At 71.5% G+C, this 112,364-nt stretch carries 107 protein-coding genes (2 of these 107 running past the window's edge); 50 read left to right on the top strand and 57 right to left on the bottom strand.

The annotated features are described in order from the left end of the window. From hslU to MFF06_RS01235, 9 genes are all read right to left on the bottom strand, one after another. A protein-coding gene (gene hslU / locus MFF06_RS01275) for an ATP-dependent protease ATPase subunit HslU (RefSeq protein WP_238201177.1) crosses the window boundary here: on the bottom strand, window positions 1-1,312 show its 5' portion. The gene continues 2 nt to the left of window position 1, outside the view; the window shows 1,312 of its 1,314 coding nt (coding positions 1-1,312); it begins with the start codon at window positions 1,310-1,312; its stop codon straddles the left edge of the window (only 1 of its three bases is visible, at window position 1). Window positions 1,313-1,514: 202 nt separating this feature from the next. Beyond that, window positions 1,515-2,345 (bottom strand): DUF1223 domain-containing protein, encoded by an 831-nt coding sequence (locus tag MFF06_RS01270; RefSeq protein ID WP_238201176.1) that lies wholly within the window; start codon window positions 2,343-2,345, stop codon window positions 1,515-1,517. A gap of 10 nt (window positions 2,346-2,355) precedes the next feature. Next, window positions 2,356-3,351: a lipid A biosynthesis lauroyl acyltransferase gene (locus MFF06_RS01265; protein ID WP_238201175.1), complete on the bottom strand. Its 996-nt coding sequence runs from the start codon at window positions 3,349-3,351 to the stop codon at window positions 2,356-2,358. A gap of 124 nt (window positions 3,352-3,475) precedes the next feature. Further along, window positions 3,476-4,498: a zinc-binding dehydrogenase gene (locus MFF06_RS01260; RefSeq protein ID WP_238201174.1), complete on the bottom strand. Its 1,023-nt coding sequence runs from the start codon at window positions 4,496-4,498 to the stop codon at window positions 3,476-3,478. 210 nt (window positions 4,499-4,708) lie between these two features. After that, on the bottom strand, window positions 4,709-4,984 hold the full coding sequence (locus tag MFF06_RS01255) for an SH3 domain-containing protein (RefSeq protein WP_238201173.1): 276 nt from the start codon (window positions 4,982-4,984) through the stop codon (window positions 4,709-4,711). Between the two features lie 18 nt (window positions 4,985-5,002). Then, window positions 5,003-5,764, bottom strand: a complete 762-nt coding sequence (locus MFF06_RS01250) for an SDR family NAD(P)-dependent oxidoreductase (RefSeq protein WP_238201172.1) — start codon at window positions 5,762-5,764, stop codon at window positions 5,003-5,005. Then, window positions 5,764-7,047 (bottom strand): beta-ketoacyl-ACP synthase, encoded by a 1,284-nt coding sequence (locus tag MFF06_RS01245; RefSeq protein WP_238201171.1) that lies wholly within the window; start codon window positions 7,045-7,047, stop codon window positions 5,764-5,766. The genes MFF06_RS01250 and MFF06_RS01245 overlap by 1 nt, the downstream gene beginning before the upstream one ends. Before the next feature lie 219 nt (window positions 7,048-7,266). Beyond that, window positions 7,267-8,520: a Zn-dependent hydrolase gene (locus MFF06_RS01240; protein WP_238201170.1), complete on the bottom strand. Its 1,254-nt coding sequence runs from the start codon at window positions 8,518-8,520 to the stop codon at window positions 7,267-7,269. 381 nt (window positions 8,521-8,901) lie between these two features. Then, window positions 8,902-10,425, bottom strand: coding sequence for a CYTH and CHAD domain-containing protein (locus tag MFF06_RS01235; protein WP_238201289.1), 1,524 nt, complete (start codon window positions 10,423-10,425; stop codon window positions 8,902-8,904). A 308-nt stretch (window positions 10,426-10,733) separates the two neighbouring features. On the opposite strand from MFF06_RS01235, the gene selB reads away from it, so the two are divergent. After that, the gene (gene selB, locus MFF06_RS01230; protein ID WP_238201169.1) at window positions 10,734-12,665 is read left to right on the top strand and encodes a selenocysteine-specific translation elongation factor; all 1,932 of its coding nucleotides are present in this window, start codon (window positions 10,734-10,736) and stop codon (window positions 12,663-12,665) included. Window positions 12,666-12,737: 72 nt separating this feature from the next. Here the strand turns inward: selB and MFF06_RS01225 are convergent, their stop codons facing one another. Further along, a complete protein-coding gene (locus tag MFF06_RS01225; RefSeq protein WP_238201288.1) occupies window positions 12,738-13,046 on the bottom strand; it encodes a hypothetical protein in 309 nt (102 codons plus the stop codon). 93 nt (window positions 13,047-13,139) lie between these two features. After that, the gene (locus MFF06_RS01220; protein WP_238201168.1) at window positions 13,140-13,592 is read right to left on the bottom strand and encodes a Fur family transcriptional regulator; all 453 of its coding nucleotides are present in this window, start codon (window positions 13,590-13,592) and stop codon (window positions 13,140-13,142) included. 236 nt (window positions 13,593-13,828) lie between these two features. Here MFF06_RS01220 and MFF06_RS22615 point away from each other — a divergent pair, with 236 nt between their 5' ends. From MFF06_RS22615 to MFF06_RS01195, 6 genes are all read left to right on the top strand, one after another. Then, window positions 13,829-13,957 (top strand): hypothetical protein, encoded by a 129-nt coding sequence (locus MFF06_RS22615; RefSeq protein ID WP_283207230.1) that lies wholly within the window; start codon window positions 13,829-13,831, stop codon window positions 13,955-13,957. Beyond that, complete coding sequence (locus MFF06_RS01215) at window positions 13,954-14,811, top strand: metal ABC transporter ATP-binding protein (protein WP_238201167.1); 858 nt, start codon at window positions 13,954-13,956, stop codon at window positions 14,809-14,811. The genes MFF06_RS22615 and MFF06_RS01215 overlap by 4 nt, the downstream gene beginning before the upstream one ends. A gap of 35 nt (window positions 14,812-14,846) precedes the next feature. Beyond that, a complete protein-coding gene (locus MFF06_RS01210; RefSeq protein ID WP_370876553.1) occupies window positions 14,847-15,671 on the top strand; it encodes a metal ABC transporter permease in 825 nt (274 codons plus the stop codon). 148 nt (window positions 15,672-15,819) lie between these two features. Further along, on the top strand, window positions 15,820-16,137 hold the full coding sequence (locus MFF06_RS01205; protein WP_238201165.1) for a hypothetical protein: 318 nt from the start codon (window positions 15,820-15,822) through the stop codon (window positions 16,135-16,137). 43 nt (window positions 16,138-16,180) lie between these two features. After that, the gene (locus tag MFF06_RS01200; RefSeq protein ID WP_238201164.1) at window positions 16,181-17,548 is read left to right on the top strand and encodes a PepSY-associated TM helix domain-containing protein; all 1,368 of its coding nucleotides are present in this window, start codon (window positions 16,181-16,183) and stop codon (window positions 17,546-17,548) included. Window positions 17,549-17,797: 249 nt separating this feature from the next. Continuing rightward, window positions 17,798-20,110, top strand: a complete 2,313-nt coding sequence (locus MFF06_RS01195; RefSeq protein WP_370876539.1) for a TonB-dependent receptor family protein — start codon at window positions 17,798-17,800, stop codon at window positions 20,108-20,110. A 399-nt stretch (window positions 20,111-20,509) separates the two neighbouring features. Here MFF06_RS01195 and MFF06_RS01190 read toward each other — a convergent pair whose 3' ends face one another. Both MFF06_RS01190 and curA read right to left on the bottom strand, forming a co-directional pair. Continuing rightward, on the bottom strand, window positions 20,510-21,169 hold the full coding sequence (locus tag MFF06_RS01190) for an SCO family protein (RefSeq protein WP_238201163.1): 660 nt from the start codon (window positions 21,167-21,169) through the stop codon (window positions 20,510-20,512). 88 nt (window positions 21,170-21,257) lie between these two features. Further along, window positions 21,258-22,307, bottom strand: a complete 1,050-nt coding sequence (gene curA / locus MFF06_RS01185; protein WP_283207229.1) for an NADPH-dependent curcumin/dihydrocurcumin reductase — start codon at window positions 22,305-22,307, stop codon at window positions 21,258-21,260. Between the two features lie 159 nt (window positions 22,308-22,466). Between curA and MFF06_RS01180 the strand changes: the two genes are divergently transcribed. Then, complete coding sequence (locus MFF06_RS01180; protein WP_238201285.1) at window positions 22,467-22,835, top strand: DUF4174 domain-containing protein; 369 nt, start codon at window positions 22,467-22,469, stop codon at window positions 22,833-22,835. Window positions 22,836-22,967: 132 nt separating this feature from the next. After that, window positions 22,968-23,144 (top strand): hypothetical protein, encoded by a 177-nt coding sequence (locus MFF06_RS01175; RefSeq protein WP_238201162.1) that lies wholly within the window; start codon window positions 22,968-22,970, stop codon window positions 23,142-23,144. A 7-nt stretch (window positions 23,145-23,151) separates the two neighbouring features. Here MFF06_RS01175 and MFF06_RS01170 read toward each other — a convergent pair whose 3' ends face one another. After that, window positions 23,152-23,493, bottom strand: coding sequence for a hypothetical protein (locus MFF06_RS01170; protein ID WP_370876554.1), 342 nt, complete (start codon window positions 23,491-23,493; stop codon window positions 23,152-23,154). Window positions 23,494-23,669: 176 nt separating this feature from the next. Continuing rightward, window positions 23,670-24,602, bottom strand: a complete 933-nt coding sequence (gene msrQ, locus MFF06_RS01165; RefSeq protein ID WP_370876541.1) for a protein-methionine-sulfoxide reductase heme-binding subunit MsrQ — start codon at window positions 24,600-24,602, stop codon at window positions 23,670-23,672. Window positions 24,603-24,760: 158 nt separating this feature from the next. On the opposite strand from msrQ, the gene MFF06_RS01160 reads away from it, so the two are divergent. Beyond that, the gene (locus MFF06_RS01160) at window positions 24,761-25,765 is read left to right on the top strand and encodes an aldo/keto reductase (protein ID WP_238201160.1); all 1,005 of its coding nucleotides are present in this window, start codon (window positions 24,761-24,763) and stop codon (window positions 25,763-25,765) included. Window positions 25,766-25,774: 9 nt separating this feature from the next. Here MFF06_RS01160 and MFF06_RS01155 read toward each other — a convergent pair whose 3' ends face one another. The 5 genes from MFF06_RS01155 to MFF06_RS01135 all read right to left on the bottom strand — a co-directional run bounded on the left by MFF06_RS01155 (window position 25,775) and on the right by MFF06_RS01135 (window position 28,991). Continuing rightward, window positions 25,775-25,972: a hypothetical protein gene (locus MFF06_RS01155; RefSeq protein WP_238201159.1), complete on the bottom strand. Its 198-nt coding sequence runs from the start codon at window positions 25,970-25,972 to the stop codon at window positions 25,775-25,777. A gap of 13 nt (window positions 25,973-25,985) precedes the next feature. Next, on the bottom strand, window positions 25,986-26,597 hold the full coding sequence (locus MFF06_RS22610; RefSeq protein WP_283207228.1) for an SPFH domain-containing protein: 612 nt from the start codon (window positions 26,595-26,597) through the stop codon (window positions 25,986-25,988). Window positions 26,598-26,669: 72 nt separating this feature from the next. Then, window positions 26,670-27,185: a hypothetical protein gene (locus tag MFF06_RS01145; RefSeq protein ID WP_238201158.1), complete on the bottom strand. Its 516-nt coding sequence runs from the start codon at window positions 27,183-27,185 to the stop codon at window positions 26,670-26,672. Window positions 27,186-27,302: 117 nt separating this feature from the next. Then, on the bottom strand, window positions 27,303-28,034 hold the full coding sequence (locus tag MFF06_RS01140; RefSeq protein WP_238201156.1) for an SPFH domain-containing protein: 732 nt from the start codon (window positions 28,032-28,034) through the stop codon (window positions 27,303-27,305). A gap of 348 nt (window positions 28,035-28,382) precedes the next feature. Further along, window positions 28,383-28,991, bottom strand: coding sequence for a spermidine synthase (locus MFF06_RS01135; RefSeq protein ID WP_370876555.1), 609 nt, complete (start codon window positions 28,989-28,991; stop codon window positions 28,383-28,385). Between the two features lie 316 nt (window positions 28,992-29,307). On the opposite strand from MFF06_RS01135, the gene rimP reads away from it, so the two are divergent. The 9 genes from rimP (at window position 29,308) to MFF06_RS01090 (ending at window position 42,305) form a co-directional block, all read left to right on the top strand. Continuing rightward, a complete protein-coding gene (gene rimP, locus MFF06_RS01130) occupies window positions 29,308-30,174 on the top strand; it encodes a ribosome maturation factor RimP (protein ID WP_238201154.1) in 867 nt (288 codons plus the stop codon). 72 nt (window positions 30,175-30,246) lie between these two features. Further along, entirely contained in the window at window positions 30,247-31,884 is a 1,638-nt protein-coding gene (nusA, locus tag MFF06_RS01125; RefSeq protein ID WP_238201153.1) for a transcription termination factor NusA, read from the top strand. A gap of 143 nt (window positions 31,885-32,027) precedes the next feature. Beyond that, window positions 32,028-32,744: an RNA-binding protein gene (locus MFF06_RS01120; RefSeq protein WP_238201152.1), complete on the top strand. Its 717-nt coding sequence runs from the start codon at window positions 32,028-32,030 to the stop codon at window positions 32,742-32,744. Window positions 32,745-32,824: 80 nt separating this feature from the next. After that, window positions 32,825-35,854 carry a translation initiation factor IF-2 gene (infB, locus tag MFF06_RS01115; protein WP_238201151.1) on the top strand — a complete coding sequence of 1,010 codons (3,030 nt, stop codon included), beginning with the start codon at window positions 32,825-32,827 and terminating at the stop codon, window positions 35,852-35,854. Window positions 35,855-35,962: 108 nt separating this feature from the next. After that, a complete protein-coding gene (gene rbfA, locus MFF06_RS01110; protein WP_238201150.1) occupies window positions 35,963-36,373 on the top strand; it encodes a 30S ribosome-binding factor RbfA in 411 nt (136 codons plus the stop codon). Between the two features lie 187 nt (window positions 36,374-36,560). Further along, window positions 36,561-37,538 carry a tRNA pseudouridine(55) synthase TruB gene (truB, locus tag MFF06_RS01105; RefSeq protein WP_238201283.1) on the top strand — a complete coding sequence of 326 codons (978 nt, stop codon included), beginning with the start codon at window positions 36,561-36,563 and terminating at the stop codon, window positions 37,536-37,538. 71 nt (window positions 37,539-37,609) lie between these two features. Further along, the gene (locus MFF06_RS01100) at window positions 37,610-39,013 is read left to right on the top strand and encodes a dihydrolipoyl dehydrogenase (protein WP_238201149.1); all 1,404 of its coding nucleotides are present in this window, start codon (window positions 37,610-37,612) and stop codon (window positions 39,011-39,013) included. A 98-nt stretch (window positions 39,014-39,111) separates the two neighbouring features. After that, entirely contained in the window at window positions 39,112-41,739 is a 2,628-nt protein-coding gene (locus MFF06_RS01095) for a histidine kinase dimerization/phosphoacceptor domain -containing protein (RefSeq protein WP_238201148.1), read from the top strand. A 2-nt stretch (window positions 41,740-41,741) separates the two neighbouring features. Then, window positions 41,742-42,305 (top strand): biliverdin-producing heme oxygenase, encoded by a 564-nt coding sequence (locus MFF06_RS01090; protein ID WP_238201147.1) that lies wholly within the window; start codon window positions 41,742-41,744, stop codon window positions 42,303-42,305. A gap of 9 nt (window positions 42,306-42,314) precedes the next feature. Here MFF06_RS01090 and gmk read toward each other — a convergent pair whose 3' ends face one another. The 4 genes from gmk to mutM all read right to left on the bottom strand — a co-directional run bounded on the left by gmk (window position 42,315) and on the right by mutM (window position 46,417). Beyond that, window positions 42,315-42,965, bottom strand: coding sequence for a guanylate kinase (gene gmk, locus MFF06_RS01085; protein WP_238201282.1), 651 nt, complete (start codon window positions 42,963-42,965; stop codon window positions 42,315-42,317). A 73-nt stretch (window positions 42,966-43,038) separates the two neighbouring features. Continuing rightward, window positions 43,039-43,914 (bottom strand): YicC/YloC family endoribonuclease, encoded by an 876-nt coding sequence (locus MFF06_RS01080; RefSeq protein WP_238201146.1) that lies wholly within the window; start codon window positions 43,912-43,914, stop codon window positions 43,039-43,041. A gap of 70 nt (window positions 43,915-43,984) precedes the next feature. Beyond that, entirely contained in the window at window positions 43,985-45,385 is a 1,401-nt protein-coding gene (gene mltG, locus MFF06_RS01075) for an endolytic transglycosylase MltG (protein ID WP_238201145.1), read from the bottom strand. Between the two features lie 87 nt (window positions 45,386-45,472). Then, complete coding sequence (gene mutM, locus MFF06_RS01070) at window positions 45,473-46,417, bottom strand: bifunctional DNA-formamidopyrimidine glycosylase/DNA-(apurinic or apyrimidinic site) lyase (protein WP_238201144.1); 945 nt, start codon at window positions 46,415-46,417, stop codon at window positions 45,473-45,475. A 155-nt stretch (window positions 46,418-46,572) separates the two neighbouring features. Between mutM and MFF06_RS01065 the strand changes: the two genes are divergently transcribed. Continuing rightward, window positions 46,573-46,806 carry a DUF1902 domain-containing protein gene (locus tag MFF06_RS01065; protein WP_238201143.1) on the top strand — a complete coding sequence of 78 codons (234 nt, stop codon included), beginning with the start codon at window positions 46,573-46,575 and terminating at the stop codon, window positions 46,804-46,806. Then, complete coding sequence (locus MFF06_RS01060) at window positions 46,761-47,003, top strand: type II toxin-antitoxin system HicA family toxin (protein ID WP_373323081.1); 243 nt, start codon at window positions 46,761-46,763, stop codon at window positions 47,001-47,003. The genes MFF06_RS01065 and MFF06_RS01060 overlap by 46 nt, the downstream gene beginning before the upstream one ends. A gap of 5 nt (window positions 47,004-47,008) precedes the next feature. Here the strand turns inward: MFF06_RS01060 and MFF06_RS01055 are convergent, their stop codons facing one another. The 3 genes from MFF06_RS01055 to MFF06_RS01045 all read right to left on the bottom strand — a co-directional run bounded on the left by MFF06_RS01055 (window position 47,009) and on the right by MFF06_RS01045 (window position 49,617). Then, window positions 47,009-47,695: a Smr/MutS family protein gene (locus tag MFF06_RS01055; protein ID WP_238201142.1), complete on the bottom strand. Its 687-nt coding sequence runs from the start codon at window positions 47,693-47,695 to the stop codon at window positions 47,009-47,011. Continuing rightward, window positions 47,692-48,789: a murein transglycosylase A gene (gene mltA, locus MFF06_RS01050; RefSeq protein WP_238201280.1), complete on the bottom strand. Its 1,098-nt coding sequence runs from the start codon at window positions 48,787-48,789 to the stop codon at window positions 47,692-47,694. Before mltA ends, MFF06_RS01055 begins: the two co-directional genes overlap by 4 nt. Window positions 48,790-48,906: 117 nt before the next feature. Next, window positions 48,907-49,617: a Tim44/TimA family putative adaptor protein gene (locus MFF06_RS01045; RefSeq protein WP_238201141.1), complete on the bottom strand. Its 711-nt coding sequence runs from the start codon at window positions 49,615-49,617 to the stop codon at window positions 48,907-48,909. Between the two features lie 312 nt (window positions 49,618-49,929). Here MFF06_RS01045 and secB point away from each other — a divergent pair, with 312 nt between their 5' ends. Together secB and MFF06_RS01035 are read left to right on the top strand one after the other, a co-directional pair. Beyond that, window positions 49,930-50,424 carry a protein-export chaperone SecB gene (gene secB, locus MFF06_RS01040; RefSeq protein ID WP_238201140.1) on the top strand — a complete coding sequence of 165 codons (495 nt, stop codon included), beginning with the start codon at window positions 49,930-49,932 and terminating at the stop codon, window positions 50,422-50,424. Between the two features lie 108 nt (window positions 50,425-50,532). Beyond that, on the top strand, window positions 50,533-51,768 hold the full coding sequence (locus tag MFF06_RS01035; RefSeq protein WP_238201139.1) for an MFS transporter: 1,236 nt from the start codon (window positions 50,533-50,535) through the stop codon (window positions 51,766-51,768). Window positions 51,769-51,834: 66 nt separating this feature from the next. Here MFF06_RS01035 and MFF06_RS01030 read toward each other — a convergent pair whose 3' ends face one another. The 8 genes from MFF06_RS01030 to MFF06_RS00995 all read right to left on the bottom strand — a co-directional run bounded on the left by MFF06_RS01030 (window position 51,835) and on the right by MFF06_RS00995 (window position 60,210). Then, complete coding sequence (locus tag MFF06_RS01030; RefSeq protein ID WP_238201138.1) at window positions 51,835-52,710, bottom strand: RNA polymerase factor sigma-32; 876 nt, start codon at window positions 52,708-52,710, stop codon at window positions 51,835-51,837. Window positions 52,711-53,097: 387 nt separating this feature from the next. Next, window positions 53,098-53,700 (bottom strand): CarD family transcriptional regulator, encoded by a 603-nt coding sequence (locus tag MFF06_RS01025; protein ID WP_238201137.1) that lies wholly within the window; start codon window positions 53,698-53,700, stop codon window positions 53,098-53,100. 465 nt (window positions 53,701-54,165) lie between these two features. Then, window positions 54,166-54,504 (bottom strand): ferredoxin FdxA, encoded by a 339-nt coding sequence (gene fdxA / locus MFF06_RS01020; RefSeq protein ID WP_238201136.1) that lies wholly within the window; start codon window positions 54,502-54,504, stop codon window positions 54,166-54,168. A 176-nt stretch (window positions 54,505-54,680) separates the two neighbouring features. Continuing rightward, a complete protein-coding gene (locus MFF06_RS01015) occupies window positions 54,681-54,956 on the bottom strand; it encodes an RNA-binding S4 domain-containing protein (RefSeq protein WP_238201135.1) in 276 nt (91 codons plus the stop codon). 15 nt (window positions 54,957-54,971) lie between these two features. Next, a complete protein-coding gene (locus tag MFF06_RS01010; protein WP_370876542.1) occupies window positions 54,972-58,301 on the bottom strand; it encodes a helicase-related protein in 3,330 nt (1,109 codons plus the stop codon). A 141-nt stretch (window positions 58,302-58,442) separates the two neighbouring features. Next, window positions 58,443-58,712: a hypothetical protein gene (locus MFF06_RS01005; RefSeq protein WP_238201134.1), complete on the bottom strand. Its 270-nt coding sequence runs from the start codon at window positions 58,710-58,712 to the stop codon at window positions 58,443-58,445. Between the two features lie 248 nt (window positions 58,713-58,960). Next, window positions 58,961-59,251, bottom strand: coding sequence for a DUF1330 domain-containing protein (locus MFF06_RS01000; RefSeq protein ID WP_238201133.1), 291 nt, complete (start codon window positions 59,249-59,251; stop codon window positions 58,961-58,963). A 65-nt stretch (window positions 59,252-59,316) separates the two neighbouring features. After that, window positions 59,317-60,210 carry a DUF3108 domain-containing protein gene (locus MFF06_RS00995; protein WP_238201132.1) on the bottom strand — a complete coding sequence of 298 codons (894 nt, stop codon included), beginning with the start codon at window positions 60,208-60,210 and terminating at the stop codon, window positions 59,317-59,319. A gap of 269 nt (window positions 60,211-60,479) precedes the next feature. Here MFF06_RS00995 and rpmB point away from each other — a divergent pair, with 269 nt between their 5' ends. The 3 genes from rpmB (at window position 60,480) to MFF06_RS00980 (ending at window position 61,948) form a co-directional block, all read left to right on the top strand. Then, window positions 60,480-60,779, top strand: coding sequence for a 50S ribosomal protein L28 (rpmB, locus tag MFF06_RS00990; protein WP_238201131.1), 300 nt, complete (start codon window positions 60,480-60,482; stop codon window positions 60,777-60,779). Window positions 60,780-60,923: 144 nt separating this feature from the next. Then, window positions 60,924-61,397: a nuclear transport factor 2 family protein gene (locus MFF06_RS00985; protein WP_238201130.1), complete on the top strand. Its 474-nt coding sequence runs from the start codon at window positions 60,924-60,926 to the stop codon at window positions 61,395-61,397. Further along, window positions 61,394-61,948 carry a TetR/AcrR family transcriptional regulator gene (locus MFF06_RS00980; RefSeq protein WP_238201129.1) on the top strand — a complete coding sequence of 185 codons (555 nt, stop codon included), beginning with the start codon at window positions 61,394-61,396 and terminating at the stop codon, window positions 61,946-61,948. The genes MFF06_RS00985 and MFF06_RS00980 overlap by 4 nt, the downstream gene beginning before the upstream one ends. A gap of 22 nt (window positions 61,949-61,970) precedes the next feature. Here MFF06_RS00980 and cobT read toward each other — a convergent pair whose 3' ends face one another. From cobT to MFF06_RS00960, 4 genes are all read right to left on the bottom strand, one after another. Further along, window positions 61,971-63,869, bottom strand: coding sequence for a cobaltochelatase subunit CobT (gene cobT / locus MFF06_RS00975; RefSeq protein ID WP_238201128.1), 1,899 nt, complete (start codon window positions 63,867-63,869; stop codon window positions 61,971-61,973). 6 nt (window positions 63,870-63,875) lie between these two features. Further along, on the bottom strand, window positions 63,876-64,376 hold the full coding sequence (locus MFF06_RS00970) for a DUF29 domain-containing protein (protein WP_370876544.1): 501 nt from the start codon (window positions 64,374-64,376) through the stop codon (window positions 63,876-63,878). A 16-nt stretch (window positions 64,377-64,392) separates the two neighbouring features. After that, window positions 64,393-65,376, bottom strand: coding sequence for a cobaltochelatase subunit CobS (gene cobS, locus MFF06_RS00965; RefSeq protein ID WP_238201126.1), 984 nt, complete (start codon window positions 65,374-65,376; stop codon window positions 64,393-64,395). Between the two features lie 231 nt (window positions 65,377-65,607). Then, the gene (locus MFF06_RS00960; RefSeq protein ID WP_238201125.1) at window positions 65,608-66,231 is read right to left on the bottom strand and encodes a J domain-containing protein; all 624 of its coding nucleotides are present in this window, start codon (window positions 66,229-66,231) and stop codon (window positions 65,608-65,610) included. Window positions 66,232-66,336: 105 nt separating this feature from the next. On the opposite strand from MFF06_RS00960, the gene MFF06_RS00955 reads away from it, so the two are divergent. Continuing rightward, window positions 66,337-66,615, top strand: a complete 279-nt coding sequence (locus MFF06_RS00955; RefSeq protein ID WP_238201124.1) for a BolA family protein — start codon at window positions 66,337-66,339, stop codon at window positions 66,613-66,615. Window positions 66,616-66,637: 22 nt separating this feature from the next. Then, window positions 66,638-67,057 carry an alternative ribosome rescue aminoacyl-tRNA hydrolase ArfB gene (gene arfB / locus MFF06_RS00950; RefSeq protein WP_238201123.1) on the top strand — a complete coding sequence of 140 codons (420 nt, stop codon included), beginning with the start codon at window positions 66,638-66,640 and terminating at the stop codon, window positions 67,055-67,057. Window positions 67,058-67,098: 41 nt separating this feature from the next. On the opposite strand, the gene MFF06_RS00945 is transcribed toward arfB, so the two are convergent. From MFF06_RS00945 to MFF06_RS00935, 3 genes are all read right to left on the bottom strand, one after another. Next, on the bottom strand, window positions 67,099-70,233 hold the full coding sequence (locus MFF06_RS00945) for an efflux RND transporter permease subunit (protein ID WP_238201122.1): 3,135 nt from the start codon (window positions 70,231-70,233) through the stop codon (window positions 67,099-67,101). A gap of 7 nt (window positions 70,234-70,240) precedes the next feature. Beyond that, window positions 70,241-71,605 (bottom strand): efflux RND transporter periplasmic adaptor subunit, encoded by a 1,365-nt coding sequence (locus MFF06_RS00940; protein WP_238201121.1) that lies wholly within the window; start codon window positions 71,603-71,605, stop codon window positions 70,241-70,243. Window positions 71,606-71,693: 88 nt separating this feature from the next. After that, window positions 71,694-71,900: a polyhydroxyalkanoate synthesis regulator DNA-binding domain-containing protein gene (locus tag MFF06_RS00935; RefSeq protein ID WP_238201116.1), complete on the bottom strand. Its 207-nt coding sequence runs from the start codon at window positions 71,898-71,900 to the stop codon at window positions 71,694-71,696. 244 nt (window positions 71,901-72,144) lie between these two features. Here MFF06_RS00935 and MFF06_RS00930 point away from each other — a divergent pair, with 244 nt between their 5' ends. Together MFF06_RS00930 and MFF06_RS00925 are read left to right on the top strand one after the other, a co-directional pair. Continuing rightward, entirely contained in the window at window positions 72,145-72,822 is a 678-nt protein-coding gene (locus tag MFF06_RS00930; protein ID WP_238201114.1) for a response regulator transcription factor, read from the top strand. Beyond that, window positions 72,815-74,167: an ATP-binding protein gene (locus tag MFF06_RS00925; RefSeq protein ID WP_238201112.1), complete on the top strand. Its 1,353-nt coding sequence runs from the start codon at window positions 72,815-72,817 to the stop codon at window positions 74,165-74,167. The genes MFF06_RS00930 and MFF06_RS00925 overlap by 8 nt, the downstream gene beginning before the upstream one ends. A gap of 42 nt (window positions 74,168-74,209) precedes the next feature. Here MFF06_RS00925 and MFF06_RS00920 read toward each other — a convergent pair whose 3' ends face one another. From MFF06_RS00920 to MFF06_RS00910, 3 genes are all read right to left on the bottom strand, one after another. Beyond that, complete coding sequence (locus MFF06_RS00920; RefSeq protein ID WP_238201111.1) at window positions 74,210-75,349, bottom strand: beta-ketoacyl-ACP synthase; 1,140 nt, start codon at window positions 75,347-75,349, stop codon at window positions 74,210-74,212. Beyond that, window positions 75,346-75,828 carry a 3-hydroxyacyl-ACP dehydratase FabZ family protein gene (locus MFF06_RS00915; RefSeq protein ID WP_238201109.1) on the bottom strand — a complete coding sequence of 161 codons (483 nt, stop codon included), beginning with the start codon at window positions 75,826-75,828 and terminating at the stop codon, window positions 75,346-75,348. Before MFF06_RS00915 ends, MFF06_RS00920 begins: the two co-directional genes overlap by 4 nt. An 88-nt stretch (window positions 75,829-75,916) precedes the next feature. Further along, entirely contained in the window at window positions 75,917-76,225 is a 309-nt protein-coding gene (locus MFF06_RS00910) for an acyl carrier protein (protein WP_238201108.1), read from the bottom strand. 328 nt (window positions 76,226-76,553) lie between these two features. On the opposite strand from MFF06_RS00910, the gene MFF06_RS00905 reads away from it, so the two are divergent. The 10 genes from MFF06_RS00905 to MFF06_RS00860 all read left to right on the top strand — a co-directional run bounded on the left by MFF06_RS00905 (window position 76,554) and on the right by MFF06_RS00860 (window position 91,713). Then, window positions 76,554-77,714 (top strand): AI-2E family transporter, encoded by a 1,161-nt coding sequence (locus MFF06_RS00905; RefSeq protein WP_370876545.1) that lies wholly within the window; start codon window positions 76,554-76,556, stop codon window positions 77,712-77,714. 259 nt (window positions 77,715-77,973) lie between these two features. After that, window positions 77,974-78,990, top strand: a complete 1,017-nt coding sequence (locus MFF06_RS00900) for an AAA family ATPase (RefSeq protein WP_238201106.1) — start codon at window positions 77,974-77,976, stop codon at window positions 78,988-78,990. Window positions 78,991-78,992: 2 nt separating this feature from the next. After that, complete coding sequence (locus tag MFF06_RS00895) at window positions 78,993-79,901, top strand: DUF58 domain-containing protein (protein WP_238201105.1); 909 nt, start codon at window positions 78,993-78,995, stop codon at window positions 79,899-79,901. A 9-nt stretch (window positions 79,902-79,910) separates the two neighbouring features. Further along, window positions 79,911-82,733 carry a DUF4159 domain-containing protein gene (locus MFF06_RS00890; protein WP_238201104.1) on the top strand — a complete coding sequence of 941 codons (2,823 nt, stop codon included), beginning with the start codon at window positions 79,911-79,913 and terminating at the stop codon, window positions 82,731-82,733. A gap of 166 nt (window positions 82,734-82,899) precedes the next feature. Further along, complete coding sequence (locus MFF06_RS00885; RefSeq protein WP_238201103.1) at window positions 82,900-84,984, top strand: hypothetical protein; 2,085 nt, start codon at window positions 82,900-82,902, stop codon at window positions 84,982-84,984. Between the two features lie 323 nt (window positions 84,985-85,307). Then, on the top strand, window positions 85,308-85,904 hold the full coding sequence (locus tag MFF06_RS00880) for a PAS domain-containing protein (RefSeq protein WP_238201101.1): 597 nt from the start codon (window positions 85,308-85,310) through the stop codon (window positions 85,902-85,904). 165 nt (window positions 85,905-86,069) lie between these two features. Continuing rightward, on the top strand, window positions 86,070-87,908 hold the full coding sequence (locus MFF06_RS00875) for an extracellular solute-binding protein (protein ID WP_370876558.1): 1,839 nt from the start codon (window positions 86,070-86,072) through the stop codon (window positions 87,906-87,908). Beyond that, complete coding sequence (locus MFF06_RS00870; RefSeq protein WP_238201095.1) at window positions 87,905-89,764, top strand: extracellular solute-binding protein; 1,860 nt, start codon at window positions 87,905-87,907, stop codon at window positions 89,762-89,764. Before MFF06_RS00875 ends, MFF06_RS00870 begins: the two co-directional genes overlap by 4 nt. Window positions 89,765-89,912: 148 nt before the next feature. Beyond that, window positions 89,913-91,022, top strand: coding sequence for a microcin C ABC transporter permease YejB (locus tag MFF06_RS00865; RefSeq protein ID WP_238201094.1), 1,110 nt, complete (start codon window positions 89,913-89,915; stop codon window positions 91,020-91,022). Window positions 91,023-91,194: 172 nt separating this feature from the next. After that, a complete protein-coding gene (locus MFF06_RS00860) occupies window positions 91,195-91,713 on the top strand; it encodes a GNAT family N-acetyltransferase (protein ID WP_238201092.1) in 519 nt (172 codons plus the stop codon). A 3-nt stretch (window positions 91,714-91,716) separates the two neighbouring features. Here the strand turns inward: MFF06_RS00860 and MFF06_RS00855 are convergent, their stop codons facing one another. Both MFF06_RS00855 and MFF06_RS00850 read right to left on the bottom strand, forming a co-directional pair. Then, window positions 91,717-92,904, bottom strand: coding sequence for a multidrug effflux MFS transporter (locus MFF06_RS00855; RefSeq protein WP_283207227.1), 1,188 nt, complete (start codon window positions 92,902-92,904; stop codon window positions 91,717-91,719). 161 nt (window positions 92,905-93,065) lie between these two features. Further along, complete coding sequence (locus MFF06_RS00850; RefSeq protein WP_238201091.1) at window positions 93,066-94,034, bottom strand: c-type cytochrome; 969 nt, start codon at window positions 94,032-94,034, stop codon at window positions 93,066-93,068. Between the two features lie 274 nt (window positions 94,035-94,308). Between MFF06_RS00850 and MFF06_RS00845 the strand changes: the two genes are divergently transcribed. Together MFF06_RS00845 and MFF06_RS00840 are read left to right on the top strand one after the other, a co-directional pair. After that, on the top strand, window positions 94,309-95,052 hold the full coding sequence (locus MFF06_RS00845; protein WP_238201089.1) for a 3-deoxy-manno-octulosonate cytidylyltransferase: 744 nt from the start codon (window positions 94,309-94,311) through the stop codon (window positions 95,050-95,052). 13 nt (window positions 95,053-95,065) lie between these two features. Then, window positions 95,066-95,920: a prephenate dehydratase gene (locus MFF06_RS00840; RefSeq protein ID WP_238201087.1), complete on the top strand. Its 855-nt coding sequence runs from the start codon at window positions 95,066-95,068 to the stop codon at window positions 95,918-95,920. A 19-nt stretch (window positions 95,921-95,939) separates the two neighbouring features. Here the strand turns inward: MFF06_RS00840 and MFF06_RS00835 are convergent, their stop codons facing one another. After that, complete coding sequence (locus MFF06_RS00835; RefSeq protein ID WP_238201086.1) at window positions 95,940-96,665, bottom strand: tyrosine-protein phosphatase; 726 nt, start codon at window positions 96,663-96,665, stop codon at window positions 95,940-95,942. Between the two features lie 213 nt (window positions 96,666-96,878). Here MFF06_RS00835 and MFF06_RS00830 point away from each other — a divergent pair, with 213 nt between their 5' ends. Further along, complete coding sequence (locus MFF06_RS00830; RefSeq protein ID WP_238201084.1) at window positions 96,879-97,385, top strand: GNAT family N-acetyltransferase; 507 nt, start codon at window positions 96,879-96,881, stop codon at window positions 97,383-97,385. 111 nt (window positions 97,386-97,496) lie between these two features. Then, window positions 97,497-98,030: an inorganic diphosphatase gene (ppa, locus tag MFF06_RS00825; RefSeq protein ID WP_238201083.1), complete on the top strand. Its 534-nt coding sequence runs from the start codon at window positions 97,497-97,499 to the stop codon at window positions 98,028-98,030. A gap of 128 nt (window positions 98,031-98,158) precedes the next feature. On the opposite strand, the gene MFF06_RS00820 is transcribed toward ppa, so the two are convergent. Beyond that, window positions 98,159-99,442 carry an FAD-dependent monooxygenase gene (locus tag MFF06_RS00820; RefSeq protein WP_238201081.1) on the bottom strand — a complete coding sequence of 428 codons (1,284 nt, stop codon included), beginning with the start codon at window positions 99,440-99,442 and terminating at the stop codon, window positions 98,159-98,161. Between the two features lie 141 nt (window positions 99,443-99,583). On the opposite strand from MFF06_RS00820, the gene tesB reads away from it, so the two are divergent. From tesB to MFF06_RS00805, 3 genes are all read left to right on the top strand, one after another. Continuing rightward, window positions 99,584-100,465 (top strand): acyl-CoA thioesterase II, encoded by an 882-nt coding sequence (gene tesB, locus MFF06_RS00815; RefSeq protein ID WP_238201079.1) that lies wholly within the window; start codon window positions 99,584-99,586, stop codon window positions 100,463-100,465. 286 nt (window positions 100,466-100,751) lie between these two features. Continuing rightward, on the top strand, window positions 100,752-101,090 hold the full coding sequence (locus MFF06_RS00810) for a P-II family nitrogen regulator (RefSeq protein ID WP_010683623.1): 339 nt from the start codon (window positions 100,752-100,754) through the stop codon (window positions 101,088-101,090). Window positions 101,091-101,193: 103 nt separating this feature from the next. Next, window positions 101,194-102,696, top strand: coding sequence for an ammonium transporter (locus MFF06_RS00805; protein ID WP_238201078.1), 1,503 nt, complete (start codon window positions 101,194-101,196; stop codon window positions 102,694-102,696). Window positions 102,697-102,864: 168 nt separating this feature from the next. Here MFF06_RS00805 and serA read toward each other — a convergent pair whose 3' ends face one another. Further along, window positions 102,865-104,472: a phosphoglycerate dehydrogenase gene (gene serA, locus MFF06_RS00800; protein ID WP_238201077.1), complete on the bottom strand. Its 1,608-nt coding sequence runs from the start codon at window positions 104,470-104,472 to the stop codon at window positions 102,865-102,867. 228 nt (window positions 104,473-104,700) lie between these two features. Further along, window positions 104,701-105,870 (bottom strand): phosphoserine transaminase, encoded by a 1,170-nt coding sequence (locus tag MFF06_RS00795; RefSeq protein WP_238201075.1) that lies wholly within the window; start codon window positions 105,868-105,870, stop codon window positions 104,701-104,703. 187 nt (window positions 105,871-106,057) lie between these two features. Between MFF06_RS00795 and MFF06_RS00790 the strand changes: the two genes are divergently transcribed. Beyond that, entirely contained in the window at window positions 106,058-106,237 is a 180-nt protein-coding gene (locus tag MFF06_RS00790; protein ID WP_238201073.1) for a hypothetical protein, read from the top strand. Window positions 106,238-106,246: 9 nt separating this feature from the next. Here the strand turns inward: MFF06_RS00790 and trmD are convergent, their stop codons facing one another. Next, window positions 106,247-106,981: a tRNA (guanosine(37)-N1)-methyltransferase TrmD gene (gene trmD, locus MFF06_RS00785; protein ID WP_238201072.1), complete on the bottom strand. Its 735-nt coding sequence runs from the start codon at window positions 106,979-106,981 to the stop codon at window positions 106,247-106,249. A gap of 75 nt (window positions 106,982-107,056) precedes the next feature. Here trmD and MFF06_RS00780 point away from each other — a divergent pair, with 75 nt between their 5' ends. Beyond that, window positions 107,057-107,776, top strand: coding sequence for a class I SAM-dependent methyltransferase (locus MFF06_RS00780; protein ID WP_238201070.1), 720 nt, complete (start codon window positions 107,057-107,059; stop codon window positions 107,774-107,776). Window positions 107,777-108,283: 507 nt separating this feature from the next. Here MFF06_RS00780 and rimM read toward each other — a convergent pair. From rimM to MFF06_RS00755, 5 genes are read right to left on the bottom strand one after another with little or no spacing between them, the layout of a single operon-like run. Further along, entirely contained in the window at window positions 108,284-108,961 is a 678-nt protein-coding gene (gene rimM / locus MFF06_RS00775) for a ribosome maturation factor RimM (RefSeq protein ID WP_238201069.1), read from the bottom strand. 11 nt (window positions 108,962-108,972) lie between these two features. Beyond that, on the bottom strand, window positions 108,973-109,335 hold the full coding sequence (gene rpsP / locus MFF06_RS00770; protein WP_238201065.1) for a 30S ribosomal protein S16: 363 nt from the start codon (window positions 109,333-109,335) through the stop codon (window positions 108,973-108,975). Between the two features lie 16 nt (window positions 109,336-109,351). Further along, window positions 109,352-109,681: a chorismate mutase gene (locus tag MFF06_RS00765; protein WP_238201064.1), complete on the bottom strand. Its 330-nt coding sequence runs from the start codon at window positions 109,679-109,681 to the stop codon at window positions 109,352-109,354. Continuing rightward, window positions 109,678-111,243: a signal recognition particle protein gene (ffh, locus tag MFF06_RS00760; RefSeq protein WP_238201063.1), complete on the bottom strand. Its 1,566-nt coding sequence runs from the start codon at window positions 111,241-111,243 to the stop codon at window positions 109,678-109,680. The genes MFF06_RS00765 and ffh overlap by 4 nt, the downstream gene beginning before the upstream one ends. A 15-nt stretch (window positions 111,244-111,258) precedes the next feature. Continuing rightward, window positions 111,259-111,477 carry a glutathione S-transferase gene (locus MFF06_RS00755; protein ID WP_238201062.1) on the bottom strand — a complete coding sequence of 73 codons (219 nt, stop codon included), beginning with the start codon at window positions 111,475-111,477 and terminating at the stop codon, window positions 111,259-111,261. A 309-nt stretch (window positions 111,478-111,786) separates the two neighbouring features. Between MFF06_RS00755 and MFF06_RS00750 the strand changes: the two genes are divergently transcribed. Then, window positions 111,787-112,364 carry the 5' portion of an ATPase gene (locus MFF06_RS00750; protein ID WP_238201061.1) on the top strand. Its footprint extends 40 nt past the window's final position, so only the first 578 of its 618 coding nucleotides appear in the window; it begins with the start codon at window positions 111,787-111,789; the stop codon falls past the right edge of the window.

Raw genomic sequence — 112,364 nt, 5'->3', positions numbered from 1 at the left:
ACAGGATGAAGCGGCTCAGGTCCGCGTTGGCGGCGAGGTTCTGAACCCGGTCCCGGACGTAGGCGGCGTCGATCGTCACGGTCTCGCCGGAGCGGTCGGTGGCGGTGAAGGAGATCTCGTCGAGGACCCGCTCCAGCACCGTCTGCAGGCGGCGAGCGCCGATGTTCTCCACGGAGCCGTTCACCTCCACCGCGACGCGGGCCAGGGCGTCGATGGAATCCTCGGTGAAGTCGAGGGTCACGCCCTCCGTCGCCATGAGGGCGAGGGTCTGCTTGATCAGACTGGCCTCGGTGGCGGTCAGGATCTGCTTGAAGTCGTCCACGGTGAGCGGCTGCAACTCCACGCGGATCGGCAGGCGGCCCTGCAACTCCGGCAGGAGGTCGGCGGGCTTCGAGACGTGGAAGGCACCGCTCGCGATGAACAGCACGTGGTCGGTCTTCACCGGCCCGTGCTTCGTCGCCACCGTCGTCCCCTCGATCAGCGGCAGGAGGTCCCGCTGCACGCCCTCGCGGGAGACGTCGCCCCCCTGGCGGCCCTCGCGGGCGCAGATCTTGTCGATCTCGTCGAGGAAGACGATGCCGTTGTCCTCGACCTCGCGGATCGCCTCCCGGGTCAGGGCCTCGTCGTCCACGAGCTTGTCGGATTCCTCCGCCAGCAGCGGGGCGTGGGCATCCCGCACCGTGATGCGGCGGGGCTTGCCCCGCTGGCCGCCGAGCGCCTTGCCCAGCATATCGCCGATGTTGATGGCGCCCATGGAGGCGCCCGGCACGCCGGGAATCTCGAACATCGGCAGCCCGGCCGGGGTGCCGCCGCTGAGTTCGAGCTCGACCTCCTTGTCGTCCAGTTCGTTGTTGCGCAGCTTGCGCCGGAAACTGTCGCGGGTGGCCGCGCTGGCGGTCGGGCCCACCAGCGCGTCGAGGATGCGGTTCTCGGCCGCCGCCTCCGCCTTAGCCCGCACCGCCTCGCGCTTCGCCTGCCGCGTCAGGCCGATCGACACCTCCACGAGGTCGCGCACGATCTGCTCCACGTCGCGGCCGACATAGCCGACCTCGGTGAACTTCGTGGCCTCGACCTTCAGGAAGGGCGCGTTGGCGAGCCGGGCGAGGCGGCGGGCGATCTCGGTCTTGCCGCAGCCCGTCGGCCCGATCATCAGGATGTTCTTGGGCGCCACCTCTTCCCGCAGGGGGCCGGTGAGCTGCTGGCGCCGCCACCGGTTGCGCAGGGCAATGGCCACCGCGCGTTTGGCGTCGTGCTGCCCGACAATGAAACGATCGAGTTCGGACACGATCTCGCGGGGAGAGAACGTCGTCACGCGTGGCTCTTTCCTGATCCCCGGACCCTCGTGCCGGACAAGAGCGGGAATGGGGTCCCCGCGCCCGCCGCGCAAGGGGCTCCGCCCGCAGGACGCCCGCAAGAGGGACCTCCTCCGGAGCGTTTTCCGAGATTTCCGGATCGCCACCGCTGCGCTCGCGATGACGGGAGAGCGCCGTGATCCGAGGCTGACCGAGGCTGCCTTAGAGGCCCGGTCCCTTGGCGGCGCCGAGGATGCGGCCGATCCGGCCTTCCCGGGCGTATTGGACCAGGACGGCATAGCCGTCGGCCCCATCGAGCACGCCGCCCGTGGCGGGGATCTCGAAATGGACCGGTTGGCCGGCCCAGGATCCGAGGCGCTGGAGGCTGCGGACGATGTTCACGTCGTTCGCGACGCGCCCGCCATTCTCCCCGGTCTCCACCTTGGTGACCCGCGATCTGACGAGGGGCACGAGCCACACCTCGGCCTTGTCCTCGCCCTTGCCGGCCGGCTTCGGCTTCGCGGTCGCGGTCGCGGTCGCGGTGTCGGGGGCACGGCCCGAGACGTCGATGACGATCAGGGGGCCTTGCGTCTGCGCCGACACCGTCACCGGCAGGGGGGGCGCTTGGCCCGCGTCCTTCAACGCCTTGTCGAGGGCGGGGCGATTCGAGCCGACGATCACCGCCTGGCCGCCGTTTACCACCGCCTGCGGCGTCACCACCTGCCGGGCGCCCCGGGCGTGGGCGTAGGCGCGCTGCCGCTCGTTGAAGCCGCGCAGGGCCAGCGTGTCTTTCCAACCGAGATAGTCCCAGTAGGTGACGGGCAGGGTCAGGGCGAGCACGCCCGGCTGGGCGGCCAGCTCGCGCATGATCGGGTCGGCGGCGCGGCAGGCGGCGCAACCCTGGCTCGTGTACATCTCCACCACGGCGGCCACCGGCTCCGCCGCCGCCGGCCGGGCCAGGCCCGAAAGGCCGAGGAGAAGGGCGAGCCGGCCCGCGATGCGCAGGGGCGTCCCGAGGGAGTCCGGCCGTCGGCGAACGCGCGTGTGCTCCATCACCGGATGATCACAGCGCGGCCCGCTCCTTCTGTGAAGTCACGTTGCCTTGAGGTCCGCCCTGGCGCTCCGCGGCTTTCGGCAGCATGTCCGGCCGCCAGCGGCGGTGCATCCACAGCCATTGGCCGGGATTCTCCCGCACCCATCCCTCGATCACGTCCGTCATCGCCTGCATGGCGCCGGGCACGTCGATGGATCCGTCCGCCGCCCGCGGCAGGGTCAGCGGGGGGGTGAGTTCGAGGCGGAACCGCTCGCCCGGCAGGCGCACCACCCGCGCCCCGTGGACCGGGCATTCGTGGTGACGGGCGAGCTTGCCGAGCAACGGGTTCACGAGGCACGGCCGCCCGAAGAAGGTCACCACCACGCCCCGGGTGAAGTGCTGGTCGATGAGCTGGCCGAGGTGGCCGCCGCGCTCCACCACGCCTTGCATGGCGAAGGCCGAGCCGGGGCCGGAGGCGGCGAGCCCGCCCATGGTGCTGCGGCGGACCTCCCGCACCAGCCGTTCGGCGGCGGGGTTGTTCGGCGGGCGGAAGACGGCGGTCGCCTCCAGACCGAACTTCGCCGCGCAGATCGCGGGCAGCTCCCAGTTGGCGAGGTGGGCGGAGAAGATCAGGCCGGGCTGCCCGTCGTCCCGCAGGCTGAAGAAGTGGTCGATGCCCGCCACCTCGCTGCGCAGCGGCCCCGTCGCGTCGGGTTCGTAGTCGAACAGCGTGTCGAGATGGGCGTACTCCGCACCCGTCCGGCCGAGATTGTCCCAGGCCGCCAGGGCGATGGCCCTCACTTCCGCCTCGTCCATGCCGGGGAAGGCGGCGGCGATGTTGGCGAGCGCCGTGCGGTGGGCCGGCAGCCAGGGGCCGATCCGGCGCAGGAGCCCGCCGCCGAAATCCGCCGCCCGCTGCGGGCCGAGGAGCCGCGCCAGGGCGAAGACGAAGCGGATCAGCGGGATGCTGGCGTAGCCGGCAAGCTTCGGGAAGGACCGCTTCAGGATGAGGGCGAGACGCAGCACGGGGTCGGGTTCCGGGACCGCCCGGAGCCGGGCCGTGGTCGAACGGATGCCTTAGACCACGTTTTGCGGTGCAGCGCGAATGGGGGATGGCTGACACGCGCAATGACGGGTCGGTGCGAGCCCGTCACAGCGAAACGAGGATCTTCCCGAAGACCTTGCGCGATTCGAGCCGCTCCAGCCCCGCCGTGAAGTCGGTCATCGGATAGACCGTGTCCACCACCGGGAGGATGCCCTGCGCCATCTTGTCGAGCGACTGCGCGATGTTGGCGAGCGAGCAGCCGAAGGATCCGGTGATGCGGTATTGCTGCTGGAAGAGCTGCATCAGGTTCATCGTGGTGGTGGGGCCGGAAGTCGAGCCGCAGGTCACGAGGCGCCCGCCCCGCTTCAGGCACAGGAGCGAGCCGTTCCACGTGTCGGCGCCGACATGCTCGAACACCACGTCCACGCCCTTGCGCTTGGTCAGGCGCCGGACCTCTCCCTCGAACCGCTCGGTGCGGTAGTTGACGACGTGGTCGGCCCCGAGCTCGGCGGCCTTGGCGCCCTTCTCGTCGTCGCCGACCGTCGTGTAGACCGTGCAGCCGATGGCCTTGGCCATGCGGATCGCCGCCGTGCCGATCCCCGAGCCGCCGGCATGGACGAGGACGCTCTCGCCCGGCTCCAGCTTCGCGTTGTCGAACAGCATGTGCTGCACGGTACCGAAGGCGATGCCCGCGCAGGCGGCATCGGTGTCGGAGACGCCGTCCGGCACCGGCACCACGAGGCGGGCGGGCAGGGTGACGAGTTCGCGGGCGAAGCCGTCGATGTGGAAGCCCATCACGCCGCCCACCTCCTCGCAGAGGTTGTCGCGGCCCTCGCGGCAGGCCCGGCAATGGCCGCAGGTGAGGGCGCCGTAGGGCACCACGCGGGTGCCGACGGAGAGCCTCGTCACGCCCTCGCCCACCGATTCGACCTCGCCCGCCGCCTCGGCGCCGACGATGAGGGGCATCTTCCGCTTGGCGAAGGCCATGCCGCGGAAACCCCAGACGTCGATGAAGTTGAGGCCGACAGCCCGGATGCGCAGCCGGACCTCGCCGGGACCGGGGGCCGGCGGCGGCTCGACCTCGGTCAGGCGCAGGTCACGGTCGCCGAAGAGTTGCAGGGCTCGCATGGGGACTTTCACGAAGGCGGCGCGGGCCGCTTGGTTGGGGTCGGTTCAAACCCGTCCGTCATTGCGAGCGGAGCGAAGCAATCCAGGGCGGCATACGCTGGACGGCCGTTGCGCTGCTGGATCGCTTCGCTCCGCTCGCAACGAGGACGGAGGCTACCTTGGCGTGTCGGGTCGAGCGGTATCACAACGCGGCGTGGGCGCCACCCCGGCTCAATCCGGCGTGAGGTACCGCCGCCGCGCCCAGCCCACCGTCCGGCCCAGGCGGGCGCGGCACCATGTGGTGCGGCTCGGCGTGTCGTTGGTGCAGCCGAAGATCAGCACCCGGCCCCGGATCTCGCCGACGATCTCGGCATTGGCGTCGGGCTCGGCGCGCAGGCTCAGGGGCTCGCCGGGGGGCAGCCCGGTGACGCGGTAGGTCTCCGGTTCCGCAAGGGCCGCCCCGGCGGGCAGGGCGGCGAGCAGCAGGGCGGCGGCGAGGGGTCGCATCGGCAATATCGCAAGACGTCAGGTGCGGTGGATGCCCATCATGGCGGTGAGGCCGCCATCGACGGGGAGCACCGTCCCGGTGATGTAGCCCGCGCCTTCGCCCATGAGGAAGGTGGCGAGTGCCGCGACGTCCTCCGGCTGCGCGAAGCGGCCGGCCGGGATCTGCTTCTCCATCCCCGCCCGGTGGGCGGCGTAGGGGGCGAGCATGGCGGTGTCGATGAAGCCGGGGGCGATGACGTTGACCGTCACGCCGCGCTTGGCGGTCTCGATGGCGAGCGTCCGGCAATAGGCGATCAGCGCGCCCTTGGTGGCGGCGTAGGCGGCGTTGCCGGCGTTCGCCCGGAGCGCCGCCACCGAGCCGATTGCGACGATCCGCCCGGTGCGCGCCCGCGTCATCCCCCGCACCAGGGACCGGGCGAGACGGGTCAGGGAGAAGAAGTTCACCTGCATCGCCGCCTCGGCCTTGTCCTGATCGAACAGGGCGGCGAGCCCGTCGCTCGACTGGCCGGCATTGTGGACGAGCCCGTGATAGCCGACCTCCTCCGCCGTGTCGCAGAAGGCGTCCAGCGCCTGCCGGTCGGCGAGGTCGAGGGCGTAGCTGCGGATGCCGAGGCCGGGATGGGCCTCGTTCAGCTCCGAGGCCAGGGCCGCCGCCGCGTCCCCGGACGAGCGATAGGTGAAATCGACCGCGTAGCCCGCCTGCGCCAAGCTCCGGACCAGGGCGGCGCCGAGGCCGCTCGCGCCGCCCGTGACGAGGACGCGCTTTTCGCCGGTCGCCATCAGGCCGGCTCCGCAGCGAGCACGAGGCAGGTGTTCTGGCCGCCGAAGCCGAAGGAGTTCGAGAGCACGGTCCGCACCGGCACGTCCCGGGCCTCGCCCACGATGTCGAGGCCGATGGCCGGATCGGGGGTGCGGTAGTTGATCGTCGGCGGGATCCGGCCGTGGCGGATCGAGAGCAGGGAGGTCACCGCCTCGATCGCCCCGGCGGCGGTGAGCGTGTGGCCGATCATCGACTTGTTGGAGGTCACCGGCAGGGCGGCGGCGCGCTCGCCGAACACGGCGGAGAGGCCGAGCGCCTCCATCCGGTCGTTCTCCGGCGTCGAGGTGCCGTGGGCGTTCACCGTGTCGATGGCCTCCGGCGCCAGGCCCGCATCGTCAAGGCTCGCGCGGATCGCGGCGATGATCGGCGCGCCGTCCGGGCTGGAGCGGGTGCGGTGGAAGCCGTCGCCTTGCTCGCCGCAGCCGAGCACGTAGCCGAGGATCGCCGCGCCGCGCGCCACGGCGGAGGCGGCGTCCTCCAGCACGAGGGCGGCGGCGCCCTCGCCCATCACGAAGCCGTCGCGGTCCTTCGAGAAGGGGCGGGAGGCCTCCTCCGGTACCTCGTTGCGGGTGGAGAGGGCGGAGAGGAGGGAGAAGCGGATGAGCGATTCGGGGTTCACCGAGCCGTCCGTGCCGATGCACAGGGCGGCGGACGCCTCGCCCCGGCGGATCGCCTCGACGCCGAGCTGGATGGCGGTGGCGCCCGAGGAGCAGGCGGTGGAGAGCGAGATCGGCGAGCCCCGCGTGCCGAAGCGCTCGGCGATCCGGTCGGCCACGGTGCCGAACAGGAAGAGGTCGTGCCACGCGTCGAACCGGCCGGTCCCGACGGCGCGCAGCAGCCCGGCATAGTCCACGGGCACCTCGGCGCCCGCCGCCTCGGCCAGCGCCCGCCGCTGCGGCCATTCCATCTCGACCGGGGGCACGGCGATGAAGAGCGGGCCGGGGAAGTCCCCCTTCCGGCCGAGACCGGCCTGGGCCAGCGCCTCCTCGGCCGCCACGGCGGCGAACCGCTCGGACAGGAGCGGGGCGACGAGCGGATCGGTGTCGAGGAAATCGACGGTGCCGGCGATGCGGGTGCGCAGCCCCTCCGTCGAGAAGCGGGCGATCTCGCGGATGCCGGAGCGGCCTTGCGTGAGGGCCGCCCAGGTGTCGGCCTGGCCCTGGCCGAGGGAGGAGACGAGGCCGAGCCCGGTGACCGCAATCAGCGGTCGGCCCCGGGCGTCGCGGTGGGCGCGTGCGGTCATGGGACGGCTCTGTACGGGATTTTTCGGCTCCGCACAGCCGGGTTGGTGAAAGGGGGGCCTCGTGGGGCGTTAGCCCGTCCTTCCTCGCCGTCGTCGCGAGCACCGCGACGCAATCCGGGGCCGCGCCGAGCCCCGTCGGCGGCCCTCCGCCCCTGGATTGCTGCGCCTTGCCCGCGAGGACGGGGAAGGGGACCCGCTCCGGCGAGGAACGCCGCCGAATCAGCCGGCCAGCCGCAACACCGTCTGAAGCAGCACGTCGGCCCCGGCGGCACAGTCGCCCTGCGTGGCCGACTCGGACTCGTTGTGGCTCACCCCGTCCTTGCACGGCACGAAGATCATTGCGGTGGGGACCCGCCCGGCGAGGTTGCAGGCGTCGTGCCCCGCCCCGGAGACGATCCGCCGCCGCGACAGGCCGAGGCCCTCGGCCGCCGCCTCGACGGCCGCCACCACGCCCGCATCGAAGGGCACCGGCTCCTTGCGCCAGATCCGGCTGAGGGCGAGGGTCATCCGCCGCCGCCCGCCGATCTCCGCCGCCGCCTCCCGCAGCTCGGCCTCCATGGCGTCGAGGGTCGCAGAGCGCGGATCGCGCATGTCGAGGGTGAAGGCGACCTGCCCCGGCACGACGTTCCGCGACGGGGCGAGGATGGTGGCCTCGCCGATCGTCGCCACGGCGCTCGGTCCGTGGGCCAGGGCGATTCGCTCGACGGCGAGGGCGAATTCCGACAGCCCGAGCAGGGCGTCCCGGCGGCGGGGCATCGGCGTCGTGCCGGCGTGGCTCTCGAAACCCTCGATCCGGCCGTCGAACCACGCGATCCCCTGGCCGCCCTCGACCACGCCGATGGTTTTGCCCTCGGCCTCCAGGATCGGCCCCTGCTCGATATGCAGTTCCACGAAGGCGCCGATGGCCCGCTCGCCCACGGCCTCGCCGCCGCGATAGCCGATGGCGTCGAGGGCCTCCGCCACGGTGGTGCCCGCCGCGTCCCGCTTGGCCAGGATCTCGTCGGTGGTGAAGTCGCCCGCATAGGCGGCCGAGGCCATCATCGCCGGGGCGAAGCGCGAGCCCTCCTCGTTGGTCCAGTTGACCAGGAGGAGCGGCGCCCGCGTCCCGATGCCGGCGTCGTTGAGGGTGCGCATCACTTCGAGGCCGGCGAGGACACCGAGCACGCCGTCGAACTTTCCGCCCGTCGGCTGCGTGTCGAGATGCGAGCCGAAGGCGACGGGCGGGAGGCTCATGTCCTGGCCGGGCCGCAGGGCGTACTGGGTGCCGAGGGCATCGACGCCCACCGTCAGCCCCGCCGCCTCGCAGGCCTCGCGGAACCAGTCCCGCACCTGCCCGTCCTCGGCGGACAGGGTCAGGCGGTTGATGCCGCCCTTCGGCGTGCCGCCGAAGCGGGCCGTCTCGTGGATGGTTGCCCACAGGCGCGCCCCGTCGGCGCGCAGGTTGTGGGTGCTGGACGGGCTGGTCTGGCTCATTCCGGTTCCTTCAGGGGCCGTCCCGCCCCCGCCGACGCGGGGGGAGGGGAGGCCCGACGCTCACGGATGCGCGGGGGCAAGCGCGCGGCCAGGCCGACGCGCGGCCGCGCAGACCCCATGCAAGGGACGTGACACGCCTTGTCCCGGATGAATCTTGTATTCGCAACCGCGCCGGACACGCGCGAGCAACATGACGGTGCCAATCCTGGCGCCCGGTCGCGTTCCCCCCTCGCGCGGCCGGCGGGGCGGGCTCGCTGCGGATGCGGCGCGGCCCGTCCCCGTCGCGGCAGCGCCGGGACGGATGCGGGCGATCCCCAGAACCGCCGCCGTTCCGGCGCTGCCGACCACCCTTCCGCGATCCACCTTGCGGAACAGGGCCCGTCAGCGCCAGAACGGCTTGACGTCGAGGAGGTCGGTGCGGGCGTCGGCGGCCTTGTCGAGCAGGCTCTGCACCCGCTTCTCGTCCATGTCCGGCATGGCGAGGGCCTCGTTCCCGGCGAGGTCGAGGGGCAACGTCCGGGCGGTCTCGATGTCGTTGAGGGCGCCGAGGTGGTCCTGCAGGTCGGAGAGGGCGTCGCCGAAGGCCTTCTGCCGCTTTTGCGCCTTGGGCTTCGGAAACAGGTCGGCGAAGAACTCCGCGCCGTAGCGCAGCTTCTTGGCCGCGATCCGCACCCGGTGCCGGGTGTGGGCATCGAGGTGGCGCAGGCCCTGCCCACGCTTCTTCACCCGGCGGCGCGCCTTGTCGAGGATCCCGGCCGCGCAGTGGCGCCCGTCCTGGCGGGCGGCGTCCTGTTCGCTCCAGGCACCGGCCTCCACCCAGCCTGCAATGTCGAGGAGGAGCCCGCGCCATTGCGGGCTGTGCAGGATTTCGCGCACGGCCGCATAAGCCTGCTGCTGGGCGGCCCTGGCCCGCTCCTCCAGGGTGCCGAGGGCGGGATCGTCGGGGTTGTGCTCCGCCAGGATCGGCAACGTGTCGTGGAGGAACACGTCGAGGTTGCGCCCGGTGCCGAAGGGTTCGGTGACGCGCTTGATCTCGTCGCTCAGGACGGTCGCCCGCGGGTCGTTCTCGAAAAGGGGCGCGAACAGGGAGAGGGCGGAGCGCAGACGCCGCAGGGCCACGCGCATCTGGTGCAGGGCGCTGGGGTTCGGCTCGCCCTCCAAGAAGGCGGTCTCGTTCAAACGCAGGTGGCGCAGGCAGGACCGGGCGACGCTGCGGAACACGGTGCCCGCGTCGTCGTCCGGCGACAGGTCGACGCCCGCCGCCTTCACCGGGGCAGGGGCCGTCCCGTCGAGGACTGCGTAGCCGCGCGCGCTCTTCGAGAGCACGCCGAGCCGCAGGGGCGCGGTCTCGGCGAGGGCCTGGGCGAAGCCGAACAGGTCGGCGACCCGGCCCCGCTCCAGTTCGAGTTCCAGTTCGCAGAAGGTCGCATCGCCCTTGGCGCTCTCGACCCGCCCCTCGTCCAGCGTCACCGCGATGCGGGATTCCCCGTGGTCGAGGGCGTGGACGCGCCGCATGATCACCGTGGAGAAGAGGGGGGCGAGTTCGCCCTCCCGGCCGGAGAGGACCGTCTCGGCGGCGGTGTCGGCCCAGGCGGCTGGCTCGGGGGCGTCGCCTGCCACCACCGTCTCCCATTCCGCGCGGTCGAACAGGCCTATCTGGCCGCTCCCGGCCTTCACGGTCTGCACGAAGCGCCCGCCCTCGGCGCGGATGCGCACGGTAAGGCCCGCGGCTTCCAGCGCCCGGTCCGGCGTGTCGTAGTAGCGGGTGACGAGGAGGCGCGCCTCGCTGCCGACGACCTCACCCAGGAGGGCGTGTCCCGTCAGAGCCGTCAGGTCGGGGCCCGTGCAATCCAGCTTCAACTCGATTTCCCTGGGGGCTGCCGTCGTCTCGCCCGCCTCGTCCATCGTTCTACGCTCCACCTGTGGTTCGCCCGGGTACACGGCCAGTCTACCATGCGGGGATGCCAGCGTCCCCCGGACCCGGATCATCCCGTCTACGCCCCGGCGGCGAATCCGATCCGCCCTCGTTGCACTGCGTCATGTCGGCATCCATCATCGTCATTCTGATGACATTTTCGGGTTCACACTAGATTGCAGTCAATTTAATAGCTCAAACCAGATCATCGGCGATCGGTCATTGCCACGCTGGCCCCGGCAGGCGTGGACTGATCCAATGCCGCGAACGCGGTATGCCAGCGAGTCGAGTGACACCCGTGACAGTGTTGAAGACCCTCCTTGTCGGTGTCATCGGTCACGTGGACCATGGCAAGACCGCCCTCGTCCGGGCGCTCACCGGCGTCGAGACCGACCGCCTCAAGGAAGAGCAACTGAGGGGGGTCTCCATCGTCCCGGGCTTCGCGCTGCTGGCGGGCGAGGCCGGCGAGATCGACCTCGTCGATCTGCCGGGCCACGAGCGCTTCGTGCGGGCGATGATCTCGGGGGCGACGGGGATGCGGGCGGTCTTGCTCGCGGTCGATGCGAACGAGGGCATCAAGCCCCAGACGGTGGAGCACCTGGAGATCGCGCGGCTCATCGGCGTGAAGCGGGGCGTGCTCGCGCTGACCAAGGCCGACCTCGCGTCGCCGGACACGATCACCCAGCGCGCGGCGGAGCTGTCCGCCGCCGCGGCGCGGGCGGGGCTCCAGGCGGGTCCGGTCATCGCCACCTCCACGGTCACGGGGATCGGTATCCCGGCCCTCAACGCCGCCCTGGCCGGGCTCCTGGCGGAGGCGGCCCCCGGCACCGACGACGGCTTCCCCTACCTGCCCGTGGACCGGGTGTTCACGCGGTCCGGCTTCGGCACGGTGGTCACGGGCACCCTGCGCCGGGGGCGTCTCGCCGTCGGCGACACGGTGGCCATCGCCCCGGGCGGGCGCAGCGCCGTCGTCCGCGGCCTGCAGATCCACGGCCGCTCCGTCGAGTCGGCGGAGCCGGGGCGCCGGACGGCGGTCGCCCTGCGCGGCGTCGGCCTCGACGAGATCGTGCGCGGCCAGGCCCTCTGCCCGCCGGACCTCCTCGTCCCGACCCGCTGGGTCGATGTGGCGATCACCGCCGCCGCGAGCGCCGAGGCCGCCCTGCCGGGCGGCGCCGCATGCCGTCTCCTGTTCGGGACGACGGAGGTCGGCGCGCGATTGCGCCTCCTCGACCGGACGAGCCTGGAGCCCGGCGCCAGCGCGCAGGCGCAGCTCCACCTGGCCGAGGACGTCGCTGTGCCCGCGCGGGAGCCCTTCATCCTGCGCCTGGAAACGCCGGCCGTGACGGTGGCCGGGGGCCGCATCCTCGATCCGGCGAGCCGCCGCCGCCGCCGGAACGACCCACGCGTGACGGCCGACCTCGCCGCCATCGCGGCGGGGCGGCCGGCGGAGGCGCTGGCCGTCCGCCTCGGACAGGCGGGCGCGGCCGGGGCGCCACTGACGGATCTCGCCCGTCTCGCCGGGTCCACGCCCGAGCGGGTCCGCCGCATCCTCGCCGCCGCGGGCGCGCGGGAGATCGGCGAGAGCGTCGTCGGCGCCACCGCCTTCGCGGCCCTGCGCACCGGCACGATGGGCGCGCTCAGCCAGTTCCACCGCGAGCGCCCGATGGACCAGGGGGCGAGCCTCGATCAGGTGGCCCGCGCCCTCGCCCTGCCGGAGGCGATCACCGCCGCCGTGCTGCGGGATCTCGTCGCCTCGCGGGAGGTGGCGCAGGTCGGCGCCCTGTGGCGGCGGGCGGATTTCGACCCGGCCCGCAACGAGACCGAGGCGGTCCGGCGCCTGGAGATGGCTTTCCGGCGGGCGGGACTCAACCCGCCCGACGAGGCCGAGGCGGTGGGCCGCGACATCCGGCGGCGCGAGGCGCTGAACTACCTCGTGGCGACGGGAACGGTCATCCGGGCGGTGGACCGCGTCCAGCGCCGGGCGGTGCTGTTCCACAAGGAGGCGGTGGAGAGCGCCCGCGCCCGCCTCACCGATGCCTTCCCCGGCGCCGACTGCCAGGAGGCCGGATTCCTCGCCCGCGAGGCCGGGGCGATCCTGGGCATCTCCCGGAAGTTCTCGATCCCCCTGTTAGAGCACTTGGACGCGACCGGGTTCACCCGGCGCGCGGGCGACCGGCGCATTATCGTGACGCTGGAGAAGACGGCCGGGCGGGCGAGGGCGACGGGCTGAGGTTTTGGCTCGGCGCGGGGAAACCCTCGCCGCCACTGCCTTGCGACGTTCGCGACGACGGGGGGCAGCCCGTCAGAAGTCGCTTCCCAGCCAATCGTCCCGCCCCGGCTCGTAGCAGGTGTAGCCCACGAGGCATTGCGGGTTGTCGCGGGTCGGGCGGAAGGCCCGGCGGGCGATCTCGGTCGGCTCGCAGAAGGAGCGGTCGCGCACGAAGCGATCGTAGGTCTGGCCGCCGGTGCCGAGGACGATGGCGCCCTGTCCGGCCACGAGGCGGGTCGCCTGGACGCAGGACATGGCGACGGTGGACGGGCGGCCCTGGGCCAGGGCGCCGAAGGGAAGCACGCCGGCGAGGGCCACGGCGCAGCACAGAACGACCCTCATCGACATGCCCGCCTCATCCGGTGATGTGGCCGACAAGCGCGCGCCGCCATGTCCGGTTCCCCGGCACGCCGCCGCAGGGACAGTCCGCTCCCCTCACGCTCCGGCGCGGCCCGCGCCCTGGCTCCTGGTCCGGCAGGCGCCGCAATCGCCCTCGACCTCCAGGATGCTGTGGGCGGGCGTGAAGCCCGCCCGCGCCAGCGTCCGGCCGAGGCTGCTCTCGACCTCGGGCGAGGTGGTTTCGTCGATGCCGCCGCAGGTGCGGCAGATGAGGAAGACGACGTTCTCCCCCGCCCCATGCTCGTGGGCGCAGGGCACGAAGGCGTTGCGGCTGGCGATCCGGTGGACGAGGCCGAGTTCCATCAGGAAGTCGAGGGCGCGGTAGACCGAGACCGGGGCCACCCGGCGCCCGGGCTTGCTCAGCCGCTCGGCGATGTCGTAGGCGCCGGGGGGGCGCTCCGAGGCCGCCACCGCCTCCAGCACCTCCCGGCGCAGGGCGGTGAACTGGACGCTGCGCTCCCGGCACAGCTCCTCCGCGCGCGCCGCCATGGCCGCCGGATCAGCCCGGCAGGCCGAGCCATGGTCATGGCTGTGAGCATGGTCGTGCGCATGGTCGTGTTCATGCGGAGGTCTGGCGGCACCCAAAAAGCGGCTCCCGATCGGCCGGTTGTGCGTCGGCACTGTTACAGTGTATCACTCCCGGACGGGACCGCACAGGGGTCGGCGACGCCGTGCCGCTTCCGCGGCCGAGACCGTCCGCTTCCGCCCCCTCGAAGATTGCCCCCGTGCCGCCTGCGCCGCCCCTGCCGTCCCGCCCTTCGCCGTTCCGCAGCGGCCTCGCCGCGCGCCTGCTCGCGGCGGCGATCCTCTCGGTCGGCGTGTGGCTGGCCATCGCCTGGGCGCTGGCCGCATGAGCGCGGGCGAACCCCTCCCAATCCGCCTGCACGGGCTGACTCTGGGCTACGACCGGCACCCGGCGGTGCATCATCTCGACGGGACGATCCGGCCGGGGGACCTCCTCGCCCTCGCCGGGCCGAACGGCGCCGGCAAGTCCACCCTGCTGAAGGGGTTGATCGGGGAGATCCCGGTCCTCGACGGCCGGATCGAGGCCGGGGGCGCTATCGCCTACCTGCCGCAGGCCGACACGATCGACCGCAGCTTCCCCCTGACCGTCATGGACCTCGCGGCTATGGGTCTGTGGCGCCGCCTCGGTCCCTGGCGCTCCCTGCGCCGGGCCGAGGCCGGTGTACGCGAGGCGCTGGCCACCGTCGGCCTTTCCGGATTCGAGGCGCGGCCCATCGGGACGCTCTCGGGCGGGCAGTTGCGCCGCGCCCTCTTCGCCCGCCTGATCCTCCAGGATTGCCGGACCATCCTCCTCGACGAACCCTTCACCGCCATCGACGCCCGGACCACCGAGGATCTCCTCGGCCTCGTGCGCCGCTGGCACGGGGAGGGGCGGACCGTGGTCGCGGCGCTCCACGATTTCGGGCAGATCCGCAGCCACTTCCCCGCGACGCTCCTGCTCGCCCGGGAGCCCGTGGCCTGGGGACCGACGGCCGAAGTGCTGAGCGCGGACAACCTCGCCCGCGCCCGCAGGCTGTCGGAAGCCTGGGACGAGGAGGCCCGCCCCTGCGACGGGAGCCGCCATGCCGCTCCCTCGGCGGCTCCCGTGCCTCCCGAGGTCCGTCCGCACCGCCACGCCCACGGCGACGGGCACCGCCACGACCATCCGCAAGGTCACGACCACCCGCACGAGACTGCCGCGTGATCGACCCTTTCACGCCCTTCATCGAGTTCGGCTTCATGCGCCGGGCGCTCGCGGGCTGCCTCGCCCTCTCCGTCTCGGCGCCGCCGGTGGGCGTGTTCCTGATGCTCAGGCGGATGAGCCTGATGAGCGACGCGATGGCCCATGCCATCCTGCCGGGCGCGGCGGCGGGCTTCCTGGTGGCCGGCCTGTCGCTGCCCGCCATGACCGTGGGCGGCCTCGTGGCGGGTCTTGTCGTGGCGCTGCTCGCCGGGGCGGTGACCCGCAGCACGGTCCTGCGGGAGGATGCGAGCCTCGCGGCCTTCTATCTGATCTCCCTGGCGGGCGGGGTGCTGCTCGTCTCCCTGCGGGGCTCGCAGGTCGATCTCATGCACTTCCTGTTCGGCTCGGTCCTCGCCCTCGACGACCCGACCCTCTACCTCCTCGGCGGAATCAGCACGCTGACCCTGCTCACCCTGGCGGTGATGTATCGCCCGCTGGTGATGGAATGCGTCGATCCGGTCTTCCTGCGCAGCGTCAGCCGCGCGGGCGGGCCGGTGCATCTGGCCTTCCTCGGCCTCGTGGTGGTGAACCTCGTCGGCGGGTTCCAGGCGCTCGGCACCCTACTCGCCGTGGGGCTGATGCTGCTGCCGGCCGTGGCCGCGCGGTTCTGGGCGCGAGACCTCGGCGGCACCATGGCGGCGGCGGTGCTGATCGCCTGCCTGTCGAGCGTGTGCGGCCTCGGCCTGTCCTACCGGTTCGATCTGCCCTCCGGCCCGGCGATCGTGCTGACGGCGGGCGCGTTCTACCTGGCCTCGATGCTGGCCGGGCCCCAGGGCGGCCTGCTGCGGCGCCTCGTGCGCGGCGGCCATCTGGAGGCGTGAGCCTGTGCCGCCCCTCCATGAGCGGTTCCGGTGGACGCGGCCCTGGCCGGTCACCGGTTCGCCGTTGACGGCGGCGCGCCCGGCCTCCAAGGATGGCGCCATGCGCCGGCCTTCAGACCGATCGGTTCGATACCGCGCGGTCCTCGCCGTGGCCGCGCTATACGGCCTGTGGTTGCAGGCCTTCCTCGTCTCGCTCCAGCCGTTGCCGCTCCTTCCCAGTGCCGGGGAGGTGATCTGCGCCACGCACGACACGCCGGCGGGCGAGGACCGGACCGCCTGCCCGCAGCACCATTGCTGCCTCGCCGCCCATGCGGCGCAGCCCCTGCTCGGGCCGGTTCCCGAATTCGTCAGGATCGCGGCGCCCTGGCGCCGGGCCACGGCCCAGGTCTGGCGGGTGGCCGAGCGGCCCCCCGTCCGCGGTCCGCCCAACCGCGCCGCGACACCCCGAGGTCCGCCCGCCGCCTGACCGATCGCCTCTTCACCCGATCGTTCAGCCTGCGGACCTTCTCATGTCTCTGTCGCTCTCCGGCCACGCCTCCGGCGTCGCACGGACCGCGCGCGTCTCGCGCGAGGCCGTGTACCGCGCGGTCTGGCGCTGGCATTTCTATGCCGGACTGCTGTGCCTGCCCTTCCTCGTGACCCTCTCGGCGACGGGGGCGCTGTACCTGTTCAGACCCGAGATCAACGCCACCGTCTTCGCCCACCGCACGGTGGTGGCGCCCGTGGCCAAGCCCCTCGGGCCGGACCGGCTGATCTTCGAGGCGATGCAGGCGGTGCCCGGCGGCACGCCCGTGTCCTATACCGGCCCCGCCGATCCGACCGGCTCGGCGGTGGTGAGCCTCGCCGAGGGTCCGCGGCGGATGCTGGTCTATCTCGATCCCGCCGACGGCACGGTGCTCGACGTGCTGGACCGGGACTCCGAGTTCTTCACCGTGGTCAAGCGCCTGCACAGCCTCGCCTATTTCGGGCCCGTGGCGAACGGCGCGATCGAGGTCGTGGCCGGCTTCGCGATCATCCTCGTGATCACCGGCGCCTACCTGTGGTGGCCGCGCGGGCAGGAGGGCGGGGTGGTGAGCGTGCGGGGCACGCCGGCCAAGCGGGTGTGGTGGCGTGATCTCCACGCCGTCACCGGGTTCGTGGCCGGGGGCGGGCTGCTCTTCCTGGCGCTCACCGGGCTGCCCTGGTCGATCGTGTGGGGCGACCAGCTCCGCCACTGGTCGAACGTCGCCGGACTCGGCCAGCCCACCGCGCTCTGGGCGAACAAGCCCGTCTCCGCCGTGCCGATGGCGCAGGTCCTCGAGTCCACCGGCTGGACGATGCAGGACGCGCCGGTCCCGCGCTCGCCGTCGCAGGGGGGCAACCCCCTCGGCATCGACGAGGCGGCGGCGGTCCTCGACCGGATGGGGGTGGCGCCGGGCTACGAGCTGTCGCTGCCGGTCGGGCCGCAGGGCGTCTACGCGGCGGCGGTCTACCCGAAGGACGTCGCCCGGCAGCGGGTGGTCTCCCTCGACCAGTACACCGGCAAGGCCCTGGTGGACGTGCCCTTCCAGGCCCTCGGGCCGGTGGGTCGGCTGGTGCAGTACGGCATCGGCATCCACCTCGGGCAGTATCTCGGCCGGGCGAACCAGATCGCGATGCTGGCCTTCTGCCTCGGCACCATCCTCCTTTCCGTCACGGCGGGGACGATGTGGTGGAAGCGCCGCCCGCGCGGCGGGATCGGCGTGCCGCCCTGGCCGCGCGACCGGCGGATCGTGGCGGGCGTGACCGCCCTCGTCCTCGGCCTCGGGATCCTGTTCCCCCTCACCGGCCTCGCGATCCTGGCGATGCTCGCCCTCGACCTCGCCCTCGGGCGGGCCGTGATGCGCCGCGCCGCCTGAGCGATTTCGGCCCGGCGACCGCGCCGGGCCGCCACCCTTCTCTTCCCTGTTGCACGCGCTTGAGACCGGACACGCCTCCGCGTCGCGCCTGCCGACAACCCGTGAGCCGAATCCATGGCATCCCGCGAGATCGAGACGACCCCTTTGCGCTCTCCGTCATGGCGAGCGCGGCAAAGCAATCCAGGAAAGCGCCAAGGAATCCCTTCGTCCCGCTGCCCGGGATTGCATCACTCCGTTCGCAATGACGGCGTGAGCGTCAGACGGGCCGCGATCCCAACGGCCGTCCTCGCCCTGTTCGTCGCCTCGCCCCTGTCGGCCACGGCGCAGGAGGCCGTGACCCTGGAGGAACTCTCCGTCACCGGCGAGGGTGGGGCTGGCCGGGTCGGCGCGCCGCCCCCGTCCCGCGGCTTCGGCGTGGCCGCGCCGCCGAACGGCTCCTCCCTGGTCATCGACCGGCCGGTGGGGCAGGTCGTGACCGAGATCGACCGCCGGAACACCATCGCCAACCGTCCGGCGACGAGCATCGGCTCGGTCCTCGTGAACAGCCCCGGCGTGACCGTGCGCCAGGGCAACGGCGCCCGCGACGTCATCGTCTCGATCCGCGGCAACAACGCCCGCTCGACCGGGGTCATCAAGAACATGGTCGTGCTGGAGGACGGGTTCATCCTGACCCAGCCGGACGGCGCCTCGCGCTTCGACCTGACCGACCCCCGGGCCTACAGCCGCATCGACGTCTTCCGGGGGCCGCAATCGGCCCTGTTCGGCAACTACGCGACCGGCGGCGCCATCGCCTTCCGCACCCGCACCGGGCGGGAGATCGACGGCTACGAGATCGGCACCGATGCCGGCTCCTTCGGCTACCTGTCGAACTACTTCACCGTGGGCGGCGTCAGCGGTCCGGTCGAGATCAGCCTGTTCGCCAGCGACGTGCGCGGCAACGGCTACCAGGACCATTCCTCCTACGACACGCAGACCATCAACCTGCTCGCCAGCTATACGCCGACGCCGGACAACCGCTTCACCCTCAAGGTGATCAACAACGACCTGCACGCCAACCTCGCGGCGCGCTCGTCCCTGGCGCAGTACCGGATCAACCCGTACCAGCTCGGCTGTGCGGCGGCGGCCACGGCGGCACCAGGCTGCACGCTCACCAACTTCTTCGTCAACGGCGCCTTCGGGCGGACCGTCCCCGTCACGGCGAGCGAAGCCTCCTTCCAGCGCAACGACCGGCGCACGGTCGTGGCGCTGCGCTACGAGCACGATCTCGACGCCTACACGACGTGGCGGACGCAACTCGGCTTCGACGAGCGCAACTTCGACCAGCCGTTCTACGCGACCTCGTCCACGGGCTCGTACCCGTCCTGGAACTTCCTCACCGACCTGACCCGCCGTGGCGACCTGTTCGGCCTGCCGGCGGTGGGCTACGTGGCGCTCGCCTACAACACCATCGACAACCGCATCGCCACCAACACCCGCGCGCCCTACGGCGGCCCCCGCCTCGGCGCGCTGATCGGCGACCAGACCGCGGTGCAGGACAACCTCGGCGGCCGGGCCCGCCTGGAACTCGCCCTGTCGGACCGCTGGACGGCGGTCGCTGGCATCAGTGCGGAATCGACCCGCATCACCGGGCGCAACATCGCCTACACCTACTCCGCCGCCGGCATCGCCCGAACGGTGGCCGACGCCGACCGCTCCTTCCTGAACACCGCGCCGGAACTGGCCCTGGTCTACCGGCCGGACGACCAGTGGCAATTCCGCGGCCGCGTGGCGACGGGTTACACGACGCCGGCCGCCTCGAACCTGTTCGTCACCCCGGCGGGCCTGCCGGGCAACAACACGCAGTTGAAAACGCAGGAGAATCTGGGCTTCGACCTCGGACTGGACTGGACGCCGCTGCCCGGCGTGTCGGTGAGCCTCACCGGGTTCTACGAGTTCTTCCGCAACGAGCTGGTCTCGCAGTCGCCCGGCGCTGGGCTCGCCACCTACTTCTTCAATGCCCCGGCCTCGGAGCATCGCGGCATCGAACTCGGCGTGAACTGGGCCTTCGCGCCGGGATGGCTCGCCACCGCCGCCTACGGCTACAACGACCAGATCTACACGGACTACGTCGAGCAGCTGAGCGCCGGAGCCCTGACACGGCGGTTCGACCGGGCGGGGAACCGCATTCCCGGCGTGCCCGCGAACCAACTCCTCGCCCGCGTCGGCTACGACGTGCCGACCGGCCCCCTCGCCGGCCTCGGCGCCTTCGTCGAGACGGTGGTGCAGGACGATTTCTTCATCGACAACGCCAACCTGCTGAAGGCGCCGGGCTACGCGGTGGTCAACGCCAACGTCCACTACGACACGGCGCTGACGGGCGGCTACGCCAAGCGGCTCAACCTGTATGTCGAGGTGCGCAACCTCTTCGACACGACCTACATCGCCTCGGCGCAGAACCTCGCCAACTCCATCAGCGCCACCACCGGCCGCCAGAACGGCACCGCCTCGCTCTTCACCACCACGGGCTCGATCTACGCCGGCGCGCCGCGAACGTTCGTGGGGGGGATGCGGCTGGCGTTCTGACGGCTCGCACTCTCATGGCGAGCGGAGCAATCCAGGGCAGCGCCACCGTCTGGGGGCGTAGCCTGAAGATCGGTCTGTCCTCATCCTGAGGTGCCTGCTTCGGCGGTCCTCGATGGAGGCGGGTGGCGCCGTACCTCAGTGCTTGGCCGGAACGGTCCTAGCGGCCCATGCAGCCCTCCTCGTCTTTGCGAGCGCAGCGAAGCAATCCAGGGCAGCGGGCCGTTTCCGACCGTAGCGCATCCCTGGATTGCTTCGCTGCGCTCGCAAAGACGGAGGGGACGACGACTCTTCCGGCCAGACGCTCAGGCTGAGGAGGAGGAAGGAGAGTCCCGGTAAGATCCGGAGGCGGCCCGATCGGCCGGGATTGCTTCGCTAAGGCCCGCCATGACGGTGCAAGGCTCACGACGCCTTGCACGTCCCGTCCGCCGCGCCGTCCCAGAGGCTCACCCCGCCGCCGGGGTGGCACTGGCCGGGGAAGGCCAGGGTGATGAGCTTGGCGAGCGCCGTCCGTTCGCTCTCCGTGTAGCCGATCTCGCCCACCACCCTCCCGGTCCGGTCGAAAAGTTCGATCGCCGCGGTGTGGTCGAGGCTGTAGTCGCCGTCCTTGCCCGCCACCTTCTTGACGTGGACGTGGAAGAGGTCAGCCATCCGCGCGGTCTCGGCCTCGGTGCCGCGCAGGGCGCGGATGCGGGGATCGAAGGCGGTGAGGTAGTCGCGCAGGGCGTCCGGCGTGTCGCGGGCCGGGTCGAGGGTCACGAACACGACGTTCAGGCGATCCGCGTCCTTGCCCATCTTCTCCAGGACGCCGGAGAGGGTGGAGAGCGTCGTCGGGCAGACCTCGGGGCAGCGGGTGAAGCCGAAGAACAGGGCCGTGGGCTTGCCCTTCAGGTCGTCCTGCGTGACCGGCTTGCCGTCGAGGTCGGCGAGGGTGAACGGCCCGCCGACCCTGCGGGGATGGCTGAAGGACGAGCCCTGCTGGATGACGATCGCCCCCGTGCCCGCCCCGACGAGGGCGAGCAGCAGACCGGAAGCGAGGAGGGCGAGGGGAGACGGAGCCAAGGGAGCATCCCATGCGGGGCGCGGGTCGGTTCCTGAAATAGGGGCGGGCCGCTGCGCGCGCCACGGGCGCTCCCGCGACCCATCAGCCTCAGGGGGCGACGCGGACCACGAGCTTGCCGAAGTTGCGGCCCTTCAGCATGCCGATGAACGCCTCCGGCGCCTTCTCCAGCCCATCCACGACATCCTCCCGGTAGCGGACCCGGCCTTCCTTGAGCCAGCCGCCGACCTCCCGGCGGAACTCCTCCGCCTGCGCGGCGAAATCCCAGACGATGAAGCCCTGGATGTGCAGGCGCTTGGTCAAAACCATCCGCATCAGGGCCGGGCGCTGGTCCGGGCCGGGGGGCACCTCGGTGAGGTTGTAGGCGGAGACGAGGCCGCAGACCGGGATGCGCGCGAAATCGTTGAGGAGCGGCAGCACCGCCTCGAACACCGCCCCGCCGACATTCTCGAAATACACGTCGATGCCCTGCGGGCAGGCGCGGGCGAGCGCCTCGGCGAAATCCGGCGCCCGGTGGTCCACGGCGGCGTCAAAGCCCAGTTCTTCCGTCAGGTAGCGGCACTTGTCGGGCCCGCCCGCGATGCCCACCGCCCGCGCGCCCTTCAGCTTGGCGATCTGCCCCACGAGGGAGCCCACCGGCCCGGAGGCCGCCGCGACGACGACGGTCTCACCCGCCTTCGGCTTCCCGATGTTGAGGAGGCCGGTATAGGCGGTCATCCCCGGCATCCCGAGGATGCCGAGCGCCGTGGAGGGCGGGGCCGCCTGCGGATCGACCCGGCGCGAGCCCTTGCCGTCGGTCACGAAGTAGTCCTGCCAGCCCGCGAAGGCGGTGAGCAACTCGCCGACCTTGAAGTCCGGGTTGTTGGAGGCGACCACCTCGCCCACGGTCTCGGCGGTGATGGGCGCGCCGATCTCGACGGAGGCGGCGTAGGACTTCGCGTCGCTCATGCGCCCGCGCATGTACGGATCGAGGGAGAGCCATTTCGTCCGCAGCAGCACCTCGCCGGGGCCGGGCTGCGGGACGGGCACCTCCTCCAGGCGGAGGTCGCCGGGCTTGGGCTCGCCATGCGGGCGGGCGGCCAGGACGATGCGGCGGTTGACGGCCATGGCGTGGTGCCTCTCGGGCTCGGTGGAACTCATCGCGACGATCTGGGGTGCGACGTCCGCCGCGGCAAACCGCAACGGAGGGCGTTGCCGCCCGTTATGCTCTCTCTCACACTGGCGAGGCATGCGATGCGCGCAGGGCACGGTGGATGGGGCATCCTCCTGGGTCTCGCCTGTGTCGCGGCGGGGACGGCGATGGCAGGCGGCAACCCCCTGGACACCTCGCGGGGGCGCCACCGCGTCCTCGTGGTCTCGGCGCCGGATGCGGACGATGCCGGGCTGAAGGCGCAGAGGGCGGCGCTCGGTCCCGTGCGCGGCGGCCTCGCGGAGCGCGACCTCGTGGTGGTGGAGGCCGTGGGAGGCACGCCGGAGGCCCGGGCCGTGCGCGCCGGGCTCGGCCTGCCGGCGGGGGCCTTCCGTGCGGTGCTCATCGGCAAGGACGGCGGGGCGAAGCTCGTTGCGGAGGCGCCGATTCCGCCTCAGAAACTCTTCGCGACGATCGACGCCATGCCGATGCGCCGCGACGAGATGCGGCGGCGGCCCTCGCCCGGCGGCGGCGAGTAGGACGGGATCAGGGGATCACGGGACGCGCGGCCCCCGCGCGATACGAACGGTTAAGCCTACCGGCCTATCACCGGGGTCATGCCCGGCGGCCCTTCGAAGCCGCCCCCCGCCGCCAGCGAAGACGCTCGATCGATGACCCGTGAACAAGTCGCCGCCGCGCTCCGCCGCCTCGTCGCCTCGCAGGTTGAGGATATCGAACGCGCCGTGCGCGACGGCCACAAGACCATCGCGCTAAACGAGTTGGCCGACCTCAACCGCCAGCTCAAGGCCTTCGCCGCCGCCCTCAAGAAGGCGCCCGCGCGGATCTGACGGGCGCCTATTTCTGGAGCGCCTCGGCCTCGCATTGCGCGTAGGCCGAAGCCGCCTTCACGTAATCGCTGAGCTTCTGGAAATAGGCTTCGGCCACCGGCCGGAACGCCTGCGCTTGCAGATTGTAGGCCTTCACCGCGTCATTGTAGCGATAGGCTTCGAGACCCGGACACCCGTCCTTGGCGTCGATGCAGGCGGGCTTCTCCGGCAGGGGCGGCCTCACGGGGCGCTCGGCGGAGGGCGGCGCGACGGGGGGCGTGCACACCTTGGCCGGCGCGGCGGCCTGGGCCGGAGCGGGGGCCGCCTTCGCGGCGGGCGCCGGGGCCGGCTTGGCCTGGGGGGCCGCCACGGCCGCCGTCGCCAGGACGACCAGCGGCAGGGCCAGCGAGAAGACGCCCCTCCCTCTAACAGACACGCCGCGCACCATCCGCCGTTCTCCCGCCCGCCCCGCCGGAATCCGGAAGGGGCGGGCGGGTTCTGCGGCATCGCGCTGCCGCCGACAAGCACCCGTCCAAATTGTTCCGCTCACGCCTTCGTGGAGAAGGAGGGCCCGGGAGTGCGGGCGGCGGGGCGGACGGGCGCCCGCCGTCCGGTTGCCGCGCCTGCCCGGGAGGGCCGTGCCAGCGCCGTGAGGGGCAGGAGGAGGCCGACCGCCAGCACCCACCATGCGGGCCGGATCTGGCCCGAGAAGTCGAGGTTCGCCGCGAGCACGAGACCGGCCGGGACGCCGCTGGCGAGCCCGTACCATGCAGCCTCCAGAAGCGCCGTCAGCCCGGCCACGCCGAGGGCGAGGAGCAGCAGCATCCAGGGCTTCTCCGGGGCAGTCACCCGCTTCAGGATCCGCCAGCCCATGAGCAGCAGGAACAGGCCGGTCCAGAAGACCGGGCTCGACACGTCGATCTTGGCCTGGAGAAAGTAGTGCGCGAGGCCGAGCACCGCGATCGTGTAGGCGAGGCGGTGCAACCGGTGCCAGTTCGGTCCCATCCTGCGGATGGCGGCATCCGTCGAGGTCGCACCCAGCGCGATCAGGCCGACCAGGGCGACGAACCCGATCGTCAGGTAGATCCGTACGGCGATCTCGGAGGCGACCTTGGCGAGGTCGTAGTTCTGATCGACCACGTAGAGGGCGAGATGGGCCAGGGCGTAGGCCATCGCCGTCACGCCCAGCATCCGGCGGACGAGGATCAGGCGCGGCCAGTCGGCGATCCGCCGGAGCGGCGTCACCGCGAGGCTCGCCAGCAGAAAGCGGATCGTCCACTCGCCCGTGCCGTGGATCAGCGCGGTGATCGGCTTCGCGCCGAGGGCGTCGAGCCTGTAGGCGGCGGCGAGTTCACAGGCGGGGGCGATGCAGGCCAGGAAGACCGCGAGCTTCAGCCAGGAGAGACGGCCGGCCCGGTCGAGCCAGGGCCAAGCAAAGGAGAGAGGGCGGGAGGCCGCCGCGACGTCGCTACGCATCATGGGAATCGGATCGAAGGAATCGGGAGGCAACGGGGCAGGGGACGATTCGGTCCCCTGACAGGGCAGTTCGCCGCGCCACGCCCCGGGTTACGCGCCGATGCGGTTGACGCGGCTGCCGGGCTGCCGAGATACCGTATGCCAGTCACACGGATGAACCCATGCACTACCGCCATCTCGGCCGTTCCGGCCTCCAGGTCTCGCCCATCTGCCTCGGCACGATGATGTTCGGCGGGCCGACGGACGAGGCCGATGCGGGCCGGATCGTCGCCCATGCCCGGCAGGCCGGCGTGAACTTCATCGACACGGCCAACGTTTACACGGACGGGCGCTCGGAGGAGATCACCGGACGGCTGATCGGGCCGGAACGGCACGCCTGGGTGCTCGCCACCAAGGTCGCCAACCCGACCGGCAAGGGGCCGAACGACGGGGGCCTCTCCCGCGTCCACATCATGAAGGCCGCCGAGGACAGCCTGCGGCGCATGGGCACCGACTTCATCGACATCTACTACCTCCACAAGGAGGATCACGGCACGCCGCTCGACGAGACCGTCCGGGCGCTCGCCGACCTCGTCCGCGCGGGCAAGATCCGCCACTTCGGCGTCTCGAACCACCGGTCCTGGCGCATCGCCGAGATCTGCCGCCTGTGCGACGAGGCCGGGATCGATCGGCCGGTGGTCAGCCAGCCCTATTACAACGCCTTCAACCGGATGCCGGAGACCGAGCACCTGCCGGCCTGCGCCCATTTCGGCCTGGGCGTCGTGCCCTACTCGCCGCTGGCGCGCGGCGTGCTCACCGGCAAGTACGATCCGGATTCGCCGCCGCCGGAGGACACCCGCGCCGGCCGGGCCGACAAGCGCATGATGCAGACGGAGTGGCGGCCGGAATCCCTTCGCATCGCCCGGCTGTTCAAGGATCACGCCGAGGCTCGGGGCATCACCGCCGGGCAGTTCGCCACGGCCTGGGTGCTCAACAACCGCCTCATCACCGGCGTGATCGCCGGGCCACGCACCCTGGCGCAGTGGGAGGAGTATCTCGGCGCCCTGGACTACGCCTTCACCGCCGAGGACGAGGATCTGGTCGACCGGCACGTCGCCGTGGGGCATCCCTCCACGCCGGGCTACAACGACCCCGCCTACCCGATCGAGGGGCGCCTGCCGCGCTGAAGAAACGGGTCAGAGCCGCGTGTAGCGCAGGCGCCAATGCCCTCGGACGGCGGGGGCGTCGGGCGCCGGGACCGTCGCGGCGGTCGTCTCGGGTTCGGGGACGAGCGTCGCGGCGGCGAGGCGCGGCGGCTCCTGGCGGACGCAGCCACCGCTCGCCGCGAGGAGGCTCACGAGGACGGCGCGGCGGAGGAGGGGACACGCGCGCACGCCGGGGGATTCCTTACGCCGCCGCCGAGCCGCCGAAACGCCCCGTCGCCCGGGCTGTGCCGGGCAGGAGAGCCCGGCTCGCCTGATCGACCTGCGCCAGCCATTCCTCGACCGCCTCCGCCCGCTGGTCGGCGCGCGCGGCCCGCTCTTCGGCGCTTTGAACCCGCGCGTCGGCCTGGGCCTGGATGGCTTCGATGCGCGCCTCGGCCTGGGCCTGGATGGCTTCGACCCGCGCCTGCGCGACGGCCTGGATCTCCCGGGTCGTCGTCATGGCCCGGGCCTGGGCCTGGGCGATCAGGGCCTTGTAGGTCTCCACGTCCGCCAAAGCCCGGCGGAGATCGCTCGCCATGGTCTCGTAGGCGACGGTCTGAACCTGCGCGGCGGCGCCCGCCGCCGAGATCGTATCGACGAGACCGGTCCAGTCGGCGACCTGATGCCGGTCCGGGACGGCGTCCTCTCTCGACGGCGACCGGAGGGGCTGCGCCTGTGCCGGGGCGTGCGCCCGAGGCTCCGTCATCTGGTCCTTGATCGCCCGATCCTTGGCTGCCCCATGCCGCGCCGGGACGACGGTCGCGGCGATGCGGGCGTCGAGGGTGTTCCAGAAGACGTCGTCTATCCCACTCATGGCCGCCCCCTTGGCGCCCTCAAACGGCTGCCCTCGTCCCGTCGTCACCCTCTGCGTCGCCCCTCCGGGCCCTCACGCCACGGCGGCGCGACCGATGCTGGACCGGATCGCCACGGCCTCGTCCGATCCGGGGGCGAACTCGGACTCGATCGCCTCGGCAATGCGCTGCAGCCAGCTCTCGGCGGCGGCGGCGCGGTCCTCGGCGGCCTGCGCCCGGTCCTCGGCAGCCTTGATCAGGGTGTTGGCCTGGATCTGGATCTCGCGCGTCCGCTGCTCGGCGGCCTGGACCTGGGCCCGGGCGGCCAGCATGTCGGCGCGCACCTGATCGAGGAGTTCCTGGGTGCGGAACTCCTGCTCCTGCGCCCGGTCCTCGACGTCGCGGATGTAGCTCGCGGCGCCGCGAACCCGGTCGAGGAGGCTCGCCATCTTCTCCGCGCCCGCGAAGTGATCCGGCGCCGCCCGATCGGGGGCGCCCTTGCCCGCGTTGAGCAGCAGGATCTTCTTCACCTGTTCGGCATTGGCGAACTTCTTGCCCTTGTCCAGCAGGCTGGCAACGGTCTGGTTCTGCTCGAGGCTCGGATCGCCCATCGGTGACCTGTTCCGGTTGTCCCTGGTGCGGTGGTGCCCCAGGCGCGGGGCCCGGGACCGAACTTGCCGTGGAGGATGGGGCGGCGGGGATCCGAAGCGGATCGCGGCCGACCCGCCTCAGAGACCGGTATGGCTGCCGGTGAGGAGGTTCTTGGCCGCGTTGTCGATCCGCTGCAGCCACTTCTCGGCGGTGACGGCCCGCAGGGTCGCGGCGCGGGTCTTCTCGTCGGCGATCTTCACCCGGCCGTCGGCCTCGGTACGGATCGACCGGATCTGCGCCTCGGCGGCCAGACGGATCTCCTGCACCTGGGCATCCGCCTCGGCCTGGATCCGCTGCACCTTGGCGTCGGCCTGGAGCTGCGTCTCGTGGGCCTGCTTCTCGAACAGACGCAGGCGCTGGTGGACGTCCCGCAGCTCCTTCTGGAGGTCCTGGAGGGTGTCCTTGTAGGACTTGGCCTGCTCCTTGACGCGGGTGCGCTGCTCGTCGGCGTACCCGGCCATGCCGTTGATGATGTCGAGGGTCGTGGTCCAATCGGCCAGATCCTCGCCCTCGGCCAGTTCGGCGGCGGCGGTCGCAGGGGCGGCCGAAGCGGCAGCGGCGAAGGCCGCGACGCCCGGCTGGGGCGCGGACTTCTCGACCGGCCTCTCGGCGGCGGCCGAGGCCTTCAGCGCCTCCAGGGACAGTTCGGGGATCTCCCGATCGAGGGTCTCGTCGCGCTGGGGCGCGGGAGCATCCAGGCTCGACTTGAGAACGAGGATTTCGGCGCTCCGTTGATCGGGGATCGCGTCCAGCCCTTCAGCGAACTGATTGAGGATCTGCGACCAGGGAGTGCGCGCGGTCACGGCCATGTTTCTGCCCTCCACACGAAAATTCAATCTACGGTTATGAGGACCATGAACGTGGTTAATGCGCAGTTAATCGATGCGCCGGGTCTAAGGGGTTTTCTCAGCTGTCCTTTTTTCCGTTAACCGATGCGTCCCACAATTCACCGCGCGACGTACCGGATGACGCCTTTCCATCCATTGTCACACGGTGAACGGGAAGGCGGCAGGCCGGCGCGGAGGGGAGCGTTAACGCTCTCGCCGAAGGCCGGCCCGGGTCTGCCACGGCCCGGTCAATGCCGCCGTCCCGTCCGAGCCGCGCGGCGTCTACCTCCACCGGTTGCGTGATTCGTGGGGCCAATCGGCCCCGGCGGCTCACGCCCTGGAGGCGAGCCAGACCACGTGCCGGGCGCCGCGGCGTCCGCCCGAGCGCGGGCGGACCTCGTCGACGCGCAATCCGCCGTTCTGGAGGCGGGCCTTGAACTTGCGGTCCGGCCCGCCCGACCACACGCCGAGCACGCCGTGGGGCTTCAGCGCCCAGCGGGCGCGCTTCACACCCCAGGAATCGTACAGCCGGTCGTTCTCCCGCCGGGTCAGGCCCTCGGGGCCGTTGTCCACGTCCAGCAGGATCGCGTCCCAGTGGTCCGGCGCGGTCTGGATCAGGCGGTTCACGTCCGCCTCGTGCAGGGCGACGCGGGGATCCTCCAGGCATCCCTTGAACACCCCTGCCAGCGGCCCCTTCGCCCAGGCGATCACGGCGGGGACGAGCTCGGCCACCACCACCTGCGCGTCGGGGCCGAGGCTCGCGAGCGCGGCGCGGAGGGTAAAGCCCATGCCGAGCCCGCCGATGAGCACCCGGGGCGCCTTCGCCCCGGCCAGCCGCTCGCAGGCGAGGACGGCGAGCGCCTCCTCCGAGCCGCCCCGGAAGCTGTTCATCAGCTCATTCGGCCCGGCGAAGATCGAGAACTCCTGGCCCCGCTGCATCAGGCGCAGGGGCGCCTCGCAGCCGGGAACGGGGCCGGTATCGATCTGGATCCAGGGGAGCACGGGTCTTCCTCGCGGGGGAACGGTGGAAGGCAGTAGCCAGAAGGACGCGCGAGGGGAAGGTCCGCCGGGTCGCCCTGCCGCCGCCGGCCGCCGCCAGCCCTCGCCCCTTGCGGCACGCGGGGTTTGCCCGTACATGATCCTCAACATTTCTGATGGCAGTCGCGAGGCTGCGGTTCGGAGTGGGCCCCCGGGCCCGCTCTTTTTTTTGGCCGCGACCTCGCCTGCTGCAAGCGAGCCCAAGCGCGAACCTCCCATGGCGGACACACTGGCGGAACAGCCCTCGGACCTCACCGAACCACGCCTCACCGGCGAGACCGGCGTCGGCGCGCAGGTGGCGCGGGTCGTCGAAGGGCCTCTCCAGGGCCTGGGCTTCCGGCTGGTGCGGGTGAAGGTTTCGGCGCAGAACGGCTGCACCGTGCAGATCATGCTGGAGCGGCCGGACGGGACCTGCACCATCGACGATTGCGAGGCCGCGAGCCGCGCCCTCTCCCCGATCCTCGATCTCGACGATCCGGTGGGCGGTGCCTACAACCTCGAAATGTCCTCCCCGGGGATCGACCGGCCGCTGGTGCGGGTCTCGGACTTCGCCCGCTGGGCAGGCCACGACGCCAAGGTGGAGCTGGCGGTGCCCCTCGACGGGCGCAAGCGGTTCCGGGGCATCCTCGGCGCGCCGGACGCGGACGGGAAGACGGTGCCGATCGACCTGCCGGACGTGAAGGAAGGGCTGCCGAGCCGCATCCTCCTGCCGCTCCGCGACCTCGCCGAGGCGCACCTCGTCCTGACCGACGAGCTGGTCCGCGAATCCCTGCGCCGGGGCGGCCCGCCCGACGGAGAGGATGAGGAGGCGGACGAGGCGCCGCCGCCCGCCGCACCGAAGCCGAAATCGGCGGGCAAGGCGTCGGCACAGAAGGCGCCCGCCAGGAATACGGGCGGCGCCAAATCCGCCGGTGCCAAATCCGCCGGTGCCAAATCCTCCGGTGCCAAATCCTCCGGGGCCAAATCCTCCGGGGCCAAGCCGAGCGGTGCGAAGCCCGCCACCAAGACGCCCGCCCGGAGCGGGCCGAAGCAGCCGGTCGTCACCAAGGCGAACCGGCTCAAGGGTCACGACGAACCGCTCTGACCTCCCTTTCCCATTCCCCCGGTGCCCGTACGGGTGCCGCGCTCAACGCACCGAGAAGAAGGACCTGAACCGATGGCCGTCGTCAGCGCCAACAGGCTCGAACTCCTCCAGATCGCCGACGCGGTCGCCCGCGAGAAGGTGATCGACCGCCAGATCGTCATCGAGGCGATGGAGGAGGCGATCGCCAAAGCCGCCCGCTCGCGCTACGGCGCCGAGACGGACGTTCACGCCGAGATCGATGCGAAGAGCGGCGCGCTGCGCCTCTCCCGCCACCTCCTCGTGGTGGAGCAGGTGGAGAACGACGCCCGCGAGATCACCCTCGACCAAGCCCGGCGCTTCAACCCCGGCGCGCTGGTCGGCGACGTGATCTCCGACACCCTGCCGCCCTTCGATTTCGGCCGCGTCGCCGCCCAGTCGGCCAAGCAGGTCATCGTCCAGAAGGTCCGCGACGCCGAGCGTGCCCGGATGTTCGACGAGTACAAGGACCGCATCGGCGAGGTGCTGAACGGCATCGTCAAGCGGGTCGAGTACGGCAACGTCATCGTCGATCTCGGCCGGGGCGAGGGCATCGTCCGCCGCGACGAGATGATCCCGCGCGAGACCTTCCGCCCCGGCGACCGGATCCGCTCCTACCTGTTCGACGTGCGCTCGGAAGTGCGCGGGCCGCAGATCTTCCTGTCGCGCTCGCATCCCCAGTTCATGGCCAAGCTGTTCGGCCAGGAAGTGCCGGAGATCTACGACGGCATCGTCGAGGTGAAGGCCGTGGCGCGCGATCCGGGCTCCCGCGCCAAGATCGCCGTGATCTCCCGCGACGGCTCCATCGATCCCGTCGGCGCCTGCGTCGGCATGCGCGGCTCCCGCGTCCAGGCGGTGGTGGCCGAGCTGCAGGGCGAGAAGATCGACATCATCCCCTGGTCCGAGGACCAGGCGACCTTCATCGTCAACGCCCTCCAGCCCGCCGAAGTGGTGAAGGTGGTCCTCGACGAGGAGGCCGACCGCATCGAGGTGGTGGTGCCGGACGATCAGCTCTCGCTGGCCATCGGCCGCCGGGGCCAGAACGTGCGCCTCGCCTCCCAGCTCACCGGCTGGGACATCGACATCCTGACCGAGGCCGAAGAATCGGAGCGCCGCCAGAAGGAGTTCGCCGAGCGCACCCAGATCTTCATGGAAGCCCTCGACGTGGACGAGACCGTCGGCCAGCTCCTGGCGGCGGAGGGCTTCCGCTCGGTGGAGGAGATCGCCTTCGTCGAAACCTCCGAGCTGTCCAACATCCAGGGTCTCGACGAGGAGACCGGCGCCGAGATCCAGGCCCGCGCCCAGGACCACCTCGCCCGGATCGAGCAGGAGCACGACGACCGCCGCCGGGAACTCGGCGTCTCGGATGACCTGCGCGAACTCGACGGCATCACCACCCCCATGATGGTGGCGCTCGGCGAGAACGACGTGAAGTCGGTGGAGGATCTCGCCGGCTGCGCCACGGACGACCTCGTGGGCTACACCGAGGGGCGCGGCCCCGAGGCGGTCCGCCATGCCGGTTTCCTCGACGGGTTCGAGATGTCCCGCGCCGAGGCGGAGGCCCTCATCATGGCCGCCCGCGTCCATGCGGGCTGGATCGAGGCGCCCGCCGAGCCGGAGGAGGAAGGCGCCGAGGGCGAGGGCGAGGGTGAAGGCGAGGCCGCCGAGGGCGAGCCGGCCGAGCATCAGGCCTGACCGAACGACAGGCTCGAACCGAGGGAGACGCCGTCTTTGCGAGCGAAGCGAAGCAATCCAGGGATCGGCCACGGTCGGGGATGTCCCGCTGCCCTGGGTCGCGTCACGTCGTTCGTGACGACGGATCGGGGGAGGGCGGAGGGATGACCGACGCCGTCAACGCCGACGACACCCTTGATTCGGGTCCCGACCATGCCGGGCCGGGACGGCGGGCGCGCGAGCGGACCTGCATCGTCACCCGGGCCGCCCAGGCGCCCGAGGCGATGATCCGGTTCGTGCGCGGGCCGGACGGGGCGGTTGTGCCGGACCTGCGGGGCAAGCTGCCCGGTCGAGGCGCCTGGGTTAGCGCCCGGCGGGAGGCGGTCGAGACCGCCATTCGCAAGAATGTGTTCTCGCGGGCCTTCAAGGGGCCGTCACCGGCCCCCGCCGACCTGCCGGACCGAATCGGTGAGGCCCTGCGGGCCGAACTCCGGCAGGCGATCGCGATGGCCAACAAGGCCGGAGCCGTCGTCGCCGGCTTCGGCAAGGTCGAATCGGCCATCGGCGCCGATCCGGGCGTCGCGGCGGTGATTCATGCCCGCGAGGCGAGCCCCGACGGGCGCCGGAAGATCGCCGCCGCCTTGATGCGGCGGCACGCAGGCGCCATATCGGGGATCCCGGTCATCGATGACTTGTCCGAAGACGAATTGGACATGGCTTTGGGTCGGGATCATGTGATACACGCTGCGCTCGTCGCAGGAGCCGGAGCTGCCGGCTGCCTGTTGCGGTGGCGTCGGCTCCGCTCTTTCGAGGGCGCCGCCGTGGCGACCGAGGAGCCCGATCCAGCCTGCGACGGCGGGATCGAACGAGCCCCACGATGACGGCACGAGTTTGATTGCGGGATCGGCGTCGCCGGGCCGCGGTCCACGGGACAATTGGAAACCCCCAGGGTTTTGACTGGATGAGCGACACGAACAACCCGGGCGACAAGACGGCGGAGCGGGGAAACCGCAAGCCACTGTCTTTGAAGCGTCCGATCGAGCAGGGTGTGGTGCGTCAGAGCTTCTCCCATGGCCGCACGAAGCAGGTCATGGTCGAGACGGTGAAGCGCCGTGTCGGAGGCCCTGCGGCGGCCCCGGCGCGTGATGCCGCGCCGGCCCAGCGCCCGGCGGCGACCACCCGTCCGGCGGCCGCGTCCGCCAACACCGCACAGCGTCCGCCTCAGAAGCCGGCCGCCGGAGGCATGGTCCTGCGGACCCTGAGCGATCAGGAGAGCGCCGCCCGCGCCGCCGCCCTGGCCGATGCCCAGCGCCGGGAGGCCGAGGCTCGCCAGAAGGCCGAACAGGAGGCTGCCGCCGCGAAGGCAGCCGCCGAGGCCGAGGCCCGTCGCAGGGCCGAGGAAGCCGAGGCTCGCCGCAAGGCCGAGCAGGAGGCCGCCCGCGCCGCCGCCGAGGCCAAGGCCGCCGAGGAGGCCGCCCGCAAGGCCGCCGCCGAGGAGGCTGCGAAGTCCGCCGCGAGTGCCGCGGCGGCCACGGATGCCGCTGCGCTGCCCGCTGCCGCGGCCTCCCCTGCGGAAGCGCCGGCCGCTCCGCCATCTGCCGCCCCGCAGGCTCCCGCCGCCGTGCGGGCCCCGGCCGCTCCGCAGGCTCCCGCCGCGCCGGTCTCCGCCTCTCCGGCCGCTCCTGCGCCGACCGCCGCGGCGTCGCGTCCGGCCGCCGCACCGGCCCGCCCGGGAGCTCCGGCCCGCCCGGCGCCCGGCGCGCGTCCGACGGCGTCCGCCGCCCGGCCTGCGGCCACGCCGCCGACCCCGCGCCCGGCCTCGTCCGAGCCGCGCAAGATCCTGACCGCGGACAACCGCAAGCCGCGCGACCTGAACTTCATGGCCCGCCCGGCCCCCGCGCCGGAGCCCGAGAAGTCGGCGACGCCGGCCACCGCCGCCCGTCCGGCCGGAGGTGCTGCGGCCCGTCCGGCCGCCGGTCGCGGCGCCCAGGTTAACGAGGACGAGTCGGAGACGAAGCGGGTCATCCGCCGTCCCGGCATGCCGCTCAAGATCATCACCCCGCCCAAGACCCCCAAGGGTCCGGGCGGCGACCGCAACCGCGGCCGTCTGACGATCGCCAACGCCACCTCTGGCGAGGATGAGCGCACGCGCTCCGTCGCTTCCTTCCGCCGCCGCCAGCAGCGGATGAGCGGCCGTGGCCAAGTGGAGCAGAAGGAAAAGCTGTCCCGCGAGGTGACGATCCCCGAGACGATCACCATCCAGGAACTCGCCAACCGCATGTCGGAGCGGGCCGTGGACGTGATCCGGTTGCTCATGAAGCAGGGCCAGATCCACAAGATCACCGACGTGATCGATTCGGACTCGGCGCAGCTGATCGCCGAGGAGATGGGCCACACGGTCCGCCGCGTCGCCGAATCGGACGTCGAAGAGGGCCTGTCCTCGGACGAGCCGGATCTGGAGGAGGATCTCGATCCCCGCCCGCCGGTCGTCACGATCATGGGCCACGTCGATCACGGCAAGACCTCGCTGCTCGACGCGATCCGCAAGGCCAACGTCGCCGACGACGAGGCCGGCGGCATCACGCAGCACATCGGCGCCTACCAGGTGGCGTCGCCCTCCGGCGACCTCATCACCTTCATCGACACCCCCGGCCACGCGGCCTTCACCTCCATGCGCGCCCGCGGCGCCAAGGTGACGGACATCGTCGTGATCGTGGTGGCGGCCGATGACGGCGTCATGCCCCAGACTATCGAGGCGATTCAGCACGCCAAGGCGGCGAACGTCCCGATGATCATCGCCATCAACAAGATGGACAAGGCGGATGCGAACCCGCAGCGGGTGCGCACCGAGCTGCTGCAGCACGACATCCAGGTGGAGTCGATGGGCGGCGAGACCCTCGAGTTCGAGGTCTCCGCCAAGACCGGCGACGGTCTTCCCGACCTGCTGGAGGGTCTGCAGCTCCAGGCCGAGATCATGAACCTCCGCGCCAACGAGAAGCGTGACGGCGAGGGCACCGTGATCGAGGCGCAGCTGGATCGCGGCCGCGGCCCCGTGGCCACCGTCCTCGTGCAGCGCGGCACCCTCTTCACCGGCGACATCGTCGTGGCCGGTGCCGAGTGGGGCAAGGTCCGCGCCCTCATCGACGACCTTGGCGAGAACGTGCAGTACGCCGGCCCGTCGGTCCCGGTGGAGGTGCTGGGCTTCAACGGCACGCCGGACGCCGGCGACCGCGTGATCGTGGTGCCGACCGAGGCCCGCGCCCGCGAGGTCACCGAGTACCGCGCCCGCATCAAGCGCGAGCGCATCGCGGCCCGCACCGGCGGCGCCAACCGCTCGCTCGTCGACATGATGCGCGAGGCCAAGGAAGGCTCGACCCGCAAGGAACTGCCCGTCCTCATCAAGGGCGACGTGCAGGGCTCGGTGGAGGCCATCGTCGGCGCCCTGGAGAAGCTCGGCAACGACGAGGTGGCGGCCCGCATCCTGCTCTCGGGCGTCGGCGGCATCACCGAGTCGGACATCACCCTGGCCCAGGCGTCGAAGGCGGTGGTGATCGGCTTCAACGTCCGCGCCCACAAGGAGGCCCGCGAGGCCGCCGAGCGGGCCGGTGTCGATATCCGCTACTACAACATCATCTACGACCTCGTGGACGACATCAAAGCCACGCTGTCGGGGATGCTCCCGCCGACGCTTCGCGAGGAGCGCCTGGGCGAGGCCACCATCCTTCAGGTCTTCGAGGTGTCGAAGGTCGGCAAGGTCGCCGGTTGCCGCGTCACGGACGGCATCGTGGAGCGCGGCGCCCATGTCCGCCTCGTGCGCGACAGCGTCGTCATCCACGAGGGCAAGCTCAAGACCCTCAAGCGTCTCAAGGACGACGCGAAGGAGGTCTCGAACGGCCAGGAATGCGGCATGGCCTTCGAGAACTTCGAGAACATGCGCGCGGGCGACGAGATCGAGTGCTACCGGGTCGAGGAGATCCGCCGCACGCTTTGACAGCCCGGACGTCCGTCCGGACAGGGCGGTCGCGGCGAGAGGCCGCGGCCGTCTTTTTCTTTTCTTGGAGGCAGGCCCCCTTAGGCAGCGGGGCCTCAGCTTGCGGACATGGCCCAGAAACCCACAACGACCGGCCCTTCCCAGCGCCAGCAGCGCGTCGCGGAGTTGATCCGCCACGCAATCGCCGAGGTGCTGCAGCGGGGCGATATCCAAGATCCGGTGCTCGGCACGCATGTCGTGACAGTGCCCGAGGTGCGGATGTCGCCGGACCTGAAGCTCGCCACCGCCTACGTCATGCCGCTCGGCGGTCAGGACGAGGCGCCGGTCATCGCCGCCCTGGAGCGGAACCGGAAGGTGCTGCGCCAGGAGGTGGCCCGGCGGGTGAACCTGAAATACGCGCCGGAGCTGCGCTTCCGCCGGGACGAGACCTTCGACGAGGCCGCCCGGATCGACCGTCTGCTGCGTGACGAGCGCGTCCGCCGCGACCTCGACGAAACGGATCCCGACGCGGATCATTGAATCCGGGATGCCGAAGGACTTGCTCCTTCGGTGGGGTCCAGGGGCGAGGCCCCTCGGAAACGCAGGGCTCCGCCCTGCACCCGCGAAAGGACACGTCCTTTCGACACCTGCACTTTCGACGCTTCAAGGCCTTGAGGACATGACGGTTTCCACCGACGATCACGTTCCGGCGCAGCCGCCCGCCGTCATGCCCGGCGAGGCCCGCCGCCAGGATGACCGCCGGCCGCAGCAGCGCGGGCCGCGCCCCGATCGCCCGAAGCGCAAGGACGTGTCGGGCTGGGTGATCCTCGATAAGCATGTCGGCATGACCTCGACCCACGCCGTGGCGGTGGTGAAGCGGGCCTTCAACGCCAAGAAGGCGGGGCACGCCGGCACCCTCGATCCCCTGGCCTCGGGCATCCTGCCCATCGCCCTGGGCGAGGCGACCAAGACCGTTCCCTTCGTGATGGATGGCCGCAAGGCCTACCGCTTCACCGTGTCCTGGGGCGTCGAGACCGATACCGACGACGCCGAGGGCCGCCCGGTCGCCACCAGCGAGGACCGGCCCGAGCGGGCCGCCGTCGAGGCGGCGCTGCCGGCCTTCATCGGCGCCATCGAGCAAGTGCCTCCGCGCTACTCGGCCATCAAGATCCAGGGCGAGCGCGCCTACGACCTCGCCCGGGACGGGGAGACCGTCGAACTCGTCGCCCGACCCGTCCAGATCGACCGCCTGGAAGTGGTCGCCCACGAGAACGGTCAGACCGTGATCGAGGCCGAGTGCGGCAAGGGCACCTACGTCCGGGCGCTGGCCCGCGACCTCGGCCGGATGCTCGGGTGCTTCGGCCACGTGGCCGCCCTGCGCCGCACCCGCGTCGGCCCCTTCACCGAGGCCGAGGCATGCGCCGTGGCGACCCTCACCGACGACGGGCCCGAGGCGGCCCTGGCCTACCTCCGCCCGGTGGAGACTGCCCTCGACGCCATTCCCGGCGTCGCCGTCTCCCGCGACATGGGGTTGCGGCTGATGCGCGGCCAGCCGGTGATTTTGCGTGGGCGCGACGCCCCGGTCTCCGGCAAGGCCTTCGCCACCTGCGCCGGGATTCTCGTCGCGGTGGGCGACGTGGAGCGGGGCGAACTGGTGCCGCACCGGGTCTTCCACCTCGGGGGCACGGCGCCGGGCCGGGCCTGAGGCGCGTCGGCGCACCCGGAACGAAGGCCGCGCCCTCCTGTTGGCCCGCGCGGGCAGCGGCCGGGGGCGGGATGCGGGACGAGACGTGCGACGTGGCGGTGATCGGCGCCGGAACCGCCGGCCTCGCCGCCTATCGGGCTGCCACCGAGGAGGGCGCCCGCGCCGTGCTGATCGAGCGCGGCCCGGGGGGGACGACCTGCGCCCGGGTCGGCTGCATGCCCTCCAAGTTGCTCATCGCCGCCGCCGAGGCGGCCCACCGCGCCCGCGAGGCCGACCTCTTCGGCATCCGGATCGGCTCCGTCTCCGTCGATGGCCCGGCGGTCCTCGAGCGGGTCCGGGCCGAGCGTGACCGCTTCGTCGGCAAGGTGCTGGAAGGCGTCGACCGGTTTCCCGAGGGAGACAGGCTCTCCGGCACGGCGCGCTTCCTCGATTCCCACTCCCTCGCCATCGGCGACGCGGTGCGGCTCCGCTTCCGCGCGGCGGTCGTCGCCACGGGCTCCAGTCCCGCCGTCCCGGAACCGCTGCGCGGCCTCGGTGACCGGCTTCTCACCACCGACACGCTGTTCGAGATCCCGGACTTGCCCCGCTCCCTCGCCGTCCTCGGCCTCGGTGCCGTGGGCATCGAGATCGCGCAGGCGATGGCCCGTCTCGGGGTCAAGGTCACGGCCATCGATTCGGGCCGGACCATCGCCGGCCTGACGGAGCCGGACCTTCTGGAACGGGCGGTCGCCATCTTTGGCGGGGAGTTCGCCCTCCTGCAGGACACCCGCGTCGAGGCCACCCGCCGGGAGGGGGAGGGGGTTCGCCTGTCCTTCACGGGGAAGGACGGCGCCGGAAGCAGCCTGGAGGTGGAGCGTGTCCTCTCGGCGGCGGGCCGCCCGCCCAACGTCGGCGGCCTCGGTCTGGAGACGACCGGCGTGGCGCTGGACGGGGACGGGATGCCGGAGTTCGATTCGCGCAGCCTCGTCTGCCGGGGCGGGCCGATCCTCATCGCGGGCGATGCGGATGGCTGGCGGCCGGTGCTCCACGAGGCCAGCCGGCAGGGCGGGATCGCCGGGCGCAACGCCGCCGCACTCGCCGCCGGGCGAAGCACGGAGGCGCCCGAGCCGTGGCCCGCGCTGGCGATGGTGTTCACCCATCCGCAGGCCGCCGCCATCGGCGCCCCCTTCGAGACCGGGGCCGGGGACCGAATCGTCGCGGGGGCGGATTTCGGCAACCAGGGCCGCGCCCGCGCGGAGGGGGTGAACCGGGGCGGGATTCGCCTCTGGGCTGCGCCAAATGGCCGCCTGCTCGGGGCTGAGATGCTCGGCCCGGCGGTCGAGCACCTGGCGCACATCGTCTCTGGGGCGCTGCGAGACGGCCTGACCGCCGCTGCCTTGCTCGACCGCCCCTACTATCACCCCACTATCGAAGAGGGTTTATCCTCTGTATTGTCAGAAATCGTACAAAAGATTACGGATGAGTCGCGCCTCTAGAAGTTTCGTGAACGGGCGGCGCGCCAGGTCCAGCCTGCCAGCATTGCACTTCGCATCCGGCACCGGCATACGTCCCTGATGACCCGGTCTCGTAACTGATGCCGCCGAGCGAGCCCCGTGAGGAGCCCCGCATCGGGGGCAACGACCTTGATTCCCTCGCCCCCGACGAGCTCGGCCGCCTCGATGTTGGGGTGATCGGCCTCGACGAGGCGGGAAGCGTCGTCGCGTTCAGCGAAGGGGCGAGCGAGCTCCTCAAGCTGTCCCGCGAGGCAGTGATCGGCCGCGACTACTTCCGCGACGTGATGCCGGGGGCGAACGTGCCCACCTTCCGGGGCCGCTTCCTCGCGGGCGCGCGCCGGGGCCAGCTCGACGAGCGGTTCGAATACGTCTTCGGCCGTCTGCCCCACCCCCTGCGGGCGGAGGTGCGGATGCGCCACGGGCGGTTCGACGGCGCCCCGGTCACCTGGCTCCAGATCGACGCGCTGGAGAGCGTCGGCTTCGACACCTCCCGCGAGGCCGTGGTCTCGGCGATCGGGCAGCGCGTGCGGGCCGAGCCGGTCGATCCGAGCCTGTGCGAGCGCGAGCCGATCCACATTCCGGGCTCGATCCAGCCGAACGCCCTGCTCCTCGTGGCGGATGCGGCGTCGTTCCTCGTCAACGCCTTCTCCCACAACATCGGGGAGATCTACCGGACCGCCGAGCCGCCGCTCCTCGGCCGCTCCCTCACGGAGCTTCTGCCGGCCGCCTTCGTGGATCTCCTCCGGGCGCGACTCGCCATCGGCGCCCTCGACGACGGAGGTTCCGCCCGCACCCGGCTGACCTTCCCCGGCGCGCCGGAGGCGGCCTACCTCGCCGTCGCCCATGCCCATGCCGGGCGGATCCTCATCGAGTTCGAGCGGGAGCCGGACCGGGCGGAGGATTTCCGCTCCGCAAGCCAGATGGACACCGAACTCGCCGTGGCGCGGCTGCGCGCGGCGGGGACACTTACGGACACGGCACGGGTCGCCGCCCTAGAGATCCGCGCGCTCACCGGATTCGAGGCCGTGCTGGTCTACCGGTTCGATGCCGATTGGAACGGCGAGGCGGTGGCGGAGGACAAGGTCCCCGATTGGTCGCGCAGCCTGCTCGGCCTGCGCTTTCCCGCCTCGGACATCCCCTCCCAGGCCCGCGCCCTCTACACCAAGGCCAAGAGCCGCTTCGTGATCGACCGCGACAGCGTGCCCGTGCCGCTCGCCGGGGCGCCGGGGGGCGGCAACACGCCCATCGACCTCACCTTCGCCCAGCACCGCACCCTGTCGCCGATCCATCTGGAGTACCAGCGCAACCTCGGCGTCAACGGCTCCATGTCGATCTCGATCATGGTCGACGACAAGCTCTGGGGCCTGATGATCGGCCACCACCGCCGCCCGCACTACGTGCCGCCGGAGACCCGCGCGGCGGCCACCGTGCTCACCGACGCCTTCGCCATGCGCGTGCAGGAGATCGAGTCGCGGCGGCTCTGGGTCGAGCGCCAGGCCCATCTCGATGTCGAGGGGCGCCTCGTCCGCAGCCTGACCCGCTCCGACGATTTCGTCGCGGCGCTGACCGCGGGCGGCACGAACCTCCTGCAACTCTTCGACGCCACCGGGGCGGGCATCGTTTCCAACGACCGCGCCACCCTCATCGGCCAGTCGCCGGGGGCGAAGGCGGTGCGCGCCCTCGCGACGTGGCTGCGCGAAACCCTGCCCTCCGGTGAGACGAGCTACGCCACCAGCAACCTCGCCTCGGCCTATCCCGACGCGGCGGTCTTCAAGGAGGTCGCCAGCGGCCTGCTCGCGGCCTTCGTGGACGAGAGCCGCGAGACGCTGCTGCTATGGTTCCGGCCCGAGATGCCGAGCACGGTGACCTGGGGCGGCGACCCGCGCAAGCCCGTGCTCGCGGGCTCCGGCTCGGTGGCGGTACTGCCCCGCCGCTCCTTCGAGCGGTGGGTGGAGGAGCGTACCGGCTTCGCCGCGCCCTGGGCGGAGTGGCAGGTGAACCTGTCCCTCTCCCTCGCGGAGGCGGTGGAGGGCGTGGTCCTGCGACAGCGCCGCAAGATCGACGAGTTGACCGGCCTCCTCGCGGAGAAGGAGCGTCTGCTCGCGCAGAAGGATCTGCTCACCCGAGAGATAGACCACCGGGTGAAGAATTCCCTCCAGATCGTCTCGGCCTTCCTGCAGATGCAGCGGCGCCAGATCGCGGACCCCCTCGCCCGGCAGGCCTTCGCCGAGACCTCGGCGCGGGTGATGAGCGTCGCCCGGGTGCACGACAGCCTGTATCAGGCGGACCGGGTGGACGAGGTCGATCTCGGCCAGACCATCGAGAGCCTGTGCAAGGACCTCGCGGGTCTCGCGGGCGAGGGCCATTCGGTGGATCTCACCGTCGAGCGCGGGATGATGGTGCCCTACCGCAAGGCGGTGGCGCTGTCCCTCATCGCCACGGAACTCGTGACCAACGCCTTCAAGTACGCCACCACCGCCACCGGCGGCGGCCGGGTCGAGGTCACGGTCTCGGCGGCGGATGCCGGCGGCGTCCAGCTCAAGGTCTGCGACGACGGGAAGGGCCTCCCCGACGATTGGGCCGAGCCGAAGGGCAGCGCCCAGGGGTCCGGCCTCGGCATGAAGCTGATCCGCGCCATGCTCGACCAGATCAACGCGCGCCTCGACGTCGTGAACAGCCCCGGCGCCTGCTTCACCATCACCGCGTGAGAATGACCGACGGGCCTCTCCATCTGCTCCTGAGGCAGGCGACGGCTCCCGCCCATGTGGCCCTGGAGCACGAGCTCGATTGGGCGCCGCGTGTGGCCACCCTGGAGGGCTACCGCAGCCTCCTCGCCCGCCTCTACGGGTTCCATCGCAGCTGGGAGCCCGCCATCGGCGCCGCCCTGTCCGACGGCGCGTTCTTCGATGCCCGGCGCCGGGTGGCGGCCCTCGCCCGGGACCTCGCCTTCCTCGGTCTCCCGCCGGAGCGGATCGACGGATTGCCCACGGCGCCCGCTCCGGCGCTCCCCGGCCCGGCGGCGGCCATGGGCGCGCTCTATGTGCTGGAAGGCTCGACTCTCGGCGGCAAGGTCATCGGCCGGCACGTGGCGGCGACCCACGGGTTCGCGGAGGACGGCTTGGCCTACTACACCGCCCACGGCCCGCGGACCGGGGCGATGTGGGGCGCCTTCCGGAGCCGCCTCGACACCTACGGCGGCGAGGCCGGCACAGTCGTCGCAGCGGCGAACGGGACCTTCGACGCGATGCGGCGGTGGCTCGCCGTGGCGGCGTGAGGCGGCCCGCTAACCCCGCTCCCCTTCGGCGAGCAGACCTTCCACGAAGGCGGCGAGGCCGGTGCGGCGGGTGCGCTTCAGCCGCTCGGCGGCCAGGATATTCTTGAGGGCGGTGAAGGCGCTGTCGAGGTCGTCGTTGACGATGACGTAGTCGTACTCGCTCCAACGCTGGATCTCGGTGCGGGCGTTGGACAGCCGCCGCTCGATGGTCTCGGCCGAGTCCTCGGCGCGGCGTTCCAGGCGGTGGCGCAGCTCGGCCATGCTGGGCGGCAGGATGAACACGCTCACCACGTCACCGGCGAGCTTCCCGCGGACCTGCCGGGTGCCCTGGTAGTCGATGTCGAAGATCATGTCCCGGCCGGCGCCCAGGACCTTTTCCACCGGACGCCGGGGCGTGCCGTAGCAATTGCCGTGGACCTCGGCGGATTCGAGCAGGTCGTCCCGGGCGCGCAGGTCCTCGAAGGTTTCGCGCTCGATGAAATGGTAGTGCCGCCCGTCGATCTCCGAGGGTCGGCGTGCCCGGGTCGTGACCGAGATCGACAGTTCGAGCGCCCAGCTCGGATCCCCGGCGATGGCACGCGTCAGGGTCGTCTTCCCGGCGCCGGAGGGCGAGGACAGGATGAGGATCAGTCCCCGCCGTGCGATGGTTGTCTCGTCGATCACGGATTACCCGAGCTTTCTCTGATGGTGTGGGGCGCCGGAAATCGGAAAGTGCTCGCGTCGCCCACGCGACTCACTCGATATTCTGCACCTGTTCGCGAAACTGCTCGACCACGGACTTCAGCTCAAGGCCGATCCGGGACAGGCCGACATCCCCGGCCTTGGCGCAGAGGGTGTTCGCCTCGCGGCCGAGTTCCTGGGCCAGGAAGTCCAGGCGGCGGCCGATGGTGCCGCCCGCCGCCAGCAACTCGCGGACGGAGGCGACATGCGCGTGCAGCCGGTCCAGCTCCTCGCGGACATCGGCCTTGGCGGCGAGCAGGACGGCTTCCTGATGCAGCCGCTCCGGGTCCAGCCCGGTGCCGGACAGGGCCTCGACGCTGGCGGCCAGACGGGCGCGGACGGCCTCGATCCGCCGGGCGGGCTCGTCCTCCGCCGCCGCCGTCAGGGCGGCGATGCGGTCGATCTGGCCCGAGACGACCTCGGCGAGCTGGCGGCCCTCGGTGTGGCGCGCCTCCACGAGGTCCGCGACCAGCTGCGCGACGCCCGCCGTCAGGTCGCGGGCCAGGGCGCCGTCGTCGGCCGCCTCGTCGTCGGAGACGATCACACCCCGGATGCCGAGCAGCCCATCCATCGTCGCCGGGGCGATGCCCTCCGGCCGGGGGACACGCGCCACCGCCTCGGCCAGGCTCGCGAGAAGCCCCTCATCGATCCGGATGTTCGGGGCGCCTTCGCCCCGGGTCAGGTTGAGGGAGAGCTGGCACTGGCCGCGCGCCAGGGTCCGCTGCAGGGCCGTGCGGGCCGTCTCGCCGACCGCCTCGTGGCCGTTCGGCACCCGGACCCGCACGTCGAGCCCCCGGCCGTTGACGCTGCGGACCTCCCAAGCCCATTGCGTCCGGCCCGTGGCGCCGGCGGCGCGGGCGAAACCCGTCATGCTCGCGATCTGGGCCATGGATACCGCCACCCTCCGAGAGGAGGGCGGCTGTAGCACGGATCGTCGCGGAGAAAAGAGGGGGAGGCCCCTACCGCTGCCGCGTCTTGAGCGCCGGGGGTTCGGCCAGGACCGGGACGTTCTTCGGCGAGCCGAGGTCGTAGGTCTTGTTCTTGAGGGGATCGAGCTTGGTGCCCTCGGAGGCGTCGAAGGCGCGCGAGCGCCCCTCGGGCGAGGCGGGGTCGAGGAGGGCGGCGTTGGTGCCCCCCGGCACGGGGCCCGTCGGGCGGGCGGCCGAGTCGGCGTTGGGATCGGCCTTGTCCACCGCGTCCGGCGGGGACTGGCGACTCTTCTCCACGGCGCGCCAGCGGGCGACGTTGCGCTGGTGCGCGTCGAGGGTCTCGGCGAAGGCATGGCCGCCGGTGCCGTCGGCCACGAAGTAGAGGTCGCGGGTGCGGGACGGGTTGGCCGCCGCCTCCAGCGCCGCCTTGCCGGGATTGGCGATCGGCCCCGGCGGCAGTCCCTCGATGGTGTAGGTGTTGTAGGGCGTAGGCCGGTCGATCTCCGAGCGGAGGATGCCGCGCCCGAGGGTGCCCCGGCCGCCCACGAGGCCGTAGACGATGGTCGGGTCCGATTGCAGGCGCATCCGCTTGTTGAGGCGGTTGACGAACACGGCGGCGACGCGGGGCCGCTCGTCCGCCCGGCCCGTCTCCTTCTCGACGATCGAGGCCAGCGTCACGAGTTCCGCCGGGGTCTTCACCGGGATGTCGGCGCTGCGGCGCTGCCAGATCTGGTTCAGCACCTCCTTCTGCTTCGCCTTCATCAGGTTGACGATCATCTGGCGGGTGGCGCCCCGCTCGAACTTGTAGGTGTCCGGCAGGAGCGAGCCTTCGGGCGGGGTCTCGCTGATGTCGCCCGCGAGCACGTCGTTGTCGTTGAGGCGGGCGACGATCTGCTCCGAGGTCAGACCCTCGGGGAAGGTGATGGAGTGCTGGATCTGCCGTCCCGTGGCGAGGGTGTCGAGGGTGTCGGCGATGCTCGCATGGGCCTTGAAGAGGTACTCCCCCGCCCGCAGCGGCGGCCGCCCGCCGAAGCGCGCGGCGAACTCGAACAGCCCGGTATGCTGGATGACGCCTTCCTTCGCGAGGGTCTCGGCGATCTCGACGGTGCCGCTGTGGCTCGGGATGACGACGACCTTGTCCGCGGGAAGCGGGCCGGGCTCCTGTACGTTCCGCTGGTAGATCGTCAGGGTCACCATGCCCGCCAGGGCGGCGGCCACCGCCAGCGTCAGGAGGCCGCTGAACAGGCCGATCATACCGCCGCGCTCACGCTCCGGCCGGTCCGGCGGGGGCGGGGCAGCGATGGGCTTGATCGCCTCGCTCGGGGAGCGGGGCGAAAGGCGCTGGGGCAGGGCCTGCCCGTCGAGCGCGTCGTCGTGCTCGGCCGCCTCCTGTCCCGGGCCGGGCTTCGTCTTGGAACGGCGAAAGAACATCGGGATCCTCGGCGGTCCGGCCGATCCCCCCTCACGGATGGGTCCGGGCCGGCCGCCCGCAACGGGTTATCGCTTCAGCCCGCAACCCTAACCGCTTTTGTGGCGAAATTGCCGTCCGGCCGCACCGGCGGACGCGGCTTGGCGGCTCTCCGGCTGGCAGGATGCACAGAAGAAGGTGGAGCGGCCCGCCTGGACCACGCGCGCGATCTGTCCCCCGCAGCCGGCGCGGGTGCAGGCCAGGCCGACCCGGTCGTACACCCGGAAGGCGTTCTGGAAGGCCCCCGTGCTGCCGTCGGTGTGGGCATAGTCGCGCAGGGTCGAGCCGCCGGCCCGGACGGCCTCGTTCAGGACGGCCACCACCGCCTTGGCCAGGGCGTTGGCGGCGGCAGTGGGGCGGCCGTCGGGCCGGGCGAGGCTACCCGCCGGGGCCTCGGGGTGGAGGCGCGCCCGGTGCAGGGCCTCGCAGACATAGATGTTGCCGAGCCCTGCGATCAGGCGCTGATCGAGGAGCGCGGCCTTCAGCGGCGTGATCTTGCCCCGGAAGAGGTCTGCGATCACGGCGCCCGTCAGCCCGTCGAGGGGCTCCACGCCCATCCGCGCGAAGTGGCGGCTCTCGGCCAGGGTCTCGCTCGGCACGAGGTCCATGAAGCCGAAGCGGCGGGTGTCGTTGTAGGTGATCGTCGCGCCGGTGCTCATCGCCATCACGACGTGGTCGTGCTTCGGCACGCCCTGGCTGCCCTCCAGGTAGAAGTCCCCCGGCGAGAGGTTGCGCCCGTCCGGCAGTGCGACGTCGAACCGGCCGCTCATGCCGAGATGCATGATCAGCGTCTCGCCGGAATCGAGGGCGGCGGTGAGGTACTTCGCCCTGCGGGCCAGGGCCGTCACCGCGCGCCCTTCGAGCCGGGCGGCGAAGCGCGGCGGGAAGGGGAAGCGCAGGTCCGGGCGGCGGAGGGTGACGCGGCTGAAGCGGGCGCCGACCATCGCGGGCTCAAGGCCCCGGCGAACGGTCTCGACCTCGGGCAATTCGGGCATCGGTGTCGGGCGGGGTCAGGGAAGGGGGCGCGGGCCGGCGCGGGAGCCCCGATATCGGCGGCTTCGCCGCTTTCCGCAATGCGGGCTGTGGGCGCGGGCGAGATGCTTGCCGCCGTGCCGCAATCATCATACGTCAGCCCATCGATGGTGCGTCGATGTCCTTCACGGTCAAGGTCAGTCACGATCAGGAGGCCGGTGTCTGGTTCGTGCACGAATCCGACATCCCGGGGCTCCATGCCGAGGCGGCAACCCTCGATGACCTGATCGCCGTCATCGAAGATGTGACGCCTGATCTCGTCGGGGCTCCGGAGTCGTCCGCGGGCGATGCGGCCGGAATACCCGTCTGCATCCAGCATATCGCCCTGGCCAAGCGGGCCCGCGCCGCCTGAATGGGGGCAATCTCTACCCAGATCTGATCCGGCTGCTTTGTAGCGCAGGGTGCACCTTCGTGCGCGCGGCGAAGGGTTCCCACGAGATTTGGTTCAGTCCGATCACCGGGCGCCGGTTCACAGTCCCCCGCAACACAGTCATGGTTCATACGGCAAACGGCATCCTCAGGGACGCCGGCCTGCCCGAGGCCTTCTGAGCGCCCTACCGCCGCCGCAGCCGCACATACAGCGCGCCGCCCCCGCCGTGATGGCGGGCGGCCTCCTCGAAGCCGTGGACGATGGCCCGCAGGTCCGGCCCACGCAGCCAGTGGGGCACGCTCCGGCGCAGCACCCCGCGCTCGCCGAACGGGTCCGCGTAGCCCTCGCCCCCCTTGCCGGTGACGACGAGGACGTAGCTGTGCCCGGCGGCCCGGGCCTGGAGCAGGAAGCCCGTCAGGGCGGCATGGGCCTGCGACTGTACCATCCCGTGGAGGTCGAGGCGGGCCTCGATGGCGCGGCGTCCCCGGCGGAGGGCGACGCGGGCCTGCCGCTCCAGTCCCTCCGTCGGGAGGGGCTGTTGCCGTGGTGCCTGATAGGGCAGGGCGGTGGCCGTGCGCGGTGGAGGCGGGGCGAAGGTCGGCGGTGGCCGCTTCGCCGCCTTGCCGGGCTTGTCCTTGCCCGACTTGTCGGCGGGCGTGCTCGGACGGGACGGGCGCGATTGGGGGAAGGCAGGCGTCGCGAAGGCGGGCGTCGCGGGCCGCGGGCCGGCGGCCGCAGCCGGGACGGGGGCATCGTCGTCCGCCGCCTCCGGCAGGGAGCGACCGCGCAGGGGTGTAACGCGCTTGGCGACCTCGCGCCACAGGCGCGCCTCCCCCGAAGAAAGGGGGCGTGTGCGTCGCGGCGTTCTCACGGCGCCCTCCGGGGGCGGGGCAGCAGAACGGTGAAGCCCGTCGCGTCGCGGAGGTTGCCCGCCGCGATCCCCGCCTCGGCTCCGGTGCCGAGGAAGAGGTCCCCCCGGGCCGGGCCGACGATGGCCGAGCCCGTGTCGGCGGCGAGGGTGAGCCGGCTCCGTCCGTCCTGGGGCTCCAGCCAGAAGGGCAGGCCGTACCGCCACAGGGTGGCATCCACGGCGAGGCCGATGCCGGGAGGCAGCGGCGCATTGGCGGCGCCGGGCGGCCCGAGGCCGGGATCCTCCACGGGGGCGAGGCGGAAGAAGACGTACGACGCGTTGCGCCGGATGAGGGCCTTGGCCTCCGCCGGATGGTCCCGCAGCCATCCGGTCCACTTCGCCAAAGTCAGTCCGTCGAGGGGCAGGTGCCCCGCCTCGACCATCAGCTTCGCCACGGCCGTGTAGGGGCGGCCGTTCTTGCCGTCGAAGAGAACGCGGACCACCCGCCCGTCCGGCAGGCGGACCCGGCCCGACCCCTGGACCTGCAGGACCAGAAGGTCGATCCCGTCACGCAGCCACAGGATCGGCCGGGCCTTCGCGCCGAGGGCGCCGTCCTCGATCGCCGCCCGATCGGGATAGGGCTCGAAGCCCGCAGCCGTGGCGCGGGCGGCCCGCAGGGTGGGATCGAGGCCGGGGCGGGTCTCGCCGGGGCCGAGGCTCACGAGGTCGTCCGGCCGGGCGAGCACCGCCGCCGTGAAGCCTTCGCCCGGTTCCAGGGAGCCCGCGAGTTCCGGCTCGAAATAGCCCGTGAGGAATCCGGGGCGCCCGTCGGTGCGCCGGATGCGGAAGGGCTCGAACCGCTCGCGGAAGAAGGCGGCCGCGCCCTCGGGCGGCACGCGGGCGGCCTCATCGCAGGCGGCGGCGAGATCCTGCGGGTCGCCCGCCACGGAGGCGGCCTGCGGGAGGGCGGGCGGAGGGGCCGTGCAGAGCGTGCGGAAGGCCGCGAGCACCTTGGCCGCATCCGGCCCGGGGAAACCAGCCAACTCGGCGGGCGACACCGGCTCCAGGCGGGCGCCGCCGACCTCGCCGGGCGCGGCCGCCGCCCCCGCCATCATCAGGAGCAGCGCGGCGAGGACAGGGGCAGAAGCGAGGGCGGCCCGCACCGGGACGGCCGGACCCTCTCCGGATGGAACGCGCTGCGCTCGCACGGCTGTGGCGTCGGCTTCGAGGGGTCAGGCGCCGGCTTCGGTGGCGACGAGCTGCCAGTTGGGGTCGCGGGAGCCCAGGGTCCGGGCGAAGGTCCATACGTCGGGCACCTCCACAACGGTCTCGGCGCTGCCGTCCACCACCTTGCCCTCGGCGTTGCGGGTGGCGGTGATGAGGTTCGAGAGGAACCGCACCGTGACCTGCGCCACCCGGTTCCGGACATCGACAGCGACGATCTCGGCCCGGTCGATCGAGACGAAGGTGGTGTCCAGGGTCTGCCGGTTCCGCTCGCGCTCCGCGATGGCCCGCTCGAAGGCTTCGCCCACCTCCTTCGAGAGGAGGCTGCGCAGGGTCTTCCGGTCGCCCTTGGCGAAGGCGATCATGATCGCCTCGTAGGCGACCTTGGACCCCTCGATGAAGGCCTTCGGATCGAAGGCCGGCTCGATCTGGACCACGGCCTCCAGGCCGCGGGCCACCTCCGAGCCGGGCTCGGCGATGCCCCGCCAGTCGCGGGGGGCGGCGGGCGCCGAGGGCTGCGACACCCGGTCGACGCCGGGCAGCCGCACGACGTTGTCGCGCTCGGCGCGGCCCTGCGGCTCCGTGCGGCTGCGCTCCACCGGCTTGAAGGGAGAGCGCTCCGTGCCGGTCTTCTGCCCCAGCACCGAACGCAGACGCCAGATCACGAACACGGCCAGAGCCAGGAAGATGATCGTGGTAATATCGAAGCCGTCCTGCATCACCGATCCGATTGCGGCCGCTCGCGCGTCTCAACGCCCCGCGCGACTAGGCCATGTCGCTTGCATCTAAGCGACCAGTCTTATCCGACCAACGCGCCCGGATCGAGCCGGTTGTTGATCGACGCGCGGAGGTGCCGCGACGAAGGCGCGCGATGCAGGGGCGGACGGCCCCTTTTCCGGGCGCCGCGGCCCTTCGCTTGTCGCGCCCGAGCGGGCGTGTTAGCGGCGCCGACGCCCGCGGGATGCCGAATCCCGCCGGGCGATGATCGTTTCGCCGTCCATGCCGGACGCTTGATCGAGAAGGATGACCCGATGGCCGATTCCCCGGCAGCCAACGGCAACGGCGGCGCGCAGCAAGCCGCCCCGACCATCAACGCCCTCGCCCAGTACGTGAAGGACCTCTCCTTCGAGAACCCGAACGCGCCGCGCTCCCTCCAGCCGAAGGAGGGCCAGGGTCCGCAGATCAACATCCAGGTCAACGTCAACGCCTCGCAGCTCGCCGAGACGGACTTTGAGGTGGAGCTGACCCTCGAGGGCGACGCCAAGATGGACGGCGAGGTGCTCTTCGCCTTCGACGTGAAGTATGCCGGCATCTTCCGGATGCTCAACATCCCGGACGACCAGATGCACCCGGCGGTGATGATCGAGTGCCCGCGCCTGCTCTTCCCCTTCGCCCGGCAGATCGTGGCCGAGGCCGTGCGCAACGGCGGCTTCCCGCCCCTGTACATCGACCCGATCGATTTCGTCGGCCTCTACCGGCAGAAGATGATGGAGCAGCAGGGCGCCCCCGGCCCCCTCGCTTCCTGAGTCGGCGGGGGCGCTCGCGCCCCCGGTCATGACGGCGCGGGGGCGTCGCAAGCTTGACGGTTGGCGCGGGGCGGCCCAGTGCGGGCCGTCCAACGATAACCGGATCGCATGAGCCCCACCGCCCACCTCGCACTGATCAACCTGTTCATCGGCGACATCCAGGGAGGGCTCGGCCCCTTCCTGGGGACGTGGCTCGCCGAGACCGGCGAGTGGAGCCCCGCGCGGGTCGGCCTCGTCATCACCCTCGTCGGGTTCGCGACCCTGTTCCTGAGTGGGCCCGCCGGCGCCCTGGTGGACCGCGTCGCGCGGCCGCGTCTCCTCATCGGGATGGCCTGCACGGCGATCCTCGCGGGGACGCTCCTGCTCCTTCCGGCCCGCAGCTTCTTCGCCGTCTTCACCGCGCAGTTCCTGGCGGCGGCCGGTGGCACGCTGCTCCTGCCCGCCGTGGCGGCCCTGACCCTCGGCATCGTCGGCAAGGACCGCTTCCCCAAGCAGCAGGGGCGCAACCAAGCCTTCAACCACGTCGGCATCCTGCTGGCGGCCGGCGCGATCAGCGTCGGCACGATGTTCGGCCCGGCGCTTCCCTTCTACATCCTCGGCGGCATGGCCGTCGCCGCCATCGTCGCGACGGTCTCGACCCCCGGCGACGCCTGGAGCCGTCGGAGGGCGGTGGGCTGGGACGAAGAGGGCGACGACGAGCCCGAGCGGAGCGGTATCCGGCAGGTGCTCGGCAACCGCCGTCTCCTCGTCCTCACCGTGGCGCTCGCCCTGTTCAACCTCGGCAATGGCGGGATGCTGACGCTGCTCGGCCAGAAGCTCGTGGCGACGGCGGGGGACGCCACGACCTGGACCGCGCGCTACGTCATGGTGGCGCAATTGGTGATGGTGCCCGTCGCCCTGTTCGCGGGCTCGCTCGCCGACAGGCGGGGCCGCCGCCTGCTCCTGATGGTGGCCTTCGCCGTGCTGCCGGTGCGCGCGGCCATGTCGGGGTTGATCGACGATCCCTGGTGGCTGATCGGCGCCGAAGTCCTCGACGGCGTGGCCTCGGGGATCGTCGGCGTGGCCGTGCCCGTCGTGGTCGCGGACCTCACGTGGGGGTCGGGGAGAACCCAGACCGCCCTCGGCAGCGCCTTCGCCGTCCAGGGGATCGGCGGTGCCCTGTCGGGCTGGTACGGCGGCCTCGCCTATTCGTGGTTCGGCTGGACTCCGGCCTTCTTCGCCCTGGGCCTCCCGGGCCTTGTCGCGCTGGGCCTCGTGATCTGGCTCGATGCGACGCCCGAATCCGGACGCCGGAGCCGCCGCCGGGAGCGTCTCGCCGAGGCCAAGAAGGCCAAGGCGGCCTGAAAGCAAGCACCGGTTACGCGGGGGATCCAGGGGGCGAGGCCACTGGGATCCTCCCACGGTCGTCCGTCAGCCCACGTAGGGGCTGCCGGTCTCGGCGGGGAAGCGGTCGGCCAGGGCGCGACGGAGCTTCTCCAGGGCGCGGTTCTCGATCTGCCGCACGCGCTCCTTCGAGATCCCGAGCCGCTGGCCCAAGGCTTCGAGGGTCGCTTGATCCTCGGCGAGGCGGCGCTCCCGAAGGATGCGCAACTCGCGCTCGGAGAGGACACCCAGCGCCTGCTGCAACCAGCCGAGACGGCGCTCGCCGTCCACGGCCGCCCCGACGGTCTCATCGGGCAGGGCGGCGCCATCCACGAGGAAGTCCATCCGCTCGGAGGCGGTGTCGCCGTCCTCGCCGATCGGGGCGTTGAGGGACATGTCGGGGCCAGAGAGGCGGGCATCCATCAGGGCGACGTCGTCGCGGGAGACGCCGATGGCGGTGGCGATGCGGCGGTGGATCTCGTCGCCGACATGCTCTTCCGTGGATTGCATCAGCCGTGCGCGGAGCCGGCGCAGATTGAAGAACAGGGCCTTCTGGGCGGAGGACGTGCCACCGCGGACGATGGACCAGTTGCGGAGGATGTAGTCCTGGATCGAGGCCCGGATCCACCAGGTGGCGTAGGTGGAGAAGCGAACTTCCCGCTCCGGCTCGAACCGGGCCGCCGCCTCCATGAGGCCGACATGGCCTTCCTGGACAAGATCGGCCATCGGCAGGCCGTAGTGACGGAAACGTCCGGCCAGGGCGATGACGAGGCGCATGTGGGCCGAGATCAGGCGATGCAGGGCGCGCTCATCGCGCCGGTCCTTCCACCGAACCGCGAGGTCCCGCTCCTCGTCGCGGGCGAGGAAGGGCGCCTCCATCGCGGTCCGGATAAATTGTCGACGAATGCCTGCGATCTCGGCCATCCCGCCTGCCTCTCTCGAACGAGTGCTTGTGCGGCACCGGTCCCATGGCCGGCGCGCGAGGCATCGAGAAGGGACGACGCCAAGCCTCCGACAACGGAAGCGCGAACACGAAGGTTCCGCCGCTCCGATGCGGAAAAACGCGCCGTCAGGCAGGTTTTTTCATCAACTTTTTGAAAGATGGGTCGCGAAAGCGCGCCGTCCAGTCTTTCTCGGTCTGTCCAGGGGGAAAAATGACGCGCCGTCATTTTTCCCCGCGGCCGACGTGATCGCTGACATCGTCGGTCAGCACTTGGTCGCGACGCTTGCGAGCCCACGACAAGCCCCGCGCACGAAAAAGCCCGGCCTTGCGGGCCGGGCTGATGGATCGCTTGGGAAGGGAAGCCGCCCTCAGGCGGCCTCCTCCTGTATGTCGTCCCCGTCCGTCTCGCCTTCGCCCTCGGCTTCCGCCTCGGCTTCGGCCTTGGCGCGGCGCGGCGACTTGGCGAGGCTCTGCTCGATGAGCTTGAGGGCCTCGGTCTCGGTGATGCGGTTGACCGAGGAGATTTCGCGCACGATCCGGTCCAGGGCCGCCTCGTAGAGCTGACGCTCGCTGTAGGACTGCTCCGGCTGGGCCTCCGAGCGGAACAGGTCGCGGACCACCTCGGTCACAGCGAGCAGGTCGCCCGAGTTGATCTTCGCCTCGTATTCCTGGGCGCGGCGGGACCACATGGTGCGCTTGACGCGGGCGCGGCCGGTCAGCACGTCGAGGGCCTTCTTCACCACCTCCGGCTCGGCGAGCTTGCGCATGCCGACGGAATTGGCCTTCGCGGTGGGGACCCGCAGGACCATCTTGTCCTTCTCGAACGAGACGACGAACAGCTCAAGTTTGTAGCCCGCGATCTCCTGTTCCTCGATCGCGGTGATGCGACCCACGCCGTGGGCCGGGTACACGACGGCCTCGCCGGTCTTGAAGCCTTGCCGGACTGCGGTCGTCTTCTTGGCTGTGGTCATGCGTGAAGGGCCTCCACTGACGCGCGGGACAGAGCCGCCCGCGCGAACCGCTGTTCCCGGGCGACGGACCCGGGTAGGATCGCCGGAGCGCGGTGGCCGCCCGGATGGGCGGCTCCGTCGGACGGCGAAGCCGGGCACGCGACTGAGCCCTCCGCCGGGGTGAAGCCCGGCGGCCGAACACATGCAACCCACGGATGGGAAATGCGTTTCGGCGCGGAGTGAGCACGTCTGACGCGAGCGACGGCAGGCAGATTGTGTACCACAATCCGCGCCGGAATCAAAGCATCCTCGTGCCGACGCACGGGTGCCGCCCCGCTTCGCGCCTCGGTTTTACACCGGCGCGCAGGGAGACCTAGGGGTCGAATGCGGGGCTGATCTTCCCTTCACGCAGGTCTCGGGCGGGATGAAACCCGTAAAAGCGTCGGCCGGCCGCAGGGGCGACGGCGGGCGACGCCCCGGGGTCGATCAGTCTCCCGAGCCGGCGTTCGGCGAGAAGTGAGCCTCCAGCTTGCCGGAGACGCCGTCCCATTCCTTCGCGTCGGCGGGGGCGTCCTTCTTCTGGGTGATGTTCGGCCAGCTCTTGGCGTAGTCCGCGTTGAGCTTGAGCCACGTCTCCAGGCTCGACTCCGTGTCGGGCTTGATCGCCTCGGCGGGGCACTCGGGCTCGCAGACGCCGCAATCGATGCACTCGTCCGGGTGGATGACGAGCATGTTCTCACCCTCGTAGAAGCAGTCCACCGGACAGACTTCCACGCAGTCCATGTACTTGCACTTGATGCAGTTCTCGGTGACGACGTAGGTCATCGGCTGTCTTCGTCCTCAGGGCCCGCTCGACCGGACGGGGCCGGTTCGGCCCACGCATCCGGGGGGCTGCGCCGCTGCGCAGGCGTTCTGCGAAGGGCTCTAGACGCTGCCTTCCGCACTGACAAGCGTGACGGTGCCGCGCCCGGGGGAGAGCGCCGCCCTGTGGCGCCGTCTCATCACTCTGCCCCCTCGGACAACGCGGCGTAGAGCGATTTGGCTTCCTCCGCCGGTCCCCGGCGCGTGCCGAGGTCCACGACGCGGATCGCCATGGTGGCGTACGGGGCGGAGACCGTGACCACGTCGCCGAGGGCCAAGCCCTTGGCGGCGTTGTCCGTCCGGGTGCCGTTCACACGGACATGGCCGTCCGTCACCAAGCGGGCGGCCAGGGTCCGCGTCTTGGCGAAGCGCGCGAACCATAGCCACTTGTCCAGGCGCTGGCGCCCATCGCGCATCGCGCCTCCCGCCGGTCAGCGCTTGCCGCCGTCGCCCGATTCGAGCTTCGCCTTGAGTGCCGCCAGCTTGGCGAAGGGCGAATCCGGATCCGGCGCGCGTTCCCGGCGGGGCGGCCGCTGGTCCGGGCGGGGCCCGGCGTTGCGCGGCTCGTTGCGGGAATCCGGCCTGCGATCCGGCCGGAACTCCTGGCGCCGGCCCTCGCGGTCCGGCCGCCCGCCGCCTTCGGGGCGATCCCGGCGGCGGTCCGCGTCGCGATGGCCGTCGCGCCCCTGGCGCGGTCCGGCCTCTCCCTCGGCCCGGCGCGGCTGCTCGCCGCCCGGCTGACCCGCCTGCGCGCCGTCCCGGCGGCCACCGCCCCGGGGACGGTTGGTCGGGCGGGCATTTGCCGGACGCTGGTAGCGCTGGAGGCGCCACACCTCGACCTGGGGAACCTCGGTGGCCGCAGCGCTCTCCGGCCCCGGTTCAGCGGCGCCATCGGCGGCCTCGGCCTCACCCTCGGCACTGCCGGGGGCGGCTTCCGCCGTCGCCGCAGCGTCCTCGGTCGCCGCGGGGGCGGCCGGCGCATCGGCCTCCTCGGCGACGGCGGGCTCCGGTTTGGCCGGCGCCGCCTCTGCGACGGGCGCCTCCGCTTCGGAGGTCGCCTCCGGGGCGGCCTCGGCCGGGACCGGCTCGGCCTGCACGTCGGCCTGGGCCTGTGCGTCGGCCTGGGACTGCGTGTCGGCCTGGGACTGCGTGTCCTCCGCCGCCGTCGCGCCCTGATTCACCGCAGACCCGGCCTCGGACGGCGCCTCGGTCGCGGGGGTCTCCGACGATGCGGCACCCTCGCCTCCGGCCTCGCCCTCACCCTCGGCGGGGGGGCGGGCTTGGGCCGGCGCAGCGGGGGTCGTGGCGGCGGCGGGCAGGAGCGGCACGGTGATGGCGGGGCCGGGGCGGCTCTCGTTGACGTAGCCGAGCGACTTCAGGATCGAGGCGAAGTCCTCGCCCGAACAGCCGACGAGGGAGGTCATGCCCACCGTCGCGACGAAGCCCTCGCCGTCGGCGGTGCCGTCCGGCGGCGCGCCCGGCGTGGTGCCGGGGCGGTAGGCGATGGCCGGACGAATCAGGTCGGCCAAGCGCTCCAGGATATCGACCCGCACCGCCCGCTCGCCGCACACGCGGAACCCGGCTGCCCGGTAGAGGCCCTTGGCGATCTCCTTGTCGACCTTGATCGAGGTGCGACCCGATCCGGCGAGGTGGGCGATCTCGTCGAGGCCGCGCTGGTCGAGGCCGCCGTTGCGCAGGGCCCAGAGCTGGGCGGCCAGCGTCCGCGGCGCCGGCTTCAGCAGGGCCGGCAGGAAGATGTGGTAGGCGCCGAACCGGATGCCGTGCCTGCGCAGGGCGGCGCGGCCGTCCTGATCGAGGGTGCGCATCTCATGGGAGACCTTGGCGCGCTCCAGCACGCCCAGCGCCTCGACCACTTGGTAGCCGATGCCCTTGGCGAGGCCGGTAAGGTCGGCGGCGGTCTCGATCTCCATGAGCGGGCCGAGGAGGCGCGCCACCTGGGCCTTCAACCACGCGTCGAGGCGCGCCTGCACCTTCTCCCGCGCCGCCGTCTCCAGGCTGTCGTCGGAGAGGACGCGGATCTGCGGGGCGAACAGCTTGTCGCCGGGCACGAGGCGGCCCACCGGGGCGCCGGTCCAGCGGATCGTGCCGTCGTGCGACAGGACGAGCGTCGAATCGGCCGTGGCCGAGAAGCGCTCCGCCCTGGCCTCGAACTCGCTCGAGAGCGCCTTGTCGGCGGCGCTGCGCAGCGTCTTGGCCTCGTGGCCTTCGGCGCTCGCATCGGGCACGAACAGGAACCCGTTCAACTGGCCGACATGCTGACCCTCGACGGTGACATCCCCGTCGGGGGTAATTTGGGCTTCGAGCATCGTGTTCTCTCGTAGGCGCCGCATCAGGACGCTGGTGCGCCGGTCGACGAAGCGGCTCGCGAGGCGTTCGTGAAGGGCGTCCGACAGTCTGTCCTCTACCCGACGCGTTTCGCCCTGCCAATGTTCGGGATCGCGAAGCCAGTCCGGCCGGTTCGCAACGAAGGTCCAGGTCCGCCCCTGCGCGATGCGCCGGGAGAGGGTGTCGATGTCGCCGTCCGTGCGGTCGATCATCGCGACGTGCTCGGCGAACCACTGGTCGGGGATACGGCCCGCCATCCCCTTCATCAAGAAGCGGTAGAGCTGCGCCACGAGATCCGCGTGAACCTGGGGATGGACCTTCCGGTAATCGGGCAGGCCGCAGGTGTCCCACAGGCGCCGCACCGCCGAGGGGGTGCGGGCCATGTCCCGGATGTCCTCCTCCTTCATGAGGATTTCCAGCGCCTGCTGGTCCTCGCCCATCGGCGCGCGGGTGAGGCCCGCCTCGTGCGGGTGCTCGTCCAGGCTCGCCTGGAGGGCGTCGAGGCTCGTGAAGGACAAATCCGGGTTGCGCCACTGGAGGATCCGCAGGGGATCGAAGTCGTGGTGCTCCAGCCGCTCCACCAGTTCCGCCTCGAAGGGCTGGCAGCGGCCCGTGGAGCCGAAGGTGCCGTCGGACAGGTGCCGCCCGGCGCGCCCCGCGATCTGGCCCATCTCCGAGGGCGTCAGCCGCCGGAAGCGGGTGCCGTCGTATTTCCAGTTGGCGGCGAAGGCGACGTGATCCACGTCGAGGTTCAGCCCCATCCCCACGGCGTCGGTGGCCACGAGGTAGTCCACGTCGCCGCTTTGGTAGAGCTCCACCTGGCTGTTGCGGGTGCGGGGCGAGAGGGCGCCGAGCACCACCGCCGCGCCGCCGCGCTGGCGGCGGATCAACTCGGCGATGGCGTAGACCTCCTCCGCCGAGAAGGCGACGATGGCCGTGCGGCGGGGCAGGCGCGAGAGCTTCTTCTCCCCGGCGAAGGTCAGTTTCGACAGGCGCGGCCGGGTGGTGGTGTAGACGTTGGGGATGAGGCTCTGCACCAGCGGCAGGACGGTGGAGGAGCCGATGAGCAGCGTCTCCTCCCGGCCGCGCACGTAGAGCAGCCTGTCGGTGAAGACGTGGCCCCGGTCCATGTCGGCGCCAAGCTGGATCTCGTCGATGGCCACGAAGGCGACGTCGAGGTCCCGGGGCATCGCCTCGATGGTGCAGATCCAGTAGCGCGGCCGGTCCGGCTTTATTTTTTCCTCGCCCGTCACGAGCGCGACCTTTTCCGGGCCGACCTTGGCGACGACGCGCAGGTAGACCTCCCGCGCGAGCAGCCGCAGGGGCAGCCCGATCATCCCGGTCGGATGCGCCAGCATCCGCTCGATGGCGAGGTGCGTCTTGCCGGTGTTGGTGGGCCCGAGCACCGCCGTCACGCCGCGGGCGCGGGCGTCACGGTGCAGGGAGCGCTGGGCGGGGCGGAGGAGGGAGTCGATGATCGGGGGTCCTTCGGTCGTGCGACCGTCGGGGAAGGGCCGGTTCCGAGGAAAGATCCCTGCGGACGGCCTCGGACGCCCCTAATATGGGCCACCGTGACCGCGCCTGCCAACCTGCGGCACGATGACGGGGTAAGCCTGGATCTGCAGGTCCACCGGTGGCTGCTGCGGCGCCACGTCGGCGCAGAGTGTATCCGGCACCGCCGTGAGCGGCCCGCGCCGGGGCGGCCGGTGCTCGATCACCTGCGCGGAGGAGAAGGCGTCGCCGCCGCAGGGCGAGCCGGCGGTGAGTGGCTGGGCCGCCGCAGGGGCGGCGCAGAGGAGGAGGGCGAGGAGAGCGAGGGCGCGCATCCGATGATTGCGCCCGGGCGCGGTAAAGATTGTCTGGCGCCGTTCCACCGAAGGGTGCGTCATCCACCGCCTTTGGCGGGAGCGAACCGAGGCCGCGCGCCCGGTCTCGATCCGTCCCGCTGCCCTGGATCGCCTCACGTCGTCAGCGATGAGGTGGGCAGATCCGCCGCCGTCTTTGCGGGCGATGCGAGGCGATCCGGTGACGCGCTCCTTTCCGGGACGTCCCGCCGACCCCGCCGCGACCGGATCTAGTCGACGCCTTCCACCAGCACGACCTCGCCGGTGCCGGCGGGCAGGCGCTTGGCCACGGCCGCTTGATACTCGGGGGAGTAGTAGTAGGTCCGCGCCGCCTCGTAGGACTCGAATTCCAGCACGACGTTGCGCGGCCGGGCCTCGCCCTCCAGCGCCTCGCTGCGCCCGCCCCGGACGAGGGGCTTGCAGCCGTATTTCCTCATCGCCTCGGAGGCCATGGCGGCGTACTCCTTGTACGTCTCCGGGTCCGTGACCGTCATGCGGACGATGATGTAGCCCTTGGCCATCGCTGTGCCTCCCGCGGCGCCTGCCGCCCGGCGGGGATAGGTCCCTTGCCGCGCGAAGGGAAGGGCTACTCGGCGGGCTGTCCCGCCTGGGCGAGGGCCGGGGCGGCGGCGACCGTCGCGGGCTCGGCGGTGCCGCTCCGGGCCCACCGGGTCGCCTCGATGATGTTGGTCCCGATCTCGGTGAGGACGGAGATCCGCAGGGGCACCAGCACCCGTGTGCCCTCCACGGGGGCGAGCCAGACGGACATCTCGCGGTTGTCCTCCATGAACTTCACCCCCGGCCGGTCGGGGCGGTGCCCGGCAATGGCCCGGTAGCGGGCGCTGCACACCAGCACCGGCCCGGCATAGCCCGGCTTCTGCACCTCCCGCGTCTCGGCGTAGCTCAGCACCACGTCGAAGCGCGTTGCGCCGTCGAACAGCGGGAGGGTGCGGTCGCAATTGGCCGGATCGAGGGCTCCGGCGCCCGCGCGGACGGGCATGACGAGGGCGCTCGCCGGATCGACGATGCCCCGCCGGTTGGCCGCCGTCACGGGAACGCGGTCCTGCATGTCCACCAGCGGCGGGACGATGGCCGTCTGCACCACGTTGCCGCGGGCCAACGCCATGCGCACGGTGATGCCGGAATTGGCGGTGCGCGTGGCGATCGCGAAGGCGTTCGGCAGGGCGCCGCTCGTGATGACGCCCGAGGAGCGGGCCGAGCCCTGGCCGCCGGTGATGGCGCCGACGAGCCCGGTCAGGGTGGCCGAGACGTCCACTTGGTAGGCGTCGCGCTCGAAGGCCCCCGAGAGGCGCGCCGTGCCGATCCGCAGCCCGGCGAGGGCGATGGCGTAGTCGATCTCGACGGACGACGCGGCGGCCTTCGCCGCCCGGGGGCGGGCGCCGCTGGCGGAGGGGCTCAGGCCGAGGGTGGCGGCCAGTCCGGCCGCCGCCAACGTCTTGACCGGAATCGTGAGGCGCATGGTCCGGCTCGAATCCAGGGGCCGCGCCGGACGGGCCGGGCGGTGGAAACCCGGTTATCCCCATGCCATGGTTAACAGAGGGTTGGAACGCCCGCCGTGCACGTCATCCGCGTTCCAGCCTTGACGGGACGGCCATGGGTCGCCTATAGCCGCCGCCTTCAACAGGACTCCGCCGGACCTGGTTTGACGCACGGGCGCGGCCCGCGGCGCGAAGGTTTGCGCAGGCTGCGATCTGGCCCGCGGCGGAACGAAACGGGATTATTCAAGTCATGGCGCGCCGCTGCGAACTCACCGGCAAGGCCGTTCTGGTCGGCCACCTCGTGAGCCACTCGAACCGCAAGACCAAGTGCCGGTTCCTGCCGAACCTCTGCAACGTCACGCTGCAGTCAGATGCGCTCGGCAAGCGCGTGCGTCTGCGGATCACCGCCCACGCCCTCCGCACCGTCGAGCACCGCGGCGGCCTCGATGCCTTCCTGGCGAAGGCGTCCGAGGGCGAGCTGTCGCAGACCGCGCGCCTCCTGAAGCGCGAGCTGCACAAGAAGCTCGCCGAGGCTCCGGCCGCCGCCTGAGGCGTCCTTCCTGCTTGATTCGAAAGCGACCGGCGCCCACAAGGCGCCGGTCGCTTTCGCATGTCCGGTCCTCTCGCAGGCGGTGGGATTGACGGGTCGTTTCCGACTCTGTACCGATCGGTACAGAGATCAGAGGAGCCTGCCATGTCCGAGTCGCGCCCGCCGCTGCCGCCCTTTACCGCCGCCTCCGCGGCGCAGAAGGTCCGCGCCGCCGAGGACGGATGGAACGGCCGTAATCCCGAAAAGGTCGCGCTGGCCTACACGCCAGACAGCCGCTGGCGGAATCGCGCGGAGATTTTTTCGGGTCGGCCGGCCATCGTCGAGTTCCTGACCCGCAAGTGGAGCCGGGAGCACGAATACAGGCTGATCAAGGAGCTCTGGGCGTTCCACGAGAATCGGATCGCGGTGCGCTTCGCCTATGAATTCCAGGACGAATCGGGCGCGTGGTTCCGGGCCTACGGCAACGAGAACTGGGAGTTCGATGCGAACGGACTGATGCAGGCCCGCCATGCCAGCATCAACGACCTGCCGATCCAAGAAGGCGAGCGCCTGTTCCATTGGGATCGTTCGTCCCCCCGCCCGGCTGATCATCCGAGCCTGAGCGACCTCGGCCTGTGAGCCGCACCGTTGCCGACAGGGCCGCAGCCATCGCCGCCGTCGCTGAAGTCTTTCGCGAGCACGGCTTCGAGGGAGCGAGCCTCTCGGCCATCACGGCGCGGACAGGACTCGGCAAGGGCAGCCTCTATTACTTCTTTCCCGGCGGAAAGGAGGAGATGGCCGAGGCTGTCCTGGCCGAGATCGATGGATGGTTCACCCGCGCGATCTTTTCTCCTTTGCGGGACGATGCCGATCCTGAGGCCGCGATCCGGCGGATGTTGCGCGAGACGGATTCGTATTTCCGTTCCGGCCGCCGAGTCTGCCTGATCGGCGCCTTCGCCCTGGGGGATACCCGCGACCGCTTCGCTGCACGCATCGCCGCGTATTTCGCGGCGTGGCGGGCCGCCTTGGCCGAGGCTCTGATGCGGGCCAACCGCCCAGAGGCATCCGAGCGAGCCGAGCACGCGGTTCTCGCGATCCAGGGCGCCCTGGTCCTCGCCAGGGCGCTGGGGGATCAAGCCGTGTTCGTCCGGGCGCTGGAACGGCTGGAGCGGGAACTTCTCGCGGAGTGAGTCGCTCCCCTCGACGTGGCTCCTAACGCCGCCCGCCCGCCGCCATCCGCACCGGTGCAGCGGCGCTGTCTTCCTCGAACAATTCGGCGAGCTTTTCCGTCATCGCGCCGCCGAGTTCCTCGGCGTCGATGATCGTCACGGCCCGGCGGTAGTAGCGGGTCACGTCGTGGCCGATTCCGATGGCCAGCAGTTCCACCGGCGAGCGGGTCTCGATGTCCTCGATCATCCAGCGCAGGTGGCGCTCCAGATAGTTGCCGGCGTTCACCGACAGGGTCGAATCGTCCACCGGCGCGCCGTCGGAGATCACCATCAGGATCTTGCGCTGCTCGGGGCGGCCGAGCAGGCGCTGATGCGCCCAATCGAGCGCCTCGCCGTCGATGTTCTCCTTCAGGAGCCCCTCGCGCATCATCAGCCCGAGGTTCTTGCGCGCCCGGCGCCAGGGGGCGTCCGCCGCCTTGTAGACGATGTGGCGCAAGTCGTTCAGGCGGCCGGGCGTGGGCGGCTTGCCCGCCGCGAGCCACGATTCGCGGCTCTGGCCGCCCTTCCAGGCGCGGGTGGTGAAGCCGAGGATCTCGACCTTCACGCCGCAGCGCTCCAGCGTCCGCGCCAGAATGTCGGCGCAGGTCGCCGCCACGGTGATCGGCCGTCCACGCATCGATCCCGAATTGTCGAGGAGCAGCGTCACGACGGTATCGCGGAAGTTCGTGTCCTTCTCCTGCTTGAAGGAGAGGGGCTGGAACGGGTCCGTCACCACCCGCACGAGGCGAGCGGGGTCGAGCTGGCCCTCTTCGAGGTCGAAGTCCCAGGCGCGGTTCTGCTGGGCGAGCAGGCGCCGCTGCAGGCGGTTCGCCAGCCGTCCGACGACGCCCTGGAGATGGGAGAGCTGCTTGTCGAGGTAGCTGCGCAGCCGTGCGAGTTCGTCCGCGTCGCAGAGGTCCTCGGCGTGGATCACCTCGTCGAATCGCGGGCTGAAGACCTTATACTCGGGACCGCGCGCCTCGTTCGCCTGCCGGGGCGGCGGGCGGGAGGCGTCGGAAGCCTCCTCCGATTCGGCATCCTCGGCCTCGTCGGGCAACTCACCGGAGGGCGCGTCGGCCTGCTCCTGGGCGCCTTCCTCGATCTCGTCGGAGGCGTCCTCCGTCGTCTCGATCTCGGCCCGATCCCCTTCCGACTTTTCCTCGGCGTCGCCCTCGCTCGGGTTCTGCTCGTCGTCCTGGGCATCGTTCTCGTCGTCGTTCTCGTCGTCCTCCGGGTCGAAGGGTGTCTCGTCCGACATGTCGAGGGAGGTGAGGAGGTCGCGGATCGAGCGGGCGAAGGCGCGCTGGTCCTCGATGGAGCCGATGAGCCCGTCGAGGTTCGGCCCGGCCTTGGCTTCGATATGCTCGCGCCACAGGTCCACGATCTTGGTGGCGGCCTCGGGCGGGGCCTGCCCCGTCAGCCGCTCGCGGACCATCAGGGCGACGGCGTCCTCCAGGGGCGCATCGGCCTTGTCGGTGATCGTCTCGTACTTGCCGCCCCGGTGGTAGCGATCCTCCAGCATCGCCGAGATGTTGCTGGCCACGCCCGCCATGCGCCGGGAGCCGATGGCCTCGACGCGGGCCTGCTCGACGGCGTCGTAGACCGCCCGCGCCGGAGCGTTCTCGGGGGCGAAGCGGCGATGGAGCGAGACGTCGTGGCAGCCGAGGCGCAGCGCCATGGCGTCGGCGTTGCCGCGCAGCACGGCGACATCGCCCGCCGACATCTTCCGCGGCGGCTCGGGCAGGCGGGCCTTGTCGCCCGTCAGCGCCGGCCGGTCGGTGGCGTAGGTGACCTCGATCTCGGCCTTGCGGGCGATGGCGCGCAGGCACCCCGCCACGGAACGCTTCAGGGGCTCCGCCACGGGCTCGCGCCGCTCGCCGGGCTTGCGGTTTGACAGGGACATGCGGGGCTACCGATCGGAATCGTAGTCGAAGGGACGATTCAGGATGTCGTCCCAGCTGTAGGGGCAATCGGTCGGGAGGGCGGTCGGCTTGCGGCGCATCTCGCGGGCGGCGCGGAGGCGGCCGGTGCGGAAACCCTCGGCCGTCGCCTCCGCGATCCGGGATCTGAGGCCCGGGTTTCGGCGCAGCTGTCGCTCGATCCGCACCCTCTGTTCCGCGATGGTCAGCGTCCAGCTTCGGCTGCGGCGCTCGGGCTGAAAATCCCACTTCAGGGCATGGGCCACGAGAACCTCGATCGCACTCTCGAGCTTGTCATATTGCTCCGAACCCACGTCACTCAGTTCCTCGGCGATATTCTCGAGGTCCAGAGCGTCGACCCGGCCCGCGCGCAGGAGCGCCACCTGCTCCTGCACCCAGGTGTAGACATCCGCCTCGTGGCGCGTCGCGCCCGCGCGCGGCGGCGCGAAGCCGTCGGCCTCCGTCTCCGGGCTCGGGGCAAGACGTCCCACGCTCTCCTCCATCCCGCTAGCTCAGGGCGACGTTCATCGCGCTTTCCGGCAGCTCCTTGCCGAAGGCGCGCTGGTAGAACTCGGCCACGAGCGTCCGCTCCAGCTCGTCGCACTTGTTGAGGAAGGTGACGCGGAAGGCGAAGCCGATGTCCTGGAAGATGTCGGCGTTCTCCGCCCAGGTGATCACCGTGCGCGGGCTCATGACGGTGGAGAGGTCGCCGTTCATGAACGCGTTGCGGGTGAGGTCGGCGACGCGGACCATGCGGTTGACGATGTCGCGCCCGCCATCGCCCTTGTAATGGGTGGCCTTCGACAGGACGATGTCGACCTCGCGGTCGTGGGGCAGGTAGTTCAGGGTGGTGACGATGGACCAGCGATCCATCTGGCCCTGATTGATCTGCTGCGTGCCGTGATAGAGGCCCGAGGTGTCGCCGAGGCCGACCGTGTTGGCGGTGGCGAACAGGCGGAAGGCCGGGTGGGGGCGGATGACGCGCTTCTGGTCGAGGAGCGTCAGGCGGCCGGAGACCTCCAGCACCCGCTGGATCACGAACATCACGTCCGGGCGGCCGGCATCGTATTCGTCGAAGACGAGGGCGACGTTGTTCTGGAGCGCCCAGGGCAGGATTCCGTCCTGGAAGGCGGTGACCTGCTTGCCGTCCTGCAGCACGATCGCGTCCTTGCCGACGAGATCGATGCGCGAGACGTGGCTGTCGAGGTTGATGCGGATGCAGGGCCAGTTCAGCCGGGCCGCGACCTGCTCGATATGGGTCGACTTGCCGGTGCCGTGGTAGCCGGTGACCATCACGCGGCGGTTGCGGGCGAAGCCGGCGAGGATGGCGAGCGTCGTCTCCCGGTCGAAGATGTAGTCCGGGTCGAGGTCGGGCACGTGCTCCTCCGACTCGGAGAAGGCGGGCACCTTGAGATCGAGGTCGATGCCGAAGACGTCGCGGACGGAGACGGTGCGGTCGGGGAGCCGGGCGGGCGTGTCGGCAGAAGACATTCGGAACCTCTTGGAGCGCGGGGCGGCCCGTCAGGCCGCATCCGCGCGGGAGACGCTAGGGGAGTGGTGTCCGCGAGCGGCGGAACCTTAGACGGCGGCGCGGAGAGCCGCTACCGCGAGGAACGACACCCTTCATATAGGCCCACAGGCCATCGCTTCGAGCGGGGCGGTGCATTGATCGTGCCGGGGCGGCGTCCCCTGCAACCCCGGCGTCGGTCCCGGCCGGTCCCGTCAGCACAGCCCCGCGGCCCGCAGGACGTCGTGGGCGCGGATGATGTCGCGCAGGCGATCCTCGAAGGAGCGGTCGCCGCCGTTGGCGTCCGGATGGAAGCGCTTCACCAGGGTCTTGTACTGGGCCTTGATCGCCGCGGAATCGGCCGCCTCGTCGAGGCCCATCACATCGAGGGCCTTGCGCACGGCGCCGGAGCGCTTGGGCCGCTCCGGCTCCTCGGGCCTCGTCCGGCGGCCCTTGTCGCCGACGCCGTTCGCCCGGAGGATGCCAAGCGGATCGACATAGGCCCAGTCGCGGGCCGCCTCGCCCTCGGGCTTGGACGGGCCGGTGCGGTTCACCCCCATCGCCCAGGTCGGCCGGTGGCCGATGAGCGCGTCCTTCTGGTACGCCTGGACGGCGGCGTCGTTCATCCCGTCGAAGTAGTTGTACGAGGCGTTGTAGGCGCGCACGTGGTCCATGCAGAAGCGCCAATACTGCCCTTCCGCCCTGCGCCCCTTCGGCGCACGGTAGAGCCCGGGCGCCGTGCAACCCTCGGCCTCGCACGTCGCCTCGGCAGCGGCCTTCGGCTCGTCGCAGGACGGCTTGATCCGGATGCTGTCGAACAGGCGCGAGTTGAGATCCATGACGGGCCGATTATGAGGGGGTCGCTCCGAGACACAAGTGCGCTGGGCCTGATGACGCATGCGCGGGATCGGGCTTGACGCACCCCGGAGGAGGAGGACGCTTGGATGGCTGAAACGCTTCGGGACTGGATGGAGATGCGGTTGCGGGCGGAGCTGACGCCCCAGCATCTCGACGTGATCGACGAATCCCACCTCCATGCCGGCCATTCGGGGGCCCGGCCCGGCGGCGAGACGCATTACAGGTTGGATATCGTGTCGGCGTCCTTCGAGGGAAAGAGCCGGGTGGAGCGTCACCGGCTGGTGAACGGCCTGCTCGATCAGGCCTTCGCCCGGGGCCTGCACGCCCTGGCGCTGCGCGCCCGCACCCCGGCCGAGGCGTCCTAACCGCCATGACCGGACGCCTGCCGTGACCCTCGTCTGCACGCCCCAGATCGCGATTCCCGACGGGGAGCTGATCGAGACCTTCGTGCGGGCCTCCGGTCCCGGGGGGCAGAACGTCAACAAGCTCTCGACGGCCGTCCAGCTGCGCTACGACGTGCGCCGCTCCCGCGCCCTGCCGGATGCCGTGGCGGTGCGCCTGATGCGCTTGGCCGGTCGGCGGCTCACGGATGACGGCATCCTCGTCATCAACGCCCAGCGCTTCCGCACGCAGGAGCGCAACCGGGCCGATGCGCGGGAGCGGCTGGCTGCCCTCGTCGCGGAGGCGGCGGTCCCGCCGACGCCCCGGCGCCCCACCCGCCCGACGCTGGCCTCCAAGAAGCGGCGCCTGGAGGAGAAGACCAAGCGCGGAACCACCAAGCGCCTGCGCGGCGCGCCGATGGAGTGACCCGTCCCTGGCCGCGCCCGCCCGCCCGCCCCGGCGGCGGATCAGGCGGCCGTTTCGGTTCGCTTGTCCGGGGACCGCCGCCCCTCCTTCCGCTCCGGCGCGGGCAGGAACGGCAGGCGCAGCCTCGCCGCGTAGGGGTAGATCGCGGGCAGCACGATCAGCGTCAGCAGCGTCGCGGTGATCAGGCCGCCGATCACCACCGTGGCGAGGGGGCGCTGCACCTCGGCGCCGGCGCTGGTGGACAGGGCCATCGGCAGGAAGCCGAGGGTGGCCACCAGGGCCGTCATCATCACCGGCCGCAGGCGCATCTCCGCCGCCTCGGTGGCCGCCTCCTGCGGAGAGAGGCCGTCCCGTTCGAGGTCGCGGATGTAGCTCGTCAGCACGACGCCGTTGAGGATCGCGATGCCGAAGGTCGCGATGAACCCGATGGCGGCGGGGATCGAGAAGGGCAGGCCGCGCAGGTACAGGGCCGCGATGCCCCCCGTCGCGGCGATGGGCACGTTGAGGAAGATCAGCCCGGCGAGGCGGATGTCGCCGAACATCACCACGAGGAGCATGAGGATCGCCGCGAGGGCCGCCGGCACGACGAGGGTGAGCCGGGCGGTCGCCTCCTGCAGGTTCTGGAACTGCCCGCCCCATTCCAGGGAGTAGCGCGGCGGCAGCTTCACCTGCTGCTGGACGGCGGCCTTGGCCGCATCGACGAAGCTCTGCACGTCGCGCCCGCGCACGTTGGCCTGGACGGAGATGCGGCGCTGGAGGCTCTCGCGGCTGATCTGCGCCGGGCCGGAGGCGACATCGACCGTCGCCACCATGGAGAGCGGCATCATCATCTTGCCGGAGCTGCCCACCGGCAAGTTGCGGATGCGCTCGATGTCGCTGCGGTCGGCGGCGGCCAAGCGCACCACGATCTCGGTGATGGCGTTGTCGTCGCCGTAGACGACGCCGCTGGTCCGGCCGCCGATGCTCTTCACCACGTCGAGGACGTCGGAGACGTTGATGCCGTAGCGGGCGGCCTTGCCCCGATCCACCGCGATGGTGAGCGTCGGCATGCCCGCCTGCGCCTCGGCCTTCACATCGGCCGCCCCCTGCACGCCGGAGACCGCCTTGACGATCTCGGCCGCCTTGTCGGCCAGGACCTTCAGGTCGTCGCCGAAGAGCTTGATCGCCACGTCGCCGCGCACGCCCTGAAGCAGGTCCTCCATCCGCATCTGGATGGGCTGGGAAAAGGAATAGGCGACGCCCGGCACCTCCTCCTTCAGCCGCTTGTCGAAGGCGGCCACCAGTCCGTCCTGGCTGTCGGCGGTCTTCCAGGTCGAGGGATCGGTGAGGGTGATGAAGCTGTCCGTCGATTCGACGCCCATCGGGTCGGTGGGGATCTCGGCGCTGCCGGTCAGCGAGACGACCTTCTTCACCTCGGGGAAGGATTTCAGCACCTGCTCGATCCGGTGCACGGTCTTGAGCGAGGCATCGAGGTTGATGCCCGGCAGCTTCTCCGAGGTGATGACGATGGAGCCTTCCGCGAGCTGCGGCAGGAACTCGCCGCCAAGCCGCGTCGCGAGAAAGCAGGAGCCCCCGAACAGGGCGAGGGTAACGAGCATGGTCAGCCCCGCCCGCCGCTCGGCGAAGCGCAGGAACGGCGTGTAGGCGCCCCGCACCCAGTGGACGAGGCGCGTCTCGTGCTCGCCGACGCCGCGACCGGTGAGGAAGATCGCCGCCAGCGCCGGCATCAGCGTCATGGTGACGACGAGGGAGCCGACGAGGGCGAGGATGACCGTGAGGGCCATCGGCACGAACATCTTGCCGGCCACGCCCTGCAGGGCGAGGATCGGCACGTAGACGACGATGATGATCGCCACCGCGAACATCACCGGCTTGGCGACCTCCGCCGTGGCGTCGCGCACCACGTCGAGGGGGTCCCGCTCGGGATGCTCGGCCCTGGCGCGCAGGACGTTCTCGATCATCACCACCGCGCCGTCGACGATCAGCCCGAAATCGATGGCGCCGAGGCTCATCAGGTTGCCGGACAGGCCGATGAGCCGCATCCCGGCGAACGCCATCAGCATGGAGAGCGGGATCGCCACGGCGACGATCAGCCCGGCACGCAGGTTGCCGAGGAGGAGGAGCAGGACGACGATCACCAGTGCCGCGCCTTCGAGCAGATTGTGCTCGACCGTGTGGATGGTCCGCTCCACGAGGGTGCTGCGGTCGTAGTAGGGCACGATCTCGACGCCGGGCGGCAATTGGCCCTTCAGCGACTCGATCGTCGCCTTCACCCCCTCCACCACGGCGCTGGCGTTCTCGCCGTACTGCATCAGCGCGATGCCGACGACCGTTTCGCCGGCCGCGTCGTGGGTCACGGCGCCGAGGCGCACCTTCGGCGCCTCGACGACCTGGCCGAGGTTCGAGACGAGCACCGGGACGCCCCCCGGCCCGGTCGTCACGACGCTGTTGCCGATATCCGCCGGCCCCTTGGCGAGGCCCAGACCGCGGATCGTCTCCTGCTGGTCGTTGTGCTCCAGATAGGCGCCGCCGCCGTCGGCGTTGTTGTCGCTGAGGGCCGTGTACACCTGCGCGAGGGTCACGCCGTAGCGGCGCAGGGCCTCCGCCGAGACCTGGACCTCGTAGGTCGGCATCTGCCCGCCATAGACGTTCACGTCCACGATGCCGGGGGTGAGCTTCAGCTTGGGCGAGATCGTCCACTGCAGGATGCGGCGCAACTCCATCGGGGAGGTGCCCGGACCGCGCAACTCGAACTGGTAGACCTCCCCGAGGCCCGTCGCCATCGGCCCCATCTCCGGGTCGCCGACGCCCGCGGGCATCATGCTCTTGGCCAGCGGCAGGCGCTGGAAGACCTGATCCCGCGCCTCGCGGATCGGCACGGCATCGTGGAAGGTCACGTAGACGGCCGAGATCCCGGCCCGCGACGTCGAGCGGATGCTCTCGATGCCCGGCGCCCCGGCCATCGCGTTCTCGACGGGGAAGGTGATGAGGCGCTCCACCTCGATCGGCCCGAGGCCGGGCGAGAGGGTGAGGACCATCACCTGCTTGGGGGAAATGTCCGGCACGGCGTCGATGGAGACGCCTTCGAGGTTCACGACGCCGCCCGCCGCCGCGGCGAGCGCGATCACGAGGATTAGGAACCGTCGCCGGACGAGCGCGCCGAACCAGCCCTTCATCGCGCCCTCAATCCGTGGAGCCGAGGAGGCTGCGCAGCAGGATCGCCTTCAGCCCGAAGCTGCCCTGCGTCGCCACCGTGTCGCCGACGGCGATCCCCTCTTTCACCTCCACCCAGTCGGTGCGCTGGATGCCGAGGGTGAGGGCCTGACGCTCGAAGGTGTCGGTCCCCGTCCGCTTGAAGGCGATGGGACCCTGCTCCGTCTGCTGGACGGACGCCGCGGGGATGGTGACGCCCGTCCGGCCGAGGTTGGCGGCGATCGTCACCGAGACGAACATGTTGGCCCGCAGGAGATCGTCCGGGTTGGCGATCTCGATCCGGGCCGGGGCGGTGTTGGTCGCGGGGTCGAGGGCGGCGTTGATCGCGCCCACCCGGCCCGTGAAGGCGGCGTGGCCGGGAATCGGGGCCTCGACCTCGGCCCCGTCGCCCGCCTTCACCCGGGCGATGTCGGGGCTGTAGAGGTTGGCGAGCACCAGCATCCGCGAGGGGTCCGCGACGGTGAAGGCGTCGCGACCGGTATCCACCACCTCGCCGAGGGTGACGCCGACGCTCGTGACCACCCCGGCGATGGGCGTGACGATGGCGCTGGTGCCGGGATTCGCGCCCTCGGCGGGGGCGAGGCGCTCGACCTGCGCCCGGAACGTCGCGGCATTGGCCTCGGCCGACTTCACGGCGGCCTGCGCCTTGGCGAGATCGACCTGACGCTTCTCCACCTCGGCCTTGGCGACGCCGCCGAAGGACAGTTGCTCCAGCCCGCGCTTCAACTGGAGGGCGGCGGCGGCCTCGGAGGCCCTCGCCTCACCGAGCGACGCCTCCGCCGAGGCGAGGCCGTTGCGGGCGTCGAGGATGCCGGCGGCGTCGAGGGTCGCCAGGGTCTGGCCCGCGCTCACCCGGTCGCCCGGCTGCACCGCGAGGCTGAGGACGCGGCCCTGCGTGCGCGGCTTCAGGTGCGTCACCCGCCGCTCGTCGAAGGCGACGGTCCCCGGCACGCGGACCGGCAGGACGATCGGCCGCGTCTCGGCCGTGCCGAAGGCGAGGCCGATGCGCTTCTGGCCCGCCGCGTCCAGGGTCACCGTGTTGGAGGCGCCGTCCTCGCCGCCCTTGTCGGCCTCGCCGGCCGGATCCTTGGCGGAGCCCTGGCCGTCTCCGTTCTGCGCCATCCCGTAGCCGACGGCCCGGAGGAGCGGCGCGCGCCAGTACCAAGCCGCCCCCGCGAGGGCGGCGAGCATCAGGAGCACGACGAGGCCGCGCCCACGACCCCGGCGGGCGGTGTCCGGCGCAGGCGCGGGCGGCCTCGCGGCCGGGGCCGAGCCGATGGTGTCGTCCGAGGCGCGGGTCTCCCCGTGGAACTCGGCGCCGTCGTTCAACGCCATGGCCGGTCGCCAGCGAAGGCACGCCGGCACGCGGCGCCGGTCCGCGGGGCGGTGCGGGCGGGGTTGGGGGGCAGGGCGAGCACGGCCGTCATGCGTCGAAGCCCGAGGGCAGCACGCAGTCGGTCACGAAACGGCCGGTCTCGACCTCGCGTACCACCACCTCGAACCCCTCCGAACGCCATTCCTTCAGCCGATCTATCGTCACATAGGTTTGGGTCGAGACGTCGTAGAGCCGCGCCTGCGCATATCGGTTGATGAGCCGTCTCGGCCGCCGCTTCCTAGGCACTCCCGACACCCCCGGACTCCTTCGGAGCCCTCCTGCTGACGCGCATGTCCGCCGATCCGCCATGCCGGCGATCCGCACCGTCCCGATCCGGCTGAGGCAGGGCGGGACGATGCGGCGCCGTGTTTCGAATTAGAGTTGTTCCAAATAATGGGAGGCCGGCCATCGCCCGCCATTAAATTCGGGTTCATTGTCGCCGTGGCGGGGCGACGAAGTCCCGGCGCGCGGGCAATGGGGTCATCCGGGGGAAACGAGCGTGGCGCGGCTGCTGTTGATCGAGGACGACGCGGAGACGGCCGAGGATGTCCTCGCCGACCTGCGCGGGCGGGGCCACGAGGTCGCCTGGGCGGCCACCGGGCCGGAGGGCGCCGCCGCCGCCGGGGAGGGCGGCTTCCGGGTCATCGTCCTCGACCGGATGCTGCCGGGCCTCGACGGGCTTAGCCTCCTGCGCAACCTGCGGCAGGGGGGAGACCGGACGCCGGCCCTCGTCCTCAGCGCCCTGAGCGACGTGGACGAGCGCATCGCCGGCCTGCGGGCGGGGGGCGACGACTATCTCACCAAGCCCTTCGCCCTGGGGGAGCTGGCTGCCCGCATCGAAGCCCTGTTGCGGCGGCCCGTGGAGCCGCGCGAGACCGTGCTGCGCCTCGGCAGCCTCGAACTCGACCTGATGGCGAACACCGCCAAGCGCGGCCAGCGCGACCTCGAACTCCTGCCCCGGGAACTGAAGCTGTTGGCCTACCTGATGCGGCGCCCGGGCCAGATCGTGACCCGCGCCATGTTGTTCGAGGAGGTGTGGGGCTACCGCTTCACTCCGAAATCGAACCTTATCGACGTCCATCTCGGGCGGTTGCGGCGCAAGCTGGAGGCGGGGGGCGAGCCGCCGGTCATCGCCAGCGTCCGAGGGACCGGATTCAGCCTGAACCCCGATGGCTGACCTCCTGCGCTCCACGGCCTTCCGCTGGGCGCTCGGCATCGCCCTGTGGACGGTGCTGTTCGCCGCCGCGCTCTTCGCCTTCGTCTACTGGCAGACGGCAGGCCTGCTGCGGGACGAATTGGCCGAGACGCTCCGCCTCGAGATCCGCGCCGCCGCCGCCGACCCGGCCCTGACGACGACGCGGGTCGAGACGTGGATCGCCATGGATCCCCACGCCACCCATTACGGCGGGGTGTTCGCGCCGGATGGCACCCCCCGGCTCGGCAACGTCGCCGCGTTTCCCGCCGGGTTGTCGCGCGATGGCGATGCCGTGCGGGTCCCGGCCCGAATCGCCCTCGCGGGGCGCGGCCTCGACGACGTGATCTGGGCCGCCGCCCTCTCCCTGCCGAACGGCGACACCGCGCTCATCGGCCACGATGCCGACGAGCTCGACCGGATGCGGGACATGACCCTGCGGGCCCTCGGCCTCGCCCTCGCCCCGACCCTCGTGCTGGCCATGGCCGGCGGCCTCTTCCTCGCGGACAGGGGGCGACGGCGCCTCGCCGCCACGGAGGCCGCCCTCGATCGGGTTATGCAGGGGGACCTGCGCCACCGGCTGCCGGTGGGCGCGCGCGACGACGAGTTCGCCCGCCTCGCCCGCAACGTGAACCGGATGCTCGACCGCATCGAGCACCTCATGGCCGAGATCCGCAGCGTCGGCGACGCGGTGGCCCACGACCTGCGCACGCCCCTCACGCGGCTGCGCACCCGCCTGGAGCGCAGCCGCGACCAGGCGCGCTCCCTGGAGGAGTTGCGCCTCTCCGTCGATCAGGGGCTCGCGTGGATCGATCAGACGCTCGGCATGGTCACCGCCGTCCTGCGGATCGGCGAGATGGAGGATTCCCGCCGCCGCGCCGCCTTCGGCCCCCTCGACCTCGCGGCCCTGGCCGCCGAGGCGGTCGAGCTGTTCGAGCCCCTGGCGGAGGAGCGCGGCCTCCGCCTGCGCGCCGTCGGCGGCCCGGCCGTCATCCAGGGGGACCGGGACCTCTGCGGCGAGGTCCTGGCGAACCTCCTCGACAACGCCATCAAGTTCACCCCGCCGGGAGGCGAGGTGCGCGTCCTGGTGGAGGGCGGACGCGCGCACACCGTCCTGGCCGTGGAGGATACCGGACCGGGGATCCCCGAGCCGGAGCGGGCGCAGGTCTTCCGCCGGTTCTACCGGGCCGACGCGGCCCGCCACACCGCCGGCCACGGCCTCGGGCTCGGCCTCGTCGCGGCCATCGCCCAAGTGCACGGCGCCACGGCCGTCGTCACCGATGCCCCCGGCGGCGGGTGCCGGGTGGAGGTGCGGTTCGGGGGTGGGTGAGGGGCGCCGCGCGCAGGAGCCCCCGGGTGTGATCCCGCCGGATCAGGCCGCCGTCAGGCGCAGCACGCCCTCGCCGCGGCGATGGCCGACGGTGGTGACGGCGACATCCTTCGCCCGGCCGTCCCGGAGCAGCACCGCGGCGAGGGCGGCGGCGAAGGGGGCGGCGACCTCCAGGCCGTGGCCGACGAGATCGCCGAGCGCGATGCGCCGGGCCGCCGGGGCGAGGCGGCGCAGGGTTTCGTCCTCCTCCGCCGTGATCGGCGCGACGCCGGTGGCGGCGGAGATCACTGTGTCCGGCGCGGCCGTGCCCGATTCGGTCCACCGCGCGGAGAGGGCTTCGGAGACCGCTCCGGGCTCCCGGCGGGTGCGACCGCTCGCCACCGCGTCGAGCCGGGCGAGGGGCGTGGCCCCCCGGGCCGCCGCGTGCTCGGTCGATTCGAGGAGCAGGAAGGCTGCGCAGCTTCCCAGGATGAAGCCGCCCGGAGCCCCCCGGCCGAAGACCGGCGCGTAGGCGCCGTCCCCGGCCGATTTGAAGGCGAACCCACCCATCGCGTGGACGAGGAGCACGTCCGGCCGGTCGGCGCTGTAGGAGCCACCCACCAGCATGGTCTCGTTCTGGCCCGAGGCGATCCGCGCCTGGGCGATCCGCAGGGCGTCCACCCCCGCCGATTCCTCGCCCATGAAGGTGCGCGAGGCGGCGGTGACGCCGTGGACGATGGCGATGTTGCCCGCGAGCAGGTTGGAGAGCTGCGCGAGGAAGAGGGTCGGCCGCAAATCGTTCTGCAGGCGCTCGTTGAGGAAGGCGCCGGGATCGGCCGCATCGCGCAGGCCGGTGAGGATCGTGCCGTCCACCGCGTAGTCGCGCTCGCCGCCCCCCGCCGACACCACGAGGTGCAGCGACTGCTTGAAGGCGGCATCCTCCTTCACGCCGGCGGAATCGAGGGCGAGGCCGGCGGCGTAGACGCCCAGGCGCTGCCACGCCTCCATCTGGCGCTGGTCGCTCTTCTTGGGAATCTGCCGGTCCCACGCGATGGCGGGGGCCGGATGGACCGGATAGGGCGCGAAGCTCCCGGCATCGAGGCGCGGCGGCGCGCCCGCGTCCAGGGCGGCCAGGTGCGCCTCCGGCCCCTCGCCCGCGCAGGAGACCAGCCCGATCCCCGTGACGACGACGGGCCGGCTCACGCGGCCGCTCCCCCGCCGAGCCCGGCGAGCGCGAGGAGGCCGATCGCCTCGGCGCGTTGGCGCATCGGCCCGTCGAGCCCGTCCGGGAAGGGCATGGTGCGAAAGCGCAGTTCCGCGTCGCAGAGGGCCTTGCCGTCGTGACGGATCGCGGCCTTCGTCACCGCGTAGCCGGAGCCGTCGTGCTCCAGGGTGGCGCTCACCGACAGGGTGGCGCCGGGGCCGACGAAGCTGCGGAACCGCGCCTTGTCGACGCCGGTGAGGAAGGGCATCCGCTCGAAGCCGAGATGGGCGAGGATCAGGTAGCCGGAGGCCTGCGCCATCGTCTCGGTGAGCAGCACTCCCGGCACCAGCGGATGGCCGGGGAAATGCCCCTCGAAGACGGGGCTCGCCTCGGGCACCCGGGCCGTGGCCTCGATCTGTCCGGCGGCACGGTCGAGCCGTACCACGCTGTCGATCATCTCGAAGTATTCAAGGCGCATGGCGGTCCGGACTGTGGGGCACTCAGGCTTCCGGGCGAAGCGCGGAGGCGGCTCCGTCCTTTCGGGCGGAGCGCGGCATGAGGCCGGTTCAGGCCTTGGCGGCCTTCTCGGCCACGAGCGCGTCGATCCGGGCGCAGAGGTTCTTCAGCACGAAGTACTGCTCGGCCGGGACCTTGCCTTCGTTGACCTCCTGCGTCCACCGCTCCAGCGGCAGCTTGATGCCGAAGGCCTTGTCCACGGCAAAGGCGATGTCGAGGAAGGCGAGGCTGTCGATCCCGAGATCGTCGATGGCGTGGCTCTCGGGCGTGATCTTGTCCCGCTCGATGTCGGCCGTCTCGGCGATGATGTCTGCGACGCGCTGGAAGGTCGCGCTGCCGGTGGCGGGATCGTCGGACATGGTTTCTCGTGGGCTCTGAACGGGTTCCGGTTCGGCCGGGAGGTGCCCCCGCGCCGGGCGACCGGCGTCTCATACCTCAGGGCCGTGAAGCGGCCGGGGCGGGACCGGAACACCGGCCCGCCACGCGCCGCCTGCGGGTGCGCGGACCTCTACACGAGGGGTTCCGGTGCGGCAACCTTAGCCGGGTGGCGCGCGTTGGGCGGACCACGGCACGGAGGATCATCCCCCGTCGGCCCGCGCTGGCGGGCGGGCGACGGGAGGCGTATCGGAGCCGTCGCCGTCACGCCCGCCCGGCGCGGACCGGCGGCGTGCGAATCGGAGTAGGCGGATGAAGTCCCAGTCCCTGTCGCCGCCCATGCAGCCCCTGGCGGCACCCGTGCCGCCCTCCCGGCCCCTCTCGGAGACCCGGCCGGACCCGTCCCACCTTCCGCCCGTGGAGCGGGCGAAGGGGCAGGGCGTGGCCCGGGTGTTCCTCGTGCTGGCGCTGGCCGCCCTCGGCATCTGGATCCTTCACGAGTTCCTGCCGGCGCTCGCCTGGGCGGTGGTCCTCGCCATCGCGCTGGGGCCGCTCTACGCGCGGCTGGAACGCGCCTTCCCGCGCACCGGCCACAACATCCTGCTGCCGAGCCTCGCGGTGCTGGCCGTCGCGCTGGTCTTCCTCGTGCCCCTCGTCGTCCTCGGCGTCCAGGCGGCGCGGGAGGCCCACGACGTGGCCGAGTTCGTGCGCAAGGCCGAGGAGAGCGGCATCCCCGCCCCCGAATTCCTGAACCGGCTGCCCTACGGCGCCGCCCAGGCCACGGCGTGGTGGAACGACAATCTCGGCCACGCCAAGGCGGGCTCGGAGATCCTGCGCCGGTTCGACAACGGAACGGTGATCGGCACCGGGCGCAACGTCGGCCGGGAGGTGGTCCACCGCCTCGTCCTGTTCGGCTTCAGCCTCGTCGCCCTGTTCTTCCTCTTCCGCGAGCGCGAGACCGTGCGGCGGCAGGCGCTGACCGCCTGCGACCGGCTGTTCGGGCCCCGCGGCGAGCGGATCGGCCGGCAGATGGTGGCGTCGGTCCACGGCACCGTGGACGGGCTGGTCCTCGTCGGGCTGGGCGAGGGCGTGATCCTCGGTATCGTCTACTACTTCGCCGGGGTGCCGCATCCGGTCCTGCTCGGCGCCTTCACCGCCGTGGCGGCGATGATCCCCTTCGGCGCGGCGCTCGCCATCGCCATCGCGGCGCTGCTTCTCGTGGCGGCGGGCTCGGTGACGGCGGCCCTCGTCGTGGCGGCGGCGGGCCTCGTCGTCACCTTCGTCGCCGACCACTTCATCCGCCCGGCGCTCATCGGCGGCACCACCAAGCTGCCCTTCCTGTGGGTGCTGCTCGGCATCCTAGGCGGGGTCGAGACCTTCGGGCTGCTCGGCCTGTTCCTCGGCCCGGCGGTGATGGCGGCCCTGGTGCTGCTGTGGCGGGAGTTCACCGAGGGGCAGGACCGGAGGGCGTGAGGGCACGCGACCGGCCCGCCGGCCGGGAGGCGAAGCCGTCCTCGCGAGCGGAGCGACGCATTCCAGGAGCCGAGGGCCGCCGATCGATGGTGGCGCGTCCCTGGATCGCGTCGCCGTCGCTCGCGATGACGAAATGCCGGGGGGCAATCACGGAAAGGCGTGCGGCGATCCCGACCTTGCCAGCCGCCCCGGAACGGGCCCACACTCCGCCCCTTCCGCGACATCATCTTCGCGGCGTCATGAGGAGACGAAGATCGGCATGATCCAGGCCGCCAGCCAGGGCGCGAGCCCCGCCACCAGCCTCGATGACGGCATCGTCGCCACGGCCGAGAGCTGCCTCGAGGCGGTGGGCCAGGCCCGCGAGGCGATCCACAAGGTGATCTTCGGGCAGGAGAAGGTCGTCGACCTCGCCCTGGTGACCATCCTCTCCGGCGGCCACGGCCTTCTCGTGGGCCTGCCCGGTCTCGCCAAGACCAAGCTCGTCGAGACACTCGGCACGGTGCTCGGCCTCGATGCGCGGCGCGTCCAGTTCACGCCCGACCTGATGCCCTCCGACATCCTCGGCACCGAGATCCTGGAGGAGGATGCCGAGCGCCGCCGCGCCTTTCGATTCGTGAAGGGGCCGGTCTTCACGCAATTGCTGATGGCGGACGAGATCAACCGCGCCAGCCCCCGCACCCAGTCGGCCCTGCTCCAGGCGATGCAGGAGGGTCACGTCTCGGTGGCCGGTGAGCGCCACGACCTGCCCCGGCCGTTCCACGTGCTCGCCACGCAGAACCCGATCGAGCAGGAGGGCACCTACCCGCTGCCCGAGGCGCAGCTCGACCGGTTCCTGCTGGAGATCGACGTCGGCTATCCCGACCGGGCGGCGGAGCGGCGCATCCTCATCGAGACCACGGGTGCCGAGGAGCACCGCCCGGCGGCGGTGATGTCCACGGACCAGCTGATGACCGCACAGCGCCTCGTGCGCCGCCTGCCGGTGGGCGAGGCGGTGGTGGAGGCGATCCTCGACCTGGTCCGCGCCGCGCGGCCGACGGGCGGCGACGCCCTGGTGAAGGACAAGCTCCTCTGGGGTCCCGGCCCCCGCGCCAGCCAGGCGCTGACGCTCGCCGCCCGCGCCCGCGCCCTGATCGAGGGCCGCGTCGCGCCCTCCGTCGCCGACGTGAAGGCCCTGGCCGAGCCCGTGCTGAAGCACCGCATGGCCCTCAACTACGCGGCCCGCGCCGACGGCGAGACCATCGAGGGGCTGATCGCCAAGCTCGCGGAGAAGCTCTGACCTTGGTGGCGACGAAGGCCCTCGCGGCGGAGACGCGCCGCCCCGGTCGGCGGGAGAGCGAGGGCGCGGCCGCGCTGGCGGCCAGGATGCCCCGCCTCGTGCTGGAGGCGCGGCAGGTGTCCAGCCTCCTCGCGCACGGGCTGCACGGGCGTCGGCGCGCCGGGCCCGGCGAGAGTTTTTGGCAGTTCCGGCCCTTCGTCACCGGCGAGGCCGCCGCGCGGGTCGATTGGCGCCGCTCCGCCCGGGACGACCGGCTCTACGTCCGCGAGCGGGAATGGGAGGCGGCCCACAACATCTGGTTCTGGATCGACCGCTCGGCCTCCATGGCCTTCGCCTCGGACCTCGCCGGAGCCTCGAAGATCGAGCGTGCGCTGGTGCTCGGCCTCGCCCTGGCCGACGCCTTCGTGGATGGCGGCGAGCGGGTCGGGCTGCTCGGCCTGACGCGGGCGCGGGCCTCGCGGGGCATCGTGGAGCACCTCGCCCAGGCCCTCGTGGCCGACAGGGCCGGGCTCGACCGGGACCTGCCGCCCGACGCCCAGCCCGCCCGGTTCGACGAGGTGGTGCTGATCGGCGACTTCCTCACCCCGCCGGAGCGCATCGCCGCCTCCCTGTCGGGGCTCGCCGCCGCCGGGAGCCGGGGGCACCTGCTCCTCGTGGCCGACCCGATCGAGGAGACCTTTCCCTTCAGCGGCCAGGCGGTGCTGCACGGCCTGGAGGGGGCGCCCAGCCTCGATATCGGTGACGCGGGGGCCTGGGGTGACCGCTACCGGGCGCGCATCGCCGCCCACCGCGATCGGCTGGCGGAGATCGTGCGCGGGCAGGGCTGGACCCTGACCGTCCACCGCACCGACCGTCCGGCGAGCGAGGCGGCCCTGCGCCTCGCGACCCTCGTCATGGCCCGTGGCGGCTGAGGGATCGCGATGCTCGGATTGACCTTCGCCGCCCCCCTCGCGCTGGCCGCCCTCGTCGGCCTCCCGGCCCTGTGGATCCTCCTGCGGGTGACGCCGCCGCGCCCGCGCCGCATCGATTTCCCGCCGCTGGCGCTCGTGGCGGACCTGCTGCCCCAGCGGCAGACCCCGGCGCGCACGCCGCCCTGGCTGCTGATCCTGCGGATGCTCATCGCCGCCGCCCTGATCCTGGCGGTGGCGGGTCCCGTCTGGAGCCCCGGCGGCGCCGGGTTCGGGGGCGGCAAGACTCCCCTTCTCGTGCTCCTCGACAACGGCGCCACCGCCGCCCACGACTGGCGGGACCGCCTGAGGGTCGCCACCGATGCGGTCGAGGGTGCCGCCCGCGATGGGCGCGCCGTGGCCGTGATCGGCCTCGCCGAGCCCGCCGCGCCCGTGGACGCGCAGACCCCCGCCGCCGCCCTGGAGCGGCTGCGGGCGCTGGCCCCGCGCCCGTACCTGTCGCCGCGCGACCCGCACCTTCAGAGCATCGGCACCTTCCTCGACAAGAACCGCGCCGCCGCCCTCGTCTGGATCACCGACGGGGTGGCCGGTGAGACGGCCGACGCCGCGGGGCGTTTCGTGAAGGGCCTCGGCGACCTCGTCGGCGGGGCGGGCGCCTCCCTCACCGTGTTGAAGGCCGACCGGCCGCCGGCGCTGGGCCTCGCCGCCTCGGACGCGGGCGGCAAGCTCGTCGCCCGCGTGCTCCGCGCCGCGCCGAACGGCCGGGACGTCGGCGTGGTGCGCGCCCTCGACCAGAAGGGGTTGCCGCTGGCCGAGCGCGACTTCGCCCTCAAGCCCGATGCCACGGTCGCGGAGGTCGCCTTCGACATGCCGACGGAACTCCGCAACGGGATCAGCCGGATCGAGATCGCGAACGAGCGCTCGGCGGGGGCGGTGAGCCTCGTGGACGAGCGCGGCAGGCGGCGCCGGGTCGGCCTCGTCTTCGGCGGCACCCTCGATCAGTCGCAGCCGCTGCTGGCGCCCCTCTACTACCTGTCCCGCGCCCTCGACCCCTTCGCCGACGTGCAGCAGCCGCGGGGGGCGATCGGCCTGTCGGAGTCGATCAACCAGCTCCTCGACAACCAAGTGTCGGTGCTGGTGCTCGCCGATGTGGGCGCCCTCGACGACAAGACCTCCGCGCGGATCGCCAAGTTCGTGGATGATGGCGGGCTCCTCCTGCGCTTCGCCGGGCCGCGGCTGGCGGCGGGCAACGACCCCCTGGTGCCGGTGCGCCTGCGCCGGGGCGGGCGGACGCTCGGCGGCACCCTCTCCTGGGATGCGCCGAAGACCGTGGCGCCCTTCCCGCCCGAGAGCCCCTTTGCCGGGCTGACCCCGCCCGCCGACATCGGCGTGCGCCGGCAGATCCTGGCGGAGCCGGACGGCGACCTGCCGGGCAAGACCTGGGCCTCGTTGCAGGACGGCACGCCCATCGTCACCGCGCAGAAGCGGGGGCAGGGGCGCATCGTGCTGTTCCACGTCACCGCCGACACCACGTGGTCGAACCTGCCGCTGTCGGGCCTGTTCATCGACATGCTCCGGCGGGTCGTCGCCCTGGCCGGCGCCGGACCGGCGGAGGGGACCCAGGCCGCCGACGGCAGCCGCGCCCGGGTCGCGGTGCTGGCACCGAGGGCCACCCTCGACGGGTTCGGGGTGCTGGGCTCCCCCCCGGCCTCCGCGACCGCCGTTCCGGCGGATTACGCGGATCGGGGCAGCCGCGAGCATCCGCCGGGCTTCTACGGCCCGCCGGACGGCGGGATCAGCGTCAACCCCCTGAAGCCCGACGACCGTCTCGCCGCCCTCGATTTCGCACCCCTCGGCGCGGTGGGCACCGGCACGCTCGCCGGGGCGAAGACCGTCGATCTCCGGCCCGGTCTGTTCAGCGCCGCGCTGCTCTTCCTCGTCCTCGACACCCTGGCCGGGTTGTGGCTCGGCGGCTTCCTCGGGCGGCTGCGGAGCCTGAGGGGGCGCCCGGCCGCCCTGCTGATCGCCGCCTTCGTCCTCGCCCTTCCGGCGCCTCCTGCGCGGGCGGAGCAGCCGGCGGCGAACCGGCCGAACGGCATCGAATCGGCCCTCATCACCCGCCTCGCCTACATCGTCACCGGGGATGCCGCCGTGGACGAGGCGAGCCGCGCGGGGCTCACCGGCCTGACCCAGATGCTCGCCGCCCGCACCGCGCTGGAACCCGGCGAGCCGGCGGGGCTCGATCCTGCGAAGGACGAGCTGGCCTTCTACCCGCTGATTTACTGGCCCATCGCCGCCAACCGGCCGCAGCCCTCCGAGGCGGCGATCCGCAAGATCGACGCTTTCATGCGCAACGGCGGCACCGTGCTGTTCGACACCCGCGACGCGCTCACCAACCGCCCCGGCGGCCCGCCGAGCCCGGAGGCGACCTACCTGCGCACCATGCTCGCCACCCTGGAGGTGCCGGAACTGGAGCCGGTCCCCGCCGACCACGTTCTGACGAAGGCGTTCTACCTCGTGGACAGTTTCCCCGGCCGCTACGCCACGGGCCAGACCTGGGTCGAGACGCTGCCCCCCGCCGCCGAGGGCGGGGAGCGCCGCCCGGCGCGGGCGGGCGACGGGGTCAGCCCGATCATCATCACCAGCAACGACCTTGCCGCCGCCTGGGCCGTCGGGCGCCGGGGCGAACCCCTCTATCCGATCACCGGCGGCGACCAGCGCCAGCGGGAGATGGCCTTCCGGGGTGGGGTCAACATCGTGATTTACACGCTGACCGGCAACTACAAGGCGGATCAGGTCCATGTGCCCGCTCTGCTGGAGCGGTTGGGGCAGTGAGTGTTTTGCAGGCCCGTGCGGTCTCTCCCCTTCCCCTTGCGGGGAGGGGTAGGGGTGGGGGTGGTGCAGGAGGCACCGCCGCGGTCTCTCCGGGATCACCCCCACCCTCGGTCCCTCCCCGCAAGGGGGAGGGAGGCTGCGTCGCGCTTGCCCTGGATCCCTGCCCATGCTGAGCCTCAGCTTCACGCCCCTTCTCCCATGGCCGGTCCTGGCGGCGCTGGGCGTCGTGGCGCTGGTCCTGGCGGTGCTGGCCGTCGTCGCCCGGGGCCGCGCCGCCCTGCTGCGCGCCCTCGTGCTGGCCCTGGTCCTCGCCGCCCTGACGAATCCCGCCCTGGTGCGGGAGGACCGGGAGCCGGTGAAGGACATCGCCGCCGTGGTGATCGACCGTTCCGCCTCCCAGGCGCTGGGCGACCGGCCTCAGATGACCGATCAGGTCCGCGCCGAGTTGCAGCGCCGGTTCGGCTCCCTCGCCACCATCGAGCCCCGCTTCATCGACGTGCCGGATGCCGGCGAGGGCGACGAGGGCACCAAGCTGTTCGCGGCGCTGGGCCAAGCCCTGGCCGACGTGCCGCCCGAGCGGCTCGCCGGCGTCGTGATGGTGACGGACGGCGTGGTGCACGACATTCCGTCCTCCCTGGCGCAGCTCGGCATCAAGGCGCCTCTGCACGTCCTCGTCACCGGCCATGCCGACGAGCGCGACCGGCAGATCAAGCTGCTGGAGGCCCCCCGCTTCGGCATCGTCGGCAAGGATCTGACCATCCGCGCCGAGGTGATGGAGCGCGGCGGCACGGGCCATGCCGTGGTCGTCACCCGCCGCGACGGCGAGGAGATCGACCGGCGCGACGTGCCGACCGGCAAGCCGTTCTCCCTCTCCACCCGGATCGAGCACGGCGGCCAGAACGTCGTGGAGATCGAGGTCGAGCCGCTTCCGAACGAGCTGACCACGGTGAACAACAGGGCGGTCCTGCCCATCGAGGGCATCCGCGAGAAGCTGCGCGTGCTCCTCGTCTCCGGCGAGCCGCACCAGGGCGAGCGCACGTGGCGCAACCTGCTGAAGTCGGATGCGAACGTCGATCTCGTCCACTTCACCATCCTGCGCCCGCCGGAGAAGCAGGACGGTACGCCGATCTCCGAACTGTCGCTGATCGCCTTCCCGACCCGCGAACTGTTCGTTCAGAAGATCAAGGACTTCGATCTCATCATCTTCGACAGGTACGCCAACCAGAGCGTGCTGCCGCAGGCCTACTTCGACAACATCGTCCGCTACGTCCGCGACGGCGGCGCGCTGCTGATCGCGGCGGGGCCCGAATATGCCGGCGCGGCGAGCCTCGCCCGCACCCGGCTCGCGGGGATCCTGCCGGGCGATCCCGACGGGCGCGTGGTGGAGCGGCCCTACAAGGCGACTCCGACCCAGACCGGCCAGCGCCATCCCGTCACCCGCGCCCTGCCGGGCTCGGACGCGAACCCGCCCGCTTGGGGCGACTGGCTGCGGATCGTCCAGGCGCGAATGCGCCCCGGCATCCAGCCGGTCCTCTCCGGGGCGGAGGGCCTGCCCTTGCTCGCCCTCTCGCGGGAGGAGAAGGGCCGCGTCGCCCTGCTGCTCTCCGACCATGCCTGGCTCTGGGCGCGGGGCTACCAGGAGGGCGGCCCCTATCTCGATCTGCTCCGGCGCCTCGCCCATTGGCTGATGAAGGAGCCGGCCCTCGAAGAGGAGGCCCTGCGCGCCCAGATGACCGGCCACGGCCGCGAGGTGCGGATCGAGCGGCAGACAATGGCCGACACCGCCGAGCCGGTGACGGTGACCGGCCCGACCGGCACGGTCACGACCCTTCCCCTCAAGGCCGCTGAGCCCGGCCTGTTCACGGCGACCTTCGAGGCCAAGAGCCTGGGCCTGCACACCCTGCGCTCCGGCAACCTCGTCGCCTTCGTGAGCGTCGGCCCCGCCAACCCCCGCGAACTCGCCGACGTGTTCAGCGACACCGAGCGCCTGCGCCCGGCGGCGGAGGGCTCCGGTGGATCGGTCCGCCGCCTCGCGGATGCCTCCGGCGCGGTGCAGGTGCCGCGGCTCCAAGTCCAGCGCGGCGCGCGCCTCGCGGGTGCAGACTGGATCGGCTTCCGCCCAAGCGACAGCGCCAACATCCGCGGCGTCGAGGTCTATCCGCTCGCCCTCGGGCTGGCGGCCCTCGCCGCGCTGGCGGCGGCCCTGCTCGCCATGTGGCTCGTGGAAGGGCGGCGCGGCCGGGCGGCCTGAGCCCGGCGCCCGCGTCGGGGTTGGATTACCGTCGCGACCGCCCCTGACCCCTGCCCGAAAACTGTTCCTGTCCTCGATAGTCGACGCGAATGTAGCAACCGCTTCGCTCTGTGGCGCCAAGGCGGCGCCGCGGACTGGTGAAATTTGACCAAAGGACGTGGTTGCTTCTGACGAAAAATAACCGTATCGCTGCGGCTACTAGAGTTCCTCAGCAGCGCGTACATTGTGTGCCAGTGCGCAAGTCGACACGGTTTGGTAACTAAGTTCGCTCCGTGCGTGTGGCGAATGTGCATCAAATCGCTAAGTATTGGGGGTTCTGAGGCGTGACCGCCCATGGAAAAGACGAGTCCGGCGGCCTCTCTGAGCAGTTGCAGTCCGCCCTCGATGCCAGCGGCGTGGTCGGCACCTGGGATTGGGATCTCGTGCGACGCATCGCCCGCTACGACCGTGGGGCCGCCGAACTCCTCGCCCTCGATCCCGACCTCGCGGGCCGGGACATCCGCGGCGACATGGCGATGGTGGGCATCCACCCCGACGACCGCGTCTGGCTCCGGAACGAAGTAGGACGATCGGTCGGCATCGGCGGCGTGTTCCTGGCGGAGTATCGGGTCGTGTCGGCGCGCGGCGAGGTCCGCTGGCTGCTGAGCCGCGGACGGATCTATCAGGACCCCCACGGCCGCCCCGTCCGCTCCAAGGGCATCCTGATCGACATCACCGAGAGCCGCGACGAGAGCCAGGGCTACGTCGCGATGCCCAAGGAACGTGTGCAGCACCCCATCGACCGGGCTGCGGGATTGTTGCTGGAGGCCCGCAAGGCCCTCGACGAGTCCGGGGCCGAAGTACCCAGCCACGTCCGCGTCGCCCTCGATCTCGCCCTGTTCGAGGTCGGGACGCAGATCGCGCGCCGCTCCCATCACTGAGCCCGCGCGGGCCTGCGGGCGCTTGCGCACTCGACGCGTCAGGGCCATCGCCCTAAACCCGGCCTCGTGACCGGCGGCGCCCCGCCGCCCGAGTCCCAGAGGTTCGGAGGCAGCCCGCCCGTGACGCAGCCACCCGTCGTGACCCGCCGCCTGTTCAATGGGACGCTGCTCGCGGCCTGCCTCGTCCGGCCCGCCGGCGCGCAACCCGCCCCGGCGACCCCCGACGGCGAGTGGACCCACGCGCTGACCCTGATGGGCGCCCCGAAATACGCGCCCGGCTTCACCCACTTCGAGTATGCCGATCCCAAGGCGCCCAAGGGCGGCCTCGTGCGCCTCGGCGTCCAGGGCGGCTTCGACAACCTGAACATCGTCGTCTCGGGCCTGAAGGGCGACCTCGAAGGCGGCATCCAGCAGATCTACGACACGCTCACCACGACCTCCTCCGACGAGCCGTCCAGCGCCTACGGGCTGCTGGCGGAGGCGGTGAAGGTCGGCCCCGATCTCGGCTCGGCGGTCTACCGCCTGCGCGAGGGGCCGACCTGGCATGACGGCCGGCCGATCACGCCTGAGGACGTGGTGTGGTCCTTCGAGACGCTGAAGGGCAACTCGCCCTTCTACGCCTCCTACTATCACAACGTCGCCAAGGTGGAGGCAACGGGCCCCCGCGAGGTGACCTTCACCTTTTCCGAGAAGGGCAATCGGGAGCTGCCGCAGGTGGTCGGCCAGTTCCCCGTGCTGCCCAAGCACTGGTGGACGGGCAAGGACGCGCAAGGCCGCGCCCGCAACGTCACCGAGACGACCCTGGAGATCCCCCTCGGCTCCGGCCCCTACCGGCTTGAGAAGCTCGAGCCTGGCCGCACCGCCACCTATACCCGTGTCGCCGAGTACTGGGGCAAGGACGTGCCCGCGAATGTCGGCCGCAACAACTTCGGTACCGTCCGCTACGAGTATTTCCGGGACGGCACGGTGCTGGTGGAGGCCCTGAAGGGCGACCTCTACGACTTCCGCATCGAGAACATCGCCCGCAACTGGGCCACCGCCTACGACGACTTCCCCGCCGTGAAGGAGGGTCGCCTCATCAAGGAGCCCTTCCCCGACCGGGGCAACGGCATCATGCAGGCGTTCGTGTTCAACACGCGCAAGGACAAGTTCAAGGATCAGCGCGTCCGCCGGGCGTTCAACCTCGCCATGAACTTCGAGGAGATGAACAAGGCGCTGTTCTACGGCCTGTACAAGCGGATCGATTCCTACTTCTTCGGGTCCGAACTCGCCTCCTCCGGCCTGCCCGAGGGGCGTGAGCGGGAGATCCTGGAGAGCGTCAAGGACAAGGTCCCGGCCTCGGTCTTCACCACGCCCTACAAGAACCCCGTCAGCGACACGTCGGATGCCGTGCGCGCCAACCTGCGTGAGGCGGTGCGCCTGCTGCGCGAGGCGGGCTACGAGTTGAAGGGCGGCCAGATGATCGACAAGGCCGGCACGCCGCTCACCGTCGAGTTCCTGGAATTCCAGAACACCTTCGAGCGGGTGATCCTGCCCTTCTCGGCGCAGCTCAAGCTCATCGGCATCGGTGCGAGCCTGCGGGTGATCGATCAGGCGCAGTACCAGAACCGGATCCGCAACTTCGACTTCGAAATCACCACCACCGGCTGGGGCGAATCGCTCTCGCCGGGCAACGAGCAGCGGGAGTACTGGGGCTCCGCCGCCGCCGACAAGCCCGGCTCGCGCAACCTCATCGGCGTGAAGGATCCCGCCATCGACGCGCTGATCGACAAGCTCGTCTTCGCCCCCGACCGCGAGGGCGTCGTGGCCGCCACCCGGGCGCTCGACCGGGTGCTGCTCGCCCACGATTTCGTGGTGCCGCAATGGGCGTCCGACCGGCAGCGGACCCTGCGCTGGAACCGGTTCAGCCACCCGCCGGTGCTGCCGCTCTACGGCGCGTCCGGCTTCCCGACGACGTGGTGGTACGACGAGGCGCTGGCCGCCAAGACGGGGGCGCCCCGGTGAGGGCGACCCGGCGCGGCCTCGTCCTCGGAAGTCTCGCCGCGGCGGCGCTGCCCCGGTTCGCGCCGACCGCCGCGCGGGCGGCCGAGGGAGACGAGCGGCACGGCCTGTCGAGCTTCGGCGAGTTGAAATACCCGAAGGATTTCGAGCGGTTCGCCTACGTGAACCCGCTGGCGCCCAAGGGCGGGCGCTTCTCGGGTCAGCTCGCCTCGACCATCGGAAACCAGTCGCTCGGCACCTTCGACACCCTCAACATCTACGTCCTGCGCGGCGCCGGCGCGGCGGGGATGAACCTGACCTTCGACAGCCTGATGGTCCGGGCGCTGGACGAGCCCGACGCGATCTACGGCCTCGTCGCCCGCGCCGTCACCGTGAGCCCCGACGGGCTGACCTACACCTTCACCCTGCGGCCCCAGGCCCGCTTCCGCGACGGATCGCGCCTCACGGCGAAGGACGCCGCCTTCAGCCTGACGATTCTGCGGGACAGGGGGCACCCTGAGATTGCGGAGACGATCCGCGACATGAGCGAGGCCCGCGCCGAGGGCGACGAGCGCCTCGTCGTGACCTTCGCGCCGGGCCGCGCCCGGGACCTGCCGCTGACCATCGCGCAACTGCCGATCTTCTCGGCCGCCTACTATGCGGGCCGCGACTTCGAGGCGTCCAGCCTGGAGCCGCCGCTGGGCTCCGGCCCCTATCGGGTCGGCGCCGTCGATCCCGGCCGGTCCATCGGCCTGGAGCGGGTGGCCGACTACTGGGCGGCGGACCTCCCGGTTTGCATCGGCCAGAACAATTTCGACTCGATCCGCTACGAGTATTTCCGCGATCGCACCGTGGCCTTCGAGGCGTTCAAGAGCGGTGCCTTCACCTACCGGGAGGAGTTCACCTCCCGCGTCTGGGCCACGGGCTACGACTTCCCGGCGGTGGCCGAGGGCCGGGTGGTGCGCGACGAGGTGCCCGACGCGCGCCCCTCCGGCACGCAGGGCTGGTGGATCAACGGGCGGCGGGCCAAGTTCCAGGATCCGCGGGTTCGGGAGGCCATCGGCCTGTGCTTCGACTTCGAGTGGTCGAACAAGAACCTGATGTACGGCGCCTACCGGCGGACCGCCTCGTTCTTCGAGAATTCCGACCTGAAGGCCACGGGGATGCCCTCGCCCGGGGAACTGGCGCTCCTCGAACACCTGCGGGACAGGCTCCCGGCCGAGGTGTTCGGCGATCCCGTCACGCCGCCGGTCTCGGACGGGTCCGGCCAGGACCGGGCGCTCCTGAAGCGGGCCGACGCCCTGCTGCGCGAGGCCGGCTGCGTCCGGTCGGGGAACGAGCTGCGCCTGCCCTCCGGCGAGGCCCTGACGCTCGAATTCCTGGACGACGACCCCGTCTTTCAGCCGGTGACGCAGCCCTTCATCCGCAACCTCGCGCTCCTCGGCATCAAGGCGTCGAGCCGCATGGTCGACCCGTCGCAGTATCAGGCGCGGCTCAAGGACTTCGATTTCGACCTCACGGCCCGGCGCTACGGCGGCGGGGTGACGCCCGGCGCCGACCTGCGCGACCTCTACGGCTCGCGGGCCGCCGCGACCCCCGGCTCCAACAACCTGTCCGGCATCGCCGACCCGGCCGTCGATGCGCTGCTGACGGTCCTGGCGGGGGCCGAGTCCCGCGCCGCCCTCACCACCGCCTGCCGCGCCCTCGACCGGGTGCTGCGGGCCGGGCGTCACTGGGTGCCGATGTGGTACGCCGACAAGCACCGCCTCGCCCTCTGGGACGTCTACGGCCGCCCGGCGAACCCGCCGAAATACGACCTCGCCGCCCCGGCCACATGGTGGTTCGACGCCGAGAAGGCGCGCCGGATCGGACGGGGTTGAGGATGACCATCGATCCATCCCGTCATTGCGAGCAAGGCGAAGCAATCCAGGGTAGCGCCACGGTCCGAGTCGGCCCGCCGCTCGTGGAAAGCTTCGTTCCGCCCGCGATGGCGGTCGAGCATGGGACCGAGGCGGAGGGCGCAATGCCATGCTGAGCTATATCCTCCGCCGCATCGGCCTGATGATCCCGACCCTGTTCGGCATCATGCTGATCACCTTCGCCATCGTTCAGTTCGCCCCCGGCGGCCCGGTGGAGCAGGTGCTGTCGAAGATGCAGGGGCAGAACGAGGGCGCGCTCTCCCGCGTTACCGGCGGCAGCGGCGACCTCGGCGGCGGCTCGCGGGGCGGCAACGCCGGCGCCACGGGGGGCAACTCCCGCTACCGCGGGGCGCAAGGGCTGAGCCCGGAATTCATCGCCAAGCTCGAGAAGCAGTTCGGCTTCGACAAGCCGGCGCCCGAGCGCTTCGCGATGATGCTGTGGAACTACATCCGCTTCGACTTCGGCCGCAGCTACTTTCGCGATGTCAGCGTGATCCAGCTCATCCGCGAGCGGCTGCCGGTCTCGATCTCGCTGGGCCTGTGGATGACGCTCCTGTCCTACGCGATCTCGATTCCGCTGGGCATCCGCAAGGCGGTGAAGGACGGGGAGCGGTTCGACCGCTGGACCTCCGCCGTGGTGATCGTCGGCTACGCGGTGCCGGGCTTCATGTTCGGGCTGATGCTGATCATCCTGTTCGCGGGCGGCTCGTTCTACCAGTGGTTCCCCCTGCGGGGCCTCACCAGCGAGGGCTGGGAGAACTTTTCCACCTGGCACAAGGTCACGGACTATGCGTGGCACATGGTGCTACCGCTGACCGCCCTGGTGATCGGCGCCTTCGCCACCTCGACCCTGCTCACCAAGAACTCGTTCCTCGACGAGATCCGCAAGCAATACGTCCTCACCGCGCGGATGAAGGGCCTGTCCGAGCGCGGTGTGCTCTACGGCCACGTCTTCCGCAACGCGATGCTCATCGTCATCGCGGGCTTTCCGGGCGCCTTCATCGCGGCCTTCTTCACCGGCTCCCTGCTGATCGAGACGATCTTCTCCCTGGACGGGCTCGGGGAGCTTTCCTTCCGTGCCATCGTCGGGCGGGATTATCCGGTGGTGTTCGCGACCCTCTACATCTTCTCGCTGATCGGGCTGGCGGTGAATCTGCTCTCCGATCTGATCTACGTCTGGATCGATCCGCGCATCGATTTTTCTGCCAGGGGTGTCTGACTGTCCGTCATTGCGAGCGGAGCGACTTAATCCAGGGGCGGAGGACCGCTGTCCGGCCAGGACGCTGCCCTGGATGGCATCGGCTCCCGCTCGCGACGACGGGCAATATCGGCGTTTGCCCCCACGCCTCCACGCTGTTACGCGGCTTACGATCCCGCGGAGCCGCCGACCTGTGACCAACCTTTCCCTCGTCGTCCGCTCGGAGCGGACGGAGGACGCCGCCGCCATCGGCAAGCTGGAGGCCCGCGCGTTCGGGCCGGGGCGCTTCGCGCGCACCGCCTACCGCCTGCGCGAGGGCAATCCGCACCGGCTCGATCTCGGCGTCACGGCCTCGGTCGGCAGCTTCCTCGTCGGCTCCGTGCGCATGACCCCCGTGCGGGTGGGGGATTCGGGGCTGTTGATGCTCGGGCCGCTGGCGGTCGATCCGAGCTTCGAGGGGCGGGGCATCGGCACCGCGCTGACCAAGGCCGCCATCGACGCGGCCAGGGCGGCGGGCGAGGGCCTGGTGATCCTCGTGGGCGATGCGCCCTACTATGCCCGCTTCGGCTTCGCGCCGGTGCCCATGGGGCGCCTCGTCATGCCCGGCCCGGTCGATCCGGCCCGCCTGCTCTGGCTGGAACTGACGGAGGGATTCGCCGCCGGACTCACCGGACCCCTCGCGCCGGGGGGCGGCACGGCACCCGCCCGATAGGGCTCACGAGGCCCGGCGCAGGGCCGCCGCCGCGACGAGGCCCGCCGCCAGCAGGGTGAGGGCGACGGGCGTGGCGGAGGTCGCCGGCCACGACGAGGCCGCCACGGTGAAGAGGGCGCCGAAGGCCATTTGCGTGAAGCCGTAGAGGCTGGAGGCCGAACCCGCCGCGTGCGGGGCCATGTTCATGAGCCCGGCCACGGCGTTGGGGCTGAGAAGGCCGACGCCGACGGCGTAGGCGAACAGCGGCACGATCAGGCTCACCACGGTGAGGGCTCCGCTCCGGTCGATCGCCAGCAGGATCAGGGCGGAGGCGATGCACAGGAGGTTGCCGCCCCGCGCCGCCCGGCGGATCGACACGCGGGCCGCGATCCGGCTCGCCAGCACCGCCCCCGCCACCATCCCGAAGACGACGGCGAGGCAATCGAACCCCACCTCCTGCGGGGAACGCCCGAGGCGGTCGACCAGCAGGAAGGGCGCCACGGCCAGGAACGCGTAGAGGCTCGTCCCGCCGCAGGCACCCGCCACGAGGTAGGCGCGGAGCACGGGGATCCGCAGGAGCCGCAGGTAGGCCGCCGCCACGGCGCCGACCCCCGGCAGGGCCATCCGGTGCCGGTTGGTCTCGGGCAGGGTCAGGACGACGAGGGCCGTGAGGACGGCGACCGTCCCCGCGAGCAGGGCGAAGACCGCCCGCCAGCCGAAGGCTTGGCTGACCACGCCGCCGATGGCCGGGGCGAGGGCTGGGGTCAGCGTCATGGCGGTGACGAGGATCGCGAGCTTGCGGGCGGCGTCCTCGCGGGTGGAGACGTCGCGCACCATCGCCCGGCCGATCACCAGGCAGGAGCAGGCGCCGAGCGATTGCAGCAGCCGGGCCGCCAGCAGCACGCCGATGGAGGGGGCGGGAATCGCGAGCAGCAGTCCCGCGAGGTAGAGCGAGAGGCCGCCGATCAGCACCGGACGGCGGCCGTACCGGTCGGAGAGGGGGCCGTAGACCAGTTGGCCGCCCGCGAGGCCGACGAGGTAGACGGTGATCGTCGCCTGCGCGGCCGCCGCCGTAGTGCCGAGATCCGCCGCCGCCGCCGCGAGGGCCGGCACGAAGATGTGCAGGGCCACCGTGCCGGTCATCGTCACGGCGACGAGGAGGGCGAGGGGCGCGCGCCGGGCGGCCGGTGGATCGGAGGTGTCGTCCGGCACGCGCGAAACCCCGGAGCGTCGTCGAGCGGAGGCGAAGCGGGCGGGTGGAGCCCGATGGCTGCGATCCGCGGGCGCCGGGCGCCCGGATCGGCCGGCACGAACCGGACCCGAATGGCGAAGGGGCCGGGCTTAAGGCCCGGCCCCCATCGGCTCCCGTGCGCTTACGGCTTCGGGGCCTGTGTCTCGTCCTTCTTGGGGACGGTGATGTCGAGTTCCTTGGCCTTCTCCACCGCCTCGGGATTCGCCTGGGCGGGGGGCTCCTTCGCGGCCGGGGCGGAGGGGGCCGTCGGCTCGGGGGGGATCAGGCTCGAAGGCTGGCCCTGCTGGTCGCTGTCGTGGGCGTTGGCCGGCGGGCTCGGGGCGTTGCGGTCGCTGCCGTTGCCCTCGGGGCGCGGGCTGCCCGGCGGCTTCTCGATCGCCGGCTTGGCGGTCGTGGTGTCGGCGGGCTTGGCCGGGCTGTCCTTGCCCTCGGAGGGCTTGTTCTCGGCCGGCTTGGCGGCGGTGGGCTTGTCGCCCGCGGGGGCGGCGGGAGCCGCCTTCTCCTCGGATTTGGCGGCGGCGGGCGCGGCGGCGGGCTTCTCCTCAGCCTTCTCGGCGGCCGGCAGCGGCTTGGGGCTGTCCGACAGGCTGCGCAGATAGGCGATCACGTTCGCCCGCTCCGTCGGCGAGGCGATGCCTGCGAAGCCCATCTTCGTGCCCTTGATGTAGCCCTTGGGGCTCGTCAGGAACTCGTCGAGGTCGGCGTAGGTCCAGGTCCCGCCCTTCTCCTTGAGGGCCGCCGAGTAGTCGTAGCCCTCGTGGCCGCCCTTCTTGCGCTCCACCACGTCCCACAGGTCGGGGCCGACCTTGTTCGGGCCGCCCTTCTCGAAGCTGTGGCAGGCCTGGCAGGCCTTGGTGCCGCCCTGGCCCTTCTCGGCGCTCGCGCTGGCGAGGCGCACGGCGATCGGCTCGACGCTCGCCGTCTCGGCCGGGGCCGCGGCGGCCGCGGGCTCCGGCTCGGGCAGGTCGTAGCCGGCCTTGCCGGCTGGTTTGGGATGGTAGATCAGCTCGGCCACGAAGCCGGATCCCGCCGCGAACAGCAGGGCGCCGAGTACGGCGCCAGCGATCTTGTTGACCTCGAACGCGTTCATGGGCCTCTCTAACGTCCCGGGGGCGCGCCTCGGCGAGCGGACCGGGCCACGCCGCCGCACCCTGGAAGGTTTCGAGGGTGCCTTAGCCGCTTCGCACCGATCTTGACAATGGCGCCGGCCCCGCACGCAGGGTCGCGGGTGGGGGCATCGGCAATTTTCTGCCGGATGTGTTACCGGACCCGCCCGGAAGACCCCGAGGGACGACCGACCCCGAGGGACGACAAGGGGTCGCGGTCCTGATACAGACCGGCGCTTCCCACGGGTCCATGAAGCCATGTCCGATCCCCTGGTCCTCATTCCGGCGCGTCTTGCCGCCACCCGCCTGCCGAACAAGCCGCTCGCCGACATCGCCGGCGAGCCGATGATCGTCCACGTCTGGCGCCGGGCGGTGGAGGCGGGGATCGGCCCCGTGGTGGTGGCCACCGACACGCCCGAGATCGTGCAGGTGATCGAGGCCGTGGGCGGGCTCGCGGTGCTGACCCGGCCCGACCATCCGTCGGGTTCCGACCGCCTCGCCGAGGCGCTGGAGGCCGTCGATCCGGAGGGGCGGCACGACGTGGTCGTCAACGTCCAGGGCGACCTGCCCACCATCGATCCCGGCATCATCGGCGCCGCCATCCTGCCGCTGGCCGACCGGACGGTGGACATCGTCACCCTCTGCGCGCCGATCACCGACCTGGAGGAGGCCGACAACCCCAACGTGGTCAAGCTCGTCGGCCACGAGGTCGGCCCGCGCCGCCTGCGCGCCCTCTACTTCACCCGCGCCCGCGCGCCCTACGGCCCGGGGCCGCTGTGGCACCATATCGGCCTCTACGCCTACCGCCGGAAGGCTTTGACGCGGTTCGTCGCCCTGCCGCCGGGCGAACTCGAGACCCGCGAGAAGCTCGAACAGCTCCGCGCCCTGGAGGCCGGGATGCGCATCGACGCCGTGGTCGTCGACGACCTGCCGCTCGGCGTCGACACCCCGGCCGACCTCGAGAAGGCCCGGGCGCTGATGCAGCGCCGCCGCCTCAACTGAAACGCCAGAGACCATGTCCGCACGCACGATCTCCTACCAGGGCGAGCCCGGGGCGAACTCCCACATCATCTGCAGCCAGGCCTATCCGGACTGGACGCCGCTGCCCTGTGCCACCTTCGAGGACGCCTTCGCGGCGGTGACCGAGGGCCGGGCCCAGCGGGCGATGATCCCCATCGAGAACTCGCTGGCGGGCCGCGTGGCGGACATCCACCACCTCATCCCGCTCTCGCCGCTCCACATCGTGGCCGAGCACTTCCTGCCGATCCACTTCCAGCTGATGGCGCTGCCGGGCACGCCCATCGAGGCGCTGAAGTCGGCCCACAGCCACGTCCACGCGCTCGGACAATGCCGCCGGATCATCCGCCGCCTCGGCCTGCGCTCCGTGGTGGCGGGCGACACGGCGGGCGCCGCCCGGGAGGTCGCCGAGGCGGGGGACCGGACCCGCGCCGCCCTCGCCCCCGCCCTCGCGGCGGAGGTCTACGGCCTGGAGATCCTGGCCCGCGACGTCGAGGACGCCGCCCACAACACCACGCGATTCGTGGTCTTCTCCCCCGAGCCGGAGGCGGCCGACGGGGAGGGCGCCTTCGTCACAAGCTTCGTCTTCCGGGTGCGCAACATCCCGGCCGCCCTCTACAAGGCGCTCGGCGGCTTCGCGACCAACGGCGTCAACATGACGAAGCTCGAAAGCTACATGGTCGAGGGCGAGTTCACCGCCACGCAGTTCTACGCGGAGGTCGACGGCCACCCCGACGAGCCGGGCCTGCGCCGGGCGCTGGACGAACTCGGCTACTTCTCCCGCGAGGTCCGGGTGGTGGGCACCTATCCGGCCCACCCGTTCCGCGAGGCGGCGCGGCCGCCGGGGGGGTAGGGGCGCCGGATCCGGGCCGCTACTCGCGCCGGATCAGCCGGTCCACCACCACGTCGGACCAGAAGCCCGGCCGGAAGTCGCGCTTCAGCGCCTCGGGGTCGTAGACGGTCTCGACCCAGGTGAGGAAGTCGAGGCCCTTCGCCTCGCCCTCCGCGAGGTAGCGGGCGAAGAAGGCATCGAGAATGCCGGTCTTGGCGAACCGGAAATGGCCGTAGCGGGCCGAGAGCTGGCGCGCGGCCTCCGCCACGGGGCGCCCCTCGTGCAGGATCAGGTAGAGGGCGGCGGCCAGGCCCGCCCTGTCCGCTCCCGCCTTGCAATGCATCACCGCCGGGTACTCGATCTCGGCGAAGAACCGCTTGGCCGCCAGGATCGTGTCCGGATCGGGCGCCTCGCGGGAGCGCAGCACGAATTCCACCAGGGTCAGGCCGTGCCGCTCGCACGCCTCGCGCTGGAGGGGCCAGGACCCGTGCTCCCGCCCGCCGCGCAGGGAGATGACGGTGCGGATGCCCTCGGCCCGGAAGCGGGCGAGCTGATGCGGACCCGGCTGGGCCGAACGCCAGATCCGGCCGTCGCCGACCCGGTGCCTGTTGAGATAGGCGAGACGGAACACCCCGTGATCGATGAGGAGCATGTTCGCCCAGGCCATGAGGCGGCTGCCGGGACCGCCGATCGGTCGCTCGAAGCGGGCGATGCGGGCCATCCGGCGTGCGTAGCGCCGCTCGGGCGTGAGGAAACGTTTGAACACGGTCGATCCGGGGGACGATGCCCGCCTGTACCAGCCGTCCGGGGGAGGGGCAAATCTCCGCGATCGCCCCCGGCCCTCGCCCCGCCGCCGGTGCCGCCGCCGGTGCCGCCGCGCGAGATCGGCGCCGATCTTGCCTTCACTCAGTCCAGATCGGCAGCGAACCTCCGGGCCGCCCGGGTGTTGTCCGCCGGAGGATCAGGGGAGATCTCGCCCATGAGCACGCGCACGACGAGCATCCGCCGGGCCCGGGACGGGGATGTCGGCGGCTTGTCGCGGGTGTTCGACGAGGCGTGGAGGGATGCCTATCGCGGCATCATCCCCGGTGTCGCCCTGGAGCGACTGATCTCCCAGCGGGGCCGCCCGTGGTGGCGCGCAGCCCTCAGCCGGGGGCGCCCGGTCGCCGTGGTGGAGACCGGTGAGACGGTCGTCGGCTACGCGTCCTACGGCCGGGCCCGCAGCCGGGCGCTCGGGGCGGACGGCGAGATCGACGAACTCTACCTGCTGCCGGAATTCCAGGGCGTCGGGCTCGGGCGGCGCCTGTTCCGGGCCGTCCGCAACGATCTCGCCGATTACGGCCTGGGCCGCCTCGGCGTCTGGACTCTCGAAGACAATGTCCGGGCGAGCGCCTTCTACGAAAGTATGGGTGGCACGCGGGGACCGCTCGTCCCCGACAGGCTGGCCGGGATCACCCTGGCGAAGGTGGGGTATTTATTCGGCTAAACGGAAGCGTGACGGTTTTTCCGTTCCGTTGCCGCTGCGCAATTCTCAGATCGCGCCCGCATGTCTATGAGACGCCCGATGGCGGCGAGATCCGCACACGGGAGCGACCCTATGAAAATCGATGCCCTCTCGATCGGCAAGAACCCGCCGCACGACGTCAACGTGGTGATCGAGGTGCCGCTCGGCGGCGAGCCCATCAAGTACGAGATGGACAAGGAGTCCGGCGCCCTGGTCGTGGACCGGTTCCTCTACACCCCGATGTTCTACCCGGGGAACTACGGCTTCATCCCCCACACCCTGTCGGGTGACGGCGACCCCTGTGACGTGCTCGTCGCCAACACCCGCGCCGTGGTGCCGGGCGCGGTGATGAGCGTGCGCCCCGTGGGCGTGATGGTGATGCAGGACGAGGGCGGCGAGGACGAGAAGATCATCGGCGTGCCCTCCCGCCACCTGACCAAGCGCTACGACCGGGTCGAGAACTACACCGATCTGCCCGAGATCACGATCCACCAGATCCAGCACTTCTTCGAGCACTACAAGGATCTCGAGCCCGGCAAGTGGGTGAAGTTCGTCCGCTGGGGCGACAAGGAGGAGGCTCACCGCCTCATCGCCGAGGGCATGGAGCGGGCGAAGAACAAGGGCTGAGCTTCCAACGCCACCGTCATTGCGAGTGAAGCGACGCAATCCAGGGATCCGTCACGTCCGGAGACGTCCCGCTTCCCTGGATTGCGTCGCTGGCGCTCGCGATGACGAAAAGGAGGTGCGCCCTACCCCTACAGCGCCTCCCCCCGCATCAGCCGCGGCACGGTGCGGCTGCGCTGGGCCGCCTCGCGGATGAAGAAGCCCTTCAGGCCCGGCAGGCGGTCCACGAGGCCGAGGCCCAGGTCGCGGGCGAGCCGCACGGGAAGGGTGTCGTTCGAGAACAGCCGGTTCAGCCCGTCGGTGGCCGCCGCCATCGCCACCGTGTCGAAGCGCCGGGCCCGCTCGTAGGCCCGAAGCACCTCGGGCGCGCCGGGATCGAGGCCGAGGCGCAGCGCCTCCGTCACGCCCTCCGCCAGGGCCGCCACGTCCGCCAGCCCGAGATTGAGGCCCTGCCCGGCGATCGGGTGGATGATGTGCGCCGCGTCGCCGAGCAAGGCCACGCGTTCGGCCTGGAACGCCCGCGCGATCCCTACCGCGAGCGGATGGCTCGACGGGCCGGATTCCAGAGCCAGGGCTCCAAGATCGAGGGTGAAGCGCCGCTCGATCTGCTCCATGACCTCGTCGGGCCCGCCCGACAGGAGGGCCTCCGCCTCGTCCGCCCGCTCCGTCCAGACGATGGAGGAGCGGTGGCCGAGGGACCCGCCATCGGGGAGCGGGAGGATGGCGAAGGGGCCGGAGGGCAGAAAATGCTCGAAGGCTCGGCCGCCATGCGGCCGTTCGTGGCCAATGGTCGCCACGATGCCGACCTGGGGATAGGTCCGGCCGACCCAGCCGATGCGGGCCGCCTCGCGCAGGCGGGAGCGCGCTCCGTCCGCCGCCACAAGGAGGTCGGCGGCCAGCGTCTCGCCGCTGGTGAGGGTCGCGACGATCCGCGGACCCTCGCAGGCGGCCCGGACCACGCCCGCCCGCGCCACGGCGACGTCCGCCTCGGCGCAGGCCGCCGCGAGCGCCGCCGCGAAGGGCTCCGCCTCGACCATGTGGGCGAAGGGATCCTCCGGCCTGCGCCCGGTCTCGGTGTCGAAGCTCAGGAAGGTCGGCCGCACCGGGTCGGAGACCCGGCTGTCGCTGATCTCCATGCGGGTGATCGGCTCCGCCGCGCCCTCCAGGCGCGCCCAGACGCCGAGTTGCGTCAGCATCCGCCGACCGCCGGCCGCGACGGCGTAGGCACGGCCGCGCTGGCGCTCCGGGGCCACGCCGTTCGGGTCGAGCACGGTGACGCCGAGCGCCGGGCCGTTGGCGCGTTTGAGGGCGAGGGCCAGGGTCAGGCCCACGAGACCCCCGCCTGCGATCAGGACGGCGCGGCTCGGGCGGCGGGAGGCCTCCGGGGAAGGGCGGGTCGCGTCGGTGGCGGTCATCCAAGCTCTCTGTCAGCGGGCGTTGGCCATGGAGCGGGCCATGGAGCGGGCGGCCCGGCCACCCATGGACCGCGCCGAGGCCCCAGCCTATGTCGCGTCTGGGCCGAGAACGGAAACCACCGGCCCCCGGATCCCTGACCCATGTCCGACGCCGACACCGATGCGATGACCGAGGCCGTGGCGGAACTCATCGCCATCCTCGACCTGGAGCGGCTGGAAGTCGACCTGTTTCGCGGCCAGAACCCGAAGACCGGGTGGCGGCGCGTGTTCGGCGGGCAGGTGGTGTCGCAGGCCCTCGTCGCCGCCGCCCGTACGGTGCCGGCGGACCGGCCCGCCCATTCCCTCCACGCCTACTTCCTCCTGCCGGGCGACCCGCGCGTGCCCATCGTCTACGAGGTCGAGCGCCTCCGCGACGGGCAGAGCTTCACCACCCGCCGGGTCAAGGCGATCCAGAACGGCCGGGCGATCTTCGCCACCACGGTGTCCTTCCAGATCCGCGAGGAGGGGTTCACCCACCAGCCCGCGATGCCCGACGTGGCGGGGCCGGACGGGCTGCCCGGCGGGCCGGAACTCGCGGCCAACGCGCAGCTGCCGGACACGATCGCCGCCTATTTCGCCCGCCCGCGTCCGATCCTGCTGCGGCCGGTGGATTGGGAGCGCTACCGCAACGACGGGCCCCGCGCGCCGGTCTTCAACGTGTGGCTCAAGGCCGCCGCCGACCTGCCCGACGACGAGGCGCTGCATCAGGCGGTGATGGCCTACGCCTCGGACATGACCCTGCTCGATGTGTCTTTGATCCCGCACCGCCGCTCGGTATTCGATCCGCAGGTCCAGGCGGCGAGCCTCGACCACGCCCTCTGGTTCCACCGGCCGTTCCGCGCCGACTCCTGGATGCTCTACGCCCAGGACAGCCCGGCGGCCACGGGTGCAAGGGGCTTCGCCCGGGGCCAGATCTTCGATCGCGCGGGCAACCTCATCGCCTCCGTGGCGCAGGAAGGGCTCATCCGCCCACGCCTGGATTAAAGCACCCTCGCCGACGTGGCGTGGTGTTTCTGAACATTTCTGCGCCGCTTGCCTAAGCGATAGGCATCAAGCCGTGCGCATGCGCATTCGATGGGCGCCGCCCTGATCAACGGGCAGGCATGGGCCGCCGCGCGCGGCGCCCCAATGGCCGAGCTTGGCTGGCACAGTCCTTGAATAGAGGGGCACAACCGCAGGCCATCCCGGCCATGTGGGCCACCCGGATCGGGGTGCCGCGCCGGTCGGGCAGCGGCGACGGATCCCAAGGATCAAGTAGGGGGTGCCACCCATGAAGATCGTGATGGCCATCATCAAGCCGTTCAAGCTGGAAGAGGTGCGCGATGCCCTCACCGGCATCGGCGTGCACGGCCTGACGGTGACCGAAGTGAAGGGTTACGGCCGTCAGAAGGGCCACACCGAAATCTATCGCGGCGCCGAGTACGCCGTGAGCTTCCTGCCGAAGCTCAAGATCGAGGTGGCCGTGGCCAGCGACCTGACCTCCAGCGTCATCGACGCCATCGCCGGGGCCGCGCGCACCGGCCAGATCGGCGACGGCAAGATTTTCGTGATGCCCCTCGAGAAGGCGGTGCGCATCCGGACCGGCGAGACCGACGCCGACGCCCTCTGATCGATCGACGAGTGCGCGCCGGCCCCGCCCGCAGCGCCCTTGCGACCACCCTCGTCCCTCTCAGACCTTCCATAACGCGACAGCGACCGGGAGCCTTGTGCCCATGAAACTCCGTACTGCCCTCTCGCTCGGCTTGGGAGGAGCGGCCCTCGCGCTCCTCCTGATCGAGCCTTCGCTCGCGCAGACGCCTGCGCCCGAGGCGGCCACCGCCGCGCCCCCGGCGCCCCTCCCGAACAAGGGCGACACCGCCTGGATGCTGGTGTCGTCGGCCCTCGTGCTGATGATGAGCGTACCCGGCCTCGCCCTCTTCTACGGCGGCCTCGTGCGCACCAAGAACATGCTCTCGGTCCTCACCCAGGTCTTCGCGATCGTCGCGATCGCCGGCCTGCTCTGGGTGTTCTACGGCTACAGCATGGCCTTCACCAACGGTGGCGGCCTCAACGACTTCGTCGGCGGCTTCTCCAAGGTCTTCCTGAAGGGCGTCGATGCCAATTCCAACGTCGCGACCTTCTCGAACGGCGTCGTGATCCCGGAATACGTCTACATCTGCTTCCAGATGACCTTCGCCATGATCACGCCCGCGCTGATCGTCGGCTCCTTCGCGGAGCGGATGAAGTTCTCGGCGCTGGTGGTGTTCGTGATCCTCTGGATCACGGTCATCTACTTCCCGATGGCCCACATGGTCTGGTACTGGGCCGGGCCGGACTCCATCGCCGCCGCCGCCAAGGCGCTCGCCGCCGCCACGGACGACGCCTCGAAGGCGACCGCCCAGGCTGCGCTGGATGCCGTCAACAAGGACGCGGGCTTCCTCTTCCAGAAGGGCGCCCTCGACTTCGCCGGCGGCACCGTGGTGCACATCAACGCGGGCATCGCCGGCTTCGTCGGCTGCCTGATGCTCGGCAAGCGCATCGGCTACGGCCGTGACCTGCTCGCCCCGCACTCGCTGACCATGACCATGATCGGCGCCTCGCTCCTGTGGGTCGGCTGGTTCGGCTTCAACGCCGGCTCCAACCTCGAGTCCAACGGCACCGCCGCGCTCGCCATGCTCAACACCTTCGTCGCCACCTGCGGCGCGGCGGTGGCGTGGCTGTTCGCCGAGTGGGCGCTGAAGGGCAAGCCGTCTCTGCTCGGCATGGTGTCGGGCGCCATCGCCGGCCTCGTGGCCGTCACCCCGGCCTCCGGCTTTGCCGGCCCGATGGGCTCGATCGTGCTCGGCCTCGTCGCCGGCGTGGTCTGCTTCATCATGTGCTCGACGGTGAAGAACGCGCTGGGCTACGACGACTCGCTGGACGTCTTCGGCGTGCACTGCGTCGGCGGCATCCTCGGCGCCCTGGCGACCGGCATCCTCGTCGATCCCAAGCTCGGCGGCGTCGGCATCCCCGACTACTCCACCAAGCCGGGTGAGCTGGTCGTGGGCGCCTACGACATGATGAGCCAGGTCATCATTCAGGCGGAGGCGGTCGGCCTCACCCTGCTCTGGTCGGGCATCGGCTCGGCGATCCTCTACAAGCTCGTCGACCTGACGATCGGCCTGCGCGTCACGCAGGAGGAGGAGCGCGAGGGTCTCGATATCGCCGACCACGGCGAGCGGGCCTACAACTACTGATCCCTTCCGGGTGAGAAGAAAGAAGGCCCCGGCTCCCGCGAGCCGGGGCCGTTTTCATTTGGCGTCACGTCATTGCGAGTGAGGCGAGGCAATTCAGGGAGGCGCCAAGGTCGGAAGTCTGGCCTCCGTCCCCGGGCTGATTCGCTCGCAGCGACGGGCCGGGGACCGTCAGAACCGCAGCGGGCGCACCCGCTTCACCTGCGGAATGTCGGCGATCTGTGCCAGGACCTCGGCGGGCACCGCACCGTCCACCGCCACGAAGGCGATGGCGTCGCCGCCCTCCCGGTCCCGGCCGAGGTTGAAGGTCGCGACGTTCATCCCCGCCTCGCCGAGCAGGCTGCCGAAACGGCCGATGAAGCCCGGCTTGTCGTGATTGCGCACGTACAGCATGTGGGGCGCGAAGCCCGCATCCATGGCGATGCCGCGGATCTCGATCACCCGGGGCTTGCCGTCCTGGAAGACGGTGCCCGCCGCATCGCGGGGCATGTCCTGCGCCTCGACGGTGATCCGCACCACCGACTCGAAGGTCGTCAGCGCCCCGCCCCGGCGGACCTCGTCCACCACGATGCCGTGCTCGTGGGCGAGACTCGGCGCAGAGATCATGTTCACGTCGGAGCGGAAGGCCCGCAGCACGCCCGTCACCGCCGCCGCCGTCAGCGCGCGGGTGTTCATCTCCGCGACCGCGCCCTCGTAGACGACGCGGATGCCGGTGACCGGCGCCTCCGTGAGCTGGCCGAGGAAGGAGCCGAGCTTCTCCGCCAGTTCCACGAAGGGCCGCAGGCGCGGCGCCTCGTCGGCGCTGATCGCAGGGAAGTTCACGGCGTTGGCGATGGCCCCGTCATTGAGATAGGCCGCGATCTGCTCGGCCACCTGCAGCGCCACGTTCTCCTGCGCCTCCGCCGTGGAGGCGCCGAGATGCGGCGTGCACACCACGTTCGGATGCCCGAAGAGCGGGTTCTCACGGGCCGGCTCCTCCAGGAACACGTCGAGGGCCGCGCCCGCCACATGGCCCGAATCGAGGGCCGCCTTGAGCGCCGCCTCGTCGAGCAGGCCGCCGCGGGCGCAGTTGACGATCCGCACGCCGGGCTTCGTCCGGGCCAGCGCCCCGGCGGAGAGGATGTTGCGGGTCTTCTCGGTGAGGGGGACGTGCAGGGTGATGACGTCGGCCCGCGTAAGCAGATCGTCGAGTTCGACCTTCTCGACGCCGAGCGCCACCGCCCGCTCCGCCGACAGGAAGGGATCGTAGGCGATCACCTTCATCCTCAGCCCGATGCCGCGCTCGGCGGCGATGGCGCCGATATTGCCGCAGCCGACGACGCCGAGCGTCTTGCCCGTCAGCTCAACGCCGAGGAAGCGGTTCTTCTCCCACTTTCCGGCTTGCGTCGAGGCGTCGGCCTGCGGGATCTGGCGGGCGAGGGCGAACATCATCGCGATGGCGTGCTCGGCCGTGGTGATGGCGTTGCCGTGGGGCGTGTTCATCACGATCACGCCCTTGGCCGTGGCGGCGGGGACATCGACGTTGTCGACACCGATTCCGGCCCGGCCGATCACCTTCAGCCGGGTCGCGGCCTCCAGCACCTTCGGAGTGACCTTGGTGGTCGAGCGGATGGCGAGCCCGTCATAGGCGCCGATCTCGCGGATCAGGGCCTCCCGGTCCTTGCCGAGATCGGGCCGGAAATCGACGGCAATGCCGCGGTCCCGGAAGATGCGGATCGCCGCCTCGGAGAGGGCATCGGACACGAGGACGCGTTTGGGGGGCTGGGTGTGCGCGGGCATGGGGCCTCCGGCGCTGGAAGGGGGATGGACGTGCGGGCGCGTATCCCCGTCGCTGAGGGGGCGGCGAGCCTCGAACCCTCGCCGTCATTGCGAGCGTCAGCGAAGCGATCCAGGGTAGCAGGGCAATTCCGAACCGTGGCGGATCCCTGGATTGCTTCGCTTCGCTCGCGATGACGGGTGAGGCTTCGAGCGGTCGAAGCGTCCTCTTCGAGGGGAGGGCGCGGGTCTTCAGGCCGCGGCGGTGAGCGCGGCCTTCTCCTGGGCGAAGGCCCAATCGAGCCAGGGCAGCAGGGCCTCGACGTCGGCGGTCTCCACCGTGGCCCCGCACCAGATCCGCAGGCCGGCGGGCGCGTCGCGGTAGGCCGCGATGTCGAGGGCGACGCCCTCCTTCTCCAACCGCGCGGCGATGCCCTTGGCCAGGGCGGCGACGGCGGCATCGCCCTTGGCCAGCACGTCGGGATCGGCGATCACGAGGCAGACGCCGGTGTTCGAGCGCGTCGCCGGATCGACGGCGAGCGGCGCCACCCAGGGGGTACGGTCGACCCAGGCATAGATCGCCGCCGCGTTGGCGTCGGCCCGGGCGTGCAGGGCGGCCAGGCCGCCGAGTCCCTTCGCCCAGGCCAGGGTGTCCAGGTAATCCTCCACCGCGAGCATGGACGGCGTGTTGATCGTGTCGCCCTTGAAGATGCCCTCGATCAGCTTGCCGCCGCTGGTGAGGCGGAAGACCTTCGGCAGCGGCCAGGCCGGGGTGTGGCTCTCCAGCCGCGCCACGGCGCGGGGCGAGAGGATCAGCATCCCGTGCGCGGCCTCGCCGCCCATCACCTTCTGCCAGGAGAAGGTGACGACATCGAGCTTGTCCCAGGCGAGCGGCTGCGCGAAGGCCGCCGAGGTGGCATCGCAGATCGTCAGGCCCTCGCGGTCGGCGGCGATCCAGTCGCCGTCCGGCACCTTCACCCCGGCGGCGGTGCCGTTCCAGGTGAAGACCACGTCGCTGTGCTTCGTGTCGATCGCCGCGAGGTCCGGCAGCACGCCGTAGGGCGTCTGGTGGATCGTGGGGTCGATCTTCAGTTGCTTGAGCGCGTCGGTGACCCACTCCTTGCCGAAGGCCTCCCAGGCGGCGACCGCCACGGGGCGGCAGCCGAGCATCGTCCACATCGCCATCTCGACGGCGCCCGTATCGGAGGCCGGGACAATGCCGATCCGGTAATCGGACGGAACCTGGAGGATCTCGCGGGTCAGGTCGATCGCCTGCGCGAGCTTGGCCTTGCCGAGGGGGGAGCGGTGCGAGCGGCCGAGCGCGGCATCGGCCAGGGCTTGCGGGGTCCAGCCGGGGCGCTTGGCGCAGGGGCCGGACGAGAAATGGTTCACGCGCGGGCGCGTGGTGGGGCGAGCACTCATGATGATCCATCCTTGCAGATGGGCGCTCCTCGTTGGGGAGGAGTGTCCCGCCGACGCGCATGCGCCGATTTGCCCGCCGAAGCAAGCCCGCCCCGCACCGGGACGGCACCCCGGCGGGCCGACATACCGCCGGTTAAGACCGGCCCGCTAGGGTCGGTGGCGTACCGCGTTGTGTTTCAGGTGCATCATGTCCTTCGAAGATGCCGCGACCGTCGTGGCCTGCGCGCTCGTGCTCGCCTGCAGCTTGATGCTCGTGCCGCGGGCGCGGCGGGGCGAACCGCTGGAGCGCCCCCAGGTGCAGAGGCTCGAATTCGATCCGCTCCTGATGGATCCGGACGGTCCGGTGCTGGACCTCGAAGCCGCCTGACCGTCCAAGTCAGTCCGGACGGCGCAGCAGGTCGGGCCGCCGCTCGGCGGTGATCCGCTCGGCCTCCGACCGGCGCCACCGGGCGATGGCGCCGTGGTTTCCCCCGCACAGCACCTCCGGGATGGCCCGGCCCTCCCATTCGCGGGGCCGCGTGTAGTGGGGATATTCGAGGAGCCCGCCCTCGAAGCTCTCCTCCTCGCCCGAGGCGGCCTTGCCCATCACGCCGGGCAACAGGCGCACGCAGGCATCGAGCAGCGTCAGCGCCGCGATCTCGCCGCCCGACAGCACGTAATCGCCGATCGAGACCTCCTCCAGGCCGCGCCCGGCGATCACCCTCTCGTCCACCCCCTCGAACCGGCCGCAGACCACGAGGAGGCCAGGGCCCGCCGCGAGTTCCCGCACCCGCTCCTGCCGCAGGGGGCGCCCCCGGGGGGACATCAGCAGCCGGGGGCGAGGATCGTCGGCGACCGTCGCGGCATCGATGGCGGCGGCCAGCACGTCGCAGCGGAGCACCATGCCCGCGCCGCCGCCCGAGGGCGTATCGTCCACGGCGCGGTGCCGCCCCAGGCCATGCTCGCGGATGTTGCGCGCCTCCAAACTCCAATCGCCCCGGGCGAGGGCATCGCCGGAGAGGGACAGGCCCAGCGGACCGGGGAACATCTCCGGGTAGAGGGTGAGGATCGTGGCCCGCCAGGGCGAGGGGGCTCGCGCCGGTCCCGCGGGCGTCGTGTCTGCGTCGGTCATGGCGCTCCATCGCCCGTCCGGTGCGGCACGGTCAACGCAGGCGGCACCGGCGCCGCATTCGCGCGGTTATGGGGCATGATCCGTCTCCTGCTCCTCCTCTCCGCCGCCTTCGTCCTCCCCGCCGAGGCGGCCGGCCCGCTGGCGCCCGCCGGGGCCCCCGCCGATGCGTTCCCGAAGCCGGATCGCCCGGTGGCGGAGATCATCGCGCCGCAATGGTCGCCAGAGGCGGACCGGGACAAGACCGGCGAGTTCGAGACGGTCGTGGAGGCGATGCGCATCCGCCCCGGCGAGACCGTGGCCGATATCGGCGCGGGCAGCGGCTACTACGTCGTCCGCCTGAGCCCGAAGGTCGGCGAGACGGGCAGGATCCTCGCCGAGGACGTGATGCCGGACTATCTCGCGGCCCTCGAGCGGCGGGTGAAACCCTTCGGCAACGTGACCGTGGTGCAGGGCGAGCCCCACGACCCGCGCCTGCCGCCGGCCTCCGTCGATGCGGTGGTGCTCGTCCACATGTACCACGAGATCACGCAGCCCTTCGGCCTGCTCTACAACCTCGCCGCCTCGATGCGGCCCGGCGGCCGGGTCGGCATCCTCGATGCGGACACGATCCCGTCCCGCCACGGCACGCCACCCGCGCTCCTGCGCTGCGAATTGAAGGCCGTGGGCTACCGGGAGACGGGGTTCCACCCGATCCCCGGAGGCGCCTACCTCGCCATCTTCGAGGCGCCTGCGCCGGAGAATCTGCCGAAGCCGGCGGCGATCCGGCCTTGCCGGGACACCGCGACGAAGCGGTGAGGCGGCAGGGCGTATCTCCGTCGTTGCGAGCAACACGAAGCTATCCAGGGATCCGCCACGTCTTCACGCGTCGCGCTGCCCTGGATTGCTTCACATTACTCGCACTGACGACGCAGACATTTCCGGGGAAGGTGATGAGAGCGAAGAATTCGACGGCTCAACGCAGCGTTGCTTGAGCAATCCAGGCCCGGCCATCATAACGGCCACGCTTCCGGCACCTCTCCGGCCCGAAGGCCCCGGCCACGGGGCTTGCGGCGGACCTGATCGGCCGTCGCCCCCGCAAGGGTGAGGAGATCGATCGGAGAGGAGGTGATTCGTGTGATCGGCATTCCGATGCTCACCATCACCGTGAGCAGAAACGCCAGCGGATGGTCTGTGACCATCACGCTGGCGCTCAAACTGCTCTAAGGCTGGAGCAAAGGAACCGGAGGAGGTGGCTCTCTTCCGGTTCCGCTTATGATGTTAAATCCTCGGAACCGCATTTTCAATCGGCTCGGCTGTCGCCCCTCAGCCCGGATCGTCGGCGGGCTTCTGGCCGGGCGGCTCGAAGAAATCCTCCGGCAGAGCGACGGTGATGCGCCGGGCCGGGAGGTCGAGGGTCGGCACGAAGGCCTTCGTGAAGGGCAGGAGCGCCGTCGCACCGCCGGCGGCCGGGCGCAGTTCCAGGAGGTCGCCGCCGCCGTAATTCGGCACCGCGACGACCGTGGCGACGATGGTGCCGGCCGCATCGACCGCCGTCGTCCCGATCAGGTCGGTGGTGAAGAACTCGTCCTCCTCCTCGGGCGTGCCGAGGCGGGTGCGCGGAATGTAAATGGCGAGGCGGTTCAGCGCCTCGGCGGCCGTGCGGCCGGTGACGCCCTGCACGCGGGCGATCAGCATGTCCGACGCGGCGCCGGGGGCAGGGCGCACCTCGGCGAGGGTGAGGGCGCGGCCGTCGGCGGTGGTCAGGGTACCGTAGGAGGCGATGGCCTGCGGATCGGAGGTGAAGGATTTCAGGCGCACCTCGCCGTGCAGCCCCTGCGCCCGGCCGAACTCGCCCATCAGGACGAGGTCCGGATCGGCCGGCTTGGCCGGCGGCTTCGGAGCCGGGGGCTTGGGCGAGGTGGCGGCCTGCGGCGGCAGGGCCGCAGGCCGTGGGCGACGGCCGCCGTCGCGGGAGGTGGGACCGGCGGGGCGGCGCGTCACGGGGCCGGGCCTTACGCGGCGGCGTCCTCGGCGGGGGCGGCGGCCTTCTCGGCGCGCTTGGCGGCCCGCTCCTTGGACTTCTCGCCCGGCTCGGCCTTCTGCGGGTTGTTGCGGGTCGGGCGCTTGGCGAGGCCGGCCTGGTCGAGGAAGCGCAGGACGCGATCGGTCGGCTGCGCGCCCTTGGCGAGCCAGCTCTGGATCTTGTCGGTGTCGAGCACGACGCGGGCCGGATCGTCCTTGGCCTTCATCGGGTCGTAGGCGCCGACCTTGTCGATGAAGCGGCCATCGCGGGGCGAGCGGGCGTCGGCGACGACGATGCGGTAGTAGGGGCGCTTCTTGGCGCCGCCGCGGGTCAGACGGATCTTGAGCGACATGGTGTGTTCCTAGGTCCTAGTTCTGCGGATCGATCGTGGCACCGTGCTCGGCCGCGATCGTCTGGTGGTGCCGGATGACTTCCTTGACGACGAACGCCAGAAACTTCTCGGCGAAATCGGGGTCGAGCTTGGCCTCGACCGCGAGGTTGCGGAGCCGGGCGACCTGACGGGCCTCCCGGTCCGGATCGGAAGGGGGGATCCCCTTGCGGGCCTTCAGCTCGCCGACCCGCTGGGTGCAGCGGAAGCGCTCGGCGAGCAGGTGGATCAGGGCGGCATCGAAGTTGTCGATGCTGTCGCGCAGGCGCGCGAGTTCGGGATCGACGGCTTGCGCGGAGAGAATGGTCATTTCTTCTTCCCGAACGGCATTCCGCCCAGGCCGGGGAGCTTCGGCCCGCCGAGGCCCGGAAGACCCGGCAACTTCGGCATCCCGCCGCCCCCTCCGAGGCCCGGCGGCATCGGCGGAAGCTTGCCGCCGAACTGCTTCTCCAGCGCGGCGATCTGCTCCGGCGTCGGCTCGGGCATCCCCGGCGGCAGTCCGGGCATGCCGCCGCCCATCCCGCCGCCGCCGAGCCCGAACATCGAGCCGAGCGCCTGGCCGATGCCGCGCTTGCCCGACCCCATCGCCTTCATCATGTCGGCCATGGTCCGGTGCATCTTCAGGAGCTTGTTGATCTCCGAGACGTCGACGCCCGAACCCGCCGCGATGCGCTTCTTGCGGGAGTTCTTCAGCAGGTCCGGGTTCTTGCGCTCCTGCGGGGTCATCGAGGAGATGATCGCCCGCTGGCGCTTGAACATCTTCTCGTCGAGGTTCGCGCCTTCCACCTGCTTCTTGATCTGACCCATGCCGGGCAGCATCCCCATCAGGCCGCCGATGCCGCCCATGCGCTCCATCTGCGCGAGCTGCATCGACAGGTCCTCAAGGTCGAACTTGCCCTTGCGCATCTTCTCGGCGGTGCGCATCGCCTGTTCGGCGTCGATCGTCTCCGCCGCCTTCTCGACGAGGGAGACGATGTCGCCCATGCCGAGGATGCGGTTGGCGACGCGCGCCGGGTGAAATTCCTCGAGGGCATCGACTTTCTCGCCTGTGCCCACGAGCTTGATCGGCTTGCCGGTGACGGCGCGCATCGAGAGCGCCGCGCCACCGCGCGAATCGCCGTCCATGCGGGTCAGCACGATGCCGGTGACGCCAAGGCGCTGGTCGAAGGCGCGGGCGGTGTTCACCGCGTCCTGGCCCGTGAGGGCATCGGCGACGAGGAGCACCTCGTGCGGGTTCGTGGCCGCCTTCACCTCGGCGGCCTCAGCCATCAGGGCCTCGTCCACCGTGGTGCGGCCGGCGGTGTCGAGCATCACCACGTCGAAGCCGCCGAGCCGGGCGGCCTCCATCGCCCGGCGGGCGATCTGCACCGCCGACTGGCCGGCGACGATGGGCAGGCTTTCGACGCCGACCTGCTTGGCCAGGACGGCGAGCTGCTCCATGGCGGCCGGGCGGCGCGTGTCGAGGGAGGCCAGCAGCACCTTCCGGCGCTCGCGCTCGGTGAGGCGGCGGGCGATCTTGGCGGTGGTGGTGGTCTTGCCCGACCCCTGAAGGCCGACCATCAGCACCGGCACGGGGGCGGGGGCGTTGAGGTCGATCACCTCGGCGTCGGTGCCGAGCATCGCCACAAGCTCGTCGTTGACGAGCTTGACCACCATCTGGCCCGGCGTGACCGACTTCAGGACGGTGGCACCGACGGCCTTCTCCCGCACCCGCTCGGTGAAGCCGCGCACCACTTCGAGGGCGACGTCCGCCTCCAGCAGGGCGCGGCGCACCTCGCGCATGGCGGCGGTGACGTCGGCCTCCGTCAGCGCGCCCCGGCGGGTGAGGCCGGAGAGGATCCCGGAGAGACGGTCGGAAAGTCCTTCGAACATGCCCGTCGCGGCCCGCTACTGCTCGAGCCCGGCGCGGGAGACCCGCCGGGCCTGAAGCGACGCCTCGAAGCTCTGGATCGCGCGGGCGAACTTGTCCCGGCACTCGGTGTTGCAGAAGCCGACGACGGCGCCGTTGTAGAGGGTGAGCGAATCGGCCGCGATCGGCTTGCCCGACCACGGGCAAGTGTCGTTCACCGCGTCCTCGATCTTCAGCACGTTCTGCTCGGCCACCATGCGGTGAATGCCTCCGCCATCGGGTCCGCCCCGGCGATCGCGCCAACGCCCATCGCGCCCGAGGGCGCAGACGCGCTGTCGGGCGTTGACCTCCGGCCTCTCGGGCCGGTCGGCGGGTATTCGGGTCGATCGTTCGGGATCGGGACGGGCGGGTTAGCCTCGCCGACGGGACTTGTCAATTTTTCCGCGCTTCCGCGCCCAGCGGCGCGCGCCGCCGGCGAGGGAGGGTGCGGCAAAGGTGCCGCACCCTTTACCGGCTGTTAAGCATGTTTCGGTTGGGTGGGCGGGTTAACGTTAGGACGCCTGACGATGTCTGAACCCGCCCGTTCCTTCGCGTTTCCCGAGGAAGACGGCGACGGCGTGCCCAGCCCCCTGCGGGATTGGCTTTCCGCCATGCGCCAGCCGTCCGCCCCGGCGACGGAGGTGCCGCCGCATCCCCTGCGCCAGCGCGAGGCCCGCCGGGATCCGCCGCAGGACGTGTCCTGGGGGCCGCGTCTGGTGGAGCCGGCGGAGGCGCTGGAGGATACCTCCGACGTCTCCGAACTGATGGCCGAGAACATGATGCTCAAGGCGAAGCTGCAGGTCGAGCTGGACCGCCAGGATTCCCTCCAGGCCGCCCTGGCCGACCAGATCCGCGAGCTTCGCCAGCACATCGCGGACGAGATGCGTTCCCTCGAGGAGCTGCAGGCCGAGCAGGTCGCGGCCAAGGCCGAGTACGACGAGTTCCGCGCCGAGCGCGAACAGATCCGCCGGGATCGCGACACCCTGCGACACGAGCGCGACCGGCTCGCGGACGAGCGCGACGCCCTGAGGACCGAACGCGAGGCCGTCTTCGCGGAGCGCGAGATGATCCGGGAGGACCGCGACCTGTGGCGCGCCCGGGCGGA

Source organism: Methylobacterium aerolatum (assembly GCF_022179085.1).
Classification (GTDB): Bacteria; Pseudomonadota; Alphaproteobacteria; order Rhizobiales; family Beijerinckiaceae; genus Methylobacterium; species Methylobacterium aerolatum.
The sequence above is the reverse complement of the archived record's forward strand: the minus strand, read 5'-3'. Positions and strand labels throughout refer to the sequence as shown.

Bases quoted from the DNA above. Each gene is read 5' to 3' on its own strand.
- MFF06_RS01270 (WP_238201176.1), bottom strand. From the start codon at position 2,345: ATGGAGCACACGCGCGTTCGCCGACGGCCGGACTCCCTCGGGACGCCC.
- MFF06_RS01260 (WP_238201174.1), bottom strand. From the start codon at position 4,498: ATGCGAGCCCTGCAACTCTTCGGCGACCGTGACCTGCGCCTGACCGAG.
- MFF06_RS01255 (WP_238201173.1), bottom strand. From the start codon at position 4,984: ATGCGACCCCTCGCCGCCGCCCTGCTGCTCGCCGCCCTGCCCGCCGGG.
- MFF06_RS01250 (WP_238201172.1), bottom strand. From the start codon at position 5,764: ATGGCGACCGGCGAAAAGCGCGTCCTCGTCACGGGCGGCGCGAGCGGC.
- MFF06_RS01245 (WP_238201171.1), bottom strand. From the start codon at position 7,047: ATGACCGCACGCGCCCACCGCGACGCCCGGGGCCGACCGCTGATTGCG.
- MFF06_RS01240 (WP_238201170.1), bottom strand. From the start codon at position 8,520: ATGAGCCAGACCAGCCCGTCCAGCACCCACAACCTGCGCGCCGACGGG.
- MFF06_RS01235 (WP_238201289.1), bottom strand. From the start codon at position 10,425: ATGGACGAGGCGGGCGAGACGACGGCAGCCCCCAGGGAAATCGAGTTG.
- MFF06_RS01225 (WP_238201288.1), bottom strand. From the start codon at position 13,046: ATGAGGGTCGTTCTGTGCTGCGCCGTGGCCCTCGCCGGCGTGCTTCCC.
- MFF06_RS01220 (WP_238201168.1), bottom strand. From the start codon at position 13,592: ATGGCGGCGCGCGCGGAGGAGCTGTGCCGGGAGCGCAGCGTCCAGTTC.
- MFF06_RS01215 (WP_238201167.1), top strand. From the start codon at position 13,954: ATGAGCGCGGGCGAACCCCTCCCAATCCGCCTGCACGGGCTGACTCTG.
- MFF06_RS01210 (WP_370876553.1), top strand. From the start codon at position 14,847: ATGCGCCGGGCGCTCGCGGGCTGCCTCGCCCTCTCCGTCTCGGCGCCG.
- MFF06_RS01200 (WP_238201164.1), top strand. From the start codon at position 16,181: ATGTCTCTGTCGCTCTCCGGCCACGCCTCCGGCGTCGCACGGACCGCG.
- curA (WP_283207229.1), bottom strand. From the start codon at position 22,307: ATGAGTTCCACCGAGCCCGAGAGGCACCACGCCATGGCCGTCAACCGC.
- MFF06_RS01180 (WP_238201285.1), top strand. From the start codon at position 22,467: ATGGCAGGCGGCAACCCCCTGGACACCTCGCGGGGGCGCCACCGCGTC.
- MFF06_RS01175 (WP_238201162.1), top strand. From the start codon at position 22,968: ATGACCCGTGAACAAGTCGCCGCCGCGCTCCGCCGCCTCGTCGCCTCG.
- msrQ (WP_370876541.1), bottom strand. From the start codon at position 24,602: ATGATGCGTAGCGACGTCGCGGCGGCCTCCCGCCCTCTCTCCTTTGCT.
- MFF06_RS01160 (WP_238201160.1), top strand. From the start codon at position 24,761: ATGCACTACCGCCATCTCGGCCGTTCCGGCCTCCAGGTCTCGCCCATC.
- MFF06_RS22610 (WP_283207228.1), bottom strand. From the start codon at position 26,597: ATGAGTGGGATAGACGACGTCTTCTGGAACACCCTCGACGCCCGCATC.
- MFF06_RS01145 (WP_238201158.1), bottom strand. From the start codon at position 27,185: ATGGGCGATCCGAGCCTCGAGCAGAACCAGACCGTTGCCAGCCTGCTG.
- MFF06_RS01140 (WP_238201156.1), bottom strand. From the start codon at position 28,034: ATGGCCGTGACCGCGCGCACTCCCTGGTCGCAGATCCTCAATCAGTTC.
- MFF06_RS01135 (WP_370876555.1), bottom strand. From the start codon at position 28,991: ATGCAGCGGGGCCAGGAGTTCTCGATCTTCGCCGGGCCGAATGAGCTG.
- rimP (WP_238201154.1), top strand. From the start codon at position 29,308: ATGGCGGACACACTGGCGGAACAGCCCTCGGACCTCACCGAACCACGC.
- nusA (WP_238201153.1), top strand. From the start codon at position 30,247: ATGGCCGTCGTCAGCGCCAACAGGCTCGAACTCCTCCAGATCGCCGAC.
- MFF06_RS01120 (WP_238201152.1), top strand. From the start codon at position 32,028: ATGACCGACGCCGTCAACGCCGACGACACCCTTGATTCGGGTCCCGAC.
- infB (WP_238201151.1), top strand. From the start codon at position 32,825: ATGAGCGACACGAACAACCCGGGCGACAAGACGGCGGAGCGGGGAAAC.
- rbfA (WP_238201150.1), top strand. From the start codon at position 35,963: ATGGCCCAGAAACCCACAACGACCGGCCCTTCCCAGCGCCAGCAGCGC.
- truB (WP_238201283.1), top strand. From the start codon at position 36,561: ATGCCCGGCGAGGCCCGCCGCCAGGATGACCGCCGGCCGCAGCAGCGC.
- MFF06_RS01100 (WP_238201149.1), top strand. From the start codon at position 37,610: ATGCGGGACGAGACGTGCGACGTGGCGGTGATCGGCGCCGGAACCGCC.
- MFF06_RS01095 (WP_238201148.1), top strand. From the start codon at position 39,112: ATGCCGCCGAGCGAGCCCCGTGAGGAGCCCCGCATCGGGGGCAACGAC.
- MFF06_RS01090 (WP_238201147.1), top strand. From the start codon at position 41,742: ATGACCGACGGGCCTCTCCATCTGCTCCTGAGGCAGGCGACGGCTCCC.
- MFF06_RS01080 (WP_238201146.1), bottom strand. From the start codon at position 43,914: ATGGCCCAGATCGCGAGCATGACGGGTTTCGCCCGCGCCGCCGGCGCC.
- mltG (WP_238201145.1), bottom strand. From the start codon at position 45,385: ATGTTCTTTCGCCGTTCCAAGACGAAGCCCGGCCCGGGACAGGAGGCG.
- mutM (WP_238201144.1), bottom strand. From the start codon at position 46,417: ATGCCCGAATTGCCCGAGGTCGAGACCGTTCGCCGGGGCCTTGAGCCC.
- MFF06_RS01065 (WP_238201143.1), top strand. From the start codon at position 46,573: ATGTCCTTCACGGTCAAGGTCAGTCACGATCAGGAGGCCGGTGTCTGG.
- mltA (WP_238201280.1), bottom strand. From the start codon at position 48,789: ATGATGGCGGGGGCGGCGGCCGCGCCCGGCGAGGTCGGCGGCGCCCGC.
- MFF06_RS01045 (WP_238201141.1), bottom strand. From the start codon at position 49,617: ATGCAGGACGGCTTCGATATTACCACGATCATCTTCCTGGCTCTGGCC.
- secB (WP_238201140.1), top strand. From the start codon at position 49,930: ATGGCCGATTCCCCGGCAGCCAACGGCAACGGCGGCGCGCAGCAAGCC.
- MFF06_RS01035 (WP_238201139.1), top strand. From the start codon at position 50,533: ATGAGCCCCACCGCCCACCTCGCACTGATCAACCTGTTCATCGGCGAC.
- MFF06_RS01030 (WP_238201138.1), bottom strand. From the start codon at position 52,710: ATGGCCGAGATCGCAGGCATTCGTCGACAATTTATCCGGACCGCGATG.
- MFF06_RS01025 (WP_238201137.1), bottom strand. From the start codon at position 53,700: ATGACCACAGCCAAGAAGACGACCGCAGTCCGGCAAGGCTTCAAGACC.
- fdxA (WP_238201136.1), bottom strand. From the start codon at position 54,504: ATGACCTACGTCGTCACCGAGAACTGCATCAAGTGCAAGTACATGGAC.
- MFF06_RS01015 (WP_238201135.1), bottom strand. From the start codon at position 54,956: ATGCGCGATGGGCGCCAGCGCCTGGACAAGTGGCTATGGTTCGCGCGC.
- MFF06_RS01005 (WP_238201134.1), bottom strand. From the start codon at position 58,712: ATGCGCGCCCTCGCTCTCCTCGCCCTCCTCCTCTGCGCCGCCCCTGCG.
- MFF06_RS01000 (WP_238201133.1), bottom strand. From the start codon at position 59,251: ATGGCCAAGGGCTACATCATCGTCCGCATGACGGTCACGGACCCGGAG.
- MFF06_RS00995 (WP_238201132.1), bottom strand. From the start codon at position 60,210: ATGCGCCTCACGATTCCGGTCAAGACGTTGGCGGCGGCCGGACTGGCC.
- rpmB (WP_238201131.1), top strand. From the start codon at position 60,480: ATGGCGCGCCGCTGCGAACTCACCGGCAAGGCCGTTCTGGTCGGCCAC.
- MFF06_RS00985 (WP_238201130.1), top strand. From the start codon at position 60,924: ATGTCCGAGTCGCGCCCGCCGCTGCCGCCCTTTACCGCCGCCTCCGCG.
- cobT (WP_238201128.1), bottom strand. From the start codon at position 63,869: ATGTCCCTGTCAAACCGCAAGCCCGGCGAGCGGCGCGAGCCCGTGGCG.
- cobS (WP_238201126.1), bottom strand. From the start codon at position 65,376: ATGTCTTCTGCCGACACGCCCGCCCGGCTCCCCGACCGCACCGTCTCC.
- MFF06_RS00960 (WP_238201125.1), bottom strand. From the start codon at position 66,231: ATGGATCTCAACTCGCGCCTGTTCGACAGCATCCGGATCAAGCCGTCC.
- MFF06_RS00955 (WP_238201124.1), top strand. From the start codon at position 66,337: ATGGCTGAAACGCTTCGGGACTGGATGGAGATGCGGTTGCGGGCGGAG.
- MFF06_RS00945 (WP_238201122.1), bottom strand. From the start codon at position 70,233: ATGAAGGGCTGGTTCGGCGCGCTCGTCCGGCGACGGTTCCTAATCCTC.
- MFF06_RS00940 (WP_238201121.1), bottom strand. From the start codon at position 71,605: ATGGCGTTGAACGACGGCGCCGAGTTCCACGGGGAGACCCGCGCCTCG.
- MFF06_RS00925 (WP_238201112.1), top strand. From the start codon at position 72,815: ATGGCTGACCTCCTGCGCTCCACGGCCTTCCGCTGGGCGCTCGGCATC.
- MFF06_RS00915 (WP_238201109.1), bottom strand. From the start codon at position 75,828: ATGCGCCTTGAATACTTCGAGATGATCGACAGCGTGGTACGGCTCGAC.
- MFF06_RS00910 (WP_238201108.1), bottom strand. From the start codon at position 76,225: ATGTCCGACGATCCCGCCACCGGCAGCGCGACCTTCCAGCGCGTCGCA.
- MFF06_RS00905 (WP_370876545.1), top strand. From the start codon at position 76,554: ATGAAGTCCCAGTCCCTGTCGCCGCCCATGCAGCCCCTGGCGGCACCC.
- MFF06_RS00900 (WP_238201106.1), top strand. From the start codon at position 77,974: ATGATCCAGGCCGCCAGCCAGGGCGCGAGCCCCGCCACCAGCCTCGAT.
- MFF06_RS00890 (WP_238201104.1), top strand. From the start codon at position 79,911: ATGCTCGGATTGACCTTCGCCGCCCCCCTCGCGCTGGCCGCCCTCGTC.
- MFF06_RS00885 (WP_238201103.1), top strand. From the start codon at position 82,900: ATGCTGAGCCTCAGCTTCACGCCCCTTCTCCCATGGCCGGTCCTGGCG.
- MFF06_RS00865 (WP_238201094.1), top strand. From the start codon at position 89,913: ATGCTGAGCTATATCCTCCGCCGCATCGGCCTGATGATCCCGACCCTG.
- MFF06_RS00850 (WP_238201091.1), bottom strand. From the start codon at position 94,034: ATGAACGCGTTCGAGGTCAACAAGATCGCTGGCGCCGTACTCGGCGCC.
- MFF06_RS00845 (WP_238201089.1), top strand. From the start codon at position 94,309: ATGTCCGATCCCCTGGTCCTCATTCCGGCGCGTCTTGCCGCCACCCGC.
- MFF06_RS00840 (WP_238201087.1), top strand. From the start codon at position 95,066: ATGTCCGCACGCACGATCTCCTACCAGGGCGAGCCCGGGGCGAACTCC.
- MFF06_RS00830 (WP_238201084.1), top strand. From the start codon at position 96,879: ATGAGCACGCGCACGACGAGCATCCGCCGGGCCCGGGACGGGGATGTC.
- ppa (WP_238201083.1), top strand. From the start codon at position 97,497: ATGAAAATCGATGCCCTCTCGATCGGCAAGAACCCGCCGCACGACGTC.
- MFF06_RS00820 (WP_238201081.1), bottom strand. From the start codon at position 99,442: ATGACCGCCACCGACGCGACCCGCCCTTCCCCGGAGGCCTCCCGCCGC.
- tesB (WP_238201079.1), top strand. From the start codon at position 99,584: ATGTCCGACGCCGACACCGATGCGATGACCGAGGCCGTGGCGGAACTC.
- MFF06_RS00810 (WP_010683623.1), top strand. From the start codon at position 100,752: ATGAAGATCGTGATGGCCATCATCAAGCCGTTCAAGCTGGAAGAGGTG.
- MFF06_RS00805 (WP_238201078.1), top strand. From the start codon at position 101,194: ATGAAACTCCGTACTGCCCTCTCGCTCGGCTTGGGAGGAGCGGCCCTC.
- serA (WP_238201077.1), bottom strand. From the start codon at position 104,472: ATGCCCGCGCACACCCAGCCCCCCAAACGCGTCCTCGTGTCCGATGCC.
- MFF06_RS00795 (WP_238201075.1), bottom strand. From the start codon at position 105,870: ATGAGTGCTCGCCCCACCACGCGCCCGCGCGTGAACCATTTCTCGTCC.
- MFF06_RS00790 (WP_238201073.1), top strand. From the start codon at position 106,058: ATGTCCTTCGAAGATGCCGCGACCGTCGTGGCCTGCGCGCTCGTGCTC.
- trmD (WP_238201072.1), bottom strand. From the start codon at position 106,981: ATGACCGACGCAGACACGACGCCCGCGGGACCGGCGCGAGCCCCCTCG.
- MFF06_RS00780 (WP_238201070.1), top strand. From the start codon at position 107,057: ATGATCCGTCTCCTGCTCCTCCTCTCCGCCGCCTTCGTCCTCCCCGCC.
- rpsP (WP_238201065.1), bottom strand. From the start codon at position 109,335: ATGTCGCTCAAGATCCGTCTGACCCGCGGCGGCGCCAAGAAGCGCCCC.
- MFF06_RS00765 (WP_238201064.1), bottom strand. From the start codon at position 109,681: ATGACCATTCTCTCCGCGCAAGCCGTCGATCCCGAACTCGCGCGCCTG.
- ffh (WP_238201063.1), bottom strand. From the start codon at position 111,243: ATGTTCGAAGGACTTTCCGACCGTCTCTCCGGGATCCTCTCCGGCCTC.
- MFF06_RS00755 (WP_238201062.1), bottom strand. From the start codon at position 111,477: ATGGTGGCCGAGCAGAACGTGCTGAAGATCGAGGACGCGGTGAACGAC.